Raw genomic sequence first — 115,343 nt, forward strand, 5'->3', positions numbered from 1 at the left:
AGTTAACCTACACTAACTGCCAGCCACCAGGAGTGTTCCATGAGGATTGCATTTTTCAGTAGTAAAGCCTACGACAAACAATCATTTACTGAACGCAATCAGGAACTTGGAAGTGACCATCAGTTAACCTTCTTCGACACTGGGTTAAGCGAGCAAAGCGTTGCCCTTGCCGCCGGCCACGACGCCGTCTGCGTCTTCGTCAATGACAAAGTTGACGCCACTATTCTACGGCAACTGCACAACGCCGGAGTGAATCTTCTGCTGTTACGCTGTGCCGGATTTAACAACGTTGATCTGGCCACCGCAGAACAGCTTGATATCACGGTCGCCAGGGTCCCCGCCTACTCCCCCCATGCCGTGGCTGAACTGACGCTGGCTCTATTACTCAGCCTTAATCGCAAAATTCACCGGGCCTTTAATCGCGTCCGCGAAGGCAACTTTGCCCTCGACGGCTTAATGGGCTTTGATATTCATGGCAAAACTGTCGGGCTACTGGGCGCAGGAAAAATAGGTCAGCGTTTCGCCCATATTATGCAGGCGATGGGCTGCCGGGTCCTGATCACAGACCCTTATGCCGACCCGGCTGAACTCGCCGCGTTTGAACTGGTGGAACTGCAAACCTTGCTCCACGAATCTCATATTATTTCGCTGCACTGTCCATTAACACCAGACACCCACCACATTATTAACCGGGATACCCTCAGCAAAATGCGCGATGGTGTAACCCTGATTAACACCAGCCGCGGCCCAATGATTGATACCAAAGCGGTTATTGAGGCATTGAAATCAGGCAAAATTGGCAGTCTTGGCCTCGACGTTTATGAAGAGGAAAGTGACCTGTTTTTTACCGACCTTTCCAACCAGGTCATTCAGGACGACACTTTTATGCGCCTGCTGACCTTTCCCAACGTATTAATTACTGGCCATCAGGGATTCTTCACCAAAGAAGCCCTGAGCAACATTGCTGAAACCACCTTACTTAACGCCAGCGCGGTAGAAGGCAAAGGCGGCGAGCTGCACCGGGTCACCAGCCAGAAAGTTGTATGACAGATTCGCTGTTACTGGCACTCCCACTGCTCTCGATTCTGCTCACCATGGCCTGGCTCCGCTGGCGTGCGGCGACCTCCGCATTACTGGCAATTGCCATAGCACTGTCAGTGGCCTGGTGGCGTTATCCGCAAAACTCGTCCGGGCTATTCCTTTCGCTGTTGCCCGGCAGTGCTGCTGAAGCCGGGCTCATGAGTTTAACCATTCTCTGGATTATATTTGCCGCGCTGGCGATCCATATGCTGCAGCAACGCTCAGGGTCACTTGCTTCAATCCAGCAGCAACTTGCGCGGCTGCACCCTGACCCTAAGGTCAGCGCACTCTTTATTAGCTGGTTTTTTTCTCTCTTTATGGAAGGCGCCGCTGGTTTCGGAACCTCTGCCGCGCTCACCGCGCCCTTTCTCGTTAGCGCTGGTTTCGGTCGGGTTCAGGCGGTCATTCTGGCCTTGTTTGGCCATGCCGTGGGCGTCATGTTTGGCGCTGTGGGCACCCCTGTGCTCGCTCAGGCTACCATTACCGGATTTGCCCCCACTGCTCTGGCTCAGGCCAGCATACTCTTTGCCTTGCCTGGCATTCTCATTCTGCCTCTCGCGATGACCCGTACCCTCAGCATGCGTAACCCCGGTCCTGCCCTGCTGACCGGGGTTAGTTTTTTTGCTCCCTTTGCCGCACTGGCCTGGTGGACAGGTCCGGAATTACCCACCTTAGTGGGCGCATTAGCCGGGGCCCTGATATTTACCCTGATCACCCGTATCTGGCCCACTGCTTTTAGTTCGGGCAACAGTGTTCCACTTGGAATCCAGATGAAATGGCGCCCCTACGCGCCTTATTTAGTCCTTATCTGTCTGGTACTCATTACACGGCTCCAACCGGACCTGCGTGAAGCCCTGCAAAGCTGGATCTGGCAATGGCGATGGGGCGAATTCGAGGCTTCAATGCAACCGGCCTATCATCCGGGGACGTTACTTTTCATTAGTTTTATAATGACAGCCGTGATCCAGCAACAGCAGCTTCGCAATGTTATGCATGCGATCCGGCAGGCCGCTTTGCGCCTGCTTCCAGTCGCCATTGCATTGCTTTTAATGCTGTTCCTGTCGAGGCTGATGGTGCATACAGGGCTGATTATTGATTTGGGCTACGCGTTAGCGTCTGCGAGCGGAGTCAGTTGGGTTGTGTGGGCTGCATTGGTTGGCCTGATTGGCACGTTCATTACCGGTTCAGCGACTGCTTCCAATGTGCTTTTCAGCGAATTTCAAATGGCCGCCGCGGATCAGGCTGCGGTTGCCAGGCTGCCGATGTTAGGGGCGCAGAACTATGGCGCCGCCCTGGGTAACATGGTCTGTCCGCACAACATTATCGCCGCCGGGGCAACGGTACAGCTAAAAGGGATGGAGGGACAGGTGCTGCGCGCCACTCTGCCTGTCGCTCTTCTATTGGTCGCCTGCGGAGGCGTTATCGCGTTGCTGCTAACCCGGCTAGTGTTTTAGTCGTCCTCTGCAAACAATCGCGAATGATATTCCGCTTCCTGCAACGCGCTGTAAATGTTCGCGGTATTGGTTTGCTGATAGCCATACCAAATCCGGTCGGCGCCGCGATATAAAATCAGGCTGGTAGCATCTTCAGCACGAAAGCGTTCTACCAGTTCCGGTTCTGCATCGAAATCCACTTCAAATACTTTTACCGGCGACTGCGGAAAATCAATAAAGTAGCGTGCCAGGACCCGTTTTTGCTGGATACAATCAGGGCACCAGCGTTGATGAAAGTTGATCAAAATCAGATCATTGTTAGCCTGTGCCGTACGGAACGCCTCTTCATTAAAGGTTTCCATGCGCCGGTTCAGTGCGCTGTCATCAATGGGAGCGCCAAAAATCATCAACCAAAAGCCGATCCCCACTACAGCGACAATAATCAGGGCAATAATGCTTTTAAACCAGTTCATGGATACTCCTGTTTAATTAAGACTCATGCCCGGCCAGCGGATCGACATAGTGCAGATGCATATCCCAGGGGAAATGAATCCAGGTATCCTGGCTTAAATCCGCCTCATAGTCATCGACCAGCTCAAGCCCGGCAGGCTTGCCGTAAACGGTGATAAACCGTGCTTTCGGGAAGCGCTTTTTAAGCAGACGCAGGGTATTGCCGGTATCGACCAGATCATCAACGACCAGAAAACCTTCGCCATCCTCGGTGGAGGAAACGTCTTTGACCACAATGGCTTCTTCACGCTGCGAGGTATGGTCATAGGAACTGACACAAATACTGTCAACCAGACGGATATTAAGCTCACGGGAAATAATCGCAGCCGGTACCAGCCCGCCCCGACTCACCGCAATAATCCCCCGCCACTGCTCTGCGGGCAGTTGACGGCGGGCTAACTCACGGGTAGCACGGTGCAGCTCTTCCCACGACACGAAAAATTCTTTATTACTGTGCAATGTCATTTTAGATCCTGTTAAAAAACCCAATAATCACCAAACCTATGATTAGATGCGTTAAACTATATCACTTTTAGCCAAGTAGGACACGAGAGCAACTATGCCAAAAGCGATTTACATCGAAGCCAATGGTGGCCAGTACGAAGTGGACGTTGAAGTCGGTCAGAGCCTGATGGAAGCCGCCACAGAGAATATGATTGACGGTATTATTGGTGAATGTGGTGGCGTCTGTTCATGCGCAACCTGTCACGTTTATGTCGACCCGGCCTGGGTAGACAAACTGGCCCCCGTCGGCGATATGGAAGAAAGTATGCTCGACATGGCCAACGACCCACAGGACAACAGCCGGCTAAGCTGCCAGATAGAAATGACCGATGAGCTCGACGGTATTATCCTGCGCCTGCCTGCCTCGCAATTCTAAAACGAATCGGTCGTAATTAGTCCACCGCGGTCACCGCGACCATAGTCTGGTCGTGGTAGCCCGTGGTCACCTGAATAAAGCCTGTGAGCGCCTGATCCAGCTCAATATCGCCGGTATCAACCCGCAGCGGTCGCCCCTCCAGTGCTTTAAGCTTAGTTTTGCTGGCCACAACAATAATATTCGGTCGTCCCACCGCTTTAATAACCGCCGGGCTGAGCTGCTGATTGCCACGCCCAAAAATATGCCCCTGGCCGCCAATTAAGGTAATCACCAAATAACGTTTTGTGTAGTCGCGGCACAAAGCTTCGAGCTGTGCCGCGGTCAGGTCGCTGCCAATCAACTGCTGATTGACAATGGCATCGACGCCCAGCAGCGTATTAGGTAAGTCCATCTGCTCCATCAGCGCCGCAACGGTCGAGCCAGAGCCCATTATGTACAGCGCATCGTCTTCCATGTTTTCAATCACATCATCGGCGATGTCCGTCAGCACCAGTTCGTCACTTTCACGGCCACCCATTTTAACCGCCTGCATGTATTCAAGCTCACCCGGCACCAGCATTTCACCGTAACGCCGCGCACGCACATTGCCCTGACGGAAGGCGTTTTCATCAATGTCCATCACATCCGCATGGCGCACTGTAGTCAACTGACCGCTCACCAACAACTCGAGCACCCGGCCCGCCGCTTTGGGTGAGACCGCATACACCCCGGAATGAATTTTTACACCTGCCGGGATACCCACCACTGGCAGGGTATCTCCGATCACAGCATAGACATCACGGGCAGTACCATCGCCACCCGCGAACACCAGCAAATCAATCCCAGCCTCGACCAAGGCACTAACAGCCGCTTTGGTATCATCCGCTTCAGACTGCTGCGGCGTCTGGTACAGTGTTTCACTGGCGAACTCTAAACGTTGCAGCACATCGGCCCCCATCGCGCCACTGGCCGTCAGCCATTGAATACTGGACTGATGCGGCTGCAGTAACTGCAATGCCTGCTCGACCCGTTGATTGGCTTTCAGTTCAGCGCCTTTAGCAAGGGCCTCTTGGCGGGTGGCTTCACCGTCGCTGCCTTTTAAACCCACTGCACCACCAATCCCGGAATACGGATTTACTACCAGACCAATTCGGAACATCAGTTCAACTCCTTACGCGGCGTGATACAAACGCCCAACTTCAATCTCAGGGGTGCGGTAAAATTGCTGCAATGCAGTGGCAAAACGTGCTGCCCGCTGTGGTAGTCCGGTCTGCAGATAATCGGCTAACTGCGCGCGCACCGCCTGATCAAAAGCGGCTACATTGACAGCATCCGGATCAGCGGCGGCGAGGTTGTCACAGCTGACTTCAAAATCATGTCCGGCACTTAAGCAGAATAAAAGCTCCAGCGCCTGAGGCTTACATTCTACCTGCTCAAACTGACGCTGTTCGTCCCCATTGCGCCCGTCCGGCTTGTACCAGTAGCCATAATCAACAAGATGACGGCGCACCCGGCCGGCAACGCACCAATGCGCAATTTCGTGCAATGCGGAGCGGTAAAAGCCGTGGGCGAACACAATCCGGTGGTAGCTACAACGGTTGCTGGAAGGCAGGTACAGCGGCTCGTGCGAGCCGCTGATCAAGCGGGTATTGTGACTCTCGGCAAAGGTAGCATTAAAGACATCAATCACGTCTTCTATTGTATGCGTTAGACCTGCTGTCACAAAACCCTCTCATCTAGTTAGTTAACCTGCCCGGTTCACTCAGCATACTGCTGAAATGGCATGCCTTCGACCCACCATTCAGGTGCCGGTTCGCCCTTCAGATAATGATCGAAGAACTCGAGCATTTTAATCGTGTAATCAATTTTATTGGCGTAACGTTGCAAATGGTGCGGTTCGTCTTCGTAATGCAACATCACCACCTCTTTGTCCAGACGGCGCAAGGCAAGATAATACTCGATCCCCTGCTCCCATGGAACGGCCCCATCGGCATCACCAAACTGGATCAGCATGGGTGTATTGATCTGATCGGCAAAAAACACCGGTGAGTTTTCAATATAGGGGTCAAGATCCTCATACATGCTAGGCCCGATCCGGCTTTGTCCGGTTTCATATTGAAACTGACGGGCGAGCCCACTCTGCCAGCGAATTCCGGTATAGGCGCTGGTCATATTCGACACCGGTGCGCCGCTGACTACCGCCGCAAACATGTCCGTTTCGGTGACCACAAATGCCGACTGGTAGCCTGACCAACTATGCCCGTGCAAACCTATTGCGTCCGGATCTGCAATACCCATGTCGATCAGCTTTTCTACCCCGGGAACCAGAGACTCAGTTGCACTTGGTCCCGGTGCGCCCATACGGAAGCGAATATCCGGTAAAAAGACCACATAGTCCTGGCCAACATAAAACGGGAAGTTCGGGCGGTGATTTACCTTCATCTGATTGAAATGGTAGAGCCGCTGTGAATACTGCTCGTAGTAATAGACCATCACCGGGTAGGTGCGTGAGGGGTCATAGTCATCCGGCTTGATAACAATACCCTGCAAGGTTTCGCCATCCTCGATTTGCCAGTCGATAAGTTCTGCATTGCCCCACTTAAACTGATCAATTTGTGGGTTTACCTCGGTCAGTTGCAAGGGTTGGTCGAAATCCAGAGTAGCCGACCAGACATCCGGAAACTGACGGAAATCTTCTTCAGTAAACAGAATCCGCTGTTGCTCGTCACTGTAATCCACATAGCGATAGCGCTTTTTGTCTTGCAGCAGGACCTCGAAGGCGCCCGACGCTAAATCAAGCTGATAGAAGCCATGGTATTTTTCACGGTCACTGTAACTTTCAATCAATAACCGCTGGTCACTGGCGAAGCCTAGGTCGTCATTCAGCGCTCTGACCCGGTACTGCATCTCCTGTTCGCGCCCGTTGGGAGTTAACTTAACCGCGTCGCCGTCCACTGAAAGTTTCCATACGTCGTAGCGGTCATAAGCCAGGAAGGCACTGCTATCATCAAGCCAGCCGGCAATACCGTAGCTGGAGGCTTCCATCGGCCGATCGTTTTCTTCATCAACCCAGGATACTGTTACTTCGGTAGCGACTTGCTGCTGGCTGCCGTCCTGGCTGTCAAAAACGTAGTACGCGTCGTCATTCTGATATGCCACATAGCGCCCGTTCGGTGACAGGCTGCCGCGTTCGTTACTGCGCACCTGCGACACCACCCGCTGCCGCTCGCCACTGTCGAGGCTTACGTGGTCGATGTCATGATAAAAACCATCCCAGCTGATTTGGCGCAGATACGGTCGCGAGTTACTGACCAACTGTGCCGTAGCGTGCTCGGTCTGACGCCAGTTGTCCTCAATATCATCGCCCAGCATGACCACCCGACCCTGCTCAACCCACACCACTGCAGGGGTCGTTGCTTTCTGGCTATTTTCGTAGCTTTGTCGTTGGTGGGTAATAACACGCTCGTCATCGCCATGCCAAACCTGTAAGCGCCGGTCATCGAGTAAACGGTCCAGGCTGTACAGCTCATCATAACTAGCCGGCGCTGCCAGAGATTCTTCAGCTGCTGCCGGTAGCGGCTGGTAGCCGATGAAGATGCGGGCGTCGTCTTCACTCCAGCTCGGTGACTGGTGCTCACTCAGAAGCCAGCCCTCACGTTCGCTTTCAATCCTGGTTAGTCCTGGCTGACCATACTGCCATAGCTGCAACGCTTGCGCTGCCGGCGCCTGTTCAGGGTCTGCTTCGCCCTGAAGAAACGCCAGGGCATCGCCTGCATGGTTGAACGCCAGCCCGCTGAACGCGATGTCAATGGCGCCTGCTAGCTGCAAGCGGCTGTGGTTGGTAGTATTCATCACCCAGAGGCTGGTGGTGTCGTTGTTCTTTATGGTGTAGGCAAAACGTGGCCCTGCTTCCGCCACCTGAAAATCACTCACCTGCTTTATCTGCTGTTGGTCACCGTCACTTAAACGTAACAGGGTCAATGTCTGAGTGCTGGCTGCGCTCTTTTCCTTGTTACTTTCTACGTCGGCATTCTCTGCTTCGGCATTCTCTGCTTCGGCATTCTCAGCTTCGTCAGTGGCGGCTTGATCATCGTTCATCGATAACATCAGCAGGTAGTCACCATCACCCGTGAAGGCAAAGCGGGCCACCCGGGAAAATTCCTGCTGCTCGCCATTCTCGGTATCGATCAACACCAAATCGGTTTCTTTCGACCGCTTCTGCAGTTCATCATCCGCATCATCAAACTCCGCCTGTTCGCGGGTTAACAGTGACGGGCGCTGACGAAAGGCCACATAGCGACCATCTGCATTGAGCTGCGGCTGATCCGCACGTTCGGCCTCAAACTGCTCGCCGCTCAGCACATTGACTACATAACCGACCGGATCGCCGTAATCCGGCACAGCACTATAGGCAAACCAACGTCCATTGTCGCTCAGCACCGACTGCTCGATTTCGCGAAACTGCATAATATCGGTTAACTGCAATGGTCGTTTTTCACTGTCTGCCAAACTAACCGACGACCCCAGTGAAAGGCTTGCCCCTGCAATCGCCAGGGTCAGACTCGTCAATAAACGGCGTCGTCTGTGCATCAATGTGCTCATAGCGTTCTCTCTTAGTATTTATTATCTGGTTATGACATTGGTGGCTACAATTATCGCTGATACAGCACCCAGTCGCTATACCCTGGCCGGGTGCTCAACGCCTCGATTGCCCCGCTCAGCGCGCATAAACAAACACAGGCAAGCGCCAAGCAACGCCGCCATCGCCGCCAGCATAAAACCTAGTTCGGCTCCTGCATGCTCCTGCCAGACCAGACCTGCGCCCCAGGCACCCAAGGCACCGCCGGCTCCAAATCCGAAACCAACATAAAACGACTGGCCACGACTTTGTTCGTTCGCCGGAAAGTGCTGATGAATAAAGCGAATCGCCGCCGCATGGTGTAGAGCAAAACTGAATGCATGCAGGCCTTGCGCAAACAGCAACCACCAGAATACTTCAGCAAGCTGCGACATCAGTCCCCAGCGCAGCGCGGTTACCAGCATGCAGAATATAAGAATGCGACGCACCCCATGGCGCACGACCAGTTTTCCCGCAATCAGGAACATCCCCACTTCCACTGCGACCCCAAAGGCAATCAACAAGCCGACCGCATACGGGGCATAGCCCAGGTAGGTCAGATACAAGGCGAAGAACGCATAAAAAGGTGCGAAGCTGGCTTGTAATAATGTGGTTGAAAACAGGAACGCGATGAAAGGACGTTGGCGTATCCGCTTCCAGATAGAGCCAGTATGTTCAGGACGGGTATCGACGTGCTGTGCCTTAGCAGGCTCATATAAACGGCTCACACTGAGTAACAGCAGTGCAACCAGAATAGCGCTGTAGATCGGGAACCGGTGTGCACCGGTAGCGGCAAGCAATTCTCCAATAACCAGCGAGACCGCGATAAAACCAAGGCTGCCGCCGACCCGGATTCGTGAGTACATTTCGCTTTGCTGGCCTAAGGTACTTAACGCCAGCACTTCCAGCTGTGGCAAAATCGCAGCCCAGAACAGGCTCATTAGGCCCATTGTCAGTGCTACCCACCAAAAACTTGATGACCATAGCAACGCCACAAAAAGTACTAATCCTGCGCAGGCACCGATGCGGATGAAGGGTAAGGTTTTGCCTGTTTTGTCAGCCAGTGTGGCCCAGATGGGCGGACCGAATATGCGGCAGGCAGTAATGATCGCAATCAGCTCACCGATTTCGCGGGAATTAAAACCGACGGCATCGAGATACACCGCCAAATACGGCACAAATGCAGCCAGTACCGCAAAGTAACAAAAATAACTGATCGTCAGCAGACGGCTTTGCCGGCGCGCCTGCGGTTCCAGTGCTGCAAAACTCATTCGGCGGTCGGCACTTGTCCGTTCGCTGTCAGTACTGAGTTTTGTCCGCGATGACGCAGATAATGATCAAGCAAGGTTATAGCCAGCATCGCTTCTGCAATAGGAACGGCGCGTATGCCAACACAAGGATCATGACGGCCTTTAGTGACCACTTCACATTCACTGCCATCGCGACGAATACTGCGCCCCGGGATGGTAATACTGGAGGTTGGTTTAAGCGCAATTTCAGCAATCACCGGCTGTCCACTGCTAATCCCTCCAAGCACACCACCTGCGTGATTTGAGAGAAAGCCGGAGGCATCCATTTCATCACGATGCTCGCTGCCGCGCTGCTCGACTACCGCGAACCCATCACCAATGGCGACAGCTTTCACCGCGTTAATGCTCATCAGGCTATGCGCCAGGTCGGCATCGAGCCGGTCAAATACCGGTTCACCCCAACCCGCCGGAACGCCGTGGGCTTCCACCCGGATTCTGGCCCCAATCGAGTCACCTGACTTCTTTAACTGGCGAATGCTCTCATCTAATAAGTCCAGTTTGCGGCTATCGGCGAAAAAGAATGCATTCTGATTCACCTGCTCCCAGTCAAACTGTTCAGCATTGATATCGCCCATCTGCACCATCGCACCACGAACTGAAACCCCGAGGCCGGCAAGGACCTGCATCGCGATTGCGCCCGCCGCGACGCGAATCGCGGTTTCACGTGCCGATGAGCGTCCACCGCCACGGTAATCACGAAAACCGTACTTGGCATCATAGGTGTAATCCGCATGTCCGGGACGGTAGGTATCCTGAATATCACTGTAATCACGCGAACGCTGATCGGTGTTCTCGATCAGCACGCCAATCGGTGTGCCTGTGGTTTTACCCTCGAAGACACCGGACAAGATACGGATCTGATCGGCTTCCCGGCGGGCTGTCGTGTAGCGACTTTGGCCAGGCCGGCGACGGTCAAGTTGCGCCTGAATATGCGCTTCCGACAGTTCAATTCCGGGCGGGCAGCCATCAATAACACCGCCGATAGCTACACCGTGGCTTTCACCAAAGGTGGTTACCCTGAACAATTGACCAATACTATTTCCCGCCATGGGAGCCCTCGAATCTATATATAAAGGAATTTAAAATGCGTCAGCGTGCGCCACTAACTGGTCGCGGGTGAGCAGGAATACGCCCTCGCCGCCCTGTTCAAACTCAAGCCAGGTAAAGGGAACCTGCGGCCATAACGCTTCCATGTGCACCCGGCTGTTACCGACCTCGCAAATTAGCATACCGCCCTCATTCAGCTGGGTCGCACCTTCGCGCAGAATACGGCGCACCAAATCAAGACCATCATCGCCCGCCGCCAGCCCAAGCTCGGGCTCGTGGTGGTATTCAGCCGGCAGATCTGCCATGTCTTCTGCATCAACATACGGGGGGTTCGTTATAATCAGGTCATAGCGTTCGTCTTTAACCGCATCGTAGCCGTCTGAGCGCAACGGCGTGACCTGGTGTTCAAGACCGTGCTGCTGAATATTACGTTCACAGACCGCCAGCGCGTCCTCACTAATATCAACCGCATCGATGTCCGCTTCCGGGAAGGCATAGGCGCAGGCAATAGCAATACAGCCGGACCCCGTACAGAGATCAAGAATACGCTGCGGTGATGTCGTTAGCCACGGCTGGAAGCCTTGGCCAATCAGTTCAGCAATCGGTGAACGTGGTACCAGCACCCGCTCATCGACGTAGAACGGCAAGCCAGCAAACCACGCCTGATGTGTCAGGTACGCAGCGGGCACACGCTGGTCAATACGTTTTTGCAGCAGCTGCCACAGACTCTGTTTTTCAAAACCGGTCAGGCGGCACTCCATAACCTGCGCCAGCTCTGCGAAATTCAAAGCTGTGACGCTGGCCAATAATAAATTCGCTTCTTCCCAGGCATCGGCTGCGCCATGACCAAAAAAGACCTCGGCCTGGTTCATCTCCGTCACCGCATAGCGCTGCCAGTCACGGATAGTTTTCAGCTCAGCGGCCAGCTCGTTAAAGTTCATTGACTCCACAGAATTTCCTTACCAGCTAATTTTACTCACAGGCAATGCCCGAGTACTATATGAATGTCTGTAAGATTACCTGAAAACAAGGGGATATTCATGCCTGACGATGCCAACTTAAGCGATGACGAGCGTAATCTGTTCCGTCAGGCGGTCGTGGGTGTGCAAAAACTATCCACCAATGACCGTACCCCACCGGCCAAACCTCAGCCACAAGTTGTCAGTAAACGTGCCCGGGCTGCCGCGAAACGGGCTGCAGGTGAACAGGCGCGGGAGCATGCAAGTTATCCGTTTTCTTCGCAGTTCGAACCTGCTCTTCCTGAAGGCACCATGAAATATACCGCAGCAGATGCCAATCCGTATCTTGCCAAGCAACTACGGCGCGGCGATTTTGCCCCGGAACTGGTAGTCGATTTGCATGGGTTGACCCAGATCCAGGCACAACGGGATCTGGCAGCAGCGATTATTCAATGCCGGCGCGATCAGGCTCATTGCCTGAACGTTATTCACGGGGTCGGCACCGGCGTGTTACGCCAACGGGTACCAGGCTGGCTGATGCAACACTCTGAAGTGCTCGCGTTCCACCAGGCTCCACTGGAATGGGGTGGTCAGGGCGCGCTACTGGTATTACTGAAAACCGATAATTAGAAAGAGGCGCAAGAGCGGCCGTTCAAGCGCCGCTCATAGTCGGTTCCGGAGGAGCGGTCATCGATTGCAGATCACCGCGCATTGCCAATGGCTCGATATCCAGCACCGCAATACCGGCAGTCGGAAACAGCGGTGCCTGTACTTTTTGGTCAAGGTAACTAACCAGATAACACACAAAGGGCATGTGCGAGACCACTAAGACCGTTTCGGCTGGTTCAACCTGCAACCTGGCCAGTAATGCGCTGGCGAATGCTTCCGGATCGGAGGACGGTGTCACTTCATCTGACGTTTCACGCAGCTCAATCGGAATTTCATCGCTAACCAGATCCAACGTCTGCTGCGCCCGCACCAGCGGGCTGGCAATCGCCAGATCAAGTTTCGGATAATGTTCGCTCAGCCACTGCGTACTCGCTCTGACTTCATCTTCACCGTAGGAAGTAAGCTCACGGGCTTCGTCCGACGTATAAGACGCTCCACCCAGCAATGCCGAAGCCTGCTGTGGTGCTGCTTCACCATGGCGCATAATAAACAGCTTCATATGCTACTACCTCATTTGCGCTTGTCATCCGGACGTCCGCCGGTAACTTTATCTGCACGACCTTCTAGTTTGGCTTTCTCAGCCCGACGGCGGCGGATCTCTTTTGGATCAGCAACCAACGGACGATATATTTCTATACGGTCACCATTACGCGGCTGGTCACTAAGTTTGCACGTTTTATTCCAAATACCAACCGCATTCTTTGTCAGGTCGATGTCATCAAAATGTTGCATTATGCCACTTTGCACAATGGCATCTTCCACTGTAGTGCCCCCGGCAACCTGAACAACCATGATTTTTTGCCGGTCAGGTAAGCCATACACAACCTCAATGGTTAGCTGTTGTTCGTTCATCAGCCGTAAACCACTTTGGCGCGTTTCGCAAAGGCATCTACCATACGTCGGTTCACTTCGTTAAAAACTTTACCAAAAGCGAACTGCAACATACGACTGGAGAATTCAAAATCAAGGCGCAGAATCACTTTACAGGCCTTGCCATTGTCCAGCGATTCAAAGTACCAGGCCCCTTGCAGCGCTTTAAAAGGACCACTGATTAATTGTAAATCAATACGATGCGGCTCATGTAGCTGGTTTCGGGTGGCGAAGCTCTGTTGAATGCCAGCTTTGCTAATTTGCAGTTCAGCGTCAATCTGAGCGTCCTGCTCAGCAAGAATGCGGGCAGCAGAACAACCCGGCACGAATTCCGGATACGCCGGAATGTCGTTCACCAAGTCGAACATTTGCTTGCAACTGTACGGAACCAGTGAGGTCCGTTCAATCTGTGGCATAATGATTACCTTGCAGCTGAAAATAAAGCGCGCATTTTAGCGGTTTTGTAGGCTATCGCCTACACCTGAGATGAGTTAATTTCACACCCCGCTCTCTTCCCTGTGCGCCAAGGATAGGTATAATACGCCCATGAGTAAAAAGAAAAAACCAGCATCCAATACCATCGCGCTGAATAAGAAGGCGCGTCACGAGTATTTTCTTGAGGATAAATTTGAGGCTGGCCTTGCCCTGCAAGGCTGGGAAATCAAAAGTATTCGCGATGGAAAAGTAAATTTATCAGACAGTTACGTTATCATCAGAGACGGTGAAGCCTACCTGTTGGGCACCCAGATCCAGCCTCTCAATACGGCATCATCCCATGTCGTCTGTGACCCTGAGCGGACGCGTAAACTTTTATTAAAAAAGAGAGAGTTAGCCACCCTGATCGGGAAAACCGAACGGGAAGGTTATACTTTGGTCGCAACTGCTATGTACTGGAAAAAATGTTGGGTAAAACTGGAGTTTTACCTGGCTAAAGGTAAAAAGTCCCACGACAAGCGCGATAGTATCAAAGACCGCGACTGGGCCCGGCAGAAAGAGCGCATGCTGAAACACGACGTGCGTTAAACTGCTCCCTATTGCATAGCAACCCCCTGAACTTCCAGTAACCATCCAATCAGGGGCTCAAAGTCATCATCCTGATGTCGCATTCCTTGTAATAAGGTCTGCGTCGCCAGTCTGATATGAACCAGGGCCAGGTTGTGCCATATTGCAGCTTGCTCTGGCTTATACAATGCCGCTTGTTGATAGGCATGCTGTGCCGCCGCATACTGGCCGCTGCGCAGATGAATATTCGCCAGCAGAAACCAGCTGTCTGCGTCGCGCTGGTGAATACTCAAATTACGCCGCAGCATACTCTCCGCACTGATAAAATCACCACTTTGATAAGCCCGTTGAGCACTTACACGTAAACTCACCGGGTCCACGGCTTCGCGCCTGTCGTTTGGTATACTCTGGCAGGCGGCTAAAAAAGTCAGCGCCATTGAGAGTATCAGATACCCCAGAGTTCTATTTTTCATCAGTCTCATCCTTGAGTGCAGTGTATTATACATTGGTCGCCTGACTGCACAGTCAACTGCTGACAGCGCAGTTCAAGCACCTGACAAGCCTTGTCACACCAGCATAGGCAGCCCGGGCTAACCTTATGCTCGACCCGTATGCAAACGCCGTTGTTGTCCATCCAAACCAGATCAACCGGCATGCGCATCCCTATGGTATGGATGCACCGGGTTCGCACCAGCCAGATGGCGTTAATATCTTGCCGCTGCTGATAACCAAACCAACCGCGTAACCGAGCGATAAAACCAGCAGCCACTACAACCCCTTTGAGTTGCCGCGTCGGCAGATTGAGAGGACTGACAACGGTCACAATTGCCATAGTAACTTCCCTGCCAGAACCACAATCAATACCAGTAATGTGCTGGGAAATATGAAGAGCATCAACGGCAGCATCAACTTAACCGGTATTTCCATTGCCTGTTGTTCTGCCCGCAGGAATAATTCCTGTCGTCGTTGCGCCGCTTGCGCGAACAAAATCTCGGCCAGTCCGGCACCGCTTTGTTGTGCATGCTGCACCGCACTGCTGAACAGGCGCAGTTCGCGCACCGGAAAGCGACTGGCAAAGTCCGCCATCGCACCATTCAGACTGTCTCCGGCTTTCACCTGATTAACGATGCGTTGCATCTGCTCGGTCAGTGCTGTGCGCTGATTTTGCCCACTCGCCCGCTGCAAACAGGTTAACAACGGCAAGCCTGCGGCCAGTAGCATCGCAATTAGTTCAAGATGGTTAGGTAATTGCGCCACCAGTAACGCCTGGTAGCGACGCTCGCGGCGTACTCTGTCACGCTTGAAGAGCAGGCAAATGAACGCGATTAGGATTGCTGTCAGCAGTCCATAAAACCCTGCGCCCAGAGCACTGCTCGCCACCCCCAGCAGCAAACTGAGCCGACCCAGCCCGGTGACCCAAAGAGTTCGCAAGTCGACCGTGGACACTGGGGCTGAACCAAGTTGACCCAACCAGACCAGTAGCTTAGCCAGGAGCGCCAAGAGCGGAGCCCATGGCAGCATGACTATACTCAGCGCCAGCAAGACCACACCTGACCATAGCAAGGGATCGCCAGCAACCGTCATAGAATCACCTGCAGCCGGGTTTGTTTTCGAATCAGCCAGTAGCCAGTCGATAACATCAGCACTAACGCTGCCAAACTGAGCCAACCCAAGGGGTGCCGGCTTAACGCCAGCATTGTTGGCGTTTCCAGCGCTGATAATGCCAGAAGCATAATGACCGGCAGCCCTGTCATCACTTTCGCCTGCATCTTTCCCTGACTGGCCAGTGCGGTCACCCGGCGCTGCAGGATCTGCTTCGCCTGCATACTGTCGGCCAACTGCCTTAACACTCGCGCCTGTTGACCGCCGTGCTGTTGCGCTAGTTTAAGAGCGACCACAACCCGCTCCAGATCTGTCAGCGGCATTCGTCTGAGCCAGTCCTGCATGCACTCATCAATGCTGTGACCAAGCCGCAACTGAGCCAGCAGCATGGCAATCTCATCCTGCAGCGGAGCCGTACTTTCTTTTTGCACCATTTGCAAATTTGCCAGCAAGGCATTTCCACTTTCCAGCCCCGCCTTTATCAACACCAGCGCGTCCGGCAATTGCTGCAAAAACTGCTGTGATCGACGCCGCCACCTCACCCGTGCAATGAGCTGACGAGCGCCCTCCACCATCGCGATTGTCAGCGAACCCGCGGCAAGAAAGCAGAGACCGTTAAGCAACCATTTAATCCACATCAGCGTGTTCGTCGAGGGGTAGGATGCAGTCCATGGCTGAGACCTTGTGCGCACCAGACAGGCGATCATAAAAGCCGGGAATATCGCCAGTCGCCTGGGCCAGCCAGCCTGAGCGTCCGCTAGCATGCCGACCGCTATAATGGGGAGCCAGGAAAATGTCAGCCAGGCTAATTACCTCGCCTTCTAAGCCCTGAACTTCACTAACTGCGCTAATAAAGCGCTGCCCGCTACTGAGTCTTGAGATCTGAATAACCATATCTATTGCACTGGCGATCTGCTGCCGGATCGCCAGTAGTGGCAAATCCATCCCCGCCATCATTACCATAATCTCTAGTCGGCGCAGGCCATCGCGGGGCGTATTCGCGTGGAGCGTCGTTAACGAACCGGCATGACCGGTATTCATCGCCTGCAACATATCGAGACTTTCGCCACCACGGCACTCCCCGACTACTATTCGGTCCGGCCGCATTCTTAAGGCGTTAATAACCAACTGGCGAATACTGACCTCACCACGGCCCTCCTGGTTAGCCGGGCGGGCCTCTAATGCCACCAAATGGTGATGATTGAGCTGCAATTCAGCGGAGTCTTCGATAGTAATCACACGCTCATTTGCAGCTATCCAATTGGCGAGAATATTGAGTAAGGTGGTTTTTCCGGTACCAGTTCCACCACACACGACGATATTCAGTTTGCTCTCGACAGCCAGGCGCAGAAACTCAATCAGCTGTTGGCTGCAACTTTTACTTTGAATTAAATCACCGGCGCCTAGTATCTGCCGCGAGAATTTACGGATGGTAATGCAACTTCCGCCCACCGCCAGCGGCGGGATGATGACATTGACCCTGGCGCCACAGCGCAACCGGGCATCAGTCATCGGGCTGGCCTGATCAACGCGGCGGCCCACGCCCGCTACGATGCGTTCAATCACTCGTCGCAAAGCATCTTCATCAGCAAAAGCGACCTCGCTTGGGCTCAACTGGCCGTGCCGCTCTACATAGACCTGGGATGGGCCGTTGACCATAATCTCCGACACCTCAGGGTCCCGCAGTAATGGTTCGAGGGGCCCAAGCCCAATCAAGTCGTCCAGCAATCGCTGTTCAAGCGCGTTACGCGCCTCTTCAGTCAATGATGAAGACAACTGATGTTGCTGTATCAGCTGTTGCAACGCCGCTTTCAGTAAATCGCTGAGCTGTTCATCACTCAGTGTTTCAACGGCACGCTGCTGCGCCTTGATATAATCACGCACTTGCTGCTGTATCTGTTGGTAGCTATCCATTCCACCACTCCTGTCCCGGCTAATTGGTCCGCCTATAAATACGTCTGCATCCCCCGACATGGTGTTCGTCGCAAGCGCTCTTCGATATGCTCCACATACTCGATTCGCTTGCGTTGTTGCTTAACATCATCCGTCACCACCCGCGGCGTAATGAAAATGACCAGTTCAGTCCGCTGTTGTTGTTGCTGTTGATGACGAAACAAGCCTCCGAGTAAGGGCGCCCGCTCCGCTCCCGGCAGCTGCTGCCATTGATGGTCCATTTGCTCACTACGCAAGCCGGAAATAACAAAGCTTTCCCCGGGTTGTACAGCTACTACTGATTCAGTCCGCCGGGTCAGTAAACCTGGAATACCAGCAACACTTACCGCGGCATCAAGGTTACTGACTTCTGTGGTCACTGCGGTTCGAATGCTGCCATCATCCAACTGCTCTGGCGCAATTGAGAGTTGAATGCCGTACTGACGAAATGCCACATCCATCGCCCCCTGCAAATTGGTTTGCGGCAATGGCACTTCGCCCCCTGCCAGAAAATGAGCTTGCTCACCACTTTCGGTTCGCAGGACCGGACTAGCCAGCATTCGAGCGACCCCCTGTTCGGCCAGGGCATGCAACTGCGAGCTGAGCGACAATGCCAACCCTGCTGAGACGTAGTGCCCCGGAGGCAGCGATACGTCGGTCAACGCTGGCGACGTATCCACTCCTTGTGTCGCGGCGCGAAAATGGTCGCCACCCGCCCAGTCGCTGAGTATCGCCAACGCAGGTCCATTCACTACCTGCTGCCAACGCACGCCGAGGCTTTGTAATTGACGCTGCTTAAACTCCATCACCTGAACTTCCAGTTCAATAACCGGCACAGCGGCGCTTGCCTCTTCTCTATCGCCCACTTCAACCTGATAGCGCAGGTGCCCGCTGTCATGCCAAACCATAATCTGGCTATGGCCGGGCGCGATCCCGAGCAGCAACAGCTCATTGCTGGCGAGTTGACGCGCCTCGACAACGTCCCCGTTAGCGACCGCCACTCTGGTGATATCATCAGGTAAGTCGAACACCTCAAGTTCACCAACCTGTAAGAATACGCTTGCCAGTATTGCCATCAGCATCACCGCCAGACTCCTTCTGTCAACGCCCGCTGCGGCAGAGCCCCCACGCTTTGTTCAAAACCACGCCATTCGTCAGCCTCCTCCGACCGTCCGCCCACGATCCATTGCGTTTGTCTGCGAGCCACGGACAACGGCTTCGAATCTTCCGTTGAACGCAGCCACAGCTGCAATTGCCCGCTGCGCTGAGCACGTTCTACCGATGCCATTTTTTCGACGGAAATAGCCAGGGTCACTGAACGCTCTGTTGCAGAATCGGAGAACTCCCACTGACCATCAACGGCCACTACAGTGACCCCACTTTCAATCACCTCCAGTGAGCGTTCCGCCAGCGCGACCAGATCGACTTTATCGCCTAATTGCAGTAAACCGGCATGGCTTTGTTCAGTACCCGGCAGCAAGGTAAATGCCCGCTGCCCCTCGAGCAACAGATCACTAAAACGATTCTGTTGTTGCGACGCCAGGTGCAACCATTGCAATGGCTGGCCCTGAGCAACAGGATGCTCAAGCAGACGACCAAACACACTGGCCGCATGCTCTGCCCTGATATGGTCATTTGCAAGTCCGACTGCATGTACCCGGCGCAGGCTTAGCCACGCCGGCGTTAACTGGCTACCTGTGCTAAGAGGGCGGTTCGCTACCACGACCTCAAGTTGCTCCGCTGGTAAATCAAGAGGAAGCGGAGCCTGCTGCAACTGACGTTGCAGATAAAGCTGCAGCAGGTATAAAGCCGCTATAGCGGCAGCTAATCCGCAACACAGTGGTAGCCAGAAGCTGCCGTTGAATTTCCATTTCATTGCACCCTTCCTTTGACATAGACAAGGTTAACCAGCCCATCCGGGTCGCGCTGAGCAGTTACAACGAACCGCTCAGCGTCAACATGCCATTGCATCACAAACCCGTGCTCGTGCTGCTGATGCATCATTAACCGCGCCTGGGTCTCGCGTTGCCTGCGCAATAACTGAGCCTGCAAGCGATAGAGCGGCTGACGGGTCTGCAGCAGGCTGACTTCGTCGGTGCCCTGCTGATATTGGCTAAAAAGTTCAGCGCTAAAAGGAAGCTCAGGTTTAGCCAGATCCTTCCGGCGCTCGCTTTGTATCCACAAAAATGTATCTTCATTCGGGATCAGGCTATACAGACTGTTTTCGTCCAGACAGTACCAGTCGATAGCCTGCGGCGGACTGATAACCGTGCAACGGGGCCGATGACTGGTGCGCCACTCGAACGCTTCCAGTTGGCTGATTTGCAACTGCCAGATGTCCATTTGCATGCCTTGCGCCTGAACCTGCCGCAGCAGAGGTGTTGTTGGCCAGGCTTCAGGTAAGCCCGGATAAATGCTGAGCAACCAACAAACAGCGGGTATCAACGAGGCCATCACCGCTCAACCGGTTCAGTCGTACAAGGGGCGCCAATGTTCCGATGACAGAGTGCATCGGCTGGCACAACATCCACATCGACGTAGCCCGGAACAAGTTGCTGGGGCCTCAGCTCCCTCGCCAGCGGTAACATGGAAAGTCCTGACTGCAGGGTTCGCTGCCAATCGTTATCAAGCAGATTAGACCCTGTTAGCAGTGCAGGCCGACGCCGCAAATCATCCAGCTGACGAGGACTCCAGTCGTCACGTAAGCGCAAATATCGAACCCACAGTGAGTTACCAACATCTGCAATTTCCACATCCCACAAATTGTCATTGGCCATACCCAGCGAACTTTCGTAACGTGCCATGAGTTCAAACGGCTTGGTCGCAGTAGCAAACGGGTATTCGTTACGGTTGTACAACACCATCCATTTACGCCAGTTCAACCACAGATCCAACTCGTCGTTCCAATAAGCCATATCCATCGCTGGCAGCGCCATTGCATTGCGCTCCTCCGCCTGAGCTAACGCCAGGTTAGCTAACTGCTGAGCCATACTTCGCTGCTCCAGTGCCTGCCATAACCGGGGCATTCCCCAAAATAGCAGCATCACCAGCACTGGCATCGCGACTACAAGTTCAATCATCGCCTGCCCTCGTTGGTTCATACCTGCTGCTCCAGTAGCCACTGCTCAGCAATGCTGATTGGAACCAGCCGCGCCTGCCAGAGTGCATTTAGCAGGTTGCTTCGCTCGGTTAGCCGATCACGCCGTGGCCATAGCTCTGTCGGGCGCTGATAACGGACCTGAGCGCGCGCTATCGCGAAAGGCTGTAGTGGATCCGACGCCTCCTTTTCCCGCACCACCAGGGTCATACGAGGCCAGTCATTGTGGCTGTGGACACGATACAGCGCTGGCATCGTCAACGGCTGGGAAAGGCGTCGGCTACGTAATGCGGTATTGCGACTCAAGGCTCCACGAGCAGCGTAAGCCCCTCCAAATGCAGTGGGTGCAACGTACCCACTCACCGGGGGGCGTGCGCCTGCATAGCTGCCACCAGTTCCGACTGGCACGGTATAACGACGAAACGGACCTAAGCGAACCCGCAATGTCGCCACATCGATAGCCTGCACATGCAAACGCTGGTTATGCGTTGCTACCAGTTCAGTACCGCCCCATTTATCAAAGCGGGCGCTGACGGCGCCACCGATCCCAAACCAGCGATAGCTGCGCCGTTCACTAAAGCCATCCCGGCTTTGCTGCAACAGCGGCTGATAGTAAGAGGCCAGCGCATCACGGCGCTGGTACGTTACCCAGCTATAGGCAAAATCAGGCAGCGTAGCGTGATTGAGTAAAACCAGTTGCAGCCGCTCATCTGTGCCCTCAACTATCTGCTGCGAGGTCTGAAGCGCCGTTGCTGCAGCGGCAGCATGGAAAAGTAATTGTGAGCTGCTTAACAGCTGAATGAGTAATGCTTCCGCCTGGATTAACCCCTGCACTGCTCGATTAAATGGTTGCTGGATCTGCTGCAAGGTCTGTGCAAGTCGGGTCATAACGGCGTTCAGATAAGGTATCCAGCTGGTAACTAAGGCACTGTTTCGGGTCGTTTCGTTTAGCATCGCCAGGTAGCTGCTTAGGCCAACCAGTTGCGCTATGGCGACCTGGTTGGCCAGCGCGGCGCGGTTGGTCACGGCTTTAAAATTAAGGTCCCTTGCCACCACAATGGCAAACGCCTCAGTAGCATGATCGGCCACCTGCTGAATATGAGTTTGTCGCTGAGCACGCTGCCCTAGCTCGGTCACCGCGAGTAAACCAAAGAACAAGCCCGTCACGCATAGTAATAATGCGATCAGGGCCTGCCCTTTGTTCGCGCTAGTTACCATGAGTGGTTGCTTCATCGTAATTGCCCAGCTGATAGTCGTCGTCAGCCAGCTCACTTGCCTGCTGAGCAGCGCCTTGCGCCGCACTCAGCTCAGCACTGGCTGAGCGGCCGCTGATTTCCTGCGCGACACCTGCGACCTGATTACGAACTGACTTGCCAAGGAAGGAGTACACCCCGATAGCGGCGATAGCCACCAGCGCTAATACGATAATATATTCGGTCATGCCCTGACCGCGTTGCAGACGTTTCATAACAAGCTCCCTGTGTTACCCGAGTCCACCATGGACTCTATAGGTATAGTCAGGAAGCCGTGTTCAGGCGATGGGGATGTTGTACGTTATGGCGTAAACAGAAGCGACAAGCCGTTACTCAATAGCGAGGTATTTATGCAGCTGAACAGACAGGCGCCAGTTCCGCTTGCGGCAGGTCTCGATCGCCAGTTCGGTAGCCCGTGGCCGCTGGCTGATAGGCTGCAGACAGATGGTGGTACCAGCAGCGACGGGGCAGCGCCCGAGTAAGGCATCGAGAGCATCAATGTGTTTTTGCATTGCAATCGGGTGCTTGATTTCGTTCGCCCGCGCCATCGCATCAGCGCGCACCTCATAGCCGCCCGGCATATCAAGTTTCGGTGAAACCGTAACCCAGGTCTGCGCACTGGTTTTAATTTCAAAGGTGCCGCTGGTTTCGATCTGGGTCTGGTAGCCGGTCTCGTGCAGCAATTCGGTCAACGCATTCAGATCATACATGCAGGGTTCACCGCCGGTAATCACAACGTGCTTCGCAGTAAAGCCCTGCTGTTCAATCAGCTCCAGCACCGCCTGCTCACTCATTCCGGCCCAGCTCGGGCTGTCACCGGTTTTCATAATCAACTGCTCCGGCTTCACCTGATCCTGGTTGTTTTTATCCCAGGTATGCTGGGTGTCACACCAGGGACAGCCAACCGGGCAGCCCTGCAAGCGCAAAAATATTGCAGCGACGCCGGTAAAAACCCCTTCGCCCTGAATCGTTTCAAATAATTCGTTCACTGCCAGCATACTGTTTTGCGCCACTAAATTCGGTAGAATGGGTTCAACTTTGTATTTTACCTGAGTAAGGCATGATGGCGCAAAATTCTAATCCGGCTACGAAGCCGCAACAACAAACCGTAGTGGTTATTTATTCGGGCGGGATGGACTCATTTACCGTTCTTAACCGGGCGATTGCCGACGGTCATCAGGTGCATGCGGTGTCCTTTCATTATGGTCAGCGCCACCACCGTGAACTGGAGTCCGCAAAAGCGGTCTGTGCGCAGCTTGGGGTTGCGCATAAAGTCGTCGATATTCGCAGCATCAATACGCTGCTGGCAGGGTCGTCGTTAACCGACGACATAGACATTCCTGAAGGCGACTATGCCACCAGCAATATGACCTCCACCGTGGTGCCGAACCGCAATATGATCTTGCTGTCACTGGCGATTGGCTATGCGGTGTCTATTAAAGCAGGTCAGGTCTACTACGGCGCCCATTCCGGCGACCATGACATCTACCCGGATTGCCGCCCAGAATTTGTTGAGGCAATGAACGCCGTGAGTCAGCTGGCGAACTATGAACCGGTAGAAATTCACAGCCCTTACCTGATGCAAAGCAAAGCGGATATTCTCGCCGACGGCCTGCGCATGGGACTTGACTATAGCCAGACCTGGACCTGTTACAACGGCCGTGACAAAGCCTGTGGCAAATGCAGCGCCTGCCGTGAACGACTGGCTGCATTTGCCGCGCATGGCATTACTGATCCGCTCGAGTACGAATAAGCTCTATCACCCGCTGGCCTTCCTGCCAGCTTGGGCTGTTATGTCGCTGGTCCCAGTTTAACCCACTGCGACCGCGCATAATGCCCAGATAATCCCGTTGCGGGGCTGGTATCCGCACTGAGTCCAGTACCTCAATAGCCCCCGCGCGATCATTGCACACCAGGATCATATCGCAGCCCGCATCCAGTGCACGCTCCGCCCGCTCCTGCATACTCCCCACTACGGTCGCGCCCTCCATTGCCAGGTCATCACTGAAAATAACGCCGTCAAATTTCAGTTGTTGCCGCAACACGGTCTGTAACCAGTGGCGCGAGAACCCTGCCGGCAGCGGGTCGACCTGACTGTAAATTACATGTGCTGGCATCACCGCCTGAATATCAGCGAGTAAGCCTTTAAACGGCATCAGATCGAGCACCGCGATGGCATCGGGTTCACGCTCATCAATTGGCACCGCTATATGGGAATCCGCCTGTACCGAGCCATGACCAGGAAAGTGTTTACCGGTAGCCGCCATGCCCGCGTGCTGCATTCCCTGTATGAACGCGCGCGCATAGGTTTCAATAGCCTCAGGGCGGGCCGAAAATGCACGATCACCGATTACTTCACTGACACCATTTACATCCAGCACAGGTGCAAAACTGAAATCAATGCCACAGGCGAGCACTTCGCTCGCCATGAGCCAACCCATTTGCTTTGCCCACAGGCAGCCTTCTGCCTCATTTTCGGCATAACGCTCAAAGCTGGCCATTGCCGGAATAGCGGAGAACTGCTCACGACAACGCTGCACCCGACCGCCTTCGTGGTCAATTGCAATCACCAACGGATTACGCGCATGTTCGCGAATACTCTTACACAACGCCTGTAACTGCCGGGGCTCTGCATAGTTACGACTAAACAGGATCACCCCACCCACGCTCGGGTGTTGCAGTAATTCTTTGTCCTCAGCATCCAGTTCAAGCCCCTGGATATCCAGCATAACAGCGCTCATCGTTAATCCTTGTGTATCGCATCGTGGTTGCAAAGGGCGTTAGTATGCCAGAACTTCACAACGCTTGGCAGCGTCATCAACCTTAAGTATGATGTAAAGAAATTGTTTAAAAGGACTCTTTGCAATGAAAAAACTCTCTGTAATCGCTGCCACGGTGATGGCCTTAACTGCCTGTGGCAGTGATAGCAGCCCGGCTCCTACTCCGACGAGTAACCCAACGGCTGACCAGTGCAGTGTTGAAGGACAGAATCAACAACTCATCGACAATTTACGTCGCGACTATTTATGGAATGATCAGCTTCCTGACTCGATTTCTGCCTCAAGCTATTCCAGCCCATATGCGCTTCTGGAAGACGTTGTACCGCCACTTGACCGCTTTAGTTTTATGATAACCCGTCAGGAATATGAAGACCGCTACGTCAACGCAACCTTTTTCGGGCTTGGTTTTGGCTACGCCGTCGATCCCGAGCGCGAAGAACTTCGGATTAACTATGTGTATGAAAATTCGCCTGCCGGACGAGCGGGTATTACCCGAGGCGCGTTGCTGACCCGAATCAATGACATTGATATGTCGACCTTTTTCAGTTCCGATTTATATGCCCGCATCGAACGTGGTGAAGCATCCTGGAACGAAGTCTTTGGCCCCAATCAGGAAGGCGCAGAGGTCAGTATTGAATGGCGTCGCCCGGATGGTACTCTGGACGATGACGTATTAGCACGTGAAGAAGTTGAAACCAATACCATTATGGCAGTCGAACGCTATCAACTGGACAACGGCGACCATGCAGGCTATTTCGTTTTCGACAGCTTTATTGACCGCTCGGCGCAGGATATCAATACCGCCATCGACCAGTTGGTTGCCGCCGGTGGCGTGGATGAACTGATTATTGATTTACGCTACAACGGCGGCGGATTAATTCGCATCGCAAACCAGATCGCCTCACAGGCCAGCTGGGACTTTGTAGAAAACGAAACCTTCCTTACCTTCAATTACAACGATAACTATGCAGACGAAGAGTACCTGTTTGACCTCGGTGACGGCATCGAGCGACTTAATTTACCCCGCGTCGTGGTGCTAACTACAGGCGCAAGTTGCTCTTCCAGTGAGATTATTATTAATTCACTGGAGCCCTTTGTTGACGTGGTAACGGTTGGACAACCGACCTGCGGTAAGCCAGTCGGACAGAGCCCCACCCAAATCTGTGACAAAATGCTCTTTGCGATCAACTTTCAGACTGTCAATGCAGAAGGTGAAGGCGACTACTTTGATGGCCTGACCCCTACCTGTTCGGCACAGGATCGGGCGATTACAGATTGGGGCGATTTGGAAGATCCGCTGTTAGCCGAAGCTTATCACTATTTGCAGACTGGCAGTTGCTCCGCCAGCGCCACCGGTATTCAGGACAAGGATGCAAATATCGCGGCCGATAATTGGGGAGCGGCGCAGAGTGATTCAGCTCAGTCTGAGTCGCAAACGCCGCAGTCAATTACTGACCGCAGTCGTAATCCCTTGTTAGAAAAATGGCGCCAACAACAATAGCGGCGCCATTCATTCTTACATCAGTGAGGTATAAAGCCCTGGTTAATCCAGGGCTTTAAATTTTCCGTCTTTAACATCTTCAGAAGCGAAACTGTCCACCGCTATAGCGCTCATCCGCAGACGTTCACAATGGCGTAACTCAGCCGCCGTGCTTTGGTCAATAACCTCAGCCTGCAGCGCCGCATCGGCTAACGCATCGCCGTTAAGATCAGCACCAATCTGGCCCTTTTTCTGTGCTTTGCGCAGACGTTTGTAGACATCCTGCAGCTTAAACATTTTCTGGAACGCCAGTTCCATATGTCCGGTCACATCGTTTTCGTCATCGCGCCAGTAGCAGAGGAAGGTATGACGGTCCCGGGTTGCATCCGGGATCATCATCGCATCGCTGATCGACTGAGCATGAATGTCAGCGGGCGCTTTGTAATGGATACCAAAGGGAAAAATTAATACCCGTAGCAGACCCGCCATAATGCGTTGCGGAAAGTTCTGCAGGAAACCATCGAACGCCACCCCTATCTGATGCAGGTGATGCTCAAGTGAGTAGCGCACGAACGGCAGGTCAGCCTGCTGCCGGCCATCATCTTCGAACCGCTTAAGCACGGCGGAGGCAATATACAAATGGCTAAGTACATCACCAAGACGCGCCGATATCATCTCTTTGCGCTTCAGATCGCCGCCCAGAGTCAGCATCGCCACATCAGCACTCAGCGCCAGGCCGCGGCTCATCCGTGACAAATGCTGGTAGTAGCGAGCGGTTTCACCACTAACGGGTGAATCAGCAAAACGCGCGCCTGTCAGGCCATGCCAGAATGCGGACAGCGTATTTCCTGCCGCAAAGCCTATATGCTTAATCAGTAACTGATCGAATTCCCGTAACCCGGCTTCTTCATCCGGGTTACCGGCCGCTGCCATCTCTTTCATCACATAGGGGTGACAGCGTGTGGCGCCCTGGCCAAAGATCATCAGGTTACGGGTCAGAATGTTGGCCCCTTCCACTGTGATTGAAATTGGCACGCCCATGTAGTTACTGGCCAGGTAGTTACGCGGCCCCATCTGGATGCCTTTGCCGGCATGAATATCCAGTGCATCATTGCCAATGGTGCGGCCCATTTCTGTCATATGGTATTTGGTCATCGCCGTCACTACGGACGGGCTTTGCCCTTCACACAATGCCGCAACGGTCAGCCGTCGCATCGACTCAACACTGTAATTAAGGCCGCCAATCCGCCCCATCGCTGCCTGCACCCCTTCGAATTTACCAATTGGCAGACCAAATTGATGGCGCACGTAGGCGTAGGCGCCAGTCATCCGTTGTGCCACATGTCCTGATGCGGTGGCCAGTGCCGGCAGTGAAATACCGCGCCCTGCGGACAGACATTCAACCAGCATGCGCCAGCCTTTACCTGCATAGTCCTGGCCACCGATAATCCAGTCCAGTGGAATAAACACATCCTTGCCATAGGTGGTGCCGTTCATAAAGGCTTGCGCCAACGGGAAATGACGGTCCCCGGTTTTAACCCCCGGATGCGAGGTCGGGATCAGCGCACAGGTGATCCCCAAATGCTTGCCACGGCCGAGATGCTCGTCCGGGTCGTCCAGCTTAAACGCCAGCCCCAGCACATCAGCAACCGGCGCCAGCGTAATATAACGTTTATCCCAGTTAAGCTTAATACCGAGGACTTCGTTGCCTTCGTGCTCACCCTTGCAGATGACCCCGTGATCCGGGATGCTGCCTGCGTCCGAGCCCGCTTCCGGGCCGGTTAAAGCAAAACAGGGCACTGCGTCGCCATTTGCCAGTCGCGGAAGCCAGTAGTTCTTTTGTTCATCGGTGCCGTAATGGGTAAGGAGTTCTCCCGGACCCAGCGAGTTCGGCACCATGACGCTCACGGCCACGCTCAGCGAGCGGGTCGCGATGCGACCAACAATGTGCGAGTTCGCCGCCGCTGAAAACGCCAGTCCGCCAAATTCTTTGCCGATAATCATCGCAAAGAAGCCTTCTTTTTTCAGGTAGTCCCAAATTTCTGGCGGCAAATCACGCTGTTGCATGACAATGTCGAAGTCATCGATCATCGCCAGCAAAGTCTCAAGCTGGTTGTCGATAAATGCCTGCTCATCTGCGCTAAATTTCGGATTGGTGGTTCGCAACAAGCGGTTCCAGTCGGGTTTGCCGGAGAATAGCTCTCCATCCCACCATACATCCCCTGCTTCCATCGCGTCTCGTTCGGTCGCTGATAACGGAGGCAACACCCGTTTAAAGAATGCAAATGCTGGTCGTGATATCAGACTCCGCCGAATGTCGGGCACGCCAAGCACAATCGCTATCACTGCAATTAAAATTAACAGTACATACATACTGACACTCCTTTGGTTAATTATCTTTTCTGCGCAGAGGCTGTTTAAAGTCTAGCTGAAGCAGATACTTCTGCCGCCCCAATTCCAGCCGCAAGGTAGGGAATAAGCTTACCGACAATATCTTCCGCGGTGGCACTTTCGCCAAAGTCGGCTTGCGCGATTTCACTTAACGCCTGTCCGGAAACCTGAGCAAAAACAGTGGCTCCAAGGGTAAAGTGAAGACGCCAGAACAAGGTTGCCACACTCAGGTGCGGATTAGCCTGCTGAATGCAATGGAAAAACCGCTGCACTACATGACCAAAGTTCTGCATCGTAAAGCGACGCAGATGGCCCTGGATTTCACTGTAAGCATGGCCCAGTAAGCTGAGGTAAATCTCCGTACCCAGTGGATTGATACGTTGCAGGCTTAATAAGGGACCAACAAAACAACTCAGCACTTCTTCAGTCGAATTAATCCCTTGTCCTTCCAGTGTCTTAAGACGCTCATCCAGCTCTGGCATAAATTGCGCGTGGTAACGTTCCATGACCGCCTGGATAAGCGCTTTTTTGGAGCCGAAATGGTAGTTTACTGAGGCTAAATTGACATCCGCCGCACCCGTTATCTGGCGCAGAGACGTTAATTCAAAGCCCTGATCGGCAAACAAGCGCTCAGCAGCGTTGAGTATTTTATCTTTGGTTTTGAGCACTTTCGCCATCGCTATGCGCCCCTATGTTTGATGGACTACGCCGATTAAAACAGGCGTTTAATTTAAACCAAAGCGGGAGAGAGAGCAAGGCAAGCGCACAGCACTTGCCTTAGTTAGACACTTAACGACTGGCAGAGGTATCCAGCGGTGGGAAGCTTTTTACCAACTCATCAACGGCTTTCATCTGTTGCAGATAGCCACGTAATTTAGTCAATGGAAGCGCGCAGGGACCATCGCATTTGGCCTGGTTTGGATCCGGATGGGCTTCAATAAACAAGCCGGCAATACCCAGTGCCATTCCGCTGCGAGCTAGCTCGGCAGCCTGGGCACGTCGCCCGTCTGCAGAGTCCGCACGCCCGCCTGGACGCTGCAGCGCATGGGTGGCATCAAACATAACCGGCGCAAACTGCTTCATGTCATCCATCCCCAGCATATCAACCACCAGGTTGTTGTAACCAAAGGAGGAACCGCGTTCACATAAAATAACCTGGTCATTGCCTGCCTCTTTGAACTTGCCGAGAATATGACGCATTTCATGCGGAGCAAGGAATTGTGGTTTTTTTACATTAATGACCGCGCCAGTCTTAGCCATCGCCACAACCAGGTCAGTCTGTCGTGCAAGAAACGCCGGTAACTGAATGATATCAGCAACTTCTGCCGCAGGGGCCGCCTGTTCAGGCGCATGAACGTCGGTAATAATCGGCACCTGAAAGGTACTTTTTATTTCCTCCAGGATTTTTAATCCCTCGTCTATCCCTGGACCGCGAAACGAATGAATGGAGGAGCGATTGGCTTTGTCATACGACGCCTTAAACACATAAGGGATATTCAGCTCGGCCGTCACTTCAACATAATGCTCAGCGATACGCATCGCCAGATCACGTGACTCCAGAACATTCATCCCACCAAAAAGTACAAACGGCAACTGGTTTGCAACTTCAACAGCGTTTTCGCCCTGGCCGACCCGAATAATTGTTTGGTTCATTTGCTTGCCTGTCCTTAAAAATAATACAACCTACAGCAACACGGCTGACTTACTCATAGCGACATGAATTAACCACAACCAGCTTGCCAGTGCCAGCACAAACGCCGGAACCCGAAGGGAGCGACTCATTCTGCCTCGGAGCGATAAAACCATGACCACAGAAAATACGATATAGAGTATGAAAACAACTAACTTCTCAGTCACCCAACTGGCTGCAAACGGTGACATGCTTAACGAAATAAGCATCCCCGCAATACTCACTACCAATAGAAAATCGACCACATGAGGCAGTGCTTTAAGCCATTTCTTATTCAAATTTGCCGCTCCTCGCATGCCATAGGCAAAACGCAGGATCAGAAACAGCACAGTAAGAACGGCCATAGTCATATGTAAATGCTTAAACGCAGCGAACATCGGGTACACCTTTTGATTATTGTTATTAAGTTAATACGTAAGTTATAAAAAACTAAGAGTAAGCGGCTAAAAAAGCGCGTTCAGGGACGCGCTTTTTGCAGCAGTGAGGACAAATTCTGTTTCACCGCTTTTAGTAATTGCGGAGCAAAATGTCGGTTTCGTTCAGCTTCTAACCGTGCCAATAATTCAGCTTCGGTGAGGTCCTCCTGCGCCAGTTTGAACAGATGAAATGCAAGCACCAGCACCTGGCTTTCCATGGCAATGGCTTCACCTTGTTTACCTGCTGGCAAACCCAGGCCGTCCCAACGCTCCAGGCGCTCGTTTAAAGCCCGGTAGGCAATTTGCGCCACATCTGATTCTGCCATATGCAAGGGCCGGACTGCACGCTTTAAACGCTCCTGACAAGGCGAAACTTTGGTTGCTGGCTGATTATCCATCACCGCAAACAAACGCTCAGCACGTTCATACAAGGTCGCCGCTGTCGCAGTTTGCTGCACGCGAGCGGGGCCCATATCCGTGGCCTGGGCCAGTTCATGGGTCATCCGCACATAAGCAGACTGCTTATCCAGCTGTTCAGCAACATGGGTTTGCTCAAGCTCCATCAGTCGGGCCACCAATTGTGCCAACAGCTCGTCAGTATCCTGCAAACACGTCACGTTATCGTGGGCCAGCTGAACGTTGTCTGCAAACAGTTGCAGCAATTCTTTTTCGCTATCACTGAGTGACCGGGTTAAACCGGTCATACATAGCAGCGCCCCTTGCGGGCGACATTGACTCGGACAATAGGCGAGCACAAAGTCATCACCGTAATAGATGCCGTGAGAGCGAACCACCTTGTCCACCTCGGGCAATACTTTTTTCGGTAACGCCGCTTTGATTTGCTGATTCATTAACTGGTCAGCGTCTTCCCCATACGCTGCCCGAATGATCATCTGTTCCGGGTTTGGCGAGCGCCCTGCCGTCGCATAGAGGGTCTGCCGTGCGCCTCCTATCACCCAGCTCAACTGCTGCACCAGGCCATCGACGAAATGCTCCATCGACTGCAACGCAAACAGGTTGGTGGATGATGCGATAACTTTTTCCAGACCGCGGCGACTATGGTCAATGGAAATAATATCGCGGTAGGAACGTAAGCTCGACATAACCGCAGTAAAGAGCTTCTGCGCGGTCAGTTCAGTTTTCGATTTGTAGTCGTTAATGTCGTAATTAACGATGACCGTACGCTCTGGAGCCTGACCAGGCTGGCCGGTGCGTAAAATGATGCGGGTGAAACGGTTACCGAGCTCTTCGCGAATAAACTTAGCCACATGCAGACCAGCGTCATCACTTTCCATCACTACATCAAGCAAGACAATTGCAGCATCCGGGTGATTGGTGGCTAGCTCGCGTGCTTCTTCACCTGAAAAAGCGCTATGAAATTCAAGTCCACGACCAAGAAAGCTAAAGTCACTTAAAGCCAGTTTGGTCACCGCATGAACTTCGGGCTCGTCGTCAACAATCAGAATTTTCCAGTAGTCCTGGGGTAGTTCTTGCTGCTGAACCGGTTCGTCAGCGAATAAAAATTGATTACTCATAGATTCGATGTGCTTTCCCCTAGTGACAGCGCCAGTAGAGGCGCTAGTCGTTAATCCATTGGGCGAAGGTTACTCTGTCCAAGTTAGCATAATCCGTCACTGTGTTAACCTTTTCATAACCTTTTTCGGAAAAAAACGCACGAACTTTAGGGCCTTGTGCAAAGCCGTGTTCTAGCATAACCCAGGCGCCCGGGTTTAAGTGCTCTGGCGCCTGTTCAATAATAAAGCGTAAATCCGCATACCCCTGGTCGTCTGCAACCAAGGCTGAGCGCGGTTCAAAACGAACATCACCCAGCTGTAAATGAGCATCATCCGGGTCAATATAAGGCGGGTTACTAATGATCAAATCAAAACGCTGAGCAGCTTTCAGCGCTGCAAACCAGTCGCTCTGCAACAGCGTTAGCCGGTCCGTTAAGCCATTGCGATCACGGTTGGTGGTTGCCAACTGCACAGCCTCCGCAGATTTATCCAGTGCGGTTAACTGCCAGCGCGGTCTTTCGTTAGCGAGCGCCAGCGCAATGGCGCCAGTGCCGGTCCCCAGTTCCAGTACCTTTGCATCGTCTTTTAACGCCAGAAGTAATGCCTGTTCAACCAGAATCTCACTGTCCGGCCGCGGAATTAAGGTGCTGTCATTAACCGCCAGGGTCAGATCCCAGAAGTCCCGAAATCCGACCAGGTGAGCCACCGGATAGCCGTCACGCCGCTTTTCGATTAAAGTCCGGTAGTTCTGCCACTGCTGATCATCAAGACCTTGCTCTGGATGCATATAAAGGTACTGGCGGTCACAGCCAAGTACATGCTGCAGCAATAATTGAGCGTCAAGCAATGCTGAATCACTGCCACCCAATGCCACCTGAGTTTTTCCGTAGTTTATCGCCCGACTAATCACGTAGTAACTTTTCATCCCTAGTCAACTTAGCCTTCAGCTAACGCCGCCAGTAAGTCAGCCTGGTGCTCCTGCACGATCGCATCCAGAATCAGGTCGAGAGACCCGGCCAGGACTTCATCTAAACGATACAGAGTTAAATTAATGCGGTGATCGCTGACCCGCCCCTGCGGATAATTGTACGTTCGAATACGTTCTGAGCGGTCGCCACTGGCCACCAGACTACGCCGGGTCGATTGTTCAGCCTCGCGGCGTCTTTCGTCCTCAGCCGCCTGCAGGCGCGCCTTCAACACCGACATCGCTTTCGCTTTGTTCTTATGCTGCGAGCGTTCATCCTGACACTCCACCACCACTCCGGATGGCAAGTGAGTAATTCGAACGGCAGAGTCGGTCCGGTTAACGTGCTGTCCACCAGCACCGGATGCGCGATAGGTATCAATCCGCAAGTCGGCGGGATTAATTTCGATCGCCTCGGCTTCCGGAATTTCCGGTAACACCGCAACAGTGCAGGCTGAGGTATGTACCCGTCCCTGTGACTCGGTTTCCGGTACTCGCTGGACCCGGTGTCCGCCGGACTCAAACTTCATTTTGCCGTAAGCACCGTCACCCACCACGTGCGCGATCATTTCCTTAAATCCGCCGTGTTCGCCCTCATTGACACTGACGACACTGACGCGCCAGCCGTGCTTCTCCGCGTAACGACTATACATCCGGTATAAATCGCCGGCAAAAATCGCCGCTTCATCACCGCCGGCGCCAGCACGAATTTCAAGGTAGCAAGGGTTATCGTCATTTGGGTCTTTGGGTAGCAATAGAATTTCTAATTCAGCTGACAGTGCTTCGCGACGTGCTTTCGCGTCTGCCAGTTCTTCCGTCGCCATCTCTCGCATCTCAGGATCATCGTCCTGCTGCATGGCAATAGCGGCCGCTTCATCGTCGACCGCCTGCTGATATTTTTGAAAACACTGTACCGTTTCTTCAAGCTGCGCGTACTCTTTCGACAACCCACGAAACTTGTCCTGATCCGAGATAATCTGGGCATCCCCCAGTAAAACCTGGACTTCTTCATACCGTTCAACCAGACCTTCCAGTTTACGGATAATTGACTCTTTCATGCTGATTCCTGTGCTGAGATCGGAGGTTTGCCAGGCACTACGATTTTGCGGCCTGCCACCTGCTAATTTTTAATTAATTTTTGGTACGCTGCCAACGCCGTGACATCCCCCTGGCGTCCAGCTTCCTGAATCGCGCGGGTCGGCGTATGCATTAAGGTGTTGGTCAACCGCGTGCTCAGTTCCTGCAATACATCTTCAGGCCGTTTGCCGGACGCCAGTGAACTCATCGCCCGCTGCAATACCTGTTCCGCAACAGCCTCATTGCTTTGCCGGTAACGACGTAATAAATCAACGCTGTTCAGACTGCGCAACCAGGCACTGAATGCAGCAGCCTGTTGCGTAATCATCTCGCGTGCGGTGGCCGCTTCGGTTTCCCGTTGTTTTCGATTGGCACTGACAATACTTTGTAAGTCATCAACCGTGTACAGGAAAACATCATCCAGCTCGCCGACCTGCTCTTCGATGTCCCGCGGTACCGCCAGATCAATCAATAGCATAGGTCGGTGACGGCGTTTTTTCACCGCACTTTCGACCAGGCCCTTGCCGACAATTGGCAATGGGCTGGCGGTCGAAGAAATCACGATATCAGCCTGCGGCAACAATGAATGCAGATCGCTGAGCGAGTGGGCTTCGCCCCCCACAGTGGCCGCCAGTGCTTCACCTCGTGAGCGCGTGCGATTCGCAATCAGCATTTTGGCCACCCCTTGTTCGCTCAGGTGCCGCGCCGCCAGTTCAGCGGTTTCACCCGCACCAACCAGCAACACCGTGGCTTTACTCAGGCTGGAAAAAATATGTTTCGCCAGATTAACCGCAGCAAAGGCGACCGACACCGCATTTTGCCCCACCTCAGTGTTGGTACGAACATCTTTCGCGACCGAAAATGTTGACTGGAACAGGCGTTCAAAGATGGTCCCTACGGTGCCCGCTTCTTTCGCCTGCTGGTACGCTTGTTTGACCTGGCCAAGGATCTGCGGCTCACCCAGAACCAACGAATCCAGACCGGACGCAACCGCCATCAGATGGTTTACCGCCTGCTCATCGGCGTGCTGGTAGAGGTATTGATTAAGTTCGCTCACCGGAACCTGATGAAACGCAGCCAGCCATTCGATAACAGGCGTCAGATCATCCTGCTCCAGATGGCAGTACAGCTCTGTGCGGTTGCAGGTCGACACAATCACGCTCTCAGACACGTGACCAAGCTGTGTTAACGACTGCAAGGCAACTTCCAGTTGGTCCGCAGCAAAGGCTACTTTTTCGCGGACTTCAACGGTTGCTGTTTTATGGTTTACACCGAGTGCTAAGATGGTCATAGAAGAGGCGGTTACCGACGCTCGATTAATTAAAAAAATTAAGGCTGTATTGTATTGCAAAGCACAGGCTATTGAAAGCAAGGTCGCTTTCGTGGTCAACTTTACCGGCATCTACCAGCAAGGACACTCATGCGCTCATTAGCAATCCTTATTCTACTCGTAACTATCAGCGGCTGTGCCAGTGCCCCGCCTTCAGTCGATAGGAGCAACATTGATGCAGCAACCATTGCTGCCCATCAGCGTCAGCTCAGTCATATCGAAGGCTGGGAATTCCAGTCGCGCATGGCATTTATTAATCACCTTGAAGATGACAGACAAAGTGCCAGCATGCGCTGGCAACACCAGACTGACAGTCGCGCTATTCGTATTTCACACCCGTTACGTGGCACCCTGGCGCGGGTCGAAGAGTCCTCCGGAGAAGCTCGCCTGACCGACAACCAGGGCAACGAGTTCGTTGCGGCGGACATTGAATCACTGCTTGCCATTCATCTCAATGTTGTTTTACCGATTGAGTTAATAGAGGATGCCCTGCTAGGGCGCATTCCGGATGCCCGGATCATTAATCCGCGCTACTATGAAGACGGCACGCTGGCTCAGTACGAAGCGGACATAACCGATAACTATGCAACCACCAGTTGGGAAATTGAGCTACGTCGTTATCAGTCCGCCAGCAATGCGCCCTATCAATTGCCACACCAGCTGGAAATGCGCTCCGCGGATTACGAAATTCGCTTGAGTATTTCGCGTTGGACCGTTCAGTCACCACCCGTTTCGGAGATGCAGTAACCCATGGATTCCTCCACCGAGTTGACGTTACCCGCGCCAGCTAAATTAAATCTGTTCTTACACATTGTCGGCCGTCGTAACGATGGCTATCACGAACTGGAAACCTTATTTCAGTTCCTCTCAATTAGCGATGAGCTGCACTTTACCCTCACCAACGACGGCACTATTAGTCTGACCAGCGGGCTCACAGAAGTCACCACCGACGACAACCTGGTCTACCGTGCGGCGCTTTTACTTCTACCTCATCGCCAGGATACCTCGCTTGGTGTGCAGATTACGCTGGACAAAAAGATTCCGATGGGTGGTGGCCTCGGTGGCGGTTCATCCGATGCAGCCACGACCTTGCTCGCATTGAACAAGCTCTGGCAACTAAAGCTGACACCACAGCAACTCGCCGATATCGGCCTTCAACTGGGCGCCGACGTGCCGGTGTTTTTATTTGGCCGCGCAGCACTGGCGCAGGGTATAGGTGAAAACCTCTACCCGGCACAGCCAAAAGAAAGCTGGTATCTGGTGATCAACCCCGGGGTTCATGTGAGCACCGCAGATATATTTCAACACCCTGATTTACCGCGTGATAGCAGCAGAATTAAACGTCAGGCGCGGCACTGGCTAATGTACCGCAACGACTGTCAGCAACTGGTAAGTACACTTTACCCGCCGGTTGCCAAAGCACTGCAGTGGTTGTTAGAATACGCGCCGACCCGAATGACTGGTACCGGAGCCTGTGTATTTGGTTGTTTTGAAAACCAAGCGGCTGCACAAAAGGCTCTGGCTGAACTTCCCGCCGAGTTCAGTGGTTTTGTTGCGCAAGGGTTGAACACCTCCCCTGCGTGGCAGGCTTTGCATACTGGTTAAACTTAACCCACTACAATTTGGTCGAGGTAATGCGTGCCTGACATGAAGCTTTTTGCTGGTAATGCCACACCAGAGTTAGCCCGAAAGATCGCCGACAGACTCTATATTAAACTAGGGGAGGCGGACGTAGGCCGCTTCAGCGACGGTGAAATAAGTGTTCAAATCAACGAAAATGTTCGTGGTGCTGACGTTTTCATTGTCCAGTCCACCTGCAACCCTACCAACGATAATTTAATGGAACTGATTGTCATGGTCGACGCACTTCGTCGTGCTTCTGCCGGACGTATCACCGCCGTTATGCCTTACTTTGGCTATGCGCGTCAGGACCGTCGTGTGCGTTCTGCACGGGTTCCTATCACCGCAAAAGTAGTTGCTGACTTTCTCTCCAGTGTAGGTGTTGACCGGGTACTGACGGTTGACTTGCATGCTGAGCAGATTCAGGGTTTCTTTGATGTTCCAGTCGACAATGTGTTTGGTAGCCCTGTCTTACTCGAACATATGAAACAACAGCAGTTTGATAATCCAGTCATGGTGTCACCGGATATCGGTGGCGTGGTGCGCGCCCGTGCGATGGCCAAGCTAATGAATGATGCCGATCTGGCGATCATTGATAAGCGTCGTCCAAAAGCAAACGAATCCCAGGTCATGCACATTATTGGTGATGTCGCCGGTCGTGACTGCATCATGGTCGACGACATGATTGATACCGGCGGCACGCTTTGCAAAGCAGCCGAAGCACTGAAAAAACATGGTGCTAAACGGGTCTTTGCCTATGCAACCCACCCGGTATTCTCCGGCAACGCTATAGAAAATCTAAGCAACTGCGATATCGACGAAGTGGTGGTGACGGACTCTATTCCGTTAGACCCTCGTATGGTGGAGACCGGGATCGTGACTCAGCTTACCCTCAGTGGAATGCTCTCAGAAGCATTACGCCGGGTCAGCAATGAAGAGTCCATTTCTGCGATGTTCGAATACTAGCGCGGAACTGACAAGGTTCTGTCAACGAAGCAGCTCAATTGAGCTGCTTTTTTTTGCTCAGGATTTGCGCGCCTGAATTAAAAAATTACGCGGCGATACACGGTAGTCACAGAACTCGGTCACCTTAACCTGATAGCCCTGCTCTTCCAAAAATGCCGCACGATCAAGTATCAGATACTTTTCTAACGGGCGTCGGAATACATGCCGCACCAGTTCAAGACGCTGAATTTCGAGTTGCCGCTGCCGGGCATCTGTATACAGCGGTTCAATCGCCGCCTGCTGCGGCCATTGCCAGTCGTGCTGCTGACAGGCCCATCGCAGAAAATCGACAACCTGCCCGCTAAACCATTTCTTATTAACCGAAGGTAATGAGCGGTACTCAGGATCGCCCAAATAACGCTCCCGGGCGAGCTGATACATTAGCCGCCACAGCGTTTCCCTGTGTCGCAGCCGACGCACTCGTTCGCCTGCTGTCACCTGCCCCTGCACTGCCAGTTTTAGTTCGCTTTTCGATAATTCAAGGTCGTTACTTTTACCCGTTGCAGATAAAGGCTGGTAAACATCCGCCGCCGTTAAATGATAACAACAGGGGGCAATATGCAAGCTTTCAAGCCCGCCCGAGCTGCCCGCCTCCAGTAACCGCCGATGCAGATCACCGCACGCATGCAGCGCGAGCGCATGGTCGACGCGACTGACCACGTCATCCACCGATTCAGTCAAGACATCGAGCTGGGTAAAGTGCTGCTGACAATCATGCTGCAATGCCAGTGCCTGTCCTGCTGCACATAATGACGCCTGCCATTCCACACTCTGCACCGCGACACCCTGACTATAGTTCAGCAACCGGCCAAGATGACCTTTGCCGGCACACCATTCCAATGCCGTGCCGGAAAGCGGCGGCACAGCGGCCAGAAACGCCTGGATTTGTGACAGCTTACGACCACCAATGCCATTGGTTAACCAAAATGGGAACCCGCTTTGCTGGTCGGAACTGGGCTGAGTGATGGTGGGCAACGCGAAGATATCAGCAAAAAAGTCAGCGAAGAATGCCTGCTGAGCGACTGCTGACTCATCTATCTGGTCGATTTGGGCCGCATCCAGGGCATTGAGACGGGACAATAGTGCCTCATGGTGCCAGGGTGTGCCCTCCCCGCTTGCCTGCACAAAGGGCTCGAAGCGCCAGTAGGATTGATACGCTACAAGAAGTTGCGCATAGGTGGCCAGACGATCTGCATAGGGTGACAAACAGGCTGAAGACATAGACGCCCCACAACAAGCCAGCGCAGTGAAATTACAATGACCGTCCAGGACGGCATACGGCCGGAGCTGAAGAAAGTGCTCGTTGTTTCAGCCCTTCGGCGACCACCACCCCGACGATAAGGGCCATATAGCCTGCGTCGAACGCCGAATGGATGTTAAAGCTCAGCCACAGGCCAAGGACGAAAACCGGCCCTGCCACGATCAGTACGCTCCATGCCCGATTTTGGCGCATCCAGGTACTGCTGGCAAACACCACAAGTTGTGCAAAAGTAGCCAACACCACGCCAATTGCATACGCAGTCAGGACCATCGGGCCGCTAATATCACGCTCTCCGGTCAGTAGCGACATTACTGTATACAGCAGTATAAATACCACAGGCGCCAAATAAAATGCTGACCATTTACGACCATGCAGCAGCACACTATCGGCCGTTACCACTTGTTTCACCACCCTTCACCTTCCTCTGCGTAATTATTGTTCGGCAATCCTTGCCATACCATGTTAAATCGATGTAACAAGTGTACGCAGTTCACGTGACTGATTCAATGTATTCAGGGCGTTAGTCGATGACAGCCGGATTAACCCGCAGGTTGCTCCCCAACAGAATTCGGTCCAGAAATGCATAAATACGCTCTTTTACCTCGCTTCTTTTTGCTTCATTGTCGTCGCCGATCACGGTCAGCAAATAATGTTCCCGTTCGGCATCCTCCAGCTGATCATGCAGTAACGGCCCTTGCTGATGAGGCACCATAGTGTCCTCCATCCCGTATACGCTGAGGACCGGAGGGGTTGTTTCACGCACATAATGAACCGGAGAAGCGGCACTGGCGATATCCACATTGTCGCGTAATAGCCCCCCTACCAACCCCGCTTCCGGCGCAGTCGCGCTGGCCCGGTCCACCTGGCTGGACTGGCTTAACAGTGCATTGATATCCGTCACGCCCCCCTCGTTCACCACCGCTAAAACATCACTACGAATATGAGTATAGGCACCGAGATTGCCGGCCATGTCCTGCGCCTGGTTGGTCACTCCAGCCATTAAGGCCAAGTGCCCTCCCGCACCGTCTCCCCACAATGCAAGGCGTTGCGGGTCGATACCATAGTCGTCAGCACGGGCCCGCACCCAGCGGATAGCCGCCTTCACGTCATGCAGCTGGGCCGGCCAGATCGACTCGTCAGTCAGTCGGTAACCGACCGCTATCACCGCATAATCGCCGCGGCGGAGCAACGGCATCATCGCCTGTTGCGCCTCGCTTTTGTTGCCTGAACGCCAGTCGCCGCTATGTAAATAAATCACCGCGGGCATAGGGACGTAATTCGGTTGGTCCGGAACGAATATATCTAAGCGTTGTCGCGGATTGTTGGTTCCAGCATATGCAATATCGAGGTAAAACCGGATCGGTTCCTGCAACAACTGCGCTTCCGGACCTGGTTCTGTTATCTCAACCGGCTCTTCAGCCTCCTCAATAACCTCGGGGGCAGGTTCTTCAGGGGCCGGCCGCTGAGCACACCCACTCAGGCCTATCAGCAAAAAAACAAGCAGCAACAAGCTATTAAAAGCACGCATTCTTCATCTCCGGCGATCTGTATGTTCGATAAAATATAGCAGTGAACGCCTGACGCCGGCATCCATTCGGGCTATCCTTGACCAATCATTTACAACCACTGACCTTGGTCAAGGAAGGAATAACTATGTTGAAATCTGTTGGCTACGCCGCACACACCAGTGATAAACCTCTCCAGCACTTCAGTTTTGAGCGCCGGGAACCGGGCGAGCAGGATGTACAGATTGATATCTTATACTGTGGGGTTTGCCATTCTGATCTCCATCTGGCCCGCAATGAATGGGGCGGCAGCGTCTTCCCTATGGTACCGGGGCATGAAATTGTCGGTAAAGTAGCCAAAGTCGGCAGCAAGGTAACCAAGTTTAAGGTCGGCGACACCGTTGGTGTCGGGTGTATGGTCGACTCCTGTAAACACTGCGAGAATTGCGACGACGGCTATGAGCAGTATTGTGATAATGGCTTCATTGCCACCTATAACAGTGAAGAGAAGCAAACCGGCGGAATGACCTATGGCGGCTATTCCAATAACATCGTGGTGACCGAGGACTTCGTCCTCCGGGTTGACGACAGTCTCGATTTAGCTGGCGTTGCCCCCTTGCTGTGCGCGGGTATCACAACCTACTCGCCGTTGCGCCACTGGGGCGTCAAAGCTGGGCATAAGGTGGCAGTCGTGGGTTTAGGCGGGCTCGGCCATATGGGGGTCAAACTGGCGAAAGCGATGGGCGCTGAAGTCACCATGATCACCACCTCCCCTTCTAAAGTTGGTGATGCCAAGCGTTTAGGTGCAGACCACGTCATTATTTCTAAAAACGAAGATGAAATGAAAGCTGCACGCAATCGCTTTGATTTTATTCTGAACACGGTCGCGGTGCCCCACAATCTCGACGACTATAGCAACCTGTTACGTCGTGAGGGCAACATGACCCTGGTCGGCTTGCCTGCCGAACCTCATCCATCCCCATCCGTCGGGGTGTTGATTGGCAAACGTCGCAGCATCGCCGGTTCCTTAATTGGAGGCATTGCCGAAACCCAGGAAATGCTCGACTTCTGTGCCAAGCATGGGATCACAGCAGATATCGAAATGATTGATATCAGCACCATCAATGACGCCTACGAACGTATGCTAAAAAGCGACGTGAAGTACCGCTTTGTGATTGATATGGAAACACTTTCTGCATAAAAATGGAGCGGGGATCTTTACACAAGCTTTGGTCTGAGGCTTTGCGTTTTAGATCCCTGTTACTATACTCAAAGTGAATTCTGAGGCTGCACTACCGAGCCTCACCAGGTTAAAATTTATTTACGTTGCAAGTACTTAGCACTCTCCCCAAGGGATGCATGCTAAATAACTGCATTGAATTTCAGTTACGAGGAGTTCCCATGGCAGCAAAAAAGGAAAGTACCGCAAGTAATAAAGCCAATGACGCCGCAGAAAGCGCGCATGAAGCAATTGAGAAGGCTAAACCGGCAGATGACTTTGTTCGTCGCGCTGCTGATGCAGCCCATGAAGGGGTTGATCGCGCCGCTGATTATGCCACCCATGCTGCCGATTCGTTGAGCAGTAAAGGGCAACAAATTAAGCATAAAGAGGAAGAGTGGGTGTCAAAAGTAAACCAGTATGTGCAGCAAAACCCGGTCACAGCGTTGGGCATTGCCGTCGCCGGTGGTTTCCTGATCAGCCGTATTCTGAGTAACCGTTAAGTTGGAACGGGACAAACAGCAGGCGGGTCCGCAAGGGCCCGCTTCTTCAACCAATCAGAAGCCAGATTCAGCCATCGGTGATGGTCTGTTGAAAGAAGCCCGCGCAGTTATTGACGAATATCGTTTATTAGCGCGTGACCATATCAGGTTAGCGGCACTGGAGACTCGCCAGGCGGGTGAAAGTATAGTCCGCATGGTGGTAACCGGAATGGTCGCCGGCGGTGTTGCCGCAATGACCTGGATAGCACTGGTTGGGGCTGTGGTTGCCTTTGTGGTAGAGAATAACTGGCTCAGCGCCAGTGCGTGTTTGCTGATCACAGGACTGTTGCATGCCGTCGTCGTGGTGATGCTGGCCTTTGTTATCCGTAAGCAAGGTCGGGGGCTACTATTTTCTGCCTTCGTCCAGGAACTGGACCCGCGGTTGACCGGTGAAGCTGACGAAGAACGACCTGAAGCACAGACCACACCAGCCCGAAAGCAAGCTGAACAAAAGGCTAACTCGGATCCCACAAGCTAGCTATCGCAATTTATTACAGCGCCATTTAAAGGAAAAGACTCATGCCCGGTTTGCTGACACTGTTCACTTCAAAGCGGACTATCCTCGAAATCAGCGACGCCAAGCGCGAGTTGCACTTGCGCAAGAAACTGGTTAGTGCGCGCCGGCGCATGCTGCGCAGCCATGTTCGCTCCGCCCTGGCCTCAAAAAAGGCACTCGGCATAGCGGGTGCCTCTGGTTTTATGATTGGCCAGCTAAGTCACAATCGCTACTGTAAAGACTGCGGCAAAGCGCATAAATCAGTCGATGCCAGCCAGATACTGCGAACGGGTTTAAGAATTTATAGCCTAACTCAAACTGCTAACTCGCTGGCCGACTTTTTTACCCATGACTGACATACCATCATGATTCAGTCCGCCAGCCGTTAGTGACCGCCCTAACTAACGTATGACGGCCTATCGTAGAAAATCCAGGGCCCCTGTCACCGCGGCTACCTGAGCATTCACACACTGCTCCGGAGTGGCGTTTGCACTGTCAGGGTAAACTTCAGTGGTGGTCACGAACTGAGCCTGACTTAATCCCATACACAGGCCCAGTGGCTTAGCCTCATATTCGATTACACCAGGTTGTACCATCGGCGTTCCGATAAGACGCCCCTCCTCATCCGGCTCCGCAATATGTGTCACCTGCTCCACTGAACGAATAATGGCGGCTTGAAACTCTGACTGTAACTGCGCGCTATTGCCGACCAGATAAAATCCATCCGGGATGTTCCAGTTTGTATTGAGCTTGCCGTCGCGCGCCGCCAACGCCGGTCTGAATTCGCTGTTGTCGGTGTCGGTGGTCTCATGCAAATCAATATGCGCCAGCAAATCGACGTCCAATGACTGAATAAATTCCATCACTTGCGCCGCTTCCGGCGCCGGGCTGTCGGCTATAAATGAGCGGTTTGGGTCAACCGCGAATACGTTCCAGCGATTAATGGTTTCGTAGCCCCATGGGCTAATACAGGGTGCCACAATAATATTGAAGTCAGCACTATAGTCTTCGGCATGCAGCTCCAGAAAGCGCAACGCTCCATGCACGCCACTGGTTTCATAGCCATGTACCCCTCCGGTGACCAGAATCGTCGGCTTGTCCAGATCAAAGTCAACCGTGGTTAGTGCGTAGAGAGGATAGCGGCCTGCGCCTTGTGCCTGATAATCCAGCTCGCCATACTGGTGCACATCGAAGCGCCCGGCAAGTCGTTCGATCTCACTCACCACCTCGTCCTGGTACGAGCGTTTTACCCCTTGTGCAGCCAGCCAGTCGGCTTTTTCCTGTGCGCCCCAGGGTTGCCCGGGTGTACCAATTGCATATCTCTGTTCGCTGGTTATCTGTGTGCTCATTATTCTTGCTCGCTGTGTAGTCGCATAGAATTGTCTATGCGAGATGAATTTTAAATGATTGCCGTCGCTTAGCTGCGGCTTAACTACGGTATAAAGTCTTAATTAAATGATAGCCAAACTTTGTTTTAACCGGACCATGCACGGTTAAAACGGGTTTGCTAAAGACCACCTGATCAAATGCCTTTACCATTTCACCGCGGCGAAACTCACCGAGGTCTCCGCCCCGTTTCGCCGACGGACAAATAGAGTGTTTTTTCGCCAGTTGATTAAAGTTGGCGCCTTCATCCAGTTGTTTTTTAAGCCGCTGTGCTTCAGCGTCGGTTTTCACCAAAATATGCAGTGCGCAGGCTTTCGCCATCAGCGTGTTCCTTCTTCAGTGATGCTACAAATAAACTTCAATCCGGTTCACCGACTGGTTACCCGCTATCTACTTTGTGCCTTGAACAGTTAAGATCAGCGACCGTCCCTCAGCATGATCCCGATGTTCACCCAGATAGACGCCCTGCCAGGTACCCAGACCCAGACGCCCCTCGACAATGGGAATCGAAAGCTGGCACCCCAGTAAGCTCGATTTGAGGTGTGCGGGCATGTCGTCGTCGCCTTCGTAGACGTGGGTATAATAGGGCTCATTCTCCGGAGCAAGCCGGTTTATATAGGCTTCAAAGTCTGTGCGTACACTGGGATCAGCATTTTCATTAATACTGATCGACGCTGACGTATGTTGCAGAAACACGTGCAATAGCCCTGTCTGTGGCATCGTCACCGCCCGCAGTGCCTTTTCAATGGCGTCGGTAATAAGATGAAAACCACGCGGTTTTGCCGCTAATCTGAGATCAGTTTGCTGCCAGATCAATTGAACCCCTTTGCCTGTATCGGAATGCTTGGATGACCCTAAGTGTAACAAGGAACTACTGCTATTTGCGAGATAGCGAGGTGCTGTCTACAGTTAGTTTCAGGCTCACAGTGACAACTTTCATCCAAATGGAGCACCCGATGACAGACAGCAAAAAATTTACCACCACTGATTCCGGCATGCCGGTTAATAGCGATGAACACTCGCTTACGGTTGGCCCCGATGGACCAATTGTGCTGCATGATCATTATCTGATTGAGCAAATGGCCCAGTTCAACCGCGAACGGATCCCCGAACGGCAACCCCACGCCAAAGGGGCCGGTGCCTTTGGTTACTTTGAAGTAACCCATGATGTTAGCCAATACACCAAGGCAGCGTTTCTGCAGCCAGGTAAACGCACAGATACGCTGGCACGATTTTCGACGGTAGCTGGGGAACGTGGCAGCCCTGATACCTGGCGTGACCCGCGCGGATTTGCATTGAAATTCTACACCGAAGAAGGCAACTACGATCTGGTCGGCAACAATACGCCTATCTTCTTTGTTCGTGACCCACTGAAGTTCCAGCATTTTATCCGCTCACAAAAACGCCTTGCCGCTAATAATCTGCGTGACCATGATATGCAATGGGACTTCTGGACGCTGTCACCCGAGTCGGCCCATCAGGTCACCTATCTAATGGGCGACCGTGGTATTCCTAAAACCTGGCGCCACATGAATGGATATGGCAGCCACACCTACATGTGGGTCAATGCCAACGGTGAAAAGTTCTGGGTCAAATACCACTTTCATACCGATCAGGGGGTGGAAAATCTGACCGAGGAAGAAGCGGGTCGTATTGCCGGGGAAGAAAGTGACTACCATACCAAGGATCTGTATGAGGCGATTGACAGCGGTGACTGTCCGAGCTGGACCCTTCATGTTCAGATCATGCCGTTCCATGAGGCTGAAAACTATCGTTTTAATCCGTTTGATTTAACCAAAGTATGGCCGCACAAAGACTACCCACTGATTGAAGTGGGCAAATTTGTACTGAACCGCAACCCAACTGATTTCCACACGGAGATAGAACAGGCTGCATTTGAGCCTAGTAGCCTGGTCCCAGGGATTGGGCTGAGCCCCGACAAAATGCTGCTGGCACGGGTCTTCTCCTATTCCGATGCCCATCGCGCCCGGCTCGGCGTCAACTACAAGCAAATTCCGGTGAATCAGCCCAAGTCCCCCGTGCATAGCTACAGTAAAGACGGGGCGATGCGTACTCAGAATGTCAGCGACCCGGTTTACGCGCCTAATTCCAAAGGGGGGCCACACGCCGACCCGTCACGCAATCAGAATGATGATACCTGGCATTCCAGCGGAGACATGGTACGTCAGGCATATACCCTGCGTCAGGATGATGATGACTGGGGGCAGGCACGCGCCCTCGTTCGTGAGGTCATGAGTGAAGAAGAACGCTCACGACTGATTGATAACGTTATCGGGCACCTGAAAAAAGATGTGAAAGAACCCGTGTTGAGCCGGGCCTTTGAGTATTGGCGAAATATTGATACTGAGGTCGGTGAACGAATCGAGAACGGCTATCGTCAACGTGACTAAATAATGGTCCGCTACCATATAACTAAACGAACGGCGTCTCTCAGGAGGCGCCGTTGTCATTTTCGACCTGGTCTATCTTCTCTTCAGCCCAGGCTTTCTCGTCACCTTCTAAATCCAGTCCATCCTGCTCGTTACGACGCGAGGGCGCCAGTTGAAGTTGTGTATAGATAGGAAAATGATCCGATCCCATTGGCGGTAACCGGCAAAGTTTAACCAGGGTAAAGTGATCACTATGAAAAATATGGTCCAGCGGCCAACGAGCAAACCACCACTTGGCATGAAAGCTATTCCACATCCCACGCCCTACCCGCGGATCAAGCAAGCCACTGACTTTGCGAAACAAGCGCGTGGTTGCCGACCATGCCACATCATTCAAATCACCAGCGACAATCGTCGGTACATTCTTCTGCTGCTGCCGTTCGCGAATGTATTTTGCCACCCGCATCAACTCGCCATCACGCTCAGTCGATTCATCGTTTTCAGTCGGGCTCGGTGGCGCGGGATGAAGAAAGTGAATCCGCACAGGCTGTCCGGCCAGGCGAACCAGGACATGGATCGAGGGGACATTGTCCTCGACCAGAAACTGAAGCTGGCTATCTTCAAAGGGCAGTCTTGAGTAGACATGCATCCCATAGAGGTTATCCAGTGGGCATTTCACACTGTGCGGATATTGTTCAGCTAAGCTTTCCAGCTGTTCTTCCCACCAGTCATCCGATTCGAGTGTCACCAATAAATCTGGCTGCCATTCATCGACCAGTTTTAGTAGCCGTTTCGCCTCGCGGTTCGGTGTTAGCACATTGCAGCAGAGTAAACTGACCCGGGCACTGTCTTTAGCCGGTTTAGCCCACTTCACTTCCGCTGACGCCAGTTTGGTATAGGGGTAAATCCACCATCCCTGAGCGAGCAAAAACAGCACCGTCATTGCCAGCGGCAAATACGAAAGAGCCTGGGTTAAATCAAGCACGAAAAGCTCAACGATAAGAAGCAGGCAACCAAACCAAAACGTTTGTAAACGAGGAAAGTCGAAAACACGTATCCACCAGGCTTCATGCCGACTGAAAGGAATCACCACAAACGCCAACTGAACTAAATTTACCGCAACTAAAATAGTAATATACAAAACAAGCGTGCCCCATGAATGACCAGAATGTGAACGTTACAGCATAGGCCAACAACTGTTACAATGGTACCAATCTAAACAGTTTGAGTGCGACTTACTATGGGTAAATCATTGGCAGATCAGTTGCTTGGTGCAGGCCTGGTGGATGACAAGAAACTAAAGAAAGTAAAGCAGGAAAAGCGTAAAACAAAAAAACTTGAACGCAGTGGTATTGCGGTAGAAAAGGACAACACTGCAGAGCGTGTCGCCGCTGAACGTGCCGCAAAAGCAGAGCGTGACCGCGAGCTTAACCAGCAACGTAAGAAAGCTGAGCATGCCAAAGAACTTCGTGCCCAGGCCATGCAAATGTTGCAGCAGCACCAGCAACCTTACGCTGGCGACATTCGCTTCAATTTTGCCGATCCGCGCAGCACTAAAGTGTACAACCTGATGGTCAGCTCATCGGTACAAAACCACCTGGCTAAAGGCAACCTTGCTATATGTGAGGGAACGCAGGGGTTTGTAGTAGTTCCCCGGACGATTGCAGACAAAATAGCAGAACGCTTTGCTGAAGCGGTTATCTTTATAGCGTCACAAGATAGCGAGCAGCCAGCAGAAGATGATCCTTATAAAGACTACCAGGTGCCGGACGACCTGATGTGGTAGATGGGATGGCTAAAAAAACAGGCGCTCAAAGCGCCTGTGTTGTGTGCCTGACCTGGTTCACAGGTTAGCTCGCTGGTTGATTGTACATTTCAATAACGATTTGCGGACTGCTGCCCATCATCAGATACTGTACTTTCAGGTTTTTTGCACTGCTTACATCACCGGGCACGACATCGAATGCCAGTCCGTTGCCATTCTGTGGTACTGAAACCTGAGTCAGGCTGCGTACAGAATTGTATTCACCGACCAGGTCAGCCGACGAGGCACCATTGACCTCATAGACATTGACGCTATGTTCAAAATTGCGCTCGGTCATGGCAGTAATTTCGACCTCGCTACCAGCGGCGATGCCATTGAGCGTAAAGCAGTTCGCCCACTGCCCTTTTTCATCAAGCTGCAGCTCTACTGGCTGACGATCCTGCAGTTCCACACACTGACCTAAGTCCTCCACTGCTGAGGCCGTCCCCACGGCCATTAAAGTTCCAACTGATAGTGCTAGCACGGTTGCGTTAAGAGATTTTTTCATAGTTCTACACCCTTTTTACTTACTTTATTATAATGTCTTCTTCGCTTTCGGTTTTATCGAAGCTAGGCCTCTGCTGCAATAGCTAGAAATGTAAAGGTTGCTAAGCTGTTGCAAACACGTGAATTATTTTTTAACCAACTCACCCTTTTGGGTGACATTTGGAAAACCCAGGGTCGGACTCTGGTAACTCAATTGCCTTTGGATCTGCGCAGTGGTATTATTCGCCGCCCCTTAAATAGGGGACCGAGCCGGCTTCTGGTCGCGGTTGTCGGCACATACACATTTTTGGAGAATTCAAATGTCTCAACCTAATTATGCTTTTAATGCTGAAATCCGTACCGACATGGGTAAAGGTGCGAGCCGCCGCCTGCGTCGCGAAGGTAAAGTTCCAGCAGTTTTATACGGTGCAGGCAAAGAAGCCGTAGCACTGACTTTAGAGCACGACAAAGTCAACAACGCCGCTGATCACGAAGGTTTCTACTCGCACATTCTGACCCTGACTATCGATGGCAAGAAAGTAGAAGCAATCGTTAAAGATATGCAACGTCACCCGTTCAAACTGAAAATCCTGCACCTGGATTTCCAGCGCGTTGATGCTAAACAGGAACTTCACACCAACGTTCCATTGCACTTCCTCAATGAAGAAGATGCACAGAAAGCTGGCGGTGTTATCGTTCACCATCTGAACGAAGTTGAAATCACTGTATTGCCAAAAGATCTGCCTGAGTATATCGAAATCGATCTGGCTGGCATGAACGTTGGTGATAACATCCACCTGACCGATCTGAAACTGCCTAAAGGTGTTACTTTAGTTGAACTAACTAAAGGTGATGACCACGATCAGGTAGTAGTGACGGTTTCTGCGAAGAAAACTGAAGCGGAAGAAACTGCTGACGACGCTGCTCCAAGCGAAGAAAGCGACGCTGACGAAAGCGCAGATAAAGAGTAATCCTCTTACATCAGGACTGTATGTTGACAGCAAACCTGAAGTTAATCGTGGGCCTGGCGAATCCAGGCCCCGAATATCAACACACACGGCATAATGCCGGAGCCTGGTTGGTCGACTCAGTCGCCCGACGCTTTAACACCACCCTGTCCCCCGATAGTAAATTCTACGGTCTCAGTGGACGCCTGAGCGCGCCCTATGCTGATACCCGTCTGCTGATCCCTACCACCTATATGAACCGAAGTGGTAAAGCGGTAGGTGCCATGGCAAACTTTTTTAAACTCACTGCAGACGACATTCTGGTCGTTCATGATGAGCTCGATTTGCCACCTGGAGTAGCGAAATTTAAAACCGGTGGCGGTCATGGTGGTCACAATGGCTTAAAAGACATCATCTCCGCGCTGGGTGGCGACAATAGTTTTCATCGGCTGCGTATTGGTATCGGACACCCCGGACACAAAGACAAAGTGACCGGTTATGTACTGGGCAAAGCGCCCCAGTCCGAGCAGCAATTGATGGACAGTATTGTCGATGACGCCGCACGTAGTATTGAAATTGTTTTGCGAGACGGTTATACCGCGGCAAAACAGTATTTACATTCGATCAAAGCAGAGTAACAGGAACAATTATGGGTTTTAAATGCGGTATCGTAGGTTTACCAAACGTTGGTAAGTCGACCCTTTTTAATGCACTGACCAAGGCTGGCATCGACGCCGCAAACTTCCCGTTTTGTACCATCGAGCCCAATACCGGGGTCGTTGCTGTACCAGACGAACGTCTTGACGCCCTGGCCGCGATCGTAAAGCCACAAAAAATCATTCCTACCACCATGGAATTTGTGGATATCGCCGGATTGGTCAAAGGGGCATCAAAAGGTGAAGGGCTGGGTAATCAGTTCCTTGCCAACATCCGTGAAACGGATGCCATCGGTCATGTTGTTCGTTGTTTTAACGATGAGAATGTGGTCCATGTGAATGGCCGAGTCGATCCGTTAGAAGACATTGATACCATCAATACCGAACTGGCACTGGCTGACCTGGATTCGGTAGAAAAATCCATTCACCGCTTAGGCAAGAAAGCAAAAGGCGGCGACAAACAGGCGAAAGCTGAAATTGCAGTGTTGGAAAAACTGCTGCCGACGCTGGAAGAAGGCAGTATGGCGCGCAGTGTCACGCTGAGCGACGATGAGCGCCGCACCATTCGCTCTCATAACCTGTTAACCCTAAAGCCGACCATGTATATCTGCAACGTGGCTGAAGACGGCTTTAGCGACAATCCGATGCTTGAGCAGGTGCAGGAAATTGCCAGCCGCGAAAATGCGATTGTGGTTCCGGTTTGTGCGGCCATCGAAGCTGAAATTTCAGAGCTTGATGACGCTGACAAAGAAGAATTCCTCAGTGAAATGGGTTTAACTGAGCCTGGTCTGAATCGTGTTATCCGTGCAGGCTATGAATTATTGAACCTGCATACGTACTTTACCGCTGGCGTCAAAGAAGTGCGTGCCTGGACCATCCCGGTCAACAGTACCGCTCCCCAAGCAGCCGGTAAGATCCATACCGACTTTGAGAAAGGCTTCATTCGCGCTGAAATTGTTGGCTATGATGATTTCATTGATAATAATGGAGAACAAGGCGCAAAAGACGCTGGTAAATGGCGCCTTGAAGGCAAAGATTACATTGTCAAAGATGGTGATGTTATTCACTTCCGCTTTAATGTTTAACATTCACGTTTAACATGAACGTTTAAAGCAGCGCATACAACAGCCACCGCTCAGGTGGCTGTTGTCATTTCCTCTTTAACTTCCTCACTCTCGTCAGCCGCCGGGTCGGGTCGTTGCTGGCTCAGCCAGCGCAGAAAATCAGCTTCAGTTAACGGCTTTGAAAAGTAATACCCTTGCAGATAATCACAACCCGCCTGTTGTAAAAGCCGCTTGATCTGAGCGTCTTCGACGCCCTCTGCTACCACCTGCAAGCCAAGACTATGAGCAAGTTCAATAACTGACTTTAGCATCATCCACCATCCCCGCCCCTGGTCTTTCCGCTTGCCAGTGCCGGCAGCAGATTTCACTTCCGCCTCCAGCGCCTGAATCAGACTTCGATCCAGCTTCACTTCGCTGACCGGTAATTGACCCAATTGCATCAAATGCGCATGGCCACTGCCAAAGTCATCCAGCGCGACCTTAAAACCAGCCGCAATCAACTCTGTCACATGCTGAGCAGCCAAGGCCGGATCGCGCATAGGTGCTGTTTCAGTCACTTCCAACGTCAGTTGAGCAGGCTCAAGACCGTCCATGACGACCGCCCGGGTCAATTCTCGCAACAGGTAGGGATGCTCGAGATCAAGCACTGAAATATTAATTGCCAATTGCACTCTAAACCCCAGTTGACGCCATTTAAGCAGGTAGGCGACGGACTGGCGAATGACCCATAGAGTTATCCGGTGAATAACACCATATTGCTCTGCCAACGGGATAAACTCAGCGGCACTGACACTGCCAAGCGTCGGGCTATACCAGCGCAATAAGGCTTCTACTGCATACAGCCTGTCATTTCGGCCATCCATCTGAGGTTGAAAAACCAGGCTGAATTCCTGATCGAAATCGGCGCGCCGTAATGTTGATACGATGCACTCTTGTCGTTTTAACCGTTGCTTATCAACCAACCGTCGATACATCCTTGCATCCTCCCGTTAGCGACTGAATTTAAAAGATAAAAGTGCAGGCCTTGAAGCCAGTCAAATAAACTCTAAGCTTACTGCTAACGTCTGGTTAAAAACAGCTGGTAAAGGTAGGATGCGTCAATGTCGCACAACATTGCCCCTCTCGACCGTCGGCTGGGACAGATACTCTGCGACCAGGTTCGTTACATCCAGGTACTGCGCAAAAAAAAGGAAGTCAGAATGAAAGAAGCTCGCCTTGAACACGATAGTATGGGGGACGTGAGCGTCCCCGCAGATGCCCTGTATGGGGCACAGACGCAGCGCGCCATCGACAACTTCAAGCTCAGCGAATTGCGTATGCCATTCGCTTTTATCCGCGCCGTTGCATTAATCAAATACTGTGCAGCGGAAGCCAACGCTGAACTTGAATTACTAAGTGCGGACAAAGCTGACGCAATCAAGCAGGCCGCATTAGAAGTTTTTGAAGGCCAGTGGCAGAAGCAATTCCCGGTCGATATTTTTCAGACTGGTTCCGGCACCAGTACCAATATGAACGTGAATGAAGTGCTCGCTCAACTAGCCAGCCGCGGCTCAGGCCTGACCATCCATCCAAACGACGATGTAAACCTCGGACAAAGTAGCAACGATGTCATCCCTACTGCGATTCAGATATCAGCAGCGCGACGTATCACACGTAAACTGCAGCCTGCCCTTTCCCACCTGGAAAACGTTATTCTGAGCAAGGCTGATCAATTGCATGACATCGTTAAGACAGGTCGAACTCACCTGATGGATGCCATGCCACTGACCATGCAACAGGAATTACAAACCTGGGCCTTTCAGGTCAAACAGTGTCAGCAACGACTGGATGCCCTCCTGCCCCAGCTTCAGGCACTGCCGCAGGGAGGAACAGCAATCGGCACCGGCATTAATTCGCATCCACAGTTTGCCGAACGGTTCTGCGCCAGCCTGACCAGCTTTACTGAAATGGAGTTTGTTGAAAGTGAGAACAAGTTTGCGGGCATTGCATCGCAGGACTTATCCGTTGCGACCATGGGCGAACTGGCTTCAATTGCCTCCTGCCTGATGAAAATCAGCAATGACTTACGCTGGATGAATAGCGGCCCGCTCTCCGGACTGGGTGAAATTGAACTGCAGGCATTGCAGCCCGGCAGCAGTATTATGCCTGGTAAAGTAAACCCGGTGATACCAGAAGCAGTCGCAATGACCTGCGCGCAGGTATTTGGCAATCAAACCACAGTTAGTATCGCGGCTCAGTCCGGCAATTTTCAGCTCAACGTAATGCTGCCGGTCATCGCTTACAATTTACTGCAGGCGACCGAGCTCATGACCAATGCCAGTTATGCCCTGGCCGATCAGGCAATCCAGAGTTTCACTGCCAACCAGCAACAGGTGCAGAAAGCGCTGGATAAGAATCCAATTCTGGTCACTGCTCTCAATCCGGAAATCGGCTATGAAAAAGCCGCTGAAATTGCCAAAAAGGCCTATCAGGAAAAACGACCAGTGCTGGACGTTGCCGATGAAATGACGGACCTTGGCCGTGACCGACTCAGCAGCTTGCTCGACCCGAAGAAACTGACCAGCGGTGGACTGGCAGAGTAATTTGTCTGGTCTACACCTGGCTGCTTGCAGTCCAACCTAAGGAAGTTTTATGAGTCATGTTCTGATTACAGGCGCCAACCGTGGAATTGGTTTGGCCCTATGCAAACACTATAAGAAAGCGGGTTATCAGGTCACCGCCGTATGTCGTACCCCGTCCGATGAGCTCAAAGCGCTGGCGGTGAATATCATTCAAGGAATCGATGTCACCGACGCCTCCCAGCTACTTTCGCTGAAAGCTCAACTGGGCGACACGCCGATCGACATTCTAATCAATAATGCGGGCGTGCTAACCCGGGAAAATCTTCAACATGCGCCAGCCGACGATATCACCCGCCAGTTTCAGATCAACGCACTGGCACCTCTGCAGCTCACACTCGCCCTGCTACCGCTTTTAAACAAGGGCAGCAAAGTCATTATGATTACCTCGAGAATGGGCTCAATGACGGATAACGGGAGTGGCGGTTACTACGGCTACCGCATGTCCAAAGCCGCGCTCAACGCCGCTGGCGTTTCACTGGCGCGTGATTTGAACGCGCAGGGCATTGCCGTCGCTTTGCTTCACCCCGGGTTCGTGCAAACCGAAATGGTCGGAAATCAAGGGGATATATCAGCCGATACGGCAGCAGAACGACTAGCCAAACGAGTGGACGATCTGTCGTTAAGCAGCAGCGGACAGTTTAAACACAGCAACGGGGACGATTTGCCGTGGTAACTGTTGCTCTTTTCATCAGTTCAGTGCTTTTTTGAGCAGTTAGACGTGAAAATAGCTTTTTTTTAGCGAAAGGTGTTGACCCGCCCGCACCTAATTCGCATAATACGCGCCGTTGCTCAGCGAGCACGACAACAACTTGATTTAAGGCTACGTAGCTCAGTTGGTTAGAGCACATCACTCATAATGATGGGGTCGCAGGTTCGAATCCCGCCGTAGCCACCAATCAAATTGCGGACGTGGTGGAATTGGTAGACACGCTGGATTTAGGTTCCAGTGCCGCAAGGTGTGAGAGTTCGAGTCTCTCCGTCCGCACCAAAGTTGCATACCGTTGGGGTATAGCCAAGTGGTAAGGCAGCGGGTTTTGATCCCGCGATTCCCAGGTTCGAATCCTGGTACCCCAGCCACTTGCAATGTCGTTGCGAACTGAATACCGACCAGATACTGTTGGGGTATAGCCAAGTGGTAAGGCAGCGGGTTTTGATCCCGCGATTCCCAGGTTCGAATCCTGGTACCCCAGCCATATCACTCTAAGTTGCGGTGGTGGCGGAATTGGTAGACGCGCTAGCTTCAGGTGCTAGTGTCCGAAAGGACGTGGGGGTTCAAGTCCCCCCCTCCGCACCAACTTAGAATTGCTTAGGTAACCAATTGCTTAAGTAACAAAAAATAGTCGCTTCGGCGACTTTTTTTGTGCCCGCTTTTTAAACATTCAACGTTCAGGCCCCGCGCTCGCATTTATTGAATCCTAAATTTTCCACACCCCGGACGCATAAGCACTGAGGATAGTGCGGCCAGGTTTGAATCGCTGTAACCCGGCAAGGATCAGATTGCGGGCTGCGGGAACAGCCCCTGTGTTGCGTTGAAAGCCCCAGGCGATGCTATCCATCGCCTGCGCCATCAGTTCGTTATCGGCACGTCGTGCCACTGCATAGTGGCCTAACACACGACGCGTGGCCGTCTCAGCCTCCGGGTCCGCCATATCCATACCCTGCAATACCTCGAGCAACTTACGCACGTCACGAAATCCGAGGTTGACCCCCTGGCCCGCCATAGGATGAATGGTATGCGCCGCGTCACCAAGTAGAATCGTACGCTGACGAACGTAATCGAGCGCGGTTTGCCGGGTCAATGGGAAACTGCCATGGCTAAGCAACGTAAAGTCGCCAATTTCGCGACTAAAACGTGCATTCAATACCTCTTGCAGCTGCTCTTGGCTGGCCTGCCAGGTTGCGACCTGTTGCCCACTGCCATACATAATCAAACACGCCTGATTGCCCTGCAAAGGTAACATCGCATGGATTTCACCATTGTCCGCAAAGCTCTCCCAGGTTGTTGCTGCGACCGGGTCAGTACACTGAACAGTGGTCAGTAAACAGCTCTGGCCGTAACGGCGCCCGGCAACACCAATACCTGACTGCTGACGCACCTTGGATTGCGCCCCGTCACAGCCAAGCACCCATGAGAACTCGATCCGCTGACCTGACTCTGTCAGCGCCCAGCCCTGTTCTGAGTTCAAGCGATCAACAGAGGTCTCAATCACTTCAATCAACGGGTGACGTTGCAGCGCTTTCAGCAGCGCATACTGCAGCACGTTATTTTCAATCATGTACCCCAAAAATGCAGGCTTATCCGCATTGCCCATGGTCAGCCAGTTCTGGCCTTCTTTACGCACCGCCAGCTGATTAAATGGCTGCACGCGTAAATTTCTTAACTCAGGCCATACGCCCAGCTCATCAAGCATGCGGATGTTGTCTGTGGTTATCGCTGAAATACGCAAATCATAAGCGCCCTGACAATCCACCTCGTGCTGCGGTGACGGTTCCAACACAGACACATGATACCCTTGGTGGGCCAGGCCCAGAGCGGCAGAAGCACCAACCATACCGGCACCAACGATCAGAATATCAGTTTGTAGATTTGTCATGCTTTTTCCTTACACGCCGCACGTTTTGAGCCCTTTAGTATGCCCGAAGCCGCCCCATTTTTATAATCCAGCCGCCCTCTTTTTTGTTCCTGCGCATGATTTAAATGCCTCCGTAGCTCATCGCCAGGCCCGATTCAGCGCCAATGACCTGCACCCAGGCATGCTTCATGGTATCCTGTGGCCTGACTGTATTGCCCTCGGAATGAGCATTAAGGAAGTCGCATGCCCGCGGTTGTTATCGCCTCATTATTGGTCCTGCTGGCCGAACTCTGTTTCGCTGGCGTCAGTGCATTAGTGAAGCACCTGACTGAAACCTTGCCCTATCAGCATCTGGTTTTCTTTCGTAACTTATTTGCCTTTCTGGTTTTACTGCCCTGGTTATACCGCAAGCGAGCCACCGCGTTTAAAACCGAAGCCCTTGGCCTGCACCTGCTGCGCGCCGTTGCAGGGGTTGCCGCGATGTTTTTATTCTTTATGGTCATTGCATCCATTCCGTTGGCCCAGGCCACCCTGGTTCTGTTGATGGCACCGTTTTTTATTCCGCTGATATCCCATTTCTGGCTCAGTGAACACATTTCTGTGCGTCTGATCCTCACTATTACCACTGGCTTCATCGGTGTGCTTATTTTCCTCAACCCCTTTGCCACCAGCCTGCAACCCATGGTTATCGTAGCCGTGGTAGCTGCACTACTGGCCGCCTGGACCAAAACCATTATTCGCAAACTATCGGTAACTGAATCGCCGAGTAAGATCGTGTTTTATTTTTCCTTCTTTGCCTCCTTACTCTCCGCGTTCCCGCTGCTAATCCAATGGCAACCATTGCCCACGGAAAGCTGGTTGCTGGTCGCTGCTATGGGTTTGCTGGCGGTCATAGGGCAACTGGCAATGACCCGCGCATTCAGTATCGCCAGCCCCTCCCGGGTCGGCGTTTTCACTTACAGTTCAGTCATCTTTGCTGCGTTTATGGGCTTCTGGTTCTGGCATGAACCCGTCACCTGGCACATGGTCGCAGGGACCCTGATTATCTTTATTGCGGGCTACCATGCACTGCGCCAGCCACGGCGTGCTCCAATCCAATAAAGGATACTGGTCAGCGCCCCACCTTAGGTGGTAAAATAAGCGCCCTTTTTTGAAGTCTTTAGTTTAAGCGGGTAAGCGAGCATCATGAGTAAAAAGGTCTTTATCAAAACCTGGGGCTGCCAGATGAATGAGTACGATTCAGACAAAATGGTTGATCTGATGAAAGCGACTCAGGGCTACGAGCCAACAGACACTGCTGAAGATGCTGATCTGATCCTGCTCAATACCTGTTCCATTCGTGAAAAAGCACAGGAAAAGGTGTTTCATCAGTTGGGTCGCTGGAAGCTGCTGAAGAACGACAAACCGGATTTGATCATCGGCGTCGGTGGCTGTGTTGCCTCTCAGGAAGGTGACCACATTCGCCAGCGCGCGCCCTTTGTCGATCTGGTGTTCGGCCCGCAGACGCTGCACCGCCTGCCAGAAATGGTCAAGCAAGTGCAAGGCGGCGTGAAGTCGGTGGTCGACATTTCATTTCCGGAAATTGAAAAATTTGACAGCTTGCCTGCGCCAAAAGCAGATGGTGCCAGTGCCTTCGTTTCGATTATGGAAGGCTGTAGCAAGTACTGCACATTCTGCGTTGTGCCTTATACCCGGGGCGAGGAAGTCAGCCGCCCGGTTGACGACGTGCTGTATGAAATAGCTCAGCTGGCTGAGCAAGGCGTGCGTGAAGTGAACCTGCTGGGTCAGAACGTGAATGCCTTTCGTGGACCTCAGTATGACGGCAGCATCTGCTCCTTTGCTGAGTTGCTGGACTTAGTCGCCAGCATCGACGGTATCGACCGCATCCGTTACACCACCTCGCATCCGGTCGAATTTACCGATGACATTATTGCCGCCTATGAAAGCATTCCTGAACTGGTCGATCACCTGCACCTGCCGGTGCAAAGTGGCTCGGACCGCGTTCTGGCCCTGATGAAACGAGGCCATACGGCACTCGAATATAAATCACAAATTCGTAAACTGAAGAAAGTGCGTCCTAATATTGCCATGTCATCCGACTTTATCATTGGTTTCCCTGGCGAAACCGATGCGGATTTTGAAAAAACCATGGACCTTATTCAGGCCATCGACTTTGATCTCAGTTTCAGCTTTATCTACAGTGCACGCCCGGGCACGCCAGCCGCCGACTTACCCGACGATGTCACTGAGGACACCAAGAGGCAGCGTTTGCAGCTGCTGCAACAGCGCATTAATCAACAGGCTCAGCAGCATGCCCGTCGTATGCTGGATACCGAACAGCGTATTCTGGTCATTGGTCCGTCACGCAAAAACCCAATGGAGTTATCGGGCCGAACCGAGAATAACCGGGTGGTTAATTTTGAAGGCCATCCTGGCATGATCGGTAAGTTTGTTGACGTTAAAATTACCGAAGCATTGCCAAATTCATTGCGCGGAACTGTGATTCGCGAAGAAGCAGAGATGGGACTTCGGGTTGCGATTTCACCGGCCTCCATTCTTGCCAACAGCAGCAAAAAGTCAGCACCGGAACAAGCAGACCGCAGCGGTGTCGTACAATTTCAACCATACTAGCTAGCAGACGTGCTACTAACGGCCTGAGTACGCTCGGGTACTAACGAATCGAGGAAAGATTGACTAAACAAATCGACAGCTTTGAACTTTATCTGGAACCTGCAGACAGCCAACGCCTGGCTAATTTATGTGGGCCTTTTGATGACAACATTAAGCAGATAGAACGCCGTTTAGGTGTTGAGATCAGCTACCGGGATAATCATTTCCGTATCATCGGGCCACCTAAGGGCCTGGTTGCCAGCAGCCAGATCCTGCGCGATCTCTACATTGAGACGGCTCCGGTCAAAGGTGAAATCCAGGCCGTTGAACCTGCCAGCGTTCACCTTGCCATTCAGCAAAGCAACGCGCTGGAGCAAGATCAGGGCGTGGAGGACGATAAGCACACCGTTATTAAAACCAAACGCGGCTTAATTAAGCCGCGCAATGGCAACCAACAAGCCTATGTCAGAGCGATCCTCAGCCACGATATCAACTTCGGCGTAGGTCCAGCCGGTACAGGTAAAACCTACCTCGCCGTGGCCGCCGCCGTCGATGCCTTTGAGCGACAGGAAATCCGGCGCATTTTGTTGACCCGTCCCGCGGTTGAGGCTGGTGAAAAACTTGGCTTCCTGCCGGGTGATCTGGCGCAAAAAGTAGATCCCTATTTACGTCCATTGTACGACGCCCTGTTTGAAATGCTCGGCTTTGAGAAAGTGGAAAAACTGATCGAACGCAGCGTTATCGAAGTGGCTCCACTGGCGTATATGCGCGGACGAACTCTGAACGATGCGTTTATTATTCTGGATGAAAGCCAGAACACGACGCCAGAACAAATGAAAATGTTCCTGACCCGGATTGGTTTTAACTCCAAAGCGGTGATTACCGGGGATATTACTCAAATCGATTTACCCCGTGGTCAGAAATCCGGTTTGCGCCATGCCATTGAAGTGCTTAGTGACGTTGAAGAGATCAGCTTTAATTTCTTCAATGCCTTTGACGTTGTGCGCCACCCAGTGGTACAACGTGTCGTTCAGGCCTATGAACAACATGAGCGTAGTCAGGACGAAGAACGCAGCAATAAAGCGCGTAACCAACGACAAGAGAGCCACTAATGCAACCTCCCCCCGCGAACGGCCGGACCAGTCCGGCCGCTACCGTAGACCTTCAGCTGGCGCATCAGGGAAGCTTTCCGGTTCCCGAGCAGCAGCAGTTTGAACTCTGGATCGACGCCGTACTGCGCGCTCACCAGATAACCGCCGCCGAGCTGACTATCCGCACCGTTGACAGCGACGAGAGTCAGACTCTTAACCGGGATTACCGCGGCAAGGACAAGCCGACCAATGTACTCTCCTTTCCATTTGAAAGTGATATGCCGCTACCCGTTCGCCTGCTTGGCGATCTTGTTATCTGCGTGCCGCTGATGCAACAGGAAGCCATTGAGCAAGGCAAAAAACCGCTCGACCATTGGGCGCATTTAGTTGTTCATGGCACCTTGCATTTGCTAGGTTATGACCATATTGACGACAGCGAGGCCGACCGCATGGAGCGTCTCGAAGTCGAATTACTGGCACAGTTTGATATTGCCGATCCCTATACCAAGGAGCCAATCCAATCTCATGAGTGACGACAATTCCCAGTCTGGAAGCGGTTCTCCGCGTAAATCCTGGGCTGCACGATTACTGCAAAGCTTCAGCGGAGAACCGACAACTCGCGAAGAACTGGTTGATTTGATTCAGGACGCTGAACTGCGTGACCTGATCGATGCCGACACCAAAGAGATGATAGAGGGGGTGCTTGACGTTGCTGAACTGAAAGTTCGCGATATCATGATCCCACGCTCGCAAATGGTGACCATAGACAAAAACCAGAGCGTAGAAGAGTTTCTCGCCATGGTGATTGAGTCTGGCCACTCTCGCTACCCGGTCGTGAGCGACAATAAAGACCAGGTTGAAGGCGTTCTGCTGGCCAAAGATCTACTCCCCTATGGCTTCAAACTGATTGACGAACCTTTTTCGCTGGAGGCGGTTATGCGCCCTGCAGTGATTGTGCCGGAGAGTAAACGGGTTGACGCCCTGCTCAAGGAGTTCCGCTCCAAACGCTACCACATGGCGATTGTTGTCGATGAATACGGGGGGGTGTCAGGGCTGGTCACGATCGAAGATATTCTTGAGGAGATCGTCGGCGAAATCGAAGATGAAACCGATGACAGCGACAACGAGAAAGCCCCTATCCGGCGGGTCAATGCGACGCGCTTCTCGGTCAAGGCACTCACCACCATTGATGAATTTAATGACTTCTTTAGTACCGAATTTCCGGACTCTGAGTACGATACTGTAGGCGGCCTTGTCGCCAGCGCGTTCGGCCACTTACCGACGGTCGGGGAAGTGGTGGAAGTCGGTGACCTGGCGTTTAAAGTGACCGCCGCTGATCGGCGTCGTATTCAGCAATTGCAGGTTAGCCTGGACGGCTTTGCCAAACCTAAGGATATTAATTAAACCATCATGAATTGGCTTGCCATCTTTGCAAAGCCCGGCTACCGGGCTTTGCTTGCGCTTTTCAGCGGACTTTTATTAACCTTTAGTTACGCGCCATTCAATCAGGGTTGGCTGGCGCCTGTGCTGGTAGCAGTTTGGCTACTATTGCTGGTGCGCAGCCAAACGCCACGCCAGGCACTCGCTGTCGGTTTTGTATTTGGCTTTGGCTGGTTTAGTGCCGGTATCAGCTGGGTTTTTGTCAGTATTGACCAGTTCGGTGGCATGCCGCTGGTTTTCTCACTGCTCATTATGGTCATTCTATGGGCCTATCTGGCATTGTTCCCGATGCTCGCCAGTTACCTTTGGTTTAAGACCCGCCATTGGTATTCCGGATTTTCATTGTTTGCCTTACCAGCCATCTGGCTGCTGGCGGAATTTCTGCGCGGCTGGCTTTTTACCGGTTTTCCCTGGCTAAGTCTTGGTTACAGCCAAACCAGTCAAACCCTGGGCCAACTGGCGCCGCATATTGGTGAAACCGGCCTTACCCTCGTCGTTTTGTTGTGTGCGCTGGGCTTCACCTACGCCTTGCTACGCAAGCACATTGGCTGGCTTTTGCTGCCACTTAGCATGTACGCTCTCGGCGTCCTTGCGCCCTATCTCAACCCAATGCAAACCACGGGCGAAAGCGCCAACGTTGCCTTGGTACAGGGAAACATTGAGCTGGAAGTAAAGTGGAACCCGAATCAGCAATGGCCGAACCTGCGTAAGTACGTGGACATGTCACGTCCCTATTATGGCGACTACGACTTAATTGTGTGGCCGGAATCCGCAGTGACCGCGATCGAAGACCGCGCTGGCTCGAGTCTGAACCAAATTAACCAGGCTGCGCTGTACAACGACACTGCCGTTATCAGCGGCATCATTGACTTAAAAGTGGACCGGCAAAACCCGCAAGGCAATTACTTCAATTCAATTGTGGTAATGGGCGAGCAGGAACACCCTGAAGGCTATTATTACGGCAATAAAAACCGTTACGAAAAGCATCAACTGCTGCCAATTGGAGAGTTTGTTCCTTTTGAAAGTATTCTGCGACCACTCGCACCGCTTTTTAATTTACCCATGTCGTCGTTTGCGCGAGGCAACTATGTACAGCCCAATCTGAATGCCAATGGCTACCAGATAGCAGCCAATATTTGCTATGAAGTCGCCTTCCCCCGCCAGATTGCAGCCGCCGTCACCGATGACACCCAATTATTACTGACCGTCAGCAATGACAGCTGGTTTGGGGATTCTCACGGTCCCCATCAACATCTCGAAATTGCCCGTATGCGCGCAATGGAGCTGGGTCGTCCGATGTTGCGCTCCACCAATAGTGGCGTCACAGCGCTCATTGATGAGCGGGGCCGACGCATCAAACAAGCGGATTCATTTCAGGCAACCGTCGCTACCGGTCGGGTCGCACTGGTCGAAGGCACCACCTGGTACCGCCTGTTTGGCCAGTGGCCCGCCTGGATTGCAAGCGTGCTGCTGTTATTAGCCGCGTTGAGATGGCGTCGAATAACAGCAAAACATGTAAATCAATAAAAACATGACCTGCAACATGGTCAAACGATTGCAAAGTCATTAAAATTGGCTGCAATTTTTAGTAAGACATCGGACAAAGGAACTTATTAAACCATGGCCAACTTAATTGACGCTTTCTTTTTCACCATTTTAGTGGCGGGCTTCGGCCTCGGCCTTTCTTATCTGGCAATGGCCTTTTTTCCGGCTACTGTAGCTGATACACGCGGTCGCCGGGCCGAAGCCGTGTACGAAAATATCTTTTTAGGTGCCGCCGGCATCATTATCGCATTGCTTATGTGGGTCGCTCTGGTATTTTAAGAGGCTTCAGGGCAAAATTCAGGGCACCTGATGGTAACGTCAGGTGCCTTCTTCATTTTTATTAACCGCTGGTAATTGGTGTAATGGCAGAGAAAATCCAACAAGAGTACGCACATCAGGATGTAGAACAACAGGTACAACAGCGCTGGGTGGACGAGAAAACTTTCGACGTAAGCGAAGACCCCAGCAAAGAAAAATTCTACTGTCTTTCGATGTTCCCCTACCCTAGTGGCAAGCTCCATATGGGGCATGTGCGGAATTACACCCTCGGTGACGTCGTTGCCCGCTATCAGCGTTTACAAGGCAAAAACGTACTCCAGCCGATTGGCTGGGATGCCTTTGGCCTGCCAGCGGAAAATGCCGCTATTCAGCACAACACGGCGCCCGCCGCATGGACCTATGACAATATCAGTTACATGCGTGGCCAGCTCAACCGATTAGGCTTTGGCTATGACTGGCAGCGTGAAATCGCAACCTGTCACCCTGAGTATTATCGCTGGGAGCAGTGGTTTTTCACCAAGCTTTATGAAAAAGGCCTGGTCTATAAAAAGAACGCCACCGTCAACTGGGATCCGGTCGATCAGACCGTCCTCGCGAACGAGCAGGTTATTGACGGCCGTGGCTGGCGTTCAGGGGCGTTGGTAGAACAAAAAGAAATCCCACAATGGTTTGTCAAAATCACCGACTACGCTGACGAATTATTGCAGGATTTAGATCAGCTTGAAGACTGGCCAGATCAGGTCAAAGCCATGCAACGCAACTGGATTGGGCGCTCCGAAGGGGTAGCAATTACCTATCAGGTTGAGCAAAACGACAGTTCACTGACCGTTTATACCACGCGCCCTGATACGATTTTCGGCGCCACCTACATGGCCGTCGCAGCGCAACACCCGCTCGCTCAGGCAGCGGCTGCTAACAACCCTGACGTGGCTGAGTTTGTCGAAAGCTGCAAGCAGCAAAAAGTCGCTGAAGCAGAACTCGCCACCATGGAAAAACGCGGCATTGATACCGGGTTTACCGCCAGGCATCCATTTACCGGCCATTCGATTCCGATCTACATCGCCAATTTTGTGCTCATGGATTACGGGACTGGTGCTGTGATGGCCGTACCTGCTCATGACCAGCGGGACTGGGAATTCGCCACTGCTTATAACCTGCCGATTACTCAGGTGATTGAGCCGCATGACGAGACGACGCCATGCGACATCAGCAAAGAAGCTTACAGCGGCGACGGGACTGTCATAAATTCAGACACCTTCAATGGCCTCAGCAGCAAAGAAGCCTTTGCCGCGATTGCCGCTAAACTGGAAGCCGACGGCATCGGTGAGCGTCAGGTCAACTATCGTCTGCGTGACTGGGGTGTATCACGCCAGCGCTATTGGGGCACACCGATTCCAATGCTGAATCTGGAAAACGGTGAATCCGTGCCTGTGCCGGAAGACCAGTTACCCGTACGTCTGCCTGAAGACGTCGTCATGGATGGCGTGACTTCGCCGATTAAAGCAGATCCTGAATGGCGTAAAACCACTTATAACGGCCTGCCGGCAGAACACGAAACCGATACCTTTGACACCTTTATGGAGTCATCCTGGTATTACGCCCGCTATTGTTCACCGCGCGCGGATGGCATGCTGGATCCGGAAAAAGCCAATTACTGGCTGCCCGTCGATCAGTATATTGGTGGTATTGAACATGCTATTTTGCACCTGCTCTATGCCCGCTTCTTCCATAAATTGTTACGCGACACTGGCCTGGTCGAGTCGGACGAACCGTTCAAGCGCTTGTTATGCCAGGGCATGGTACTTGCTGATAGTTTCTATCGCGAAGACGACAAAGGTGCCAAGACCTGGTTCTCACCGCAGGATGTGCGCATTCAGCGCGACGAAAAAGGCCGTATTGAACTGGCCACCGCAGCCGATGGCAATCCGGTTCAGCATGCCGGCATGAGCAAGATGTCGAAATCAAAAAACAACGGCATCGACCCGCAAACCATGGTGGATAAATACGGCGCCGATACCGTGCGCCTGTTTATGATGTTCGCAGCGCCTCCGGAAATGACCCTGGAATGGTCTGATTCCGGTGTCGAAGGCGCACATCGCTTTATCCGCCGGGTCTGGAAACTGGTTTTTGAGTTTCAGCAATATGCTGGCGCAGGCCCAGTTAAGGTGGCCGAATTAACCCCTGAACAGAAGAATTTACGTCGTGACCTGCATAAGACCATCGCTAAAGTCAGCGATGACATGGGTCGCAGACAGAACTTTAACACCGCCATCGCTGCTATCATGGAGCTTATGAACAGCCTGCAGAAAGCGCCGCTCAGCAGTAACAGCGACCATTCGTTGATGCAGGAAGCGCTTGATGCTGTGATTGTCATGTTAGCGCCGATTACCCCGCACGTTTGTGACAAGCTATGGGCGGCCCTGGGTCACAACAGCGACATTAACTTCGCTGCCTGGCCACAAGTCGATGAAGATGCGCTGCAGGAAGACGAAAAGCTGGTGGTGGTTCAGGTCAATGGCAAGGTACGGACCAAAATTACCGTGCCCGCCGACGCGGATAAGGCAGCCGTTGAGGCCGCGGCCCTGGCCGAAGAGAACGTCCAGCGCTTTGTCGACGGCAAAACAGTGCGTAAGGTCATTTATGTACCAGGTAAAATCTTTAACATTGTGGTCGGTTAACTGATGGCATTCCGTCAGCTTGCCCGCCTGCTGCTGTCAGTCGCGATGGTACTTAGTCTGCTAAGTGCCTGCGGCTTTCAAATGCGCGGCTCCTACCAGGTTCCTGCACAATTGTCGCAGGTGTCAGTGGAAACGCCGTTACGCAGTGAATTTACTGCCCGCCTGCTGGCTGAATTTCGCCAGCACAATATTGAGGTCGTTGAGCGAGACAGCGACATTACTCATATTGAAGTACTCGAAGACAGTCTGGATCGGCGGGTGCTGTCGCTGTTAATTTCCGGTCAGGTGGCAGAATATGAGCTTATCTACACAGTTCCGGTGCAGGTGCATACCCGCGACGGACGGATTGAAAGCCATCAGATTCAGATTTTCCGTGATTATCAGGAAGACCCGAATTTCGCCCTGGCAAAGACCCGCGAACTTGAGCTGCTACTGAATGAAATGCGTGATGATGCTGTCTATCGACTGATGATGCTGTTAACCCGACTGACCTGGGAGTAGCACCATGCAAGTCTACGCCAACCAACTCGACAACCACCTGCAAGGACCGCTGCAGCCTGTCTACCTGGTTTTTGGTGACGATGACTTTCTGCGTTTGCGGGCGCTGGCGGCGATCCGCAAACGTGCAGCTGAGCTTGGCTTTAATGAGCGTAGCCAGTTCAATCAACAGCAGGACTTTAGCTGGCAGGACCTTCTCAACGAAAACCAGAATCTTTCTCTGTTCAGTGATTTACGCTTAATTGAAGTAGAAATGCCAACGGCAGCGCCCGGCCAGGACGGCAGTAAGGCGTTGCAGCAGTGGGTTGATTCTGCGCAGGACGCGCTATTGATCATCCACGGCCCTAAACTGAAGGCGGATCAACAGAAAGCCAAATGGTTTAAAGCACTCACCCAACAGGGGGTGTTTGTGCCTGTCTACACGCCACAACGTTCTCAGTTACCAGGATTCATCCAACAGTTGGCGCAAAGCTATGGGTTACAGCTCGACGGCGATGCCACGGCGCTACTCAGTGACTGGTTTGAAGGCAATTTGCTCGCTTTAGATCAGGCGTTGCATAAAATTGCGCTGCACTATTGTCAGGTAAAGAATTCCGGAGCAGAAAGCTCTGCAGCCGAAAACACCCAACGCGCCCCCCTTCAGGTCAGCGCCGAGATGGTCAGGCAGGACGCAGATCTGCAAAGTCGCTTCGACGTTTTTTCATTACAGGATGCTATCTTACAAGGTCAGTTCAACGTCTATTTGCAGCGTTTACAGCGTTTGCTGGAAACCGACGGTGAACCCGCCATTATTCACTGGCTGTTGCAGCGCGAGACCAATACGCTGAACAGCGTCTATCAACAGCAGACTCAGGGCGAAGACACCAGCCGCGCATTACAGCGCCATGGCGTGTGGAAGAGCCAGCAGCATGCCTATCTGCGAATACTCAAGGACTGGTCACCGGCCCGCAGTGAAGCACTGTTCAATCTACTCTGGCGCGCAGAACTCGCCCTTAAACGCGATTCAGGCGAAGATATGGCCACTTTGTTTGCTCATCTGGGGCTGCTTCTTATCGAGCCTCCCGCCGATACATTCGACTTCCTGCGCCATCATGACCTCGTCGTTGACAGCTAAGCCTGCACCGATTGCCTTACTGGGAGGCACCTTCGATCCTATTCACCAGGGGCATATTGAACCTGTGCTGAAGCTGGCTGATACATTTGGCTGGTCGCATGTTCACTTACAACCCTGCTTTGCCCCCCCTCACCGGCCGCAACCCGAAGCCTCGGATCAACAGCGCTTAGCCATGGTTAAGCTGGCCTGCCAGCAGGACAGTCGCCTGCTGGCCGACGATTTTGAACTACGCCAGGGTAAACCGACACGCACCGTGAATACGTTGCACCATGTGCGCCAGCAACATCCCGACGCCAGTGTTTGTTTTATTATGGGGATGGACAGTTTTTTACAGTTCACCAGTTGGCTCAACTGGCAACAAATTCTTGAACTGGCCCATCTGGTGGTACTGCCTCGCCCTGGCTACCAGTTAGCTGAACTGCCACCCGATCTTGCCGCCGAACTCAAACGCCGCCAGCGTGTTGACAGTGAATTATTCAGTCAGGGAGCCGGTTTTATTTACCTCGCGGAGACGCCAACAGTGGATATTTCTGCCACTGCCCTGCGTCGCCAGCTGGCGCAAAGCCCCGACGCCAGCAGAATACCGCTATTGGACCCTGCGGTGCTTGCCTACATTCGCTCGCACAACCTGTACCAAAGTACTCACTAACCCCTTAACGACGCGCTACACGCCGTGCTGAACTCATGGTAAACTACGCGGTCTTAGCAAGGGCTTATTTGGGAGAACGAGATTGCAGGGCCAAAATTTAAGAGATTTCATTGTAGACAAGGTAGACGACCTCAAGGCACGTGATGTCAAGGTCTTAGACGTTAGCGGCAAGTCAGATGTTGCCGATTTTCTGGTTATCTGCTCAGGCAATTCTAAAACCCATGTCCGCGGTATCGCCAATCATGTGGCGTTAGAAGCTAAGCATGGCGGCTTTCCAGCCATCGGGATCGAAGGTGAACTGGATTCAGAATGGGTATTAGTCGATTTCGGTGATGTAATTTTGCATGTGATGCAGGATACAACCCGCGACTTTTACCAGCTCGAAAAGCTTTGGGGACACTAAAAGCATGCGTTTTCAGTTAGTTGCTGTCGGCAATAAAATGCCGTCATGGGTTACTACGGGGTACGAGGAGTATGCACGCCGCCTGCCCCCTGATACACCTCTGCAACTGACTGAGATCGCCGCCGGTAAGCGCGGTAAAAAAGCTAACATTGCCCGTATTACTGAGCACGAGGGTGAGCAGATGCTCACTCAGGTGAACAAAGGTTCGCGCATCGTGACGCTTGAAGTAAACGGCAAGCCATGGACAACTGCAAAGTTGGCACAACGTATGCAGCAATGGCAGCTAGATGGTCGTGATGTCAGTTTTTTGATAGGCGGCCCGGAAGGGTTATCCAGCGCCTGCCAGCAAGCCAGCGAAGAAAAATGGTCATTGTCAGCGCTTACGCTTCCTCATCCCATGGTCCGAATTATAGTCGCAGAAGCCTTATTCCGAGCCTGGAGTTTAAATAACAATCACCCGTACCACCGAGAGTAAATGAATAGAAGACGTCACAACGCACTTCGGGACTATACAGCGGAAGCCGGCCTTTTTGCCAGCCGGGCGATGATTTGTATGGGACTGGTTGCCACTGTCTTTCTGGTTTTACTGGGTAACCTGTACCACCTTCAGGTTACGGGCTTTCAGGAATTTCAGACCCGCTCAAATTCAAACCGTATTACGGTGCTGCCGGTACCGCCGAATCGCGGACTCATATACGACCGTAACGGCGAAATACTGGCCGAGAATATTGCCGTTTACAGCATTGAAATCATCCCCGAAGAAGTCGAGGACCTCGACGATACGCTGACCCGGTTAGTTGAGTTGCTGGACCTCGATGAAAGTGTGGTGAGCCAGTTTACGACGCAAATGCGCCGTGCCCGTCGTTTCCCTCAGATTCCTTTTACCGACAACCTAAGCGAAGAACAGGTCGCGCGGTTTGCGCTGCATCAGCATCATTTCCCCGGGGTTTCTGTGGAAGCGCGGTTACAGCGTCATTACCCCTATGACGATCTTTTTACCCATGTCATTGGTTACGTCGGCCGCATTAATCGCCAGGATATTCAGCGTTTACAGGCAAATGACAGCTATAATCTGTACGCAGCAACCCGCACCATTGGGAAGCTCGGGGTTGAGCGTTATTACGAAAGCGTGTTGCATGGTAAGCCTGGTTTTCAGACTGTCGAAGTCAATAGTCGCGGGCGTGTTGTCCGTACCCTGGAATTTACCCCACCTGTGCCGGGCCAGGATATCTACCTTGAAGTGGATGTGCAGGTTCAGAAAATCGCCCGTCACCAACTGCAGGGCCGACGCGGTGCAATCGTGGTCATGGACAGCGAAAATGGTGGCTTACTGGCGATGTACTCCAACCCCAGTTACGACGCCAACCAGTTTGTTCGCGGCATTTCAACCACCGCCTATCAGGCCCTGCTGCAGAATTCGAATAACCCGCTGATTAACCGTGCCACGCAGGGACGCTATCCACCTGCCTCGACCATTAAACCGCACATGGCACTCCTGGGCCTGGAAGATGGCCTGGTTGATCTGGAAACCAGTATCTGGGACCCGGGCTACTATGAATTACCAGGGGTCGAGCGCCGTTTTCGTAACTGGCGCAGCTGGGGCCATGGCTGGGTTGATTTAAGAAAAGCATTGCAGGTATCGAACAATACTTACTTTTATAAACTCGCCCATGAAGCAGGTATCGACCGCATCCATGACTTTATGCGTAGCATGGGATTTGGTGAGCGGACTGGAGTAGATATTCACGAAGAAAATCAGGCGTTATTGCCATCGCGGGGCTGGAAGCAGGCTAACCTTAATGAATCCTGGTACACCGGCGAAACATTGTCGGTCGGGATAGGCCAGAGTTTCTGGACGGTAACGCCGTTGCAGCTGGCAACCGCCACCAATATTCTGGTCACTGAAGGTCGTCGTTTTCAGCCACGCCTGCTACGTGCAACGCGGGACGGCGAGCAACTGACCTATCAGGAGCCTTTTGAATTACCCCCACTAAATGTACGTGACCCGATGTTCTTCAGTGCCATCATGGAAGGTATGGAACGTGCTGTAAGTCGCGCTGACGGCACGGCTCACGCAGCCTTTGTCGATGCTCCATACCGCGCAGCAGGTAAAACGGGAACCGCGCAGGTTATCAGTCGGGCTGAAGCTGAACAAGAGCCCGAACTGGTCCTCGTTGACGGTGAGCAAGTCCCGGTTGAAGTGGATGAGCGTTTACGCGATAACGCAACCTACATTGGCTACGCACCAGCAGATGACCCCCAGATTACGCTGGCGATTGCAATCGAAAACGTCGGTGGTGGTGGTCGTAACGCGGCCCCTGTGGCCAGACGTATTCTCGACTTCTACTTCGACTATCAAAAGAGTGTCGAACAGGCCGAACTACGTGACCAAGAGGAACGCGAAGAAGAACGTCTGCAAGAAGAGCGCCTGAAAGAACAACGCGAGGAACAAAGTGATGATGCAAACTAGTCAAGAGCGTGGCAGTCTGACCCTGTTTTATCGCTTTCATATTGACCTGCCACTGTTCCTGGCGCTGGCCTGCCTGTCAGTAATCAGCCTCGCTGTAATATACAGTGCCGGCGGACAGGATATTGCCCTGGTCCAACGACAGAGTGTGCGCATTGGAATCGCCTTTACCGTCTTAATTGTACTTGCGCAAATCTCGCCGTTAACCTACAAGCGGCTGGCTATCCCTATGTTTGTGGTCGGCGTTGCACTACTGGTCGCGGTACTCCTCTTTGGCGTGGTTGGTAAAGGCGCCCAGCGCTGGCTGGATATTGGCATCACCCGTATCCAGCCCTCTGAGATTATGAAGATTGCAACCCCGATGATGCTTGCCTGGTATTGCTCTCAACAGCAGCTACCAGTGCGTTGGACGCAGGCCTTTGGTGGCCTGTTGCTTATCATCGTGCCGACGTTACTTATAGCGAAGCAGCCTGATCTCGGCACCGCCCTGCTGGTCTTCAGCTCCGGCGTGTTTGTACTCTTTCTGGCTGGTATGAGCTGGCGTCTGATTAGCGCTGCTTTAGTTGCACTGGCAGGCTTTCTGCCTGTCGCCTGGTTCTTCCTTATGCACAATTACCAGCGTCAGCGCGTTTTAACCTTTTTGCATCCGGAATCAGATCCGCTCGGAGCGGGCTATCATATTATTCAGTCAAAAATCGCGATTGGCTCCGGCGGTTTTGAGGGTAAAGGCTGGCTGCAGGGGACTCAATCCCAGTTAGAATTTCTTCCGGAACGTCATACCGACTTCATTTTCTCTGTCTTCAGCGAGGAGTTCGGTCTGATGGGAGTTTGTGTTTTACTTATTATTTACGGCTTTATTGTCTACCGCGGCCTGGCCATTGCTATACGAGCACAGCAAGTCTTTAGTAAACTACTGGCCGGTAGCATCACATTAACCGTGTTTATTTATGCACTGGTAAATATTGGAATGGTTTCCGGCTTACTACCCGTAGTCGGTGTACCCTTACCCTTAATAAGTTATGGTGGCACCTCAATGGTCACTATTATGGCAGGGTTTGGCATTCTGATGGCCATAGCAACGCACCGTCGGTTAGTGCTACGAGACTGACTATAACCGTAAATAAGAAGGACACAGCCCGGTGACATTTTTTCGCCCCTTATCCAGCATGCATCCGCAGCTTTGCCTTCGTTACCTGCGTCGGGCATTGCTTGGCAGCGCTTTACTTATTTCCCCTGCGTTATATGCTCAGGAGGAAATTCAATCGAGTGCAACCGTTGAAGCGGAAAAAGACGCCTTTATCGAGCAGGTTGCTGCTGAGCAGAACATACCAGTCAGCGAGGTACGTGAACTATTGCAGGCTGCACAACGCAACGAGGATGTGCTGGCCGCTATTCAACGCCCCTGGGAAGCAAAACCCTGGCACCAGTATCATGGTATTTTCCTGACCGAGCGACGGATTAATTCAGGTGTGGACTTCTGGCGTACTCACCAGGAAACCTTAGAACGCGCGTACGCCGACTATGGCGTTCCGCCGCAGATCATTGTCGCAATCATTGGCGTTGAAACTTACTATGGCGAGTATCTGGGCAATTATTCGGTCCTGGATGCACTCTACTCTCTTGGTTTCTATTACCCTCCGCGCAGCCGCTTCTTTCGCAGCGAACTGGCTGAACTAATTCGCCTTGCCCGGGCCGAGGGGCTTGATATCAATTCACTGCAAGGGTCATACGCCGGTGCCATGGGCTATGGACAATTTATTTCGTCCAGCTATCGTGCTTATGCAGTCGATTTCGACGGTGATGGAGTACGCGACTTGCTAAGCAATCCGACGGATGCCATCGGCAGTGTTGCCAATTACTTCGCCCAACATAACTGGCAGCGTGGCCAGCCCGTAGCAATTCCGGCCTGGACCGAGCGCGTTGCTGACTTGACCGACCTTACCTCAGGTCCCCGACAGACACTGACCCATGATGTGGCGGCTCTGCGTGAGGCTGGCGTCGACTTTGTAACCCAAATGCCCGCCGCTACACCAGCACGCCTTTTCCAGTTTGAAGAGAAACAAGGGTACAGTTACTGGGTCGGTCTACCGAATTTTTACACTATCACCCGTTATAACCACAGCCCGTTGTATGCAATGGCCGTATTTCTGTTAAGTGAAGAAATCCGACATGCCTATGAACGCTAGAATTAAGCCGCAGTTCCTCTCCCTCAGCCTGCTGGCTGTTGCCCTGCTAAGTGCCTGTTCAAGCCAACAGGGGCGCTATAGCATGCGCTATGACGAGGCACCGGAACGGCTGCCTTCAGTCGCTGAGATCAATCCGCTTGAACCTCGCTATGAGCCTCTTAGCCGGCAAGGGAATATGTCCAGCTACACCGTACTTGGGGAAACCTACAGGGTCTTACCAAGTGCCGAAGGGTACAGTGCGACAGGTCTCGCTTCCTGGTATGGCAAAAAATTTCACGGCCATTTGACCTCCAACGGCGAGTATTACGACATGTATGGGTTGTCAGCCGCACACCGTTATCTGCCGTTACCAACCTACGCCAGGGTCACTAACCTTCGAAACGGTAAAGAAATTATTGTCCGTATCAATGACCGGGGTCCGTTTCACCCCGAGCGCATTATTGACTTGTCCTATGCAGCTGCCTATAAGCTGGACATGCTCGACAGCGGAGTGACCGAAGTTCAGGTAGAAGCCCTCTACATGCCCCCGCCTACCGTGGTCGCTGATTCCTCTTCAGTCTTTATTCAGATTGCAGCGCTCAGCGACAGTAACCGGATACAGCAAGTCCAGCAAGAGTTGCAGGATAAGTATGCATTAAATGCAACTACCCGCCAGCGTGATGGTCTACATCGACTGCTACTCGGGCCTTTTGACGAAAGCCAGGCAAGTCAGTGGGTGCAAAGATTGCGTCAAGATGGTTTCGACAATGCATTTCGCGTGGCTGAATAGTGTAAGCACATGCCGATTTTGTTACAATCACCATCCGCCCCCGAACATCACTTGTGGGTATTGATGTTCAGTAATATTAAAGAGAACTAAATAATCATGAGCCAACCTCTTTTCAGACGAGTTTCAATGACGTGTGTAGCCACCGTTGCCCTTTTCAGCGCCACCGTCAGCGCTAACGTGGTTCCAGAGCCCCCTTCGGTCAATGCAAAGTCCTATATTTTGCTCGACTATAAGACAGGGCATGTCCTTGCTGAAGGCAATGCAGACGAACTGCATGGTCCTGCCTCACTGACTAAAATGATGACCAGCTACATTATTGGGCATGAACTTGAACGCGGCACTATTAGTAACGACGACATGGTGACCGTCAGTGAAAATGCCTGGGCACGAAATTTTCCTGGTTCATCGCTGATGTTTATCGAAGTCGGTCGTCAGGTTTCCGTACGTGATTTAAATAAAGGGCTGGTGATTTCCTCAGGTAATGACGCCGCTGTCGCGATGGCGGAGCATATTGCCGGCAGCGTCGATGCGTTCGCCAATCTGATGAACGCCTATGCTGAACGCCTTGGTATGAGCAACACCGTATTTGCTAATCCACACGGTCTCACCGCTGAGGGTCAGGCGACCACGGCACGCGACATGGCAACCCTTGGTCAGGCGTTAATCCGCGATGTTCCGGAAGAGTACGCGCTGTATCAAGAACGTGAGTTCACCTTCAATGACATTCGCCAGTACAACAGAAATTCATTGCTATGGGACCGTTCACTTAACGTCGACGGCATTAAAACCGGGCATACCAGTGATTCAGGTTATAGCCTGGTTACCTCAGCAGTGGAAGGCGAAACCCGTTTAGTCTCTGTGGTGATGGGTACCGACAGTGAACGTGCACGCGCCACTGAAAGTAAAAAGCTACTCAACTACGGCTTCCGTTATTACGAAACCGTGCATGCCTACGACGCCGGTGAAAGCTTCGTCAATCATCGTATCTGGGGTGGTGAGTCTGACCACGTCGAACTCGGTGTGCGTGACGACGTCGTTGTCACCTTGCCTCGCGGCCAACGTCAGAACCTGGAAGCCAATTTTGTCTTGAATAAAGCACTCGATGCCCCCATCAATGAAGGCGACGAGGTTGGCAATGTATTCTTATCTCTGAATGGTGAAGATATTGCGTCTTATCCACTGGTTGCTCTGCACTCAGTAGAAGCTGGTGGCTTCTTTAAGCGCATTATCGATAACATTCGTAAGAACTTTGCTGACGAATAACGCGAGGCTTTTCTGATGCAAACGAAATTTGACCAACTGCTTGATTTTCCCTGTGACTTCACTTTTAAAGTCATGGGGTTAGCGACCGACTCTTTAGAAGAGCAAATTGTCGCGGTGGTCCAGCAGCACGCCCCGGGCGACTATCAACCCAAACAGCGCCCGTCCAGCAAAGGGACCTATGCGTCTGTGTCGATCAATGTTGTGGTCCACAGCAAAGACCATGTCGAACTATTGTACCGCGAGTTATCGGCCATCGATGACGTACGCTACGTACTCTGACAAGCAGCACTGGTATTGCCAGTTCTAAACTGGCAATAACCCTATCCCCGATAAGGTGTAACCTTTTCTCAGGCAAGGTATAATGCCGCCATGAACAAATTAATCATTCGCCAGTTAGCGAGCATGGACTATGAGCCAGTCTGGCATGCCATGCAGCATTACACCAATATTCGGGGTCCCGAGGCCGACGACGAAATCTGGATCGTTGAGCACCCGCCGGTATTTACTCAGGGCCAGGCAGGTAAAGCGGAACATATTCTGGCGCCGGGCACAATTCCGGTGGTACAGGTGGACCGCGGCGGTCAGGTCACCTACCATGGTCCCGGGCAGTTGGTAATTTATTTTTTGATTGATATCCGCCGCCGTAAAATGGGCGTACGTAATCTGGTGACAGCGATAGAACAGACCGTTGTCGAAGCCTTACGCAGCTATTCCATTGAATCGGCGCCCCGTGCCGACGCGCCGGGTGTGTATATTGGCCAGCAGAAAGTATGTTCGCTTGGTTTGCGAATTCGCCGGGGCTGTTCGTTTCACGGCCTGGCGCTTAACGTAAAGATGGATATGGAACCCTTCGGCCGCATTAACCCTTGTGGGTACGCCGGCATGGAAATGACCCAAACCAGCAACCATGACGGGCCAGAGACAATAGAGCAAGCGGCTAAGGCCGTCAGTAACGCATTTATCTCGCAGCTGGGCTATGCCGAGGTGCACGAAGTAAAGGGGCTGAATAAAGATTATGAGCAAGCCAGTTAGACTAGAACCAGGCGTAAAAATGCGCGACGCCGATAAAATGGCGTTAATTCCAGTACAGATTATTCCGACCGAACGCGAGCAGATGCTCCGTAAGCCTGAGTGGCTCAAGGTTAAGCTGCCCGCATCAACGGACAAAATTGACCATATTAAGAAAGCTATGCGTAAGCATGGCCTGCATTCAGTCTGTGAAGAGGCGTCCTGCCCCAATCTGCCTGAATGTTTTAATCATGGCACCGCGACCTTTATGATTCTTGGTGATATCTGCACCCGACGTTGCCCTTTCTGCGACGTTGCCCATGGTCGTCCATTACCACCCGATCCAAAGGAAGCCGCTAAATTAGGCGAGACTATTGCGGATATGGGGGTGAAGTATGTCGTGATTACCTCCGTCGACCGTGATGATCTGCGCGATGGTGGTGCTCAGCACTTTGCCGATTGTGTGCGTGAAATCCGCCATCACTCACCACAGATTAAAGTAGAAATTCTGGTTCCGGATTTCCGTGGACGAATGGAGAAGGCACTTGATATTCTCCAGGGCGAAGCCCCAGACGTTTTCAACCACAACCTGGAAACGGTGCCACGGATGTATAAAGCGGCACGTCCCGGTGCCAACTACCAGTGGTCACTGGATTTGTTGCAGCAATATAAAGAGCGTCGTCCAGACGTGCTGACCAAATCTGGCCTGATGGTTGGTCTGGGGGAAACCAACGACGAAATCTTGCAGGTGATGGAAGATCTTCGTCGTCATGATGTCGACATGCTGACTATTGGCCAGTATCTGCAACCAAGCCGACATCACATTGCGGTAGACCGTTATGTCCACCCTGATGACTTTGCGATGCTCAAGCGCGAAGCTGACAAAATGGGCTTCACCCATGCGGCATCGGGGCCACTGGTGCGTTCATCCTACCATGCTGACCTTCAGGCAGCGGGCATCGAAGTCTCATAGAAACCAATGCAAAGTAAAAAGCCGACGTTTACGTCGGCTTTTTCATATCCATTGTTTACAAGCAACGCTTACTGAGTCGCTGCCTGTTCAATCAGGCGCAGATACAACGGCGGTACCACACCGATATCGTGCTGTTCCATAAAGGTAACTTCGGCGACCGGTTTCCAGGCCTGGAAGCGGGTCGCTTCACAGGTCGCGGCGCGGAATAGTCCCGCCTGGCTACTGTCATCTGAGCCCAGCCGATATAGATCACTGCTCATCTTAGTCGCGATAGGCTGAGTGATTTGGTCGCGCCAGGGTAAACTCTCTTCGAGCTCCTGTAGGGTTCTCGCGTCCACTAGCGAGGACGATGTTACTACCAGGTTCTTCGTTTCAAAGCGAAAACGACCCTCACAGAATGCACTCGCCATAGGTTCCCGCATCGGATACTCATCGGCAAGACCAAACCAGTGCCCCAACTCATGGATAAGCACTTCAAAGCTCGAACTCATCGACAAATGAAGTTCGTTGGCACGTGCATTTGCAAGTCCTTTCTCGGCTACAAACCAGCGGTATTCACTGGTAACTTCGCGAGCCCAGCAGTCCACCCGGGCGTCATCAGTGTGGCATTCGGCTGCCTCAGGCCGGTCTATCAGGGTAAAACAAAAATCGAGTTGCGCGAATGGATGCTGATAAAACTCAGCCAGCCAGTCGTATAAACGAATTCTGGCTTGTCGAGCCTGCAGATACACGTTCACTCCATACAGGCACTGCTGGCCATAATGAACCGGATTTTCATCCAAACGCCGTGCAACGCCCCGGCGTTTAGACCACTGCTCGGTATCCGGCGCGATATCCTGCCACTGCGTATCAGCAGCTAAACCGGGTCGAGCGAGCAGAATTCTTGCCATCAGGGTATCGCGTTGCGTGCCAGGCTGGAGCGCTTGCAGTAAGTCATAAGCGCGTCTGGGATCGGTGTCAAGCATACGGCGGGCGATGGTTAGGGATGCCTCGCGGTCGCCCAGCTCTGCTGCGGCCTGTAGCCACTGCTCGGATTTTGCCGGTACATGCACGGATAACGCATAGGCAGCACCCGCATCACCCTGGCGTACAGCTCGCTGATAAAAACTCAACGCCCGGGCACGCTGTTGCTCGCGCCAGTACTTTTCCGCCAGATAATGACTGGCTTCACCCACTCCGAAATAACTCGCTGGGTAGGCGAAGCGTACCGGTGCCTGGGCAAACATCTGATTCCAGTAGGCCAGGGTCTGCAACTGACTGCCATGAAGTGACAAGGTCGCCAGTATGCACAGTAAAAACAGACTGAATTTACCCAACCACGCCCTCAAGCTATTGCCCTAGCCCTGTTGACGCAATTTATCGAGTTCAAGATGAGCATATCGGTGTTCCACGAACTCATACAGGTTGGTCGCTAGCGCCAGTTTGAAATAGTTTGCCGCATCGTCGTTCTGGTTATTGAGTTGCTCGAATTTACCCAGATAAAAGTAGGCTTCCGTCAGACGCTCAACCAGCACTATCTGGTCCTCAACATCGTGCAACGTACTTGCCATCAGCTGTTGAGCATTGATTTCTCCGGTAAACAAACGTACCAGGTTGGTTTCCCAACTTTCATCCAGCTTTGCTTTGCGTTGTTCAAGAAGCTGATAAGCGTGCTCTTCATTCAGCGCACGGTCTGCAAAAAACAGCCAGAGGACACGGTAGGCATCGCCCTGTCCCTGATAGTGGTGGTCGGCGAAATCTACCTGAGCAAGTTCATACTGCCCCGCGTAATAGGCGGCAATGCCGCGATTGAGCAACACATATGGATGGTCCGGGTCGAGCTCAATGACGCTGTCAAAGGCTTCAAACGCGCTCTCATAGTCGCCTCCCTGAGTGGCATGAATACCAATGTAATTATAGGCATCGGCCATTCCCGGGCGGTATTCCAGCAACTGGTTAAAATCAACCCGGGCCAGCGTGGTCATACCCAGCGCATCGTATAAGGCGCCGCGACGGTACAGTAATACTGCGCGCTGTTCGTTGTTGAGGTCCTGTTCCTGCAATAGCTGCGTAATCTGCGCTATTTCCAGTTGCCGCTGAGGGCTTGGCATCAGGGGTTCAACCAGGATGAACTGATTCGCCCGGATGTCAGGAGAAGACGGCTGAACTTGCTGTTCAGTACTGATGGTGGCGGTACGCCCCTGGTCACTTTGACGTTCCGGACCTGCCGCGCAGGCTGTCAGCAATAAAGATAAAGTGACAATACAGAAAGCTCGTAAATTCAAGTTATTGGCTCCGTTATGCTTAGTCAACATAGTAGACCATAGCACACCAGCAGCCAGCAAGGGACAAAAATGCCACCCGTAGGTGGCATTAATTAGTAGCCTGCAGCGTGTCCGTCTTTACGACTTTCTGAGGCGCCAATATAGACCTCTTGCTCAGCATCGTACCAAATAGCCTGATAACCGCCATAAGGGCCTACCGCTTCCTGCAAGCGGTGTCCCATTTTCACCAGTTCACGCCGGGTAGCTGGCGAAAATCCGTTTTCGAGACTGACTACGCCGCCGTCTGTCATCTGCTCACCGGTAGGCTGACTTGAGCCGGTATGCAGTATACGCGGAGCATCGCCAGCTTCCTGCAGGTTCATTCCGAAATCGAGCATATTGATCAGGATCTGCGCATGCATTTGCGGCTGCGTAGCACCCCCCATCACCCCGTAACTCATCACTGACTGACCGTCTTTGGTTACAAATGCCGGAATAATAGTATGAAAAGGTCGTTTACCAGGTTCATAAAGGTTCATATGACCCTCTTCCAGGGCAAACAGCTCGCCGCGATTCTGCAGCACGAAACCGGTGCCTTCTGGCGTAATACCTGAACCCATTCCACGGTAATTACTCTGAATCAAGGACACCATGTTGCCATCTTTGTCCGCCGTGGTGAGGTAAATCGTATCTCCATCGGTTGGCGGGTTACCGGGTTCAAAGCTATTCCCTGCCTGCTCAGAATCAATCAACTGACGTCGCTCAGTGGCATAGTCTTTGGAAATCAGCCAGTCCACTGGAATCTCATTGAATGCGGTATCTGAATAAAAGCGTGCTCGGTCTTCGAACGCCAGCTTTTTCGCTTCGACAAAGTGATGAATATATTCAGGGCTGTCATGTCCCCAGGCGCTCAGGTCATAGTCTTCCAGAATATTCAGAATTTGCAGTGCGGCGATGCCCTGGGTATTCGGCGGTAGTTCCCACAGGTCATAGCCACGATAATTGGTCGACACCGGGTCAACCCATTCTGAGCTATGTGCAGCTAAATCATCGGCATTAAGGAAGCCACCATGCTCACTAACAAAGCGGCTTATACGCTGAGCGATTTCTCCCTCGTAAAAGGCGTCGCGGCCATGTTCGGCCAGTTGACGATAACTCCAGGCCAGATCTGGATTGCTAAAGCGCTCACCTTCTTGTGGCGGCTCGCCATCCTCCATGAAAACCTCGGCAAAGCCCGGATACTGCTGCAGGACCTCGGCGTTGCGCTCAAAGTAGTAAGCAATGACTTCGCTTACCGGAAACCCGTTTTCGGCATAGTGAATAGCGGGCGCAAGCAGTTCGCTCATCGGCAATGAACCAAAACGCTGGTGCATCTCAAACCAGCCATCCACTGCCCCTGGCACGGACAGTGGTAACACGCCTCGTGCCGGTATCTTATCAAGACCCTGCTGCTGAAAATGCTCAAGAGTGAGACTCTGCGGAGAACGTCCCGAGGCATTCAGGCCGTGTAAGGTTTCACTTTCTGCATCCCATATAATCGCATAGAGGTCGCCACCGATGCCGTTGCCAGTTGGCTCAACAAGGCCCAGTAACGCGTTGGCAGCGATAGCAGCATCCACTGCACTGCCGCCATTGCGCATAACTTCAAGCGCGGCCTGAGTCGCCAGCGGTTGACTGGTGGCTGCCATTGCCTCCGGTGCCATGACCTCGGAACGTGAGGCGAAATGATGGCCGGTAATCCGATCATAAGCGAGCGCCGGCACACTGACTGCCACCGCTACGGCACACAAAGCCCCTTTTAAAAGCTTGCCTGGTACCCTTGGTAAAGTATCCTGATATCGCACGCTGGTTCCCCTTAAAAAATAGGCTGGTTGTATAAACTCGTTGCCCAGCATAAACCAGCAGACATAAAAAAAGCCAGCGTGGTTTCCCACGCTGGCCTTATCAGAGACTACGTTAGTCGCTTATTCTTCAGTTGAAGGTGTTTTTTCAGCTGCTTCTTTCATGCTCAAACGCACACGACCCTGACGGTCAATTTCCAGTACCTTGACCGCAACGGTATCACCGACACTCATGTGATCAGCGACGTTTTCAACGCGCTCATCAGAGATTTGCGAGATATGAACCAGACCATCTTTACCTGGTAATACAGTCACAAACGCGCCGAAATCGACGATTCGAGCCACTTTACCCTGGTAGATACGACCGACTTCAACGTCTGCCGTGATGGCTTCAATACGGGCAACCGCTGCTTTTGCGTCTTCTTCTGACGTAGCTGCGATTTTAATCATACCATCGTCATCAATTTCGATATTGGTGTTGGTTGATTCAGTCAGTTCACGAATCACTGCACCGCCTTTACCAATAACGTCACGGATTTTCTCAGGGTTAATCTTCATCATATGGAAACGTGGCGCATAGCTTGATACTTCATCACGTGCACCACTAAGTGCTTCGTCCATCACATTCAGAATGTGCAGGCGAGCAGCACGGGCCTGAGCCAGCGCTTTTTCCATAATGTCTTTGGTAATGCCTTCGATTTTGATGTCCATCTGCAACGCAGTTACACCATCACGGCTACCAGCGACTTTAAAGTCCATATCACCTAAATGATCTTCGTCACCGAGGATGTCAGAAAGCACCACATAGTCGTCGCCTTCTTTCACCAGACCCATCGCAATACCAGCCACAGAGGCTTTGATAGGCACACCAGCGTCCATCAATGCCAGTGACGTACCACAGACTGAAGCCATTGAGCTTGAACCATTTGATTCAGTGATCTCAGACACCACACGAATGGTGTACGGGAATTCATCCGAGTTTGGCATAACTGCCATCACACCGCGCTTCGCCAAACGACCATGGCCGATTTCACGACGCTTAGGTGAGCCGACAAAGCCAGTTTCACCAACGCTGTAAGGAGGGAAGTTATAGTGCAACATAAAGCGTTCAGTGCGCGCACCCATGATTTCGTCAATGTTCTGACCATCACGCTCAGTACCCAAAGTCGCTACAACCAGAGCCTGGGTTTCACCACGGGTGAACACCGCAGAGCCGTGCGTACGAGGTAACACACCAGTCGACATATCCAGCGCACGAACCATATCTGGTTCACGCCCATCGATACGCGGCTCGCCTTTGATGATACGGCTGCGGACAACGTCACTTTCCAGATCATGGAAGAAGTTTCCGGCCGCTTTCTGGTCCAGCTCTTCAAATTTCGCTGCCAGTGCTTCCATCATCTCGCTACGTACAACGTTCAGCTTGTCACGGCGCTCTGATTTATCAGTTACCAGATACGCTTCGCCAATTTTAGCTTCAGCCAGTTCTTTCACTGCGCTTTTCAGCTCATTGTCGACCGCAGGTGGCTGCCAGTCCCACGACGGGGTGTTTACTTCTGCAGCAAATTCTTTAATTGCAGTGACTGCCGCTTGCATTTGCTCATGGCCATACATCACCGCACCCAGCATCGCTTCTTCGCTCAGCAGGTTGGCTTCTGATTCAACCATCAAGACGGCCGCTTCAGTACCAGCTACCACCAGATCCAGGTTGGACTCAGTCAGTTCGGTCGAGGTTGGGTTAAGAACGTATTCGTTGTTAACCACACCGACACGAGCAGCACCAATCGGACCATTAAATGGCAAACCTGATACCGCTAACGCCGCCGACGTACCTAACAAGGCAACGATATCAGGCGCAATTTCAGGATTCAGTGACACAACAGTGGCGATAACCTGTACTTCGTTTTTAAACCCGTCAGGGAATAATGGACGAATTGGACGGTCAATCAGACGTGAGGTTAAAGTTTCGTTTTCAGTTGGGCGACCTTCACGCTTGAAGAAACCGCCTGGAATTTTACCGGCTGCGTAGGTACGCTCCTGGTAATTTACCGTCAACGGGAAAAAGTCCATTCCCTCGTTCACGTCTTTTTTACCCACTACGGTTACCAGAACCGCAGTGTCATCAATGCTTGCCAATACAGCACCAGAAGCCTGACGAGCAATAGCGCCAGTTTCTAATGTCACCGTGTGACGGCCGTACTGGAATTGTTTAGTTATAGGATTCACGTTGTCTTTTCCTTTACTTTTATGTTGGCCTTTTGTCCAAGGCCCTACTTTCACTTATTTCTCGCGACACAGTATAACGAAGTCGCGTATAAAATAAGAGCTGAAATACAAAAAAAGGGGCCATAAGGCCCCTTTTTTAAGCAAACTGATTAACGACGCAGTTCCAGACGCTTGATCAGGTCTGCATAACGCTCGTTGCTCTTACCTTTCAGGTAGTCCAGCAATTTACGACGCTGGCTAACCATACGCAACAAACCACGACGTGAATGGTGGTCATGGATGTGCTCTTTAAAGTGACCTTGTAGATGGTTGATTTGAGCGGTTAGCAAGGCTACCTGTACTTCAGGTGAACCTGTATCATTTTCAACACGGCCATAATCTTTAACGATCTGAGCTTTTACTTCTGCACTTAGTGACATAGTTATCTCCAAAAATTAGCCCAACCGATCACTAATTCAGCCGGGGATTAAAATCTTCGCGGATTATACGCATCCGCCAAGCCCTATTCAAGTATCAAATACAACAACACGCTTCGGCCAGGCCCTTTTATCTTCGCGGTATTCGGCAACTCCCAGAAACACACCATGCTCATTCTCGACCCGCACCGGAGTTCCGGCCGGATACACGTCTGCGCTCACTGGCTGACCATGCAAAAACGCATTACCCTGCTCCAGGGCTGCCAGTATCACCGGTAGCCGGGCGACCGGACTGTCCAATGGCAATAGCTGGGCATCCAGGGCAGTATAATCAGGGGTGTCGGCTTCATTCGCCGCCGCCAGTTCAGCCAGTTCATCCACTGACAACATGGCTTCGGCCGGGTAATCTGCCACCGCACTGCGATGAAGCGCCTGCACGTGGGCCCCGCAACCAAGTAACTGACCAAGATCATCAACCAGCGAGCGGATATAGGTACCCTTACTGCAGTGCACATCCAGCTCAATAAAATCATCGTTCCGCTGCAGTAGCTCAAGCCGGAATATTTGTATCGGTCGCGCCGGACGATCAATGGTAATGCCTTGGCGCGCATATTCGTACAATGGCTTTCCCTGGTGCTTCAATGCCGAAAACATCGATGGGACCTGCTCAATATCGCCGCGAAACTGCTCCAGTGCAGCCGCTAACTGCTGGTCCGATACGTCCACCGGCCTGGTTTCCACCACAGTTCCATCAGCATCACTGGTATCCGTCCGTACACCCAGCTGAGCCCGGACCTGGTAGACTTTATCCGCATCCAGCAAAAACTGAGAGAATTTAGTCGCTTCACCAAGGCAGACTGGCAACATACCGGTCGCCAAAGGGTCCAGCGCACCAGTGTGGCCTGCTTTTTGCGCGTTGTATAAACGTTTTACCTGTTGCAGCACCCGGTTGGATGACTCACCCTGGTGCTTATTCACCAGCACGACACCATTTATCGGGCGACCTTTTTTACTTCGTCTTGCCACTTACTCGCCTTCCGTATCGCCAGCATCTTTTTTGCGTTGTGCATCGCGTTTGGTGGCTTCACCCACCAGTTTGGCCATGCGGATCCCCTCATTCAATGACGGGTCGTATTCAAAGCGCAAATTAGGCGTAATACGTGCTTTAAGACGTTTACCCAGAATCGAACGAATATACCCTGTGGCCTCGTTCAATACTTTGAGTGCTTCTTTAGTGCCCGCTTCATCCTCATTGAGGAATGTGACAAAAACCTTGGCATAGGCCAAATCACGCGACACCTCGACATCTGAAACGGTCGGCATCACAACTCGAGGATCCTTGATTTCGCGTTGCAGGATCTGCGCAACTTCACGCTGCAACTGCTGTGAAAAGCGGTCCGTACGACTAAATTCTTTGGGCATTTTCGGCTCCTGTTAGATACACACATGGGGGCACGAGGCCCCCATGTTATCTTAATACTGTCGGTAAACGGGGTTTCAGCTTAGAGCGTACGCTCTACCTGAACCGTTTCAAAGACCTCAATCTGGTCACCAACTTTAACGTCGTTGTAGTTCTTCACGCCGATACCACATTCCATCCCATTACGGACTTCCTGGACATCGTCTTTAAAGCGACGCAGCGATTCCAGCTCACCTTCGTAAATAACGACGTTATCACGCAGTACACGAATAGGCGCTGAACGCTTAATGACACCTTCAGTTACCATACAACCGGCAATCGCGCCCAGTTTTGGTGACTTAAATACATCACGTACTTCCGCCAGGCCGATGATTTCCTGTCTGAACTCAGGAGCCAGCATGCCGGTCATCGCTTGTCTGATTTCGTCAATTACGTCGTAAATGATGCTGTAGTAACGCAGATCCACCTGCTCACGCTCAACAGCACGTTTCGCTGTGGCGTCTGCACGCACATTAAAACCAATCACAATCGCATTCGAAGCACCAGCCAGCGTAATATCAGTTTCGGTAATACCACCTACACCATTGCCGATAATATTGACCTTAACTTCGTCGGTCGACAGCTTCTGCAACGACTCTGAAATAGCTTCCAGTGAACCCTGAACATCGGCTTTAAGAACAATATTCAGCTCAGAGACTTCGCCTTCTGCCATGTTGCTGAACATATTCTCCAGCTTGGCTTTCTGTTGACGCGCCAACTTCACATCACGGTATTTACCCTGACGATAGTTTGACACTTCGCGCGCTTTTTTCTCGTCGCGAACAACGGTCACTTCGTCACCAGCTTGCGGTACCCCTGAAAGACCCAGGATTTCGACTGGAATCGAAGGTCCGGCAGTATCCACATCTTTACCAATTTCATCACGCATCGCACGCACACGGCCGTATTCCAGACCACATAAGACGATGTCACCTTTATGCAAGGTACCGCTCTGAACCAGAATGGAAGCAACCGGGCCACGTCCTTTATCCAGACGCGATTCAATCACCACACCCTGTGCCATACCTGAGTCGTCTGCTTTAAGGTCAAGCAATTCAGACTGTAGCAGGATAGCTTCAAGCAGTTCGTCAATACCCAGGCCTTCTTTCGCCGAAACATGTACGAACTGAACGTCGCCGCCCCATTCTTCAGACAAGACATTATGCTGTGACAGTTCGGACTTAACCCGATCCGGATCCGCTTCTGGCTTATCCATTTTATTCACCGCAACCACCAGTGGTACGCCAGCAGCTCTCGCATGCTGAATACCTTCAATGGTTTGTGGCATCACACCGTCATCGGCAGCCACTACCAGAATAACTACATCGGTGGCTCCGGCGCCGCGTGCACGCATTGAGGTAAAGGCCGCGTGACCCGGGGTATCAAGGAAGGTAATCATGCCATGACCGGTGTCGACGTGGTAGGCACCGATATGCTGGGTAATACCACCCGCTTCACCGGCGGCTACTTTGGCTTTACGAATGTAATCAAGCAGCGATGTTTTACCATGGTCGACGTGGCCCATAACGGTCACTACCGGCGCACGAGGCTTCATCTCACCCGCTTCCTGGCGATCATCCAGTACTGATTGTTCAAGCGCGTTGTCGTTAACCAATACGGCTTTGTGACCCAGCTCTTCCACCACCAGTACGGCGGTTTCCTGATCCAGAACCTGATTGATGGTCACCATTTCGCCCATCTTCATCATCGTCTTGATAACTTCGCCAGCTTTAATTGCCATCCGGTTTGCCAGTTCAGCAACGGTGATGGTTTCTGTAATACGTACATCGCGTTCAACCGGCGATGCTGGCTTTTGGAAACCATGCTGCATGGTTGAAGGAGCGCGCATCTTGCCACCTTTACGGCGACGTTCACGACGTGGAGCCTCGGCCCGCTCTTCGTCTTTGCGGCTACGCTTTTTCTTCGCCCGGCGCGCGCGACGCTCTTCTTCAGTATCCTGCTGGTCTTCTGCCTGTTTCGCAGTCTCAGAGGTGGTGAAGTGAACATCTTCCTGTTCCGCTTGCTTGCGTTTCGCTTCTTCTTCCTGCCAGCGTGATTCGTTCTCTTCAGCCAGGCGACGTGCTTCTTCAGCTTGCTTAATCGCTTCTGCTTCAGCTTTTTTCTTGGCTTCTTCTTCCTGAGCTTTACGCAGTTTTTCTTCCTCGGCTTTCGCTTCGTCTGCTTTTTTCAGCTCTTCTGGCGTCATCGCCGCACGAGCAGCTTTCTCAGCTTCTTCACGCTGTTTCTCTTTGCGTAGTTTTTCAGCTTTACGCTTCTCGTCTGCTTTGGCTTTTTCTTCCGCCGCTTTGCGTTCTGCTTCGGCTTTCGCCTTAGCGACCGCTTCCGCTTCCAGACGTGCTTTTTCTTCCGCTTCGCGTTCAGCAGCCAGACGCTCTTCTTCTTCACGAGCCAGCTCTTCCGCCGACGGACGTTTTACATAGGTGCGCTTCTTGCGTACTTCCACCTGCACAGCTTTCGACTTACCACCGCCACCGGGAACACTTAACGTACTCTTTGTTTTACGTTTTAACGTCATCCGTGCTGGCTCTGATGAACCCGCTCCGCCATGTTGCTTATTCAGGTGTGCAAGCAGCTTCTGCTTCTCATCTTCAGTCACACTGTCATCGGCTTTCTTGCTCATACCGGCTTCAGTAAACTGCGTTAACAACCGTTCAACGGAGGTCCCAATATCGCTGGCGAGCTTTTCTACTTTAACTTCTGCCATTTATTTCCCACCTCACTGACTATTTTCATCGTCGCTGAACCAGCAGATGTTACGAGCTTTCATAATCAGCTCGCCTGCCTTCTCAGCGCCTAAAGATTCTATGTCTGACAAGTCGTCAATCCCTTGCTCTGCCAGATCTTCCAGAGTTTTCACTCCGATTGCTGCCAGTTCAAAGGCCAGGTGCTTGTCCATGCCGTCTAAATCAAGCAATGCTTGCTCAGGCTCAGCACCTTCCAGCGACTCTTCAGTCGCCAGCGCTTTGGTTGTCAGATAATCTTTTGCTCGAGTACGCAGTTCTTCAACTGTGTCCTCGTCCATGCCGTCAATCGCCAGTAACTCAGCGACTGGCACATAGGCAACTTCTTCCAACGAAGAGAACCCTTCGTCAATCAACACCCCTGCAAAGTCCTCATCAATGTCGAGACCCGCGGTAAACAGCTGGGTTAATCGTGATGACTCTTCTTCATTGCGAACGTTGAAATCTTCTACAGTCATCACATTCAGTTCCCAGCCAGTTAACTGACTGGCTAAACGAATATTCTGACCATTACGACCAATCGCTTGTGCCAGATTGTCTGCTTCAACTGCAATTTCCATGGTTTTGGTTTCTTCGTCCATTACGATAGAAGCCACTTCCGCCGGGGACATTGCATTGATCACGAACTGTGCCGGATTTTCGTCCCAAAGGACGATATCAACCCGCTCGCCACCCAGCTCTCCGGAAACTGCCTGAACACGGGCACCGCGCATACCAACGCAGGCACCAACAGGGTCTATCCGGCGATCATTACTTTTCACCGCAATTTTAGCACGCAGCCCTGGATCACGGGCTGCACCTTTGATCTCAATCATTTCTTCGCCAATTTCCGGCACTTCAATGCGGAACAGCTCGATTAGAAAGTTCGGGTTGGTACGGCTGACAAATAATTGCGCACCGCGCGATTCCGGACGCACTGCGTACAACAAACCGCGTACCCGGTCGCCTGGACGTACCATTTCCCGTGGCAGCATTTCCTCACGGAAAATAACTGCCTCGGCATTGTTACCCAGGTCCAGAATAATATTATCACGAGTGGTTTTTTTCACGATACCGCTGATCAGTTCACCGACCTGGTCTTCATATTCTTCAACCACCATGGCACGCTCAGCTTCACGCACTTTTTGTACGATAACCTGTTTCGCCGTTTGGGTTGTAATACGGTCAAATTTAATCGACTCAACCTGCTCTTCGACGTAGTCACCTAGCTGCAGCTCTGGTTCATCGTACTGAGCAGCGGATAAGCTGATTTCAGCATATGGATTTTCCATCTGCGCGTCGTCAGGGACTATTTTCCAGCGACGAAAGGTATCAAAATCACCCGTTTGGCGATCGATGTTTACGCGAACTTCAATTTCACCGTCATATTTTTTCTTTGTTGCTGTCGCAAGCGCTGATTCCAGTGCTTCGAAGATTTTGTCTCGAGGAACGGCCTTCTCATTCGACACCGCCTCTGCGACCATTAAAATTTCTTTATTCATGTTCGTGCCTCGCCAACGAAATCCTTAATCAAAATTCGGGACTAGATTTGCTTTCTTAATGGTAGCAACTTCTACGTCCAGGGTTTCCTCACCCACACCAAAAGTCACCGTGTTATCCACTACCGTTCGTATTACGCCAGTAAATTTACGTTTTCCTGCCACTGGAACACTCAGTACCACCTGGGCCATCTCACCTTGAAACTGCTCATAATGAGCGGCAGTGAACAATGGCCGGTCCATACCTGGTGATGACACTTCCAGGTTATATTCAACATTAATAGGGTCTTCTACATCCAGTACGGCACTCGCCTGACGGCTAACATGCGCGCAGTCATCCACCGAAATACCTTGCGGATGGTCTATATAAACGCGCAACGTGGAATGCTTGCCTGCACGGATAAATTCAATACCAACCAACTCGTAGTCCAGCGCTTCAACCGCCGGTGCCAACATGTTAGTCAAACGTTCAGTAATGGTCGCCAAGGCGTCCTCCAGAAATAAAAAAAGGGCCTAAAGCCCAGTTTTTGGTGACGATAATATTCTTCATCACAGGGCAGATAGCAAAAAGCCCCGCTTGCTCTGTCGGGGCTTCATACCAAACTGGGACCCTGTAAATTGGTTGCGGGGGCAGGATTCGAACCTACGACCTTCGGGTTATGAGCCCGACGAGCTACCAGACTGCTCCACCCCGCGTCCGATTACTTACCATTATACTAAAATGGCATATTTCTTCAATACCATAGGGTATTTGATTTGGTGCCGAAGACGAGACTTGAACTCGTACGCTCAGAAGAGCACCACCCCCTCAAGATGGCGTGTCTACCAATTCCACCACTTCGGCAAATTTTTTCTTACTTACATGTCATCCGGTAATGTTGGAACACTTAAATCGTTCCAGTCTTCTTCTACTTCGCCAGTTCCGGTAGCCATATTGCCAAGGATCAGGCTAAGCAGGAAGAAAGCCACTGCCAGAATAGTTGTAGTGCGGGTTAAAAAATTGCCCGAACCAGCAGAACCGAATACGGTGTTCGACCCACCAGAGCCAAAAGACGCACCCATGTCAGCGCCTTTACCACGTTGCATCAGAATTAAAGCGATCAACGCGATAGCACAAAGTAAATACAATACTAAAAAAATCTCGTACATAAGTCTCGTTATCCTTTCACTGCGCTACAAATAGCGAGGAACTGGTCTGTATTCAGACTGGCACCACCGATAAGGCCGCCATCAATATCATCCTGCGCAAACAGAATTTCGGCGTTCTCAGGCTTAACACTACCACCGTACAGCAAGGCTAATTTGCTTGCCGCATCGGTATTAAAGGTTGCCACATACTGGCGAATCGCTGCATGGACCTCCTGAGCTTGCTCAGGCGTTGCTGTTTCACCAGTGCCGATGGCCCATACAGGTTCATATGCCACCACCAGGCGATTAAAATCAACATCGTTGAGTACTTCGCTCAACTGTGCTTTTACCACGTCCAGCGTCTTTCCCGCTTCACGCTGCTGCAAAGTTTCCCCGACACACAACACAGCGGTAAGACCGGCCTGCTGAGCGAGTTGAACCTTTTTTGCAATCAACATGTCGTCTTCAGCAAATAAAGCACGACGCTCTGAGTGACCTAACAAGACATATTTGCAACCGACTTCAGCCAGCATCTCAGCTGCGATTTCACCGGTATACGCCCCGCTGCTATAGACACTGCAGTTTTGTCCGCCAACTTCAATATTGAGGCGCTGCGTGGCTGTTTCAAGGGCTGCCAGATACGGTGCTGGAGGGCAAATAACCACATCGGCTGAACAGCGAGCCGAAGCAAGCGCCGAGACCATGTCATCGACCAGCTTAAGGTTGCCGTTTAACTTCCAGTTTGCAATCACTAACGACTGTCGCATGATTTTCGCATCCCTTGTTCAAAGCGGCGCTGATAGTACCTAACCTCATCAGAAGTTACAAGCACCGCGCTTAAAAAAAGCGTGTCGTTGGACACGCTTTAATCACCCGGCGAGTAAATAGTTAACTACTTTGCGATTAACAACTTAGCTCGCCGCACTGACTTCTGAGGCGATCTGTTGGGCAAAGGCACGAACGGCTTTTTCGTTGTTGCCTTCGACCATCACCCGGATCAGTGGCTCGGTGCCGGATTTACGCAATAAAACCCGTCCCTGACCGGCTAATGCCTGCTCGACTTCCTCTACCGCAGATTTCACATTATCAGCCTGCAATGGATCCTGATCGCCGCTGTACTTCACGTTCACCAACTGCTGCGGCAGTTTGTGCATGCCTTCAAGTAAATCACGCAGCTGGCAATTCTTGCGTACCATCGCAGTAAGCATTTGCACGCCGGCAATAATGCCATCGCCGGTGCTATGGTACTGTAAATTAATCACATGGCCAGAATTCTCGCCGCCGATGCTCCAGCCATTTTCACGCAACGCTTCCATCACATGGCGGTCGCCCACCTTGGCCCGGACAAAAGGAATACCCAGCTCTTTCAGCGCCAGTTCCAGCCCCATATTGCTCATCAGCGTACCGACCACGCCGCCATCCAGATGCCCGGCTAACATGGCTTCGCGCGCCAATGCAAAAACAATCTCGTCACCGTCGATGGTTCGCCCCTGAGCGTCAATCATCATAATCCGGTCACCATCCCCATCGAGCGCTACACCAAGCTGTGCTTTGTGGCTTACAACGGCTTCGCTAAGTGCCTTTAAGTTGGTTGCACCGCAGTCCTGGTTAATATTCAGACCGTCCGGCTTGGTGCCTATTTCAATAACCTCAGCGCCCAGTTCACGAAATACATTGCCAGCAATGTGATAGGTTGCTCCATGTGCGCAATCGACCACCATTTTGATCCCGGTAAATGAAATATCACCCGGACAGACGCTCTTACAAAATTCAATATAACGACCCGGGGCATCAGTAATACGCGACGCGCGACCCAGCTGTTCTGAGTCGACACAGGCCATCGGCTGGTCAATCATGGCCTCAATCGATGCTTCCAGTTGATCAGAAAGCTTATGCCCGGTATCGGAGAAAAACTTAATGCCGTTGTCGTAATACGGATTGTGTGAAGCGCTGATCACAATCCCCGCCGAGGCACGAAATGTACGGGTCAGATACGCGACCGCAGGCGTTGGCATCGGCCCTAACAGCTCGACATCGACGCCTGCTGCTGCAAGACCGGCTTCTAACGCAGATTCCAGCATATACCCAGAAATCCGTGTGTCTTTCCCAATCAACACCTTGGTGTTCCCTTCGGCGGCCAGGATCTTACCTGCAGCCCAGCCTAATTTCAGAACAAAATCCGGTGCCACCAGCTCGCTGCCGACCCGGCCGCGGATCCCGTCTGTACCAAAATACTTCCCCATTGTAACTAATACTCCCCGGTTAACGTCGCCTGAACCACCTTAATGGCGTCCACGGTGGCTGCTACATCATGTACACGAATAATCTGCGCCCCTTTCATCGACGCAATGGTTGCCCCGGCAATGCTCGCGGCAAGGCGCTCATCGACGCTGCGACCCGTCACAGCCCCAAGCATCGACTTTCTCGACAGCCCGATCAACAGCGGCGCATTCAGTTCGTGGAACGCCTGCAGGCGTTGTAGCAGTTGATAATTGTGACGCACAGTCTTACCAAAACCGAAGCCTGGGTCAAGCAGCAGACGCTCTTTCTCAATCCCGTGCTGCTGACAGGCTTCCATACGCTGCTGCAAAAAGTCTTTAACCTCACACACCACATCATCATAATCCGGCGCCTCCTGCATGCTGCGCGGCTGTCCCTGCATGTGCATCAAGCACACCAGTGCCTTACTCTCGGCAGCCGCCTCCAGCGCGCCGGATTCGCGCAGGGCACGAATATCGTTAATCATAGCTGCACCCGCGTTGACCGCTTCGCGCATTACACCCGCTTTGCTGGTATCAATGGAAATACGGGTATCAAAACGCTGCCGAATAGCTTCTATAACCGGAATGACCCGGTCCAGCTCCTGATTCAGTGCGACATCCTTTGCACCCGGCCGGGTTGATTCTCCGCCGACATCAATCCAGCTTGCCCCTTCATCGAGCATGCGCTCGGTACGCCTCAATGCGTCGTCGATATGATTAAATTGTCCACCATCCGAAAATGAATCCGGGGTTACGTTCAGAATGCCCATTACCGCTGTTAACGTCTGTTTGTCTCGCATGCGCTATCTCGTTATCGAAGTACCATCAATCACTATAAAAAACTGTCAAAAAAAAGCCCCGCAAAACGGGGCTTGATAACTATTTCGCCGGAGAGCCGTCCGGATTATCTAAATCCAGTGACCCATCGGGATGGTCCGACTTACCGCGAGGCTTCTCTTTGCCATCGCTTGAAGTCGGGCCTGAAGGCGGTGTTCCACTATCAACGTCCTGCCAGTCCTGTGGTTGACGCACTTCACGACGAGCCATCAGATCATCAATTTGCGCTGCATCAATGGTTTCATACTTCATCAATGCGTCTTTCATTGCATGCAGAATATCCACGTTGTCTTCCAGGATCTGCTTCGCACGAGAGTAGTTGCGGTCTATAACCGAGCGGATCTCAGCATCGATAGAACGCATAGTTTCATCGGACATCTGCTTATTCTGTGCGACCGAGCGGCCAAGAAATACCTGACCTTCCTCTTCAGCGTACAACAGCGGCCCCATCTTGCTCGACAAGCCCCACTGAGTGACCATTTTACGGGCAATATCGGTAGCCCGTTCAATGTCATTCGACGCGCCGGTGGTGACTCTGTCATCGCCATAAATCACCTGCTCAGCAATACGTCCACCAAACAGGCTCGACAACATACTTTCCAGATGTTGCTTACTATGGCTGACCCGGTCCTGCTCAGGCAGGTACATGGTCACACCCAACGCTCTGCCACGCGGAATAATAGACACCTTATAAACAGGGTCATGCTCTGGCACCATTCGCCCGACAATGGCATGGCCCGCTTCATGATACGCGGTCATTTCTTTCTCTGACTCGCTCATCACCATTGACTTACGCTCAGAGCCCATCAGGATCTTGTCTTTAGCTTTTTCAAACTCACTCATACTGACGGTGCGTTTGTCTTCACGCGCAGCAAATAACGCTGCTTCATTGACCAGGTTGGCCAGATCTGCCCCGGAAAAACCTGGTGTACCACGGGCAATTACCCCTGGTTCAACATCGTCCCCAAGCGGAACTTTGCGCATATGAACTTTAAGAATATGTTCACGACCGCGAATATCGGGCAGTCCAACGGTCACCTGACGGTCAAAACGACCAGGTCGTAATAACGCAGGGTCAAGCACATCCGGACGGTTGGTAGCAGCAATGACGATAATACCTTCATGGCCTTCGAAACCATCCATCTCAACCAGCATCTGGTTCAGGGTCTGCTCGCGTTCATCGTGACCGCCACCCAGGCCTGCGCCACGCTGACGGCCGACCGCGTCAATTTCATCAATAAAGATAATACAAGGTGCTGACTTCTTCGCCTGCTCAAACATGTCACGGACACGAGAGGCACCGACACCGACAAACATTTCTACGAAATCAGAACCTGAAATGGTAAAGAATGGGACTTTTGCTTCACCGGCAACTGCTTTCGCCAGCAAGGTCTTACCGGTACCCGGAGGACCCACCATAAGTACGCCGGTCGGAATACGGCCACCAAGTTTCTGGAACTTGGTCGGGTCGCGCAGGTAATCAACCAGTTCGCCGACTTCTTCCTTCGCTTCGTCACAGCCTGCTACGTCAGCAAGCGTGGTTTTGACCTGGTCTTCGCCCATGAGCTTGGCTTTACTTTTGCCAAAGGACATCGCCCCACGGCCGCCACCGCCTTGCATCTGACGCATGAAGAAAATCCACACACCGATCAGCAACAGCATCGGGAACCAGGAAATAAAGATAGTGCCAAGAATACTTGGACTCTCTGGCTCTTTCACGTTCATGGTGACATTACGTTCGATCAGTTCATCAACCAGCTTCTGATCCTGCATTGGCATAACAGTCTTAAACGGCTGGTTACTGCTATCGACGCCCGTAATAACCCGGCCATCAATCGTCACTTCACGGATCTGGCCCTGGTTTACTTCACGCACGAATGTGGTGTAGTCATATGTCGGTGTACTACCTGTCCCTGGGCTGAAACCCTGAAAGACGCTCATTAGCACCACCGCGATGACTAACCAGAGGATTAAATTTTTCGCCATATCGCTCAACGCTGTTACCTCATTACCTTGTTCGCTTTTAAATAGCCTTGGTAGCCAAGCCTACTATAATTTGTACCCTGTCGCCACCAGGAAGACCTCGCGGGACCTTGCCCGCGACGAATCTGGTTTACGTACTTTAACGGTCTTGAAAGCCGCTCTGACATCGGCCAGAAACGGATCGAACCCTTCACCCTGAAATACTTTGACCACAAAACTTCCATTCGGTTTTAACACGTGCTTACACATATCCAGTGCCAGCTCTACTAAATACATCGAACGGGCCTGATCAACAGTCTGGTTGCCACTCATATTGGGCGCCATATCAGACAACAATACATCTACGTTGGCGCCGCCAATCCGGTTTAACAAGGCGTTCAAAACCAGTTCGTCGCGAAAGTCCCCTTCGAGAAAGTCGACCCCGGCAATCGGATCCATCGGCAGAATGTCGCATGCAATCACCTGGCCGCTGCCTTGCTGCACATCAACCACCAGCTGAGACCAGCCTCCCGGGGCCGCGCCCAGGTCAACCACGGTCTGCCCCGGCTTTAAGACTCTGTCGCGTTGCTGCACTTCTTCCAGCTTAAACACCGCGCGGGAACGCAACCCGCGCTTCTGCGCCTGCTGCACATACTTGTCATCAAAGTGCTCTTTTAGCCAGCGTTGACTGCTGGCTGTCCGTTTTTTTCCCATTTCGGTACTAAAGACCTCTTCTATCGCTGGCTCACATCACTAGATGGCGTTAGAATACCTTAAATTCAAGGGAAACCGGTAATTCGCAGGCCATTTCCCAGGTAAATTAACAGGAAACGACACTGCATGAACTTATCCAACAAGCAAAAACAGTATTTGAAGGGGTTAGCCCACCCATTGAAGCCAGTGGTATTGATGGGGGCGAATGGCCTTACCGAAGGTGTGGTGGCTGAAATTGACGGTGCGTTAGCGCATCATGAACTGATCAAGGTTAAAGTACCTGCCGATGACCGTGAGACCCGTAACGCAGTTGCTGAAGCAATTTGTCGTGAGACTGAGGCTGCATTTGTGCAGACCATAGGTAAGACGCTGGTCCTCTATCGCCCGGCAGAAGAACCGGTCATTAAACTTCCACGCGGTTAGTCTGTTGCCCCGGCCGATTCAGGTCTGGGGCTTCTTCGCTACGATCGCTTCATTATCCCTCTAGCCTACTCTAGCGCGCTTGCATCAAACATCATCAGGGTTATTGCCAATGGTCGATAAACTCTGCGCCAGTTGCTCCAGCACCATTTCTTTTTGCACCACTCGTTCGCCGACGGCAAGATACAAATCGATCATCAGCCGCATGTTGTTTTCACTTGGCTGCGCGTTATTACGCTGAAGAATCGCCCGACAATCACTATACGCCTTGATCACCTGTTCGCGTTCTGAACCTTTTTCCCGCTGCTGCCGCTGCAGATAAGTCTGGGTCCCCTCCTGCAGCGTTGCATCTCTGATTACCGGCACTTCAAGCTTGGCATAGGGGGCAAAAAACCAGTTCAGCGAAATACGCCGTTCGATTAGCACATTGACCAGCGTTTTATACGGGATAGTGCCCCGCCGTTTCCAGTTTGAGTAACTGGACGCACTCACCCCCATCCAACGAAGAATAGCTGCGGGTTTGCTCTCACCTGACAAACGGCTTAAACGCTCCATGTATTCGTCCAGTGTCGGCTCGACAACCTTGCTTTTACTGGGGGCTTGTGTTTTATTTGTCATAAGTTTTCGTTTGAACATTATTTTATATTCGAGTGAATTCATTTGTGAACTCACTTTGAACTCATATGTAATTACATAAATGCAAAAAGATCAAATAAAAAAGGGACTTGCGGACAAAGGTTATGACTTCAGTCTACTCGCTGAAGTCATTGGCAAGAGCCCGTCTCTGGTATCCAAGGTGGTTTCACGCAAGGCACGCTCGGCGCTGGTGGCCCATGCGATTGCTAAAGCACTCGGCATCCCGGTAGAGACGGTATTCCCCGATATCCCCGCCTATCATGGCGTTGCTGACCCGTCCGTTGACCAACGGGCGGCGAAGCGTGCCGAACTCAAAGCAAAACTCGCGCAAGACTAAAACAAAAAAACCCGCATCGATATGCGGGTTTTTTACTTGGTTACAATGATTGTCTACAGGTACTCAACGGCAACCACTTCGTACTCGACTTCACCACTTGGCGTTGTCACCACCGCAGTGTCATCAGCCACTTTGCCTATCATCGCGCGCGCCAGCGGTGAGTTAACTGAAATCAGATTATTTTTAATATCTGCTTCATCGTCACCGACTATTTTATAGCGCACTTCTTTATCAGTGCTGGTGTTGTAGAGTGTCACCGTGACGCCGAATACGATCTTGCCGGTATTTGGCATTTTCTTCACATCGATGATCTGAGCATTGGACAGTTTGGCTTCAATTTCCTGAATCCGTCCTTCACAAAACCCTTGCTGTTCACGTGCAGCATGGTATTCAGCATTCTCTTTTAAGTCACCGTGCTCACGGGCATCCGCTATCGCCTGAATAATGCGTGGGCGGTCCTCATGCTTTAAACGTCTTAATTCAGTGCGCAGCGCTTCCGCGCCGCCCACAGTCATTGGGATCTGATTCATCCTTCCATAACCCTCTTATGTAAATCCTGAACAGAGCTAACCCGCGCTCTGTCATTCACGGTGTGTGCCTTAACTGTAGCAAAGCCTGCATTCAACGTGGTGGTGTAGATCACATTATTCAACAGTGCTTCACGTCGAATGTAGACAGAGTCAGCAATTGCCTGACGGCCTTCCACCGTATTAATGATATAGCTGTATTCGCCATTCTTTATCGAGTCGACAATATTCGGGCGCCCTTCCTGCAACTTATTGACAATGGAACACTTGATACCCTGTTCCTGCAAATAGGCGCCGGTACCGCGCGTCGCTTCCACATCAAAGCCGAGCGATAATAAGCCACGAGCCAAATCAGAGACCCGTTTCTTGTCCGCTTCGCGCACTGACAATAATGCTTTTCCTTTGCGCGGTAATGCCTGCCCTGCACCAAGGTTGGCCTTGGCATAGGCTTCTTCAAAACTCTCGCCAACACCCATAACTTCGCCGGTTGAGCGCATTTCCGGGCCACGGATTGGATCCACACCCGGGAATTTAGCGAACGGCACCACCACTTCTTTGACCGAGTAGTAAGGCGGAATCACTTCTTTGGTATAGCCCTGTTGTTTAAGGCTCTGACCAGCCATGACCCGCGCCGCAACTTTGGCCAGTGGCACACCGGTCGCTTTAGACACAAATGGCACCGTCCGTGCCGCACGCGGATTGACTTCAATCAGGTAAATATCATCTTCTTTAACCGCAAACTGAGTGTTCATCAAGCCACGAACATTCAACTCAAAAGCCAGTTTACGTACCTGTTCTCTGAGCCGTGCCTGAATCACATCACTCAGTGAATACGGGGGCAATGAACAGGCTGAGTCACCGGAGTGCACACCCGCTTCTTCGATATGCTGCATAATGCCACCAATCAGCACGGTTTCGCCATCGCAGATAGCGTCGATATCAACCTCGACAGCGTTATCGAGAAAGCGGTCCAGCAGTACAGGCGCGTCATTTGATACCTTCACCGCTTCGGTCAGATAACGGCGCAAGTCCTGTTCATCATAAACAATTTCCATTGCCCGGCCACCCAGCACATAGGATGGGCGCACTACCAACGGGTATCCAATCCGACGCGACTCGGTCATCGCTTCGTCGAAATTCGTCACCGTGGAGTTCTCTGGTTGCTTCAGCCCTAAACGTTCAACCGCACTCTGGAACCGCTTACGGTCTTCAGCACGGTCAATCGAGTCCGGTGATGTACCTATGATTGGCACCCCGTTCGCTTCCAGCGCACGCGCCAGCTTCAGTGGGGTCTGCCCACCATACTGAACGATAACGCCCTTAGGCTTCTCGATACGCACGATTTCGAGCACGTCTTCGAGAGTAATAGGTTCAAAATACAGACGGTCTGAGGTATCGAAATCGGTCGACACGGTTTCCGGGTTGCAGTTGACCATAATGGTTTCATAACCATCTTCACGCATGGCCAACGCAGCGTGCACACAGCAGTAGTCAAATTCGATGCCCTGGCCGATCCGGTTCGGACCACCGCCAATCACCATGATTTTCTCTCTGTCGGTGGGCCGCGCTTCGCACTCTTCATCATAGGTTGAGTACATATACGCAGTTTCTGAAGCAAATTCAGCCGCACAGGTATCCACCCGCTTGTACACCGGGAAAATCTTGAAGTATTCACGACGCTTACGCACTTCCTGTTCACTGACACCCAGCAAATAGGCGAGGCGCTCGTCAGCGAAGCCTTTGCGTTTGAGTAAACGCAAACTATCGGCATCCAGCGCTGACAGTCCGATCTCAGAGATTTCCTGTTCAAGTTGAATGATTTCTTCAATTTGAACCAGGTACCAGCGGTCAATTTTAGTCAACTCAAAGACCTCATCGACGCTCATGCCGAAGCGGAACGCGTCACCGATGTACCAGATACGCTCAGCACCCGGCTCTTTAAGTTCGCGGATAATCGTCGCTCTGGACGCATCACGGTCCTTCAAATCAACCAGTGAGTCAAAGCCGCTGTAGCCAAGTTCAAGGCCACGCAAGGCTTTTTGCAGCGATTCCTGCTGGTTACGACCAATCGCCATGACCTCACCCACTGACTTCATTTGCGTGTTCAGGCGGTCATTGGCGCCGGCAAATTTTTCGAAGTTGAAACGTGGGATTTTAGTCACGACATAATCAATCGACGGCTCAAATGAGGCTGGCGTTACGCCACCGGTAATTTCGTTTGCCAGTTCATCCAGGGTGTAGCCAACTGCCAGTTTCGCCGCCACTTTAGCAATCGGGAAGCCTGTCGCCTTCGACGCCAGCGCAGAGGAACGGCTGACCCGTGGGTTCATCTCAATGATGACCATGTCGCCAGTATCCGGGTTCACCCCAAACTGAACATTGGAGCCGCCCGTTTCGACGCCGATCTCACGCAATACAGCCATCGCCGCATTACGCATAATCTGAAATTCTTTGTCGGTCAGGGTCTGTGCCGGTGCGACTGTAATAGAGTCTCCCGTATGCACACCCATAGGATCGAAGTTCTCAATCGTACACACAATGATGCAATTATCATTTTTGTCACGAACCACTTCCATCTCGTACTCTTTCCAACCGATCAGCGACTTATCGATCAGCAGCTCATTGGTGCGCGAGAGCTTAAGGCCACGCAAACAGATTTCTTCAAATTCATCGCGGTTATACGCAATACCGCCACCACTGCCGCCCATGGTAAACGACGGACGGATGATGGCTGGGAATCCAACCCGTTCCAGCACATCGAACGCCTGTTCCATGCTGGTCGCAATTTCTGCCTGCGGCGTTTCTAAGCCAATCGACTTCATTGCTTTATCAAAGCGGTCACGGTCTTCTGCTTTATCTATCGCATCGGCAGTCGCGCCAATCATTTCCACGCCGTACTTTTCCAGCACACCGTTTTCATCCAGCTCCAGCGCACAGTTCAACGCTGTCTGACCGCCCATGGTCGGTAAAATCGCATCAGGCTTTTCAATCTGGATGATTTTCTCAACCACTTCCCAATGAATAGGTTCGATGTAGGTTACATCCGCCATTTCCGGGTCGGTCATGATCGTAGCCGGGTTCGAGTTCACCAGAATGACCCGGTACCCCTCTTCACGCAGGGCTTTACACGCCTGCGCGCCGGAATAATCAAATTCACAGGCCTGGCCAATCACAATAGGGCCAGCACCGATAATCAGGATACTTTTTATATCTGTACGTTTTGGCATGCCAGCAACTCCTATTGGGTAACCTGGTGGGTCTGCATTAAATCAATGAAGTTATCAAACAACGACTCCGCATCATGCGGCCCCGGGCTCGCTTCCGGGTGTCCCTGAAAGCCAAACGCGGGCTGGTCCGTTGCCTGAATCCCCTGCAGCGTGCCATCAAACAGCGACTTATGAGTCGCCTTTAAGGTTGCCGGCAACGTCTCTTCGTCAACCGCGAAGCCATGGTTCTGGCTGGTGATCATAACCACGCCCTTCTCTATATCGAGTACCGGGTGGTTGGCACCATGGTGACCATGCGGCATCTTGACGGTCTTAGCGCCCATTGCCAGCGCCAGCAACTGATGGCCAAGACAGATACCAAATAACGGAATGTTTTTACTTAGCAAGGTTTTAATCGCAGTCACTGCGTAGTCACAGGCGGCTGGGTCACCCGGTCCGTTGGACAAGAACACACCATCCGGATTCATCGCCAGCACATCTTCAGCAGAGGTTTGTGCCGGTACCACGGTGACACGACAACCACGGTCTGCCAGCATGCGCAGAATATTCAGCTTAACCCCGTAGTCATAGGCGACCACATGAAAATCGGTATTGGTTTGCGTACCGTAACCACTGCCCAACTTCCAACTGGTTTCGGTCCACGGATGCGCGGCTTTACAGCTGGCTTCTTTCGCCAGATCCATACCTTTTAAACCCGGGAAGCTTTTTGCAGCCGCTAATGCCTGCTCAACGTCCGCCTCTGCACCACTCTCCACAGCGACCACACAACCATTCATTGAGCCTTTCGAGCGCAGCAGGTTGGTTAAACGACGGGTATCGATATCAGCAATACCAACCACCTGATTCGCTTTTAAATAGTCACTTAAGGATTGTTCAGAGCGGAAGTTGCTGGCGAGAAGAGGAAGGTCGCGGATGACCAGTGCTTTGGCCCATACTTTGTCAGATTCGATATCTTCGGCGTTGGTGCCGTAATTGCCAATGTGGGGGTAAGTCAGGGTAACGATCTGTTCTGCGTAGGAGGGGTCTGTTAAAATTTCTTGGTAGCCACTCATGGCCGTATTAAAAACTACTTCACCAACGGCTTGTCCCGTCGCTCCAATGGCAGTGCCATGGAAAACGGAGCCGTCAGCGAGAACCAGAATCGCTTTCCGCGCGGCTTTTCTCGCAATAATGCTCAAGGTAACCTCCGAACATAAAAAAACGGGTAAATCAATAAGTTGACTCCCCCGTTTTGCATGAACTATGCATAAGTTTCTTTGCGCGACCACGTAATTCTTATGCGCCCGACAAATTGTAAATAGTCTACAGAATTATGCGCTATGCGTCCAGCCCAAGGACGTGGTTCATGCTATAAAAGCCTGCCTTTTGCCCCTTTAACCAGGCTGCTGCGTTGTAAGCACCTTCAGCAAAGGTTTTGCGGCTGGCTACGCGGTGGGTCAATTCCAGCCGTTCGCCACCCGCCACCAGATAGACAGTGTGCTCGCCGACGATGTCGCCGGCACGCAATGTAGCAAATCCAATGCTGCCTGGCTGATAGGCGGTGTCATTGTGGTTGCGTTGATATTCAGCCACCTCAGACAGCCGTTGCCCGCGACCCGCCGCCGCAGCTTCGCCCAATGCCAGAGCGGTGCCGGATGGCGCATCCCGTTTCGCAGTGTGATGGGCTTCGAGGATTTCGATATCACAGCGGTTGCCCAGCGCCTGACTCGCTGTACGCACCAGATTAAGCAGCAGGGTAACACCCAGACTGGTATTGGCAGCATAGAGCACTGCCGTTCGTCCGGCAGCTGCCTTAAGGTCAGCATGTTGTTGTTGATTCAAGCCAGTGGTACAAACCACAATTGGTGTTTGTTGTTGTCCGGCGGCTATCAGGTTATCAGCCAGCGCTGCGGGTAAGCTGAAATCAATCATCACATCAGCCGCTTTGGCGGCCGCCTGCACATCATCGGTAAAGGTTACGCCCAGCTCTGCAATGCCACTGTAAAGACCGACATCCTGGCCCAGGGCTGGCGACGCTTTGTGCGTAACGGCTGCGCATACCTGTGCATCGGTCGACTCTGCGACAAGCTCAACGAGCTGTCGGCCCATACGTCCGGACGCGCCGATGATGGCTATTTTCATTCTGTTTTATCCTGTTTGTTAGTGGTTCGCGATTGTTCGCTACTGAACGCAGTTTACCAATTCATTTTTCAAATGAAAGCGCGCTGTCTTCCGTGACCTCGGCGTCGCTTTGTAACAACCCTTCAGATCGCGCAACCACACTGGTGACCACCATATCACCAGTCACATTGGTGGCGGTTCGCATCATATCAATCAAACGGTCCACCGCTGCGATAAAGGCAATGCCTTCCAGTGGCAGGCCAACCGCGGTCAGGGTAACTGTCAGCATGACCATCGCCGAACCAGGTACGCCCGCAGTACCGATGGCCGCAATGGTAGCGGTGACCATAATAATTCCGTATTCGACCACACCCAGCGGGATCCCATACAACTGAGCAATGAAAATAGCGGCGATTGCCGGGTAAATACCGCCACACCCGTCCATGTTAATGGTCGCCCCTAACGGCAATGAAAAACTCGCATAATGTTTATCCACACCCAAGCGTTCAGTGACGGTGCTATGGGTCGAAGGCAGCGTCCCGTAACTACTGGATGTCGAATAGGCGACCACCTGAGTCGGAAAAATCGCCTTCAGAAACTGCCACGGCTTGAGTTTCGCCCCATAGCGTACCAGCAGGCCATAGGTCAGCACGATATGAATGATGCAGGCCAGATACATTGCAAAAATGAACTTACCCAAAGGTAACAGGGTTTCCAGACCAAAGGAGCCGACCACCCAGGCCATTAATCCGAACACACCAAGCGGGGTTAACTCAAGTACCAGACGGGTGAGCTGAAACATAATCTCCGCACCCGACTGGAAAAAGGCGCGCGCAGGCTCCGCCTTTCCGGCAAGCTGGTTGATGGCAATGCCAACCAGCACTGCAAACACAATAATCTGCAGTACCTTTCCTTCCACCATAGCCGCAAACGGATTGCTCGGTACCAGATTTAACAGGATCTGGCTAAACGGAGGAATATCACGCTCAACGACTTCACTAGCAGTCAGTTCCATAGCCGGTGCCAGATCAACCCAGGTTCCCACCGCCAGGCCGATAACGCTGGCTATCAATGCGGTCAACACAAAAAGAAAGACCGTTTTGCTGGCCAGCCGTGCCATGTTGTGATGCTGTTGCAAACTGGTAATAGCGCTGACAATGGCACAAAAAATTAGCGGCACCACCAGCATCTGAATGGCCTGAATAAACAGCTGTCCAAAAGGCTGCATCGCGATACCACTTGCAGGGCTAAAAAACCCCAGTGCAGCACCCAGTAAAAAACCGCCCAGCACACGCTGCCAGAATGGAATTGCCAACCAGGCTTTTAACATGAGCCTTTTCCTTAGTTATCAAACACAACAAAGCCGCCACCTTAAGTCAGGCGGCGGCTTTGCAACAAGCACGTGTTGTTCTTTGATATAACTAAAAGTTCAGGCTTCAGGCTTTTCTTTGTGTGCCCACTCCGGTGCCTTACAGGTCGGCGCCGCACGCTCCGCCAGACGAGCTTCATAAGCCGGCATCACCGAGGGTAGCTGTTCGTTGAGGGCATCAATACGTGAGCCAGGCGACGGGTGAGTCGATAGCATCTCCGGTGTCCCTCCGCTACCAAGCGCCTGCATGTTTTGCCACAGTTTCGGCGCTTCCTTGGGGTCAAAACCTGCATCCGCCATCAGCTCCATACCTATTTCATCAGCCTCAGACTCGTGCCGGCGGCTGTATGGCAGCATATAGCCGACCTGGGCGCCAATACCAAGCCCCGCCATAATGAGGCTGCGCTGCTGCGGAGAGCGGTCAGCAAAGGCAAAATCAGCGCCCAGCAAGCCTGCGGTAACCAGCAGGTTTTGTGACACCCGCTCATTACTGTGCTCCGCCATCACATGACCGATTTCATGGCCCATCACTGCAGCCAGCTGATGCTGGTTATCAGCCAGCCGCATCATGCCGACATACATTCCAATGTAGCCACCAGGCAAGGCAAACGCATTGACCATCTCCGAATCAAAGATCTCGACTTCCCAGCTGTCAATCTGGTACTCCTCTGGCAGGACTTCGACCAAAGCATCGGTAATACACTGAATATAGCGGTCGGCCTCGGCGTCCTGCAAAAGCGCTTCCTGCTGGCGAATTTCATTCCAGGAGTCAGCACCCATTTGATTCAGTTGTGATGACGACAACAGGTTCAGCTGTGACCGTCCGGTCGGTGAGGTACTGCAAGCTGCCACAATACCGAGCGCGAGCACCGAAACAGTAAGTTTAGAGACAATAGATTTCATGCTATTCCTTCACGTTTAAGCCGTGTCTGAAGTATATGATAAACCCTTAAAAAGTAAAAAGGAGCAGTAAACTGCTCCTTTTATAAACTCCCGGTTTATAATCACCGTGACATTCACCACTCAGATTAGCTGGTTAAGTCATCAAAGAACTTTTTCACACCATCAAAAAAACCGCGCTCTTTTGGCCGGTAACGGGCGGCTTCATCGCCTTTACCCATTGACTCATCGAGGCTACGCAACAGCTCTTTTTGTTTCTCTGACAGATTGACCGGCGTTTCAACCACCGCCTTACAAATCAAGTCACCAGTGACCCCATTTCGGACTGACTTAACGCCTTTGCCACGCAAACGGAACATACGTCCAGTCTGGGTCTCGGTCGGGATTTTAAGTTTAACTTTGCCATCTAAGGTCGGCACTTCAACTTCCCCACCGATCGCTGCATGGGTAAAGCTAATCGGAACTTCGCAATATAAATTGCTACCGTCACGCTTGAAAATACTGTGCTCGCGAACGTGTACCTGAACGTACAGGTCACCCGCAGGCGCTCCATGCTCGCCCGCTTCCCCTTCACCGCTCAAGCGAATCCGGTCACCGGTATCAACACCAGCAGGTATTTTCACATTCAGCGTTTTGCTCTTCTCAACGCGTCCTTCACCATGGCATGTACGGCACGGGTTTTTAATGACTTTGCCGCGGCCACCACACTGTGGGCAGGCTTGTTGCACTGCGAAAAAGCCCTGACGCATCTGAATCTGGCCCGCACCATGACAATAATCACAGGTTTCAGCCTTCGAGCCTTTTGCCGCGCCACTGCCGTGGCAGTCGCCACATTCAGTCAGTGCTGGAATTTCCAGTTCAACGGTTTTACCGCGAACCGCTTCTTCCAGTGACATTTCCAGGTTGTAGCGCAAGTCTGCGCCACGACTAGCCCGGGGGCCACCGCCGCCACGCCGTCCGCCACCAAAAATATCGCCAAATACATCGCCAAAGATATCTGAGAAGTCAGCACCACCAGCACCTGCGCCAGCGCCACCACCTCGTGACTGATCAAACGCGGCATGGCCATACTGGTCATATGCCTGGCGCTTAGCAGAGTCACTCAGTATTTCGTAGGCTTCTTTCACATCTTTGAATTTGGCCTCTAACTCTTTGTCACCCTTGGTGCGGTCGGGATGATATTTCATTGCCATACGCTTGTAGGCTTTTTTAATATCACGTTCGTTCGCGTCTTTGCCTACGCCAAGGATTTCATAATAATCCGCTTTTGCCATAACTACGTCTTCTCTGTCACCTTGCTGTTTACAAACACACGGGCGCCGCTTTCGCCAACGCCCGTGCCATCAGAAGTTACTTCGCCAACAAGCTTATTTCTTGTCGTCGTCTTTCACTTCTTCGAACTCTGCATCAACTACGTCATCTGCAGCGTTGTTTGCAGCGTCAGCATCGGCACCCGCATCCGCGCCTTGTTGCTGCGCTTTCTGCTGGGCGATTTCCATCAATTTGGCCGAGGCTTCAATCAGCGCTTGCTGCTTGCTTTCGATTGCCTCTTTATCGCCTTCCTTGATAGCGTCTTCGAGTTCACTAATTGCAGTTTCAATCGGTGCTTTATCATCGTCCGACAACTCATCACCGGCTTCTTCCATCTGCTTACGGGTTGCATGAACAAGACCGTCAGCCTGGTTACGAACCTGCACCATTTCTTCGAATTTCTTATCTTCTTCCGCATGAGCTTCAGCGTCACGCACCATTTTTTCAACTTCGTCTTCATTCAGACCAGACGAAGCCTTAATGGTAATTTTCTGCTCTTTCCCAGTGTCTTTATCTTTCGCTGACACATTCAGAATACCATCGGCGTCGATATCGAAGGTGACTTCGATCTGTGGTTGTCCACGCATCGCTGAGCGGATACCTTCCAGGTTAAACTGGCCTAACGACTTGTTATCGCCAGAGCGCTTACGTTCACCCTGCAGCACATGAATCGTCACTGCCGACTGATTGTCTTCCGCGGTTGAGAACGTTTGCGACTGCTTCGTCGGAATCGTTGTGTTCTTCTCAATCAGCTTGGTCATCACGCCGCCCATGGTTTCGATACCCAGCGACAGCGGACATACGTCCAGCAACAGTACGTCTTTCACTTCACCAGACAGCACGCCAGCCTGAATCGCAGCACCAACTGCTACCGCTTCGTCAGGGTTAACGTCTTTACGCGGCGACTTACCAAAGAAGTCAGTAACCACTTCCTGCACTTTCGGCATCCGTGTCTGGCCACCGACCAGAATGATGTCATCCACTTCGCCTACTTTAAGATCAGCATCCGCTAAGGCCTGCTTCAGTGGCTCAAGTGATTTGCTAATCAAATCTTCAACCAGTGATTCCAGCTTCGAACGAGTCAGCTTGATAGCCAAATGCTTAGGACCACTTCCATCAGCCGTAATATAAGGCAGATTTACTTCCGTCTGCTGAGCTGAGGACAGTTCAATTTTGGCTTTCTCACCAGCTTCTTTCAAACGCTGCATGGCCAGTGGATCTTTACGCAGGTCAATGCCCTGATCTTTCTGGAACTGCTCAACCAGGTAGTTGATAACGCGGTTATCAAAGTCTTCACCACCTAAGTGAGTATCACCATTGGTCGCCAGTACTTCAAAGGTGTGTTCGCCTTCAACTTCATCAATCTCGATGATTGAGATATCGAATGTACCACCACCTAAGTCGTACACCGCAATCACGTTGTCGCCTTTCTTGCGGTCCATGCCGTATGCCAGCGCTGCCGCTGTTGGCTCGTTGATAATACGCTTAACATCAAGACCTGCGATACGACCGGCATCTTTGGTTGCCTGACGCTGAGCGTCACTAAAGTAGGCTGGTACTGTAATAACCGCTTCGGTCACGCTCTCGCCAAGGTAGTCCTCAGCAGTCTTCTTCATCTTTTTCAGCACTTCAGCTGAGATTTGTGGTGGTGCTTTCTTTTCACCTTTAACCTCAACCCAGGCATCGCCATTGTCCGCTTTAACAATACCAAACGGCATAATGCCGATATCGCGCTGGACTTCTTCGTCTTCGAAACGACGACCAATCAGTCGCTTAATCGCGAACAACGTATTCTGCGGGTTGGTTACAGCCTGACGCTTCGCTGGTGCGCCAACCAGGGTTTCGCCGTCTTCGGTAAACGCCACGATAGACGGGGTTGTACGATCACCTTCCGCGTTTTCAATCACGCGCGCTTTTTCACCATCAAGTACGGCCACACACGAGTTGGTTGTACCTAAGTCGATTCCGATAATTCTGCCCATGATGTTCTCCAATTCATTTGCAATTTGCTACTGAGTTGTCACCTAACTGTGGGTGACGGCTCTAAATTTCAATACCCTTAAAATGGGGGCGGTTATTTATTTTTAAAGGTCGAGACAAAAATTTCTCGACCTTATTCAGCGATCAGGCGGTCGTGTTGACACCAGACGTTGGCGCCCGGGACACCATCACCATTGCCGGACGTAATAAACGGCCGTTGAGGGTGTAGCCTTTTTGCATCACCGCCATCACCGTATTCGGTGCGTGCTCTTCGCTTTCCTGCATGCCCATCGCCTCATGATGCTCCGGGTTAAATGGTTGCCCCTGCGGGTCAACTACTTCAACGCCGAACTTTTCCAGCGTTGAAAGAAAACTTTTATAGGTCATATCGATGCCTTCGAGGACAACCTTAATCGCGTCTTCTTCCGCATCCATTGACTGCATCGCCCGTTCAAGGTTGTCTACCACTGGCAGTAACTCGCCGGCAAACTTCTCCAACGCAAAGTCACGTGCTTTTTGCACGTCCTGCGCTGCACGACGGCGAACATTTTCCGCCTCGGCAGCCGCGCGCAAAGCTGCATCTTTACGTGCGCTCGCCTCGCCTTCGGCAGCAGCAAGTGCCGCTTCCAGTTCGCCAATGCGCTGCAGCTGGCTTTGTTCATCAGCCTGACCATTGGGCTGCTGGTTATCGGCCTGCTGCTCAGATGATGGCGCTGCATCCTGAGGTTGCTGCTGATCCTGCGATTCAGCTGACTGTGAATTATCTGGCTTGGTCATGAATGACTCCCTAAACGTCAGATTAACAAGGCGCTCTAGTTTTAAAACGCTATTCGTTGTTGGATGAACTACACAATGGGGGCAGTTAGCAGCGATTCAAGCCATTTTTTATATTCACTGCCATCTTTTCCACTCGCAACCAGCAGATGCTTGATTTAAACCGTTAAAATACGTACTTTGAAACAAACTTCAGGAGCGAGATGCCAATGCCAGTCACTACCCCACCATTTACCTGTATCGGTCTAATGGGTAAAGCAAGCATGCCGGAGGCTCAGCACAGCTTGATCGCGCTCTACCACGGCCTACTGGAACATGGCTGCCAAATTCTGCTTGAACACAGTAGCTGGGAAATGCTTGATCACCCGGCGGGCGCCGAACTTTGTAGCATTGATGAAATAGGTCAACGCGCTGATCTGGCAGTCGTCGTGGGTGGTGATGGCAATATGCTCGGGGCCGCACGTGTGCTCAGCCAGTATGAAATTGGGGTGATTGGCGTCAACCGCGGCAACCTTGGCTTTCTGACTGATCTCAATCCGGACGATGCACTGCAACCACTGCTCGAGGTATTGAAAGGCGACTACAAAACAGAGTTTCGTTATTTGTTGTCAGCCAGTGTCTGTCACGACGGCCAGCCTGCAGCTCGCAACAACGCCATTAATGAAATGGTATTGCACTCCGACAAAGTTGCGCACATGATCGAGTTTGAAGTGTACGTTGACGACGAGTTCATGTTTTCACAACGTTCAGACGGTCTAATCGTCGCCACGCCAACCGGTTCAACTGCGTATTCTCTGTCTGCAGGCGGTCCCATTCTGACCCCTCATATGGACGCTATGACACTGGTTCCTATGTTTCCGCACACCCTCAGCAGCCGGCCGATTGTGGTCGACGGTAACAGTCAGGTGCGTATCCGTATCGCCCACGACAACGACCCTTTACACGTCAGCTGCGATGGCCACGTGACCATGGCGGTGCGCCCCGGCGACGATGTGGTCATCGAAAAGCATCCCCGTCAGCTGCGCCTGATCCATCCGCGAAGTTACAACTACTACCACGTGCTACGCAACAAATTAAAATGGGGCAGTCGTCTTTTCTGACGCCACAAATCCTGCTCCATGTGCGCTTTCGCTGATTCGCCAGCAAAGTGCTGAAGAAATCAGCGAAAAAAGTTTGCACTACTGGATAAACACTGTATATAGTTACTGTATAAATACACAGTTCATTTTTGCGTATATGAGGCGTATCTATGTTAGTGCAATTACAGGTTCGTCAGTTTGCGATAGTTAAAGACCTGAATATCGAATTAAAAGCTGGGATGACTGCTATCACCGGCGAAACCGGCGCGGGTAAATCCATTGCCCTTGATGCACTTGGCTTGTGTCTGGGTGACAGGGCTGAAGCCAGTATGGTTCGACCCGGTGCCGAAAAAGCAGAAATCAGCGCCGTTTTTGATATCAGAAACAATCTCCTTGCCCAACAATGGCTGCAGGAGCATGAACTTGAAGTCGACGACAATCACGACTGCATCTTACGCCGCACCTTGAGTAAAGAAGGCCGCTCTAAAGGCTATATCAATGGAGCCCCCGCGCCTATTAGCCTGCTGAAGGGGCTGGCCCCGTTACTGGTTAATATTCATGGCCAGCACGAGCACCAGTTGCTCAGTCAGCCAGACCACCAGTTACGCTTATTAGATCACTACGCTGACCATTCCTCATTACTGCAGACAGTGCGCAAACAGTGGCGTGAATGGCAGCAACTGCGCAAAGAAAAGAAACAGATTATGGAGCGCTCTGAGCATCTGAGCGCACGTCAGCAACTGATTCGCTACCAGGTTAAAGAATTGCAGGAGTTCAACCTGCAGGAAGGCGAGTTTACGCAAATTGAAACCGACCACCAGCGCCTGGCTCACGCCAGTACCCTGCGCGACGAATCAGCATTTGCCATTAACTGTATGTTCGACGGTGAGCACAACAATGCCTTTTCGCTGGTGCAAACGGTGATCGAACGGCTCAGCGAACAAACCAGTGTCGACGCGTCGTTACAGCCTGTGGTGGATTTACTCGCTGAGGCGGGTGTGCAAATTGAAGAAGCGGTCCGTGAGTTGCGTCATTACCATGACGACATTGATGTTGATTCAGAGGAACTGGTGCAGCTGGAGAAGCGTATGACATCCGCTATTCAACTGGCAAAAAAACATCAGATCAGTGCTGAACAACTGCCTGAACTGCGCCAGCAACTCGAAGCGGAGTTGGCTGAAATAGAACAGTGCAGCGATAAAGCCGAGCATCTTGACGAAGCTCTGATCGAGGCCAAACAAGCCTTCATAACTGCGGCCAACAGCCTTTCCCAGTCACGTATAAAATCAGCCACCAAACTGGCTAAAAATATCACAGAAAGCATGCAGCAGCTGAATATGAAAGCCGCCCAATTTAAGGTCAGCGTTGATAGCAGTATTGAGCATGCCTCTGCATTAGGTATTGACCATGTTCTGTTTAACGTCAGTACTAACCCAGGGCAACCATTGCAGCCACTGCAGAAGGTCGCCTCCGGCGGCGAATTATCACGCATCAGCCTTGCTATTCAGGTAATTACCGCCCACCGCGCCAACACGCCTACGCTGATGTTCGACGAAGTCGATGTCGGTGTGAGTGGCCCCACCGCTGCCACCGTAGGCTCACTGCTACGTCGTCTCGGCGAAACAAACCAGGTCATCTGTGTAACCCACTTACCTCAGGTTGCGGCCAAGGCCCACCAACAAATGCGGGTCGAGAAGACCCATCGCAAAAACTCAACTGAAACCATTATGGTACCGGTACAAGGGGATGAGCGTATTATCGAAGTTGCTCGCTTGTTAGGGGGCGATGAAGTGAGTGAGAAAGCGCTCGCCAATGCACAGGAACTTTTAGCCAGTTAAGCATAAACTGGCGCGAACTTTTTACCTTACACAGAGTCCATCTAATTGCGCCTGATGAATCTCGCCAGCCACTATTGCTAGGCTAGTAAACCTCGGGCGCTTTCGTTATCATCCAGCCATTCATTATAAAATGTGGTACGTCATGAAAGCACTTATTCTAGCCATTGCTGTTGTTAGTCTGTCAGCATGTTCGCTTATTGACCCTTTGGTCTATAAGATCAATATCCCTCAGGGAAACTTTATTGAACAACGCGACGTCGATGAACTGCGTGTAGGAATGAGCCGTGAACAGGTTAAATTTGTTCTCGGAACTCCGGTTGTCGACAATAGTTTTCGTAACGAGGACTGGGTTTATATGTACCGGATGAAACCTGGCCGTGGTGACGTGACCGTGCGCGAATTCCGAGTTCACTTCGACGATGACCTGCTTGCAGATATCAGTGGCGATTTCGACAAGCCGGAACAATTTGACGTCCCCCTGATTGATTAATGTAAAAAGTAAATCCAGCAGGCACCTTGTTGTCGTATAGTACGAGAGTGGTTTCACAAGCGTTTCCAAAGGCCTGATCCCAACTTCTGAGCAATGCGGCTTAACCAAGGATAGTTAGTTAAGGAAACTATGGTGCCTGAAAATAGCTCTCCGAGCACAAGGTTAGAAAAGAGTCCAAACGACCATCGCCAGTATCAGCTTACTGAACTGGACAATGGCCTGTCCGTATTACTGGTGCATGACGCTGACGCCCTGCACAGCGCCGCCTCTGTTGCCATTAATGCGGGCCATTTTCAGGACCCGCCAAACGTACAGGGCCTGGCTCACTTCCTTGAGCATATGCTCTTTATGGGCACAGACACCTTTCCCGACCCCGATGACTATCCTGATTTTGTTGACCAGCATGGCGGTCAGCACAACGCCTGGACGGGAACCGAACATAGCAACTTTCATTTTGATATTCGGCCGCAGCATTTTGCTCCGGCACTTGAGCGTTTTTCCCGTTTATTCATTGCCCCTGGCTTTTCGCCACAATGGATAGATAAAGAACTGCAAGCGGTTGAGTCTGAGTATCGGATGAAGCTGAATGACGAGCTT

General features: G+C 52.1%; 116 protein-coding genes and 7 tRNA genes (1 of these 123 running past the window's edge). 53 read left to right on the forward strand and 70 right to left on the reverse strand.

The features are described from left to right. Positions 1-39: 39 nt before the first annotated feature. Both CWE12_RS03590 and CWE12_RS03595 read left to right on the forward strand, forming a co-directional pair. On the forward strand, positions 40-1,047 hold the full coding sequence (locus CWE12_RS03590; protein WP_126788288.1) for a 2-hydroxyacid dehydrogenase: 1,008 nt from the start codon (positions 40-42) through the stop codon (positions 1,045-1,047). Continuing rightward, entirely contained in the window at positions 1,044-2,534 is a 1,491-nt protein-coding gene (locus CWE12_RS03595; RefSeq protein WP_126788289.1) for an L-lactate permease, read from the forward strand. Before CWE12_RS03590 ends, CWE12_RS03595 begins: the two co-directional genes overlap by 4 nt. Here the strand turns inward: CWE12_RS03595 and CWE12_RS03600 are convergent. Then, entirely contained in the window at positions 2,531-2,986 is a 456-nt protein-coding gene (locus tag CWE12_RS03600; protein ID WP_126788290.1) for a thioredoxin family protein, read from the reverse strand. The two genes, CWE12_RS03595 and CWE12_RS03600, sit on opposite strands and share 4 nt — an antisense overlap. Before the next feature lie 16 nt (positions 2,987-3,002). After that, complete coding sequence (gpt, locus tag CWE12_RS03605) at positions 3,003-3,488, reverse strand: xanthine phosphoribosyltransferase (RefSeq protein WP_126788291.1); 486 nt, start codon at positions 3,486-3,488, stop codon at positions 3,003-3,005. Between the two features lie 94 nt (positions 3,489-3,582). On the opposite strand from gpt, the gene CWE12_RS03610 reads away from it, so the two are divergent. Continuing rightward, positions 3,583-3,903 (forward strand): 2Fe-2S iron-sulfur cluster-binding protein, encoded by a 321-nt coding sequence (locus CWE12_RS03610; RefSeq protein WP_126788292.1) that lies wholly within the window; start codon positions 3,583-3,585, stop codon positions 3,901-3,903. A 16-nt stretch (positions 3,904-3,919) separates the two neighbouring features. On the opposite strand, the gene CWE12_RS03615 is transcribed toward CWE12_RS03610, so the two are convergent. From CWE12_RS03615 to prmB, 6 genes are all read right to left on the reverse strand, one after another. After that, positions 3,920-5,044 carry an ATP-NAD kinase family protein gene (locus CWE12_RS03615; RefSeq protein ID WP_198675687.1) on the reverse strand — a complete coding sequence of 375 codons (1,125 nt, stop codon included), beginning with the start codon at positions 5,042-5,044 and terminating at the stop codon, positions 3,920-3,922. Positions 5,045-5,053: 9 nt separating this feature from the next. Next, a complete protein-coding gene (locus tag CWE12_RS03620) occupies positions 5,054-5,605 on the reverse strand; it encodes an elongation factor P hydroxylase (RefSeq protein WP_126788294.1) in 552 nt (183 codons plus the stop codon). 35 nt (positions 5,606-5,640) lie between these two features. Continuing rightward, entirely contained in the window at positions 5,641-8,484 is a 2,844-nt protein-coding gene (locus CWE12_RS03625; RefSeq protein WP_126788295.1) for an alpha/beta hydrolase family protein, read from the reverse strand. A 75-nt stretch (positions 8,485-8,559) separates the two neighbouring features. After that, the gene (locus tag CWE12_RS03630; RefSeq protein ID WP_126788296.1) at positions 8,560-9,771 is read right to left on the reverse strand and encodes an MFS transporter; all 1,212 of its coding nucleotides are present in this window, start codon (positions 9,769-9,771) and stop codon (positions 8,560-8,562) included. Continuing rightward, complete coding sequence (gene aroC, locus CWE12_RS03635) at positions 9,768-10,859, reverse strand: chorismate synthase (RefSeq protein ID WP_126788297.1); 1,092 nt, start codon at positions 10,857-10,859, stop codon at positions 9,768-9,770. Before aroC ends, CWE12_RS03630 begins: the two co-directional genes overlap by 4 nt. Before the next feature lie 30 nt (positions 10,860-10,889). Then, positions 10,890-11,798, reverse strand: a complete 909-nt coding sequence (gene prmB, locus CWE12_RS03640) for a 50S ribosomal protein L3 N(5)-glutamine methyltransferase (RefSeq protein WP_126788513.1) — start codon at positions 11,796-11,798, stop codon at positions 10,890-10,892. Positions 11,799-11,897: 99 nt separating this feature from the next. Here prmB and smrB point away from each other — a divergent pair, with 99 nt between their 5' ends. Continuing rightward, complete coding sequence (gene smrB, locus CWE12_RS03645) at positions 11,898-12,446, forward strand: endonuclease SmrB (protein WP_157981760.1); 549 nt, start codon at positions 11,898-11,900, stop codon at positions 12,444-12,446. A gap of 22 nt (positions 12,447-12,468) precedes the next feature. Here smrB and sixA read toward each other — a convergent pair whose 3' ends face one another. From sixA to CWE12_RS03660, 3 genes are read right to left on the reverse strand one after another with little or no spacing between them, the layout of a single operon-like run. Next, positions 12,469-12,984: a phosphohistidine phosphatase SixA gene (gene sixA / locus CWE12_RS03650; RefSeq protein ID WP_126788299.1), complete on the reverse strand. Its 516-nt coding sequence runs from the start codon at positions 12,982-12,984 to the stop codon at positions 12,469-12,471. A gap of 11 nt (positions 12,985-12,995) precedes the next feature. Beyond that, positions 12,996-13,337: an RnfH family protein gene (locus CWE12_RS03655; protein ID WP_126788300.1), complete on the reverse strand. Its 342-nt coding sequence runs from the start codon at positions 13,335-13,337 to the stop codon at positions 12,996-12,998. Beyond that, positions 13,337-13,771: a type II toxin-antitoxin system RatA family toxin gene (locus CWE12_RS03660; RefSeq protein ID WP_126788301.1), complete on the reverse strand. Its 435-nt coding sequence runs from the start codon at positions 13,769-13,771 to the stop codon at positions 13,337-13,339. The genes CWE12_RS03655 and CWE12_RS03660 overlap by 1 nt, the downstream gene beginning before the upstream one ends. A gap of 130 nt (positions 13,772-13,901) precedes the next feature. On the opposite strand from CWE12_RS03660, the gene smpB reads away from it, so the two are divergent. Beyond that, the gene (gene smpB / locus CWE12_RS03665; RefSeq protein ID WP_126788302.1) at positions 13,902-14,378 is read left to right on the forward strand and encodes an SsrA-binding protein SmpB; all 477 of its coding nucleotides are present in this window, start codon (positions 13,902-13,904) and stop codon (positions 14,376-14,378) included. Positions 14,379-14,386: 8 nt separating this feature from the next. Here the strand turns inward: smpB and CWE12_RS03670 are convergent, their stop codons facing one another. The 12 genes from CWE12_RS03670 to queE all read right to left on the reverse strand — a co-directional run bounded on the left by CWE12_RS03670 (position 14,387) and on the right by queE (position 23,239). Beyond that, positions 14,387-14,830: a tetratricopeptide repeat protein gene (locus CWE12_RS03670; RefSeq protein WP_157981917.1), complete on the reverse strand. Its 444-nt coding sequence runs from the start codon at positions 14,828-14,830 to the stop codon at positions 14,387-14,389. A gap of 5 nt (positions 14,831-14,835) precedes the next feature. Next, entirely contained in the window at positions 14,836-15,189 is a 354-nt protein-coding gene (locus CWE12_RS03675; protein ID WP_126788304.1) for a DUF192 domain-containing protein, read from the reverse strand. Further along, positions 15,177-15,941 carry a type II secretion system F family protein gene (locus tag CWE12_RS03680; protein WP_126788305.1) on the reverse strand — a complete coding sequence of 255 codons (765 nt, stop codon included), beginning with the start codon at positions 15,939-15,941 and terminating at the stop codon, positions 15,177-15,179. Before CWE12_RS03680 ends, CWE12_RS03675 begins: the two co-directional genes overlap by 13 nt. After that, positions 15,938-16,597 (reverse strand): type II secretion system F family protein, encoded by a 660-nt coding sequence (locus CWE12_RS03685; RefSeq protein WP_157981918.1) that lies wholly within the window; start codon positions 16,595-16,597, stop codon positions 15,938-15,940. The genes CWE12_RS03680 and CWE12_RS03685 overlap by 4 nt, the downstream gene beginning before the upstream one ends. Further along, entirely contained in the window at positions 16,587-17,873 is a 1,287-nt protein-coding gene (locus tag CWE12_RS03690) for a TadA family conjugal transfer-associated ATPase (RefSeq protein ID WP_198675677.1), read from the reverse strand. The genes CWE12_RS03685 and CWE12_RS03690 overlap by 11 nt, the downstream gene beginning before the upstream one ends. Before the next feature lie 32 nt (positions 17,874-17,905). Next, a complete protein-coding gene (locus tag CWE12_RS03695; RefSeq protein ID WP_126788308.1) occupies positions 17,906-18,973 on the reverse strand; it encodes a pilus assembly protein N-terminal domain-containing protein in 1,068 nt (355 codons plus the stop codon). Further along, the gene (cpaB, locus tag CWE12_RS03700) at positions 18,973-19,767 is read right to left on the reverse strand and encodes a Flp pilus assembly protein CpaB (protein ID WP_126788309.1); all 795 of its coding nucleotides are present in this window, start codon (positions 19,765-19,767) and stop codon (positions 18,973-18,975) included. Before cpaB ends, CWE12_RS03695 begins: the two co-directional genes overlap by 1 nt. Then, positions 19,764-20,240 carry a hypothetical protein gene (locus CWE12_RS03705; protein ID WP_126788310.1) on the reverse strand — a complete coding sequence of 159 codons (477 nt, stop codon included), beginning with the start codon at positions 20,238-20,240 and terminating at the stop codon, positions 19,764-19,766. The genes cpaB and CWE12_RS03705 overlap by 4 nt, the downstream gene beginning before the upstream one ends. A 104-nt stretch (positions 20,241-20,344) precedes the next feature. Beyond that, entirely contained in the window at positions 20,345-20,992 is a 648-nt protein-coding gene (locus tag CWE12_RS03710) for a hypothetical protein (protein WP_126788311.1), read from the reverse strand. Next, the gene (locus tag CWE12_RS03715; RefSeq protein WP_126788312.1) at positions 20,989-22,206 is read right to left on the reverse strand and encodes a hypothetical protein; all 1,218 of its coding nucleotides are present in this window, start codon (positions 22,204-22,206) and stop codon (positions 20,989-20,991) included. The genes CWE12_RS03710 and CWE12_RS03715 overlap by 4 nt, the downstream gene beginning before the upstream one ends. Beyond that, on the reverse strand, positions 22,196-22,456 hold the full coding sequence (locus CWE12_RS03720; RefSeq protein ID WP_126788313.1) for a Flp family type IVb pilin: 261 nt from the start codon (positions 22,454-22,456) through the stop codon (positions 22,196-22,198). Before CWE12_RS03720 ends, CWE12_RS03715 begins: the two co-directional genes overlap by 11 nt. Before the next feature lie 114 nt (positions 22,457-22,570). Then, positions 22,571-23,239: a 7-carboxy-7-deazaguanine synthase QueE gene (gene queE / locus CWE12_RS03725; protein WP_126788514.1), complete on the reverse strand. Its 669-nt coding sequence runs from the start codon at positions 23,237-23,239 to the stop codon at positions 22,571-22,573. Positions 23,240-23,304: 65 nt separating this feature from the next. On the opposite strand from queE, the gene queC reads away from it, so the two are divergent. Next, positions 23,305-23,994, forward strand: coding sequence for a 7-cyano-7-deazaguanine synthase QueC (queC, locus tag CWE12_RS03730; RefSeq protein WP_198675688.1), 690 nt, complete (start codon positions 23,305-23,307; stop codon positions 23,992-23,994). On the opposite strand, the gene nagZ is transcribed toward queC, so the two are convergent. After that, positions 23,969-24,982, reverse strand: coding sequence for a beta-N-acetylhexosaminidase (gene nagZ, locus CWE12_RS03735; RefSeq protein ID WP_126788315.1), 1,014 nt, complete (start codon positions 24,980-24,982; stop codon positions 23,969-23,971). The genes queC and nagZ overlap by 26 nt on opposite strands. Before the next feature lie 124 nt (positions 24,983-25,106). On the opposite strand from nagZ, the gene CWE12_RS03740 reads away from it, so the two are divergent. Next, positions 25,107-26,522: a S41 family peptidase gene (locus CWE12_RS03740; RefSeq protein WP_126788316.1), complete on the forward strand. Its 1,416-nt coding sequence runs from the start codon at positions 25,107-25,109 to the stop codon at positions 26,520-26,522. Positions 26,523-26,564: 42 nt separating this feature from the next. Here the strand turns inward: CWE12_RS03740 and CWE12_RS03745 are convergent, their stop codons facing one another. From CWE12_RS03745 to hemA, 8 genes are all read right to left on the reverse strand, one after another. Continuing rightward, a complete protein-coding gene (locus CWE12_RS03745) occupies positions 26,565-28,874 on the reverse strand; it encodes an acyl-CoA dehydrogenase (protein ID WP_126788317.1) in 2,310 nt (769 codons plus the stop codon). A 44-nt stretch (positions 28,875-28,918) separates the two neighbouring features. After that, positions 28,919-29,569, reverse strand: coding sequence for a TetR/AcrR family transcriptional regulator (locus tag CWE12_RS03750; protein WP_126788318.1), 651 nt, complete (start codon positions 29,567-29,569; stop codon positions 28,919-28,921). Positions 29,570-29,681: 112 nt separating this feature from the next. Then, positions 29,682-30,545: a 3-deoxy-8-phosphooctulonate synthase gene (gene kdsA / locus CWE12_RS03755; RefSeq protein WP_126788319.1), complete on the reverse strand. Its 864-nt coding sequence runs from the start codon at positions 30,543-30,545 to the stop codon at positions 29,682-29,684. A 30-nt stretch (positions 30,546-30,575) separates the two neighbouring features. Beyond that, complete coding sequence (locus CWE12_RS03760; RefSeq protein WP_126788320.1) at positions 30,576-30,959, reverse strand: SirB2 family protein; 384 nt, start codon at positions 30,957-30,959, stop codon at positions 30,576-30,578. Between the two features lie 80 nt (positions 30,960-31,039). After that, positions 31,040-32,533 (reverse strand): DUF3369 domain-containing protein, encoded by a 1,494-nt coding sequence (locus tag CWE12_RS03765; protein WP_126788321.1) that lies wholly within the window; start codon positions 32,531-32,533, stop codon positions 31,040-31,042. 43 nt (positions 32,534-32,576) lie between these two features. Then, positions 32,577-33,437 carry a peptide chain release factor N(5)-glutamine methyltransferase gene (gene prmC, locus CWE12_RS03770; RefSeq protein ID WP_126788322.1) on the reverse strand — a complete coding sequence of 287 codons (861 nt, stop codon included), beginning with the start codon at positions 33,435-33,437 and terminating at the stop codon, positions 32,577-32,579. Positions 33,438-33,448: 11 nt separating this feature from the next. Continuing rightward, complete coding sequence (gene prfA, locus CWE12_RS03775; RefSeq protein ID WP_126788323.1) at positions 33,449-34,534, reverse strand: peptide chain release factor 1; 1,086 nt, start codon at positions 34,532-34,534, stop codon at positions 33,449-33,451. Positions 34,535-34,596: 62 nt separating this feature from the next. After that, entirely contained in the window at positions 34,597-35,844 is a 1,248-nt protein-coding gene (gene hemA / locus CWE12_RS03780) for a glutamyl-tRNA reductase (protein WP_126788324.1), read from the reverse strand. Between the two features lie 129 nt (positions 35,845-35,973). Here hemA and lolB point away from each other — a divergent pair, with 129 nt between their 5' ends. Genes lolB through CWE12_RS03795 form a run of 3 tightly spaced genes read left to right on the forward strand, consistent with a single transcriptional unit; the run spans position 35,974 to position 38,469 of the window. Then, on the forward strand, positions 35,974-36,630 hold the full coding sequence (gene lolB / locus CWE12_RS03785) for a lipoprotein insertase outer membrane protein LolB (protein ID WP_126788325.1): 657 nt from the start codon (positions 35,974-35,976) through the stop codon (positions 36,628-36,630). Between the two features lie 3 nt (positions 36,631-36,633). After that, on the forward strand, positions 36,634-37,488 hold the full coding sequence (ispE, locus tag CWE12_RS03790) for a 4-(cytidine 5'-diphospho)-2-C-methyl-D-erythritol kinase (protein ID WP_126788326.1): 855 nt from the start codon (positions 36,634-36,636) through the stop codon (positions 37,486-37,488). Between the two features lie 33 nt (positions 37,489-37,521). Further along, entirely contained in the window at positions 37,522-38,469 is a 948-nt protein-coding gene (locus tag CWE12_RS03795) for a ribose-phosphate pyrophosphokinase (protein WP_126788327.1), read from the forward strand. Between the two features lie 57 nt (positions 38,470-38,526). Here CWE12_RS03795 and CWE12_RS03800 read toward each other — a convergent pair whose 3' ends face one another. The 3 genes from CWE12_RS03800 to CWE12_RS03810 all read right to left on the reverse strand — a co-directional run bounded on the left by CWE12_RS03800 (position 38,527) and on the right by CWE12_RS03810 (position 41,297). Further along, entirely contained in the window at positions 38,527-39,729 is a 1,203-nt protein-coding gene (locus CWE12_RS03800) for a methyltransferase (protein WP_126788328.1), read from the reverse strand. Between the two features lie 31 nt (positions 39,730-39,760). Further along, positions 39,761-40,177: a hypothetical protein gene (locus CWE12_RS03805; RefSeq protein WP_126788329.1), complete on the reverse strand. Its 417-nt coding sequence runs from the start codon at positions 40,175-40,177 to the stop codon at positions 39,761-39,763. A 112-nt stretch (positions 40,178-40,289) separates the two neighbouring features. Continuing rightward, positions 40,290-41,297 (reverse strand): alpha/beta hydrolase, encoded by a 1,008-nt coding sequence (locus CWE12_RS03810; protein ID WP_126788330.1) that lies wholly within the window; start codon positions 41,295-41,297, stop codon positions 40,290-40,292. Between the two features lie 128 nt (positions 41,298-41,425). On the opposite strand from CWE12_RS03810, the gene CWE12_RS03815 reads away from it, so the two are divergent. The 4 genes from CWE12_RS03815 to CWE12_RS03830 all read left to right on the forward strand — a co-directional run bounded on the left by CWE12_RS03815 (position 41,426) and on the right by CWE12_RS03830 (position 43,887). Then, positions 41,426-42,475, forward strand: coding sequence for an NAD(P)-dependent alcohol dehydrogenase (locus CWE12_RS03815; protein ID WP_420836628.1), 1,050 nt, complete (start codon positions 41,426-41,428; stop codon positions 42,473-42,475). A 200-nt stretch (positions 42,476-42,675) separates the two neighbouring features. Beyond that, on the forward strand, positions 42,676-42,996 hold the full coding sequence (locus CWE12_RS03820; protein WP_126788332.1) for a DUF883 family protein: 321 nt from the start codon (positions 42,676-42,678) through the stop codon (positions 42,994-42,996). A 1-nt stretch (position 42,997) separates the two neighbouring features. Further along, positions 42,998-43,513 carry a phage holin family protein gene (locus CWE12_RS03825; RefSeq protein ID WP_126788333.1) on the forward strand — a complete coding sequence of 172 codons (516 nt, stop codon included), beginning with the start codon at positions 42,998-43,000 and terminating at the stop codon, positions 43,511-43,513. A gap of 41 nt (positions 43,514-43,554) precedes the next feature. Further along, complete coding sequence (locus CWE12_RS03830; RefSeq protein WP_126788334.1) at positions 43,555-43,887, forward strand: hypothetical protein; 333 nt, start codon at positions 43,555-43,557, stop codon at positions 43,885-43,887. A gap of 60 nt (positions 43,888-43,947) precedes the next feature. Here the strand turns inward: CWE12_RS03830 and CWE12_RS03835 are convergent, their stop codons facing one another. The 3 genes from CWE12_RS03835 to CWE12_RS03845 all read right to left on the reverse strand — a co-directional run bounded on the left by CWE12_RS03835 (position 43,948) and on the right by CWE12_RS03845 (position 45,730). Beyond that, positions 43,948-44,880 carry a M14 family metallopeptidase gene (locus CWE12_RS03835; RefSeq protein WP_126788335.1) on the reverse strand — a complete coding sequence of 311 codons (933 nt, stop codon included), beginning with the start codon at positions 44,878-44,880 and terminating at the stop codon, positions 43,948-43,950. Between the two features lie 79 nt (positions 44,881-44,959). Beyond that, positions 44,960-45,238: a peptidylprolyl isomerase PpiC gene (gene ppiC, locus CWE12_RS03840; protein ID WP_126788336.1), complete on the reverse strand. Its 279-nt coding sequence runs from the start codon at positions 45,236-45,238 to the stop codon at positions 44,960-44,962. A gap of 69 nt (positions 45,239-45,307) precedes the next feature. After that, positions 45,308-45,730 carry a secondary thiamine-phosphate synthase enzyme YjbQ gene (locus CWE12_RS03845; protein ID WP_126788515.1) on the reverse strand — a complete coding sequence of 141 codons (423 nt, stop codon included), beginning with the start codon at positions 45,728-45,730 and terminating at the stop codon, positions 45,308-45,310. A gap of 143 nt (positions 45,731-45,873) precedes the next feature. Here CWE12_RS03845 and CWE12_RS03850 point away from each other — a divergent pair, with 143 nt between their 5' ends. Continuing rightward, positions 45,874-47,328, forward strand: a complete 1,455-nt coding sequence (locus CWE12_RS03850) for a catalase (RefSeq protein WP_126788337.1) — start codon at positions 45,874-45,876, stop codon at positions 47,326-47,328. A gap of 40 nt (positions 47,329-47,368) precedes the next feature. On the opposite strand, the gene CWE12_RS03855 is transcribed toward CWE12_RS03850, so the two are convergent. Beyond that, a complete protein-coding gene (locus CWE12_RS03855) occupies positions 47,369-48,448 on the reverse strand; it encodes an endonuclease/exonuclease/phosphatase family protein (RefSeq protein ID WP_126788338.1) in 1,080 nt (359 codons plus the stop codon). Positions 48,449-48,547: 99 nt separating this feature from the next. On the opposite strand from CWE12_RS03855, the gene CWE12_RS03860 reads away from it, so the two are divergent. Further along, entirely contained in the window at positions 48,548-49,093 is a 546-nt protein-coding gene (locus CWE12_RS03860) for a DUF2058 domain-containing protein (protein WP_126788339.1), read from the forward strand. A gap of 64 nt (positions 49,094-49,157) precedes the next feature. On the opposite strand, the gene CWE12_RS03865 is transcribed toward CWE12_RS03860, so the two are convergent. Beyond that, positions 49,158-49,619 (reverse strand): hypothetical protein, encoded by a 462-nt coding sequence (locus tag CWE12_RS03865; protein ID WP_126788340.1) that lies wholly within the window; start codon positions 49,617-49,619, stop codon positions 49,158-49,160. Between the two features lie 298 nt (positions 49,620-49,917). Here CWE12_RS03865 and CWE12_RS03870 point away from each other — a divergent pair, with 298 nt between their 5' ends. Genes CWE12_RS03870 through ychF form a run of 3 tightly spaced genes read left to right on the forward strand, consistent with a single transcriptional unit; the run spans position 49,918 to position 52,285 of the window. Beyond that, a complete protein-coding gene (locus tag CWE12_RS03870; protein ID WP_126788341.1) occupies positions 49,918-50,568 on the forward strand; it encodes a 50S ribosomal protein L25/general stress protein Ctc in 651 nt (216 codons plus the stop codon). Between the two features lie 20 nt (positions 50,569-50,588). Next, complete coding sequence (gene pth / locus CWE12_RS03875) at positions 50,589-51,182, forward strand: aminoacyl-tRNA hydrolase (RefSeq protein WP_338022814.1); 594 nt, start codon at positions 50,589-50,591, stop codon at positions 51,180-51,182. A gap of 11 nt (positions 51,183-51,193) precedes the next feature. Beyond that, positions 51,194-52,285, forward strand: a complete 1,092-nt coding sequence (ychF, locus tag CWE12_RS03880) for a redox-regulated ATPase YchF (protein WP_126788342.1) — start codon at positions 51,194-51,196, stop codon at positions 52,283-52,285. 50 nt (positions 52,286-52,335) lie between these two features. Here the strand turns inward: ychF and CWE12_RS03885 are convergent, their stop codons facing one another. After that, a complete protein-coding gene (locus CWE12_RS03885; RefSeq protein ID WP_126788343.1) occupies positions 52,336-53,238 on the reverse strand; it encodes an EAL domain-containing protein in 903 nt (300 codons plus the stop codon). Positions 53,239-53,463: 225 nt separating this feature from the next. Here CWE12_RS03885 and CWE12_RS03890 point away from each other — a divergent pair, with 225 nt between their 5' ends. From CWE12_RS03890 to CWE12_RS03920, 7 genes are all read left to right on the forward strand, one after another. Further along, entirely contained in the window at positions 53,464-54,846 is a 1,383-nt protein-coding gene (locus CWE12_RS03890) for a class II fumarate hydratase (RefSeq protein ID WP_126788517.1), read from the forward strand. Between the two features lie 49 nt (positions 54,847-54,895). After that, positions 54,896-55,558, forward strand: a complete 663-nt coding sequence (locus CWE12_RS03895) for an SDR family oxidoreductase (protein ID WP_126788344.1) — start codon at positions 54,896-54,898, stop codon at positions 55,556-55,558. Positions 55,559-55,703: 145 nt separating this feature from the next. Continuing rightward, positions 55,704-55,780, forward strand: a tRNA-Met gene (locus CWE12_RS03900). Between the two features lie 8 nt (positions 55,781-55,788). After that, a tRNA-Leu gene (locus CWE12_RS03905) sits at positions 55,789-55,873 on the forward strand. Between the two features lie 14 nt (positions 55,874-55,887). Continuing rightward, positions 55,888-55,962, forward strand: a tRNA-Gln gene (locus tag CWE12_RS03910). A 41-nt stretch (positions 55,963-56,003) separates the two neighbouring features. Further along, a tRNA-Gln gene (locus CWE12_RS03915) sits at positions 56,004-56,078 on the forward strand. Between the two features lie 14 nt (positions 56,079-56,092). Next, a tRNA-Leu gene (locus CWE12_RS03920) sits at positions 56,093-56,179 on the forward strand. A 121-nt stretch (positions 56,180-56,300) separates the two neighbouring features. On the opposite strand, the gene CWE12_RS03925 is transcribed toward CWE12_RS03920, so the two are convergent. Continuing rightward, positions 56,301-57,479 carry an FAD-dependent monooxygenase gene (locus tag CWE12_RS03925; protein ID WP_126788345.1) on the reverse strand — a complete coding sequence of 393 codons (1,179 nt, stop codon included), beginning with the start codon at positions 57,477-57,479 and terminating at the stop codon, positions 56,301-56,303. 222 nt (positions 57,480-57,701) lie between these two features. On the opposite strand from CWE12_RS03925, the gene CWE12_RS03930 reads away from it, so the two are divergent. The 21 genes from CWE12_RS03930 to lipA all read left to right on the forward strand — a co-directional run bounded on the left by CWE12_RS03930 (position 57,702) and on the right by lipA (position 78,431). Further along, positions 57,702-58,559 carry a DMT family transporter gene (locus CWE12_RS03930; protein WP_126788346.1) on the forward strand — a complete coding sequence of 286 codons (858 nt, stop codon included), beginning with the start codon at positions 57,702-57,704 and terminating at the stop codon, positions 58,557-58,559. Between the two features lie 84 nt (positions 58,560-58,643). Then, positions 58,644-60,089 carry a tRNA (N6-isopentenyl adenosine(37)-C2)-methylthiotransferase MiaB gene (miaB, locus tag CWE12_RS03935; RefSeq protein WP_126788347.1) on the forward strand — a complete coding sequence of 482 codons (1,446 nt, stop codon included), beginning with the start codon at positions 58,644-58,646 and terminating at the stop codon, positions 60,087-60,089. Positions 60,090-60,148: 59 nt separating this feature from the next. Continuing rightward, a complete protein-coding gene (locus tag CWE12_RS03940) occupies positions 60,149-61,180 on the forward strand; it encodes a PhoH family protein (RefSeq protein WP_126788348.1) in 1,032 nt (343 codons plus the stop codon). Beyond that, on the forward strand, positions 61,180-61,692 hold the full coding sequence (gene ybeY / locus CWE12_RS03945) for an rRNA maturation RNase YbeY (protein WP_126788349.1): 513 nt from the start codon (positions 61,180-61,182) through the stop codon (positions 61,690-61,692). The genes CWE12_RS03940 and ybeY overlap by 1 nt, the downstream gene beginning before the upstream one ends. Beyond that, positions 61,685-62,563: a CNNM family magnesium/cobalt transport protein CorC gene (gene corC, locus CWE12_RS03950; protein WP_126788350.1), complete on the forward strand. Its 879-nt coding sequence runs from the start codon at positions 61,685-61,687 to the stop codon at positions 62,561-62,563. The genes ybeY and corC overlap by 8 nt, the downstream gene beginning before the upstream one ends. A gap of 6 nt (positions 62,564-62,569) precedes the next feature. Continuing rightward, positions 62,570-64,126 (forward strand): apolipoprotein N-acyltransferase, encoded by a 1,557-nt coding sequence (gene lnt / locus CWE12_RS03955; protein WP_126788351.1) that lies wholly within the window; start codon positions 62,570-62,572, stop codon positions 64,124-64,126. Between the two features lie 93 nt (positions 64,127-64,219). Then, on the forward strand, positions 64,220-64,423 hold the full coding sequence (locus CWE12_RS03960) for a hypothetical protein (protein ID WP_126788352.1): 204 nt from the start codon (positions 64,220-64,222) through the stop codon (positions 64,421-64,423). A 95-nt stretch (positions 64,424-64,518) separates the two neighbouring features. Beyond that, a complete protein-coding gene (leuS, locus tag CWE12_RS03965) occupies positions 64,519-67,101 on the forward strand; it encodes a leucine--tRNA ligase (RefSeq protein WP_126788518.1) in 2,583 nt (860 codons plus the stop codon). Between the two features lie 3 nt (positions 67,102-67,104). Then, positions 67,105-67,602: an LPS-assembly lipoprotein LptE gene (locus CWE12_RS03970; protein WP_126788353.1), complete on the forward strand. Its 498-nt coding sequence runs from the start codon at positions 67,105-67,107 to the stop codon at positions 67,600-67,602. A gap of 4 nt (positions 67,603-67,606) precedes the next feature. Then, positions 67,607-68,713: a DNA polymerase III subunit delta gene (gene holA, locus CWE12_RS03975; protein WP_126788354.1), complete on the forward strand. Its 1,107-nt coding sequence runs from the start codon at positions 67,607-67,609 to the stop codon at positions 68,711-68,713. Then, the gene (gene nadD / locus CWE12_RS03980; RefSeq protein ID WP_126788355.1) at positions 68,691-69,362 is read left to right on the forward strand and encodes a nicotinate-nucleotide adenylyltransferase; all 672 of its coding nucleotides are present in this window, start codon (positions 68,691-68,693) and stop codon (positions 69,360-69,362) included. The genes holA and nadD overlap by 23 nt, the downstream gene beginning before the upstream one ends. 82 nt (positions 69,363-69,444) lie before the next feature. After that, a complete protein-coding gene (gene rsfS, locus CWE12_RS03985; protein ID WP_126788356.1) occupies positions 69,445-69,765 on the forward strand; it encodes a ribosome silencing factor in 321 nt (106 codons plus the stop codon). Between the two features lie 4 nt (positions 69,766-69,769). Then, positions 69,770-70,240, forward strand: a complete 471-nt coding sequence (rlmH, locus tag CWE12_RS03990) for a 23S rRNA (pseudouridine(1915)-N(3))-methyltransferase RlmH (protein ID WP_126788357.1) — start codon at positions 69,770-69,772, stop codon at positions 70,238-70,240. After that, positions 70,241-72,235, forward strand: a complete 1,995-nt coding sequence (mrdA, locus tag CWE12_RS03995) for a penicillin-binding protein 2 (RefSeq protein WP_126788358.1) — start codon at positions 70,241-70,243, stop codon at positions 72,233-72,235. It abuts the gene before it with no gap. After that, complete coding sequence (gene rodA / locus CWE12_RS04000; RefSeq protein ID WP_126788519.1) at positions 72,225-73,340, forward strand: rod shape-determining protein RodA; 1,116 nt, start codon at positions 72,225-72,227, stop codon at positions 73,338-73,340. Before mrdA ends, rodA begins: the two co-directional genes overlap by 11 nt. A 31-nt stretch (positions 73,341-73,371) precedes the next feature. Further along, complete coding sequence (gene mltB, locus CWE12_RS04005; protein WP_241984126.1) at positions 73,372-74,418, forward strand: lytic murein transglycosylase B; 1,047 nt, start codon at positions 73,372-73,374, stop codon at positions 74,416-74,418. Beyond that, complete coding sequence (locus tag CWE12_RS04010; protein ID WP_338024166.1) at positions 74,402-75,187, forward strand: septal ring lytic transglycosylase RlpA family protein; 786 nt, start codon at positions 74,402-74,404, stop codon at positions 75,185-75,187. The genes mltB and CWE12_RS04010 overlap by 17 nt, the downstream gene beginning before the upstream one ends. A gap of 96 nt (positions 75,188-75,283) precedes the next feature. Then, positions 75,284-76,450: a serine hydrolase gene (locus CWE12_RS04015; protein WP_198675678.1), complete on the forward strand. Its 1,167-nt coding sequence runs from the start codon at positions 75,284-75,286 to the stop codon at positions 76,448-76,450. A gap of 12 nt (positions 76,451-76,462) precedes the next feature. Next, positions 76,463-76,729 (forward strand): DUF493 family protein YbeD, encoded by a 267-nt coding sequence (gene ybeD, locus CWE12_RS04020; RefSeq protein ID WP_198675691.1) that lies wholly within the window; start codon positions 76,463-76,465, stop codon positions 76,727-76,729. A 90-nt stretch (positions 76,730-76,819) separates the two neighbouring features. Beyond that, positions 76,820-77,482 (forward strand): lipoyl(octanoyl) transferase LipB, encoded by a 663-nt coding sequence (gene lipB / locus CWE12_RS04025; RefSeq protein ID WP_126788360.1) that lies wholly within the window; start codon positions 76,820-76,822, stop codon positions 77,480-77,482. Then, positions 77,466-78,431 carry a lipoyl synthase gene (gene lipA, locus CWE12_RS04030; protein ID WP_126788361.1) on the forward strand — a complete coding sequence of 322 codons (966 nt, stop codon included), beginning with the start codon at positions 77,466-77,468 and terminating at the stop codon, positions 78,429-78,431. Before lipB ends, lipA begins: the two co-directional genes overlap by 17 nt. A 68-nt stretch (positions 78,432-78,499) precedes the next feature. Here the strand turns inward: lipA and CWE12_RS04035 are convergent, their stop codons facing one another. The 18 genes from CWE12_RS04035 to rlmE form a co-directional block, all read right to left on the reverse strand. After that, entirely contained in the window at positions 78,500-79,759 is a 1,260-nt protein-coding gene (locus tag CWE12_RS04035) for a zinc metalloprotease (RefSeq protein ID WP_126788362.1), read from the reverse strand. A 9-nt stretch (positions 79,760-79,768) separates the two neighbouring features. After that, positions 79,769-80,695, reverse strand: coding sequence for a lipoprotein NlpI (nlpI, locus tag CWE12_RS04040; RefSeq protein WP_157981919.1), 927 nt, complete (start codon positions 80,693-80,695; stop codon positions 79,769-79,771). Positions 80,696-80,787: 92 nt separating this feature from the next. Then, positions 80,788-82,464, reverse strand: coding sequence for a gamma-glutamyltransferase (gene ggt / locus CWE12_RS04045; protein ID WP_241984134.1), 1,677 nt, complete (start codon positions 82,462-82,464; stop codon positions 80,788-80,790). Positions 82,465-82,638: 174 nt separating this feature from the next. Then, the gene (gene pnp, locus CWE12_RS04050; protein ID WP_126788364.1) at positions 82,639-84,741 is read right to left on the reverse strand and encodes a polyribonucleotide nucleotidyltransferase; all 2,103 of its coding nucleotides are present in this window, start codon (positions 84,739-84,741) and stop codon (positions 82,639-82,641) included. A 149-nt stretch (positions 84,742-84,890) separates the two neighbouring features. Next, on the reverse strand, positions 84,891-85,160 hold the full coding sequence (gene rpsO, locus CWE12_RS04055) for a 30S ribosomal protein S15 (RefSeq protein ID WP_126788365.1): 270 nt from the start codon (positions 85,158-85,160) through the stop codon (positions 84,891-84,893). Between the two features lie 87 nt (positions 85,161-85,247). After that, positions 85,248-86,183, reverse strand: a complete 936-nt coding sequence (truB, locus tag CWE12_RS04060) for a tRNA pseudouridine(55) synthase TruB (protein WP_126788366.1) — start codon at positions 86,181-86,183, stop codon at positions 85,248-85,250. Continuing rightward, complete coding sequence (rbfA, locus tag CWE12_RS04065; RefSeq protein ID WP_126788367.1) at positions 86,184-86,579, reverse strand: 30S ribosome-binding factor RbfA; 396 nt, start codon at positions 86,577-86,579, stop codon at positions 86,184-86,186. 80 nt (positions 86,580-86,659) lie between these two features. Continuing rightward, positions 86,660-89,341 (reverse strand): translation initiation factor IF-2, encoded by a 2,682-nt coding sequence (infB, locus tag CWE12_RS04070; RefSeq protein WP_126788368.1) that lies wholly within the window; start codon positions 89,339-89,341, stop codon positions 86,660-86,662. A 12-nt stretch (positions 89,342-89,353) separates the two neighbouring features. Then, positions 89,354-90,859, reverse strand: a complete 1,506-nt coding sequence (gene nusA, locus CWE12_RS04075; RefSeq protein WP_126788369.1) for a transcription termination factor NusA — start codon at positions 90,857-90,859, stop codon at positions 89,354-89,356. Between the two features lie 24 nt (positions 90,860-90,883). Further along, positions 90,884-91,312: a ribosome maturation factor RimP gene (gene rimP, locus CWE12_RS04080; protein ID WP_420836629.1), complete on the reverse strand. Its 429-nt coding sequence runs from the start codon at positions 91,310-91,312 to the stop codon at positions 90,884-90,886. A 163-nt stretch (positions 91,313-91,475) separates the two neighbouring features. After that, positions 91,476-91,552, reverse strand: a tRNA-Met gene (locus tag CWE12_RS04085). Positions 91,553-91,613: 61 nt separating this feature from the next. Then, positions 91,614-91,700, reverse strand: a tRNA-Leu gene (locus CWE12_RS04090). A gap of 14 nt (positions 91,701-91,714) precedes the next feature. Continuing rightward, on the reverse strand, positions 91,715-92,005 hold the full coding sequence (gene secG / locus CWE12_RS04095; RefSeq protein ID WP_126788371.1) for a preprotein translocase subunit SecG: 291 nt from the start codon (positions 92,003-92,005) through the stop codon (positions 91,715-91,717). Between the two features lie 8 nt (positions 92,006-92,013). Then, entirely contained in the window at positions 92,014-92,754 is a 741-nt protein-coding gene (gene tpiA / locus CWE12_RS04100; protein ID WP_198675692.1) for a triose-phosphate isomerase, read from the reverse strand. A 141-nt stretch (positions 92,755-92,895) separates the two neighbouring features. Continuing rightward, entirely contained in the window at positions 92,896-94,227 is a 1,332-nt protein-coding gene (glmM, locus tag CWE12_RS04105) for a phosphoglucosamine mutase (RefSeq protein WP_126788373.1), read from the reverse strand. Between the two features lie 5 nt (positions 94,228-94,232). Then, positions 94,233-95,045, reverse strand: coding sequence for a dihydropteroate synthase (folP, locus tag CWE12_RS04110; RefSeq protein WP_126788374.1), 813 nt, complete (start codon positions 95,043-95,045; stop codon positions 94,233-94,235). 79 nt (positions 95,046-95,124) lie between these two features. After that, a complete protein-coding gene (gene ftsH, locus CWE12_RS04115) occupies positions 95,125-97,077 on the reverse strand; it encodes an ATP-dependent zinc metalloprotease FtsH (RefSeq protein WP_126788375.1) in 1,953 nt (650 codons plus the stop codon). 54 nt (positions 97,078-97,131) lie between these two features. Continuing rightward, entirely contained in the window at positions 97,132-97,758 is a 627-nt protein-coding gene (gene rlmE, locus CWE12_RS04120; protein WP_126788376.1) for a 23S rRNA (uridine(2552)-2'-O)-methyltransferase RlmE, read from the reverse strand. Positions 97,759-97,884: 126 nt separating this feature from the next. Between rlmE and yhbY the strand changes: the two genes are divergently transcribed. Continuing rightward, positions 97,885-98,181 carry a ribosome assembly RNA-binding protein YhbY gene (gene yhbY / locus CWE12_RS04125; RefSeq protein WP_126788377.1) on the forward strand — a complete coding sequence of 99 codons (297 nt, stop codon included), beginning with the start codon at positions 97,885-97,887 and terminating at the stop codon, positions 98,179-98,181. A gap of 84 nt (positions 98,182-98,265) precedes the next feature. On the opposite strand, the gene CWE12_RS04130 is transcribed toward yhbY, so the two are convergent. Then, the gene (locus CWE12_RS04130) at positions 98,266-98,796 is read right to left on the reverse strand and encodes a helix-turn-helix domain-containing protein (RefSeq protein ID WP_157981920.1); all 531 of its coding nucleotides are present in this window, start codon (positions 98,794-98,796) and stop codon (positions 98,266-98,268) included. Between the two features lie 79 nt (positions 98,797-98,875). Between CWE12_RS04130 and CWE12_RS04135 the strand changes: the two genes are divergently transcribed. Continuing rightward, complete coding sequence (locus CWE12_RS04135; RefSeq protein WP_126788379.1) at positions 98,876-99,151, forward strand: helix-turn-helix domain-containing protein; 276 nt, start codon at positions 98,876-98,878, stop codon at positions 99,149-99,151. A gap of 53 nt (positions 99,152-99,204) precedes the next feature. On the opposite strand, the gene greA is transcribed toward CWE12_RS04135, so the two are convergent. From greA to grpE, 9 genes are all read right to left on the reverse strand, one after another. After that, positions 99,205-99,681 carry a transcription elongation factor GreA gene (gene greA / locus CWE12_RS04140; protein WP_126788380.1) on the reverse strand — a complete coding sequence of 159 codons (477 nt, stop codon included), beginning with the start codon at positions 99,679-99,681 and terminating at the stop codon, positions 99,205-99,207. Then, on the reverse strand, positions 99,678-102,905 hold the full coding sequence (carB, locus tag CWE12_RS04145) for a carbamoyl-phosphate synthase large subunit (RefSeq protein ID WP_126788381.1): 3,228 nt from the start codon (positions 102,903-102,905) through the stop codon (positions 99,678-99,680). Before carB ends, greA begins: the two co-directional genes overlap by 4 nt. A gap of 11 nt (positions 102,906-102,916) precedes the next feature. After that, entirely contained in the window at positions 102,917-104,083 is a 1,167-nt protein-coding gene (gene carA / locus CWE12_RS04150) for a glutamine-hydrolyzing carbamoyl-phosphate synthase small subunit (RefSeq protein ID WP_126788382.1), read from the reverse strand. A gap of 139 nt (positions 104,084-104,222) precedes the next feature. Beyond that, positions 104,223-105,026, reverse strand: a complete 804-nt coding sequence (gene dapB / locus CWE12_RS04155; RefSeq protein ID WP_126788383.1) for a 4-hydroxy-tetrahydrodipicolinate reductase — start codon at positions 105,024-105,026, stop codon at positions 104,223-104,225. A gap of 61 nt (positions 105,027-105,087) precedes the next feature. Next, a complete protein-coding gene (locus CWE12_RS04160; RefSeq protein ID WP_126788384.1) occupies positions 105,088-106,335 on the reverse strand; it encodes a dicarboxylate/amino acid:cation symporter in 1,248 nt (415 codons plus the stop codon). Between the two features lie 99 nt (positions 106,336-106,434). Continuing rightward, positions 106,435-107,277, reverse strand: coding sequence for a M48 family metallopeptidase (locus CWE12_RS04165; protein WP_126788385.1), 843 nt, complete (start codon positions 107,275-107,277; stop codon positions 106,435-106,437). A 125-nt stretch (positions 107,278-107,402) separates the two neighbouring features. Further along, a complete protein-coding gene (gene dnaJ, locus CWE12_RS04170; protein ID WP_126788386.1) occupies positions 107,403-108,548 on the reverse strand; it encodes a molecular chaperone DnaJ in 1,146 nt (381 codons plus the stop codon). Between the two features lie 93 nt (positions 108,549-108,641). Further along, complete coding sequence (gene dnaK, locus CWE12_RS04175) at positions 108,642-110,567, reverse strand: molecular chaperone DnaK (RefSeq protein ID WP_126788387.1); 1,926 nt, start codon at positions 110,565-110,567, stop codon at positions 108,642-108,644. A gap of 142 nt (positions 110,568-110,709) precedes the next feature. Beyond that, on the reverse strand, positions 110,710-111,342 hold the full coding sequence (grpE, locus tag CWE12_RS04180) for a nucleotide exchange factor GrpE (RefSeq protein ID WP_126788388.1): 633 nt from the start codon (positions 111,340-111,342) through the stop codon (positions 110,710-110,712). 206 nt (positions 111,343-111,548) lie between these two features. On the opposite strand from grpE, the gene nadK reads away from it, so the two are divergent. From nadK to CWE12_RS04200, 4 genes are all read left to right on the forward strand, one after another. After that, complete coding sequence (gene nadK, locus CWE12_RS04185) at positions 111,549-112,439, forward strand: NAD(+) kinase (RefSeq protein ID WP_126788389.1); 891 nt, start codon at positions 111,549-111,551, stop codon at positions 112,437-112,439. Between the two features lie 149 nt (positions 112,440-112,588). After that, positions 112,589-114,256, forward strand: a complete 1,668-nt coding sequence (gene recN, locus CWE12_RS04190; protein WP_126788390.1) for a DNA repair protein RecN — start codon at positions 112,589-112,591, stop codon at positions 114,254-114,256. A gap of 142 nt (positions 114,257-114,398) precedes the next feature. Continuing rightward, positions 114,399-114,746, forward strand: a complete 348-nt coding sequence (locus CWE12_RS04195) for an outer membrane protein assembly factor BamE (RefSeq protein WP_198675679.1) — start codon at positions 114,399-114,401, stop codon at positions 114,744-114,746. Positions 114,747-114,875: 129 nt separating this feature from the next. Then, positions 114,876-115,343: the beginning of an insulinase family protein gene (locus CWE12_RS04200; protein ID WP_126788392.1), read on the forward strand. It continues 2,295 nt past the right edge of the window; 468 of the gene's 2,763 nt are visible here — the first part of the coding sequence; the start codon lies at positions 114,876-114,878; its stop codon lies beyond the right edge, outside the window.

It is taken from the genome of Aliidiomarina sedimenti, assembly GCF_003986955.1.
Taxonomy (GTDB): domain Bacteria; phylum Pseudomonadota; class Gammaproteobacteria; order Enterobacterales; family Alteromonadaceae; genus Aliidiomarina; species Aliidiomarina sedimenti.

What these genes read in the sequence shown, in the direction of transcription:
- CWE12_RS03590 (WP_126788288.1), top strand. Translation starts at nt 40, where the DNA reads ATGAGGATTGCATTTTTCAGTAGTAAAGCCTACGACAAACAATCATTT.
- CWE12_RS03595 (WP_126788289.1), top strand. Translation starts at nt 1,044, where the DNA reads ATGACAGATTCGCTGTTACTGGCACTCCCACTGCTCTCGATTCTGCTC.
- CWE12_RS03600 (WP_126788290.1), bottom strand. Translation starts at nt 2,986, where the DNA reads ATGAACTGGTTTAAAAGCATTATTGCCCTGATTATTGTCGCTGTAGTG.
- gpt (WP_126788291.1), bottom strand. Translation starts at nt 3,488, where the DNA reads ATGACATTGCACAGTAATAAAGAATTTTTCGTGTCGTGGGAAGAGCTG.
- CWE12_RS03610 (WP_126788292.1), top strand. Translation starts at nt 3,583, where the DNA reads ATGCCAAAAGCGATTTACATCGAAGCCAATGGTGGCCAGTACGAAGTG.
- CWE12_RS03625 (WP_126788295.1), bottom strand. Translation starts at nt 8,484, where the DNA reads ATGAGCACATTGATGCACAGACGACGCCGTTTATTGACGAGTCTGACC.
- CWE12_RS03630 (WP_126788296.1), bottom strand. Translation starts at nt 9,771, where the DNA reads ATGAGTTTTGCAGCACTGGAACCGCAGGCGCGCCGGCAAAGCCGTCTG.
- aroC (WP_126788297.1), bottom strand. Translation starts at nt 10,859, where the DNA reads ATGGCGGGAAATAGTATTGGTCAATTGTTCAGGGTAACCACCTTTGGT.
- prmB (WP_126788513.1), bottom strand. Translation starts at nt 11,798, where the DNA reads ATGAACTTTAACGAGCTGGCCGCTGAGCTGAAAACTATCCGTGACTGG.
- smrB (WP_157981760.1), top strand. Translation starts at nt 11,898, where the DNA reads ATGCCTGACGATGCCAACTTAAGCGATGACGAGCGTAATCTGTTCCGT.
- sixA (WP_126788299.1), bottom strand. Translation starts at nt 12,984, where the DNA reads ATGAAGCTGTTTATTATGCGCCATGGTGAAGCAGCACCACAGCAGGCT.
- CWE12_RS03655 (WP_126788300.1), bottom strand. Translation starts at nt 13,337, where the DNA reads ATGAACGAACAACAGCTAACCATTGAGGTTGTGTATGGCTTACCTGAC.
- CWE12_RS03660 (WP_126788301.1), bottom strand. Translation starts at nt 13,771, where the DNA reads ATGCCACAGATTGAACGGACCTCACTGGTTCCGTACAGTTGCAAGCAA.
- smpB (WP_126788302.1), top strand. Translation starts at nt 13,902, where the DNA reads ATGAGTAAAAAGAAAAAACCAGCATCCAATACCATCGCGCTGAATAAG.
- CWE12_RS03670 (WP_157981917.1), bottom strand. Translation starts at nt 14,830, where the DNA reads ATGAAAAATAGAACTCTGGGGTATCTGATACTCTCAATGGCGCTGACT.
- CWE12_RS03675 (WP_126788304.1), bottom strand. Translation starts at nt 15,189, where the DNA reads ATGGCAATTGTGACCGTTGTCAGTCCTCTCAATCTGCCGACGCGGCAA.
- CWE12_RS03680 (WP_126788305.1), bottom strand. Translation starts at nt 15,941, where the DNA reads ATGACGGTTGCTGGCGATCCCTTGCTATGGTCAGGTGTGGTCTTGCTG.
- CWE12_RS03685 (WP_157981918.1), bottom strand. Translation starts at nt 16,597, where the DNA reads ATGTGGATTAAATGGTTGCTTAACGGTCTCTGCTTTCTTGCCGCGGGT.
- CWE12_RS03690 (WP_198675677.1), bottom strand. Translation starts at nt 17,873, where the DNA reads ATGGATAGCTACCAACAGATACAGCAGCAAGTGCGTGATTATATCAAG.
- CWE12_RS03695 (WP_126788308.1), bottom strand. Translation starts at nt 18,973, where the DNA reads ATGCTGATGGCAATACTGGCAAGCGTATTCTTACAGGTTGGTGAACTT.
- cpaB (WP_126788309.1), bottom strand. Translation starts at nt 19,767, where the DNA reads ATGAAATGGAAATTCAACGGCAGCTTCTGGCTACCACTGTGTTGCGGA.
- CWE12_RS03705 (WP_126788310.1), bottom strand. Translation starts at nt 20,240, where the DNA reads ATGCAAATGGACATCTGGCAGTTGCAAATCAGCCAACTGGAAGCGTTC.
- CWE12_RS03710 (WP_126788311.1), bottom strand. Translation starts at nt 20,992, where the DNA reads ATGAACCAACGAGGGCAGGCGATGATTGAACTTGTAGTCGCGATGCCA.
- CWE12_RS03715 (WP_126788312.1), bottom strand. Translation starts at nt 22,206, where the DNA reads ATGGTAACTAGCGCGAACAAAGGGCAGGCCCTGATCGCATTATTACTA.
- CWE12_RS03720 (WP_126788313.1), bottom strand. Translation starts at nt 22,456, where the DNA reads ATGAAACGTCTGCAACGCGGTCAGGGCATGACCGAATATATTATCGTA.
- queE (WP_126788514.1), bottom strand. Translation starts at nt 23,239, where the DNA reads ATGCTGGCAGTGAACGAATTATTTGAAACGATTCAGGGCGAAGGGGTT.
- queC (WP_198675688.1), top strand. Translation starts at nt 23,305, where the DNA reads ATGGCGCAAAATTCTAATCCGGCTACGAAGCCGCAACAACAAACCGTA.
- nagZ (WP_126788315.1), bottom strand. Translation starts at nt 24,982, where the DNA reads ATGAGCGCTGTTATGCTGGATATCCAGGGGCTTGAACTGGATGCTGAG.
- CWE12_RS03740 (WP_126788316.1), top strand. Translation starts at nt 25,107, where the DNA reads ATGAAAAAACTCTCTGTAATCGCTGCCACGGTGATGGCCTTAACTGCC.
- CWE12_RS03745 (WP_126788317.1), bottom strand. Translation starts at nt 28,874, where the DNA reads ATGTATGTACTGTTAATTTTAATTGCAGTGATAGCGATTGTGCTTGGC.
- CWE12_RS03750 (WP_126788318.1), bottom strand. Translation starts at nt 29,569, where the DNA reads ATGGCGAAAGTGCTCAAAACCAAAGATAAAATACTCAACGCTGCTGAG.
- kdsA (WP_126788319.1), bottom strand. Translation starts at nt 30,545, where the DNA reads ATGAACCAAACAATTATTCGGGTCGGCCAGGGCGAAAACGCTGTTGAA.
- CWE12_RS03760 (WP_126788320.1), bottom strand. Translation starts at nt 30,959, where the DNA reads ATGTTCGCTGCGTTTAAGCATTTACATATGACTATGGCCGTTCTTACT.
- CWE12_RS03765 (WP_126788321.1), bottom strand. Translation starts at nt 32,533, where the DNA reads ATGAGTAATCAATTTTTATTCGCTGACGAACCGGTTCAGCAGCAAGAA.
- prmC (WP_126788322.1), bottom strand. Translation starts at nt 33,437, where the DNA reads ATGAAAAGTTACTACGTGATTAGTCGGGCGATAAACTACGGAAAAACT.
- prfA (WP_126788323.1), bottom strand. Translation starts at nt 34,534, where the DNA reads ATGAAAGAGTCAATTATCCGTAAACTGGAAGGTCTGGTTGAACGGTAT.
- hemA (WP_126788324.1), bottom strand. Translation starts at nt 35,844, where the DNA reads ATGACCATCTTAGCACTCGGTGTAAACCATAAAACAGCAACCGTTGAA.
- lolB (WP_126788325.1), top strand. Translation starts at nt 35,974, where the DNA reads ATGCGCTCATTAGCAATCCTTATTCTACTCGTAACTATCAGCGGCTGT.
- ispE (WP_126788326.1), top strand. Translation starts at nt 36,634, where the DNA reads ATGGATTCCTCCACCGAGTTGACGTTACCCGCGCCAGCTAAATTAAAT.
- CWE12_RS03800 (WP_126788328.1), bottom strand. Translation starts at nt 39,729, where the DNA reads ATGTCTTCAGCCTGTTTGTCACCCTATGCAGATCGTCTGGCCACCTAT.
- CWE12_RS03810 (WP_126788330.1), bottom strand. Translation starts at nt 41,297, where the DNA reads ATGCGTGCTTTTAATAGCTTGTTGCTGCTTGTTTTTTTGCTGATAGGC.
- CWE12_RS03820 (WP_126788332.1), top strand. Translation starts at nt 42,676, where the DNA reads ATGGCAGCAAAAAAGGAAAGTACCGCAAGTAATAAAGCCAATGACGCC.
- CWE12_RS03830 (WP_126788334.1), top strand. Translation starts at nt 43,555, where the DNA reads ATGCCCGGTTTGCTGACACTGTTCACTTCAAAGCGGACTATCCTCGAA.
- CWE12_RS03835 (WP_126788335.1), bottom strand. Translation starts at nt 44,880, where the DNA reads ATGAGCACACAGATAACCAGCGAACAGAGATATGCAATTGGTACACCC.
- ppiC (WP_126788336.1), bottom strand. Translation starts at nt 45,238, where the DNA reads ATGGCGAAAGCCTGCGCACTGCATATTTTGGTGAAAACCGACGCTGAA.
- CWE12_RS03850 (WP_126788337.1), top strand. Translation starts at nt 45,874, where the DNA reads ATGACAGACAGCAAAAAATTTACCACCACTGATTCCGGCATGCCGGTT.
- CWE12_RS03860 (WP_126788339.1), top strand. Translation starts at nt 48,548, where the DNA reads ATGGGTAAATCATTGGCAGATCAGTTGCTTGGTGCAGGCCTGGTGGAT.
- CWE12_RS03865 (WP_126788340.1), bottom strand. Translation starts at nt 49,619, where the DNA reads ATGAAAAAATCTCTTAACGCAACCGTGCTAGCACTATCAGTTGGAACT.
- CWE12_RS03870 (WP_126788341.1), top strand. Translation starts at nt 49,918, where the DNA reads ATGTCTCAACCTAATTATGCTTTTAATGCTGAAATCCGTACCGACATG.
- pth (WP_338022814.1), top strand. Translation starts at nt 50,589, where the DNA reads ATGTTGACAGCAAACCTGAAGTTAATCGTGGGCCTGGCGAATCCAGGC.
- ychF (WP_126788342.1), top strand. Translation starts at nt 51,194, where the DNA reads ATGGGTTTTAAATGCGGTATCGTAGGTTTACCAAACGTTGGTAAGTCG.
- CWE12_RS03885 (WP_126788343.1), bottom strand. Translation starts at nt 53,238, where the DNA reads ATGTATCGACGGTTGGTTGATAAGCAACGGTTAAAACGACAAGAGTGC.
- CWE12_RS03890 (WP_126788517.1), top strand. Translation starts at nt 53,464, where the DNA reads ATGAAAGAAGCTCGCCTTGAACACGATAGTATGGGGGACGTGAGCGTC.
- CWE12_RS03895 (WP_126788344.1), top strand. Translation starts at nt 54,896, where the DNA reads ATGAGTCATGTTCTGATTACAGGCGCCAACCGTGGAATTGGTTTGGCC.
- CWE12_RS03925 (WP_126788345.1), bottom strand. Translation starts at nt 57,479, where the DNA reads ATGACAAATCTACAAACTGATATTCTGATCGTTGGTGCCGGTATGGTT.
- CWE12_RS03930 (WP_126788346.1), top strand. Translation starts at nt 57,702, where the DNA reads ATGCCCGCGGTTGTTATCGCCTCATTATTGGTCCTGCTGGCCGAACTC.
- miaB (WP_126788347.1), top strand. Translation starts at nt 58,644, where the DNA reads ATGAGTAAAAAGGTCTTTATCAAAACCTGGGGCTGCCAGATGAATGAG.
- ybeY (WP_126788349.1), top strand. Translation starts at nt 61,180, where the DNA reads ATGCAACCTCCCCCCGCGAACGGCCGGACCAGTCCGGCCGCTACCGTA.
- corC (WP_126788350.1), top strand. Translation starts at nt 61,685, where the DNA reads ATGAGTGACGACAATTCCCAGTCTGGAAGCGGTTCTCCGCGTAAATCC.
- lnt (WP_126788351.1), top strand. Translation starts at nt 62,570, where the DNA reads ATGAATTGGCTTGCCATCTTTGCAAAGCCCGGCTACCGGGCTTTGCTT.
- CWE12_RS03960 (WP_126788352.1), top strand. Translation starts at nt 64,220, where the DNA reads ATGGCCAACTTAATTGACGCTTTCTTTTTCACCATTTTAGTGGCGGGC.
- CWE12_RS03970 (WP_126788353.1), top strand. Translation starts at nt 67,105, where the DNA reads ATGGCATTCCGTCAGCTTGCCCGCCTGCTGCTGTCAGTCGCGATGGTA.
- holA (WP_126788354.1), top strand. Translation starts at nt 67,607, where the DNA reads ATGCAAGTCTACGCCAACCAACTCGACAACCACCTGCAAGGACCGCTG.
- nadD (WP_126788355.1), top strand. Translation starts at nt 68,691, where the DNA reads ATGACCTCGTCGTTGACAGCTAAGCCTGCACCGATTGCCTTACTGGGA.
- rlmH (WP_126788357.1), top strand. Translation starts at nt 69,770, where the DNA reads ATGCGTTTTCAGTTAGTTGCTGTCGGCAATAAAATGCCGTCATGGGTT.
- mrdA (WP_126788358.1), top strand. Translation starts at nt 70,241, where the DNA reads ATGAATAGAAGACGTCACAACGCACTTCGGGACTATACAGCGGAAGCC.
- rodA (WP_126788519.1), top strand. Translation starts at nt 72,225, where the DNA reads ATGCAAACTAGTCAAGAGCGTGGCAGTCTGACCCTGTTTTATCGCTTT.
- CWE12_RS04010 (WP_338024166.1), top strand. Translation starts at nt 74,402, where the DNA reads ATGCCTATGAACGCTAGAATTAAGCCGCAGTTCCTCTCCCTCAGCCTG.
- CWE12_RS04015 (WP_198675678.1), top strand. Translation starts at nt 75,284, where the DNA reads ATGAGCCAACCTCTTTTCAGACGAGTTTCAATGACGTGTGTAGCCACC.
- lipB (WP_126788360.1), top strand. Translation starts at nt 76,820, where the DNA reads ATGAACAAATTAATCATTCGCCAGTTAGCGAGCATGGACTATGAGCCA.
- lipA (WP_126788361.1), top strand. Translation starts at nt 77,466, where the DNA reads ATGAGCAAGCCAGTTAGACTAGAACCAGGCGTAAAAATGCGCGACGCC.
- rpsO (WP_126788365.1), bottom strand. Translation starts at nt 85,160, where the DNA reads ATGTCACTAAGTGCAGAAGTAAAAGCTCAGATCGTTAAAGATTATGGC.
- rbfA (WP_126788367.1), bottom strand. Translation starts at nt 86,579, where the DNA reads ATGCCCAAAGAATTTAGTCGTACGGACCGCTTTTCACAGCAGTTGCAG.
- infB (WP_126788368.1), bottom strand. Translation starts at nt 89,341, where the DNA reads ATGGCAGAAGTTAAAGTAGAAAAGCTCGCCAGCGATATTGGGACCTCC.
- nusA (WP_126788369.1), bottom strand. Translation starts at nt 90,859, where the DNA reads ATGAATAAAGAAATTTTAATGGTCGCAGAGGCGGTGTCGAATGAGAAG.
- rimP (WP_420836629.1), bottom strand. Translation starts at nt 91,312, where the DNA reads ATGTTGGCACCGGCGGTTGAAGCGCTGGACTACGAGTTGGTTGGTATT.
- secG (WP_126788371.1), bottom strand. Translation starts at nt 92,005, where the DNA reads ATGTACGAGATTTTTTTAGTATTGTATTTACTTTGTGCTATCGCGTTG.
- glmM (WP_126788373.1), bottom strand. Translation starts at nt 94,227, where the DNA reads ATGGGGAAGTATTTTGGTACAGACGGGATCCGCGGCCGGGTCGGCAGC.
- folP (WP_126788374.1), bottom strand. Translation starts at nt 95,045, where the DNA reads ATGCGAGACAAACAGACGTTAACAGCGGTAATGGGCATTCTGAACGTA.
- rlmE (WP_126788376.1), bottom strand. Translation starts at nt 97,758, where the DNA reads ATGGGAAAAAAACGGACAGCCAGCAGTCAACGCTGGCTAAAAGAGCAC.
- yhbY (WP_126788377.1), top strand. Translation starts at nt 97,885, where the DNA reads ATGAACTTATCCAACAAGCAAAAACAGTATTTGAAGGGGTTAGCCCAC.
- CWE12_RS04130 (WP_157981920.1), bottom strand. Translation starts at nt 98,796, where the DNA reads ATGACAAATAAAACACAAGCCCCCAGTAAAAGCAAGGTTGTCGAGCCG.
- CWE12_RS04135 (WP_126788379.1), top strand. Translation starts at nt 98,876, where the DNA reads ATGCAAAAAGATCAAATAAAAAAGGGACTTGCGGACAAAGGTTATGAC.
- greA (WP_126788380.1), bottom strand. Translation starts at nt 99,681, where the DNA reads ATGAATCAGATCCCAATGACTGTGGGCGGCGCGGAAGCGCTGCGCACT.
- carB (WP_126788381.1), bottom strand. Translation starts at nt 102,905, where the DNA reads ATGCCAAAACGTACAGATATAAAAAGTATCCTGATTATCGGTGCTGGC.
- dapB (WP_126788383.1), bottom strand. Translation starts at nt 105,026, where the DNA reads ATGAAAATAGCCATCATCGGCGCGTCCGGACGTATGGGCCGACAGCTC.
- CWE12_RS04160 (WP_126788384.1), bottom strand. Translation starts at nt 106,335, where the DNA reads ATGTTAAAAGCCTGGTTGGCAATTCCATTCTGGCAGCGTGTGCTGGGC.
- CWE12_RS04165 (WP_126788385.1), bottom strand. Translation starts at nt 107,277, where the DNA reads ATGAAATCTATTGTCTCTAAACTTACTGTTTCGGTGCTCGCGCTCGGT.
- dnaJ (WP_126788386.1), bottom strand. Translation starts at nt 108,548, where the DNA reads ATGGCAAAAGCGGATTATTATGAAATCCTTGGCGTAGGCAAAGACGCG.
- dnaK (WP_126788387.1), bottom strand. Translation starts at nt 110,567, where the DNA reads ATGGGCAGAATTATCGGAATCGACTTAGGTACAACCAACTCGTGTGTG.
- grpE (WP_126788388.1), bottom strand. Translation starts at nt 111,342, where the DNA reads ATGACCAAGCCAGATAATTCACAGTCAGCTGAATCGCAGGATCAGCAG.
- nadK (WP_126788389.1), top strand. Translation starts at nt 111,549, where the DNA reads ATGCCAGTCACTACCCCACCATTTACCTGTATCGGTCTAATGGGTAAA.
- recN (WP_126788390.1), top strand. Translation starts at nt 112,589, where the DNA reads ATGTTAGTGCAATTACAGGTTCGTCAGTTTGCGATAGTTAAAGACCTG.
- CWE12_RS04195 (WP_198675679.1), top strand. Translation starts at nt 114,399, where the DNA reads ATGAAAGCACTTATTCTAGCCATTGCTGTTGTTAGTCTGTCAGCATGT.